The following is a 102,509-nucleotide window of genomic DNA, read 5'->3' as shown; positions in this document are numbered from 1 at the left end:
CATCGACCGTGCCGAAGACCGTGAGCGTTTTCTGCAAATGGTGCATAAGCTGAATCTGAAACAGCCAGCCAACGCAACGGTCAGCAATGTTGAGCAAGCGTTGGAACAGGCAGAGCGTATCGGCTTCCCGCTGGTGGTTCGTCCTTCCTACGTGTTGGGCGGCCGTGCCATGGAAATCGTTTACGACATTAAAGATCTGAAGCGCTATCTGAATGAAGCGGTAAAAGTGTCTAACGACTCTCCGGTATTGTTGGACCGCTTCCTGGATGACGCCATCGAAGTGGATATTGACGCCATTTGCGACGGCGAGAATGTGGTGATTGGCGGTATCATGGAGCACATCGAACAAGCCGGTGTTCACTCAGGTGACTCAGCCTGTTCATTGCCTCCTTACAGCCTGGACAAAGCCATTCAGGATAAGATGCGCGATCAGGTAAAAGCCATGGCGCTGGAATTGGGTGTAGTGGGTCTGATGAACACCCAGTTTGCGGTTAAAGGCGGCGAAGTGTACTTGATTGAGGTTAACCCTCGTGCTGCCCGTACCGTGCCCTTCGTTTCTAAGGCGACGGGTGTGGCCCTGGCCAAGGTGGCAGCGCGGGCTATGGTGGGACAGACCCTGGTACAGCAAGGTGTTACTAAGGAAATTATTCCGCCTTACTACTCAGTAAAAGAAGTGGTGATTCCTTTTGCCAAGTTCCATGGTGTTGACCCGTTGCTAGGCCCTGAAATGCGCTCTACCGGTGAGGTAATGGGCGTGGGTGACAGCTTCGAAGAGGCCTATGCCAAGGCAAACCTGGGTGCCAGCGCACCATTGCCTAAGCGTGGTAAGGCGTTGTTGTCTGTGCGTGAAAACGACAAGCGTCGTCTGGTTGAATTGGCGAAGGCCATGCTGGCCAAAGGCTTTAAGCTGGAAGCCACCAGAGGGACTGCGCAGGTGATTACCGAGGCCGGTCTTGAGTGTGCAGTGGTCAACAAACTGTCTGAAGGGCGTCCTAATATTGTCGACGCCATCAAAAACGGTGAGTACTGCTACATCATCAATACTACCGAAGGGCGTCAGGCAATTAACGATTCCGTGTACATTCGTCGCGAAGCACTCTTGAATAAAGTGGCGTATACCACCACTATGAATGCAGCGTTTGCTACCATGCATGCCCAGGAAGCCGATGACCGGGCCCGGGTAAGCTCCGTACAGGAATTACACGAGAGAGTAAGTCGTTAATGCAACAGATACCCATGACAGCTAAGGGCGCACAAATGCTGCGCGAAGAGCTGAACCATCTGAAGTCGGTTAAGCGTCCTCAGATTATCCAGGCCATAGCCGAAGCCCGTGAACACGGCGATCTTAAAGAGAACGCCGAGTACCATGCTGCTCGAGAGCAGCAGGGCTTTTGCGAAGGACGTATTCAGGATATTGAAGCCAAACTGTCGGTGGCACAGATTATTGATGTCACCAAGATGGCTAATAACGGCAAGGTGATTTTCGGTGCAACCGTTGCTTTGCTGAATCTGGATACCGAAAGCGAAATTACCTATCGCATCGTGGGCGATGATGAAGCGGATATCAAAAACAACCTGATCTCCGTTAATTCACCTATCGCCCGTGGTTTGATTGGTAAAAGTCTGGATGACGTTGTACAGATTCAGACGCCTGCCGGTGTTGTGGAATATGAAATTATTGAGGTTGAGTACCTGTAATTCAGGGAAAAACTGAATAGAAAAAAGGGCCGTGTGGCCCTTTTTTATTGCTTGCTTGTCAGGGCCGTTTACCTACCGGGATCATGATGTGGGCATAGGGAGTTCCTTTCCACATTACGTATGGTCCTCAGTAGTAAGGAGCGGTAGGCAAAGCGTCCAGTAGCGCCTTGTCTGGTGTGATGAGCATCAGGTGCGGTCCTTCCACTATCCATTGGTTTTCCTTGCTTTCACCTTCAGCGAAAGGGTCGGTATTGTTGGCACCACCGTCTCCTGGCAACATATAGGAAATACCAATACCTTTAGCCTCAAAGTGCATCAGCAAGACGTACAGCCTCAAACTCAGTATCATGGCAGCCTGACAATCAGGGAGACAGACGGTGCAAGCAAGTTTCTGGCAGCAAAAATGGCAAAATAGCGAATTGGGCTTTCATTTACCCGAGCCTCATCCCAAGTTGGTCAGGCATATTGGTCGTTTAGGGTTAAAACCCGGTGACCGGGTTTTTCTGCCACTGTGCGGCAAAAGTCTGGATATTGCCTGGTTGCTTCAACAAGGTTTCAAGGTGGTCGGTGCTGAGTGGGTACAACAGGCGGTAGAGCAACTTTTTGCTGAGCTTGGGGTTGAACCGACCATTACCCAAATTGGCCAGCTTAGCCGATACAGCGCCCATCAACTGGATATACTGGTCGGCGATATTTTTGCTGTGGATGCTGATACATTGGGGCTGGTTGATGCTGTATACGATAGAGCCGCTTTGGTCGCGTTGCCGGCTGACAAGCGTATTCTGTATAGCCGCCATCTGGCTGCCATCAGCGGATTTTCTCCCCAGCTTTTAATTAGCTTTGAGTATGACCAGAGCTTACTCAGTGGCCCCCCATTTTCTGTGTCGCCAGAGGAAGTAAAAGCCCATTATCAGGATATGTTTACCCTTGAACTCTTGGAGTCAAAGGCCATTAAAGGTGGCCTGAAGGGCAAATGCCCGGCGGATGAGCAGGCCTGGTTGTTATCGGCCAAATCATAATGAAAGCGGGGAATATGGTGCTTGCAACCGATAGGTTGACTATCAGAGTGTTGTACCCTCATGAATGGGCGCTGCAGCACGAATACGAGGTGCAGAACAAAGAGCACCTCGCCCCTTGGGAGCCATTACGTGCGCCAGACTACTTTACTCCCGCACAATGCAAAGCGCGGATTGCGCAGCGTTTTACTGATTATCAGGCTGGCTGTCAGCTGCCGCTGGTGGCATTTGAGCATCAGAGTGGGCAATTAGTCGCGCAGGCTTGCTTTAGCCAGATTGTGCGTGGCCCTTTTCAGGCCTGCTATTTGGGCTACTCGATAGATCATCGTTTTCAAGGGCAGGGACTGATGTTTGAAATGCTCTCACCTTGTATTGAGTATATTTTCGCGCAGTTAACGTTGAATCGAATTATGGCTAACTATTTGCCCGAAAATAAACCTAGTGCGCGTTTGTTGGCGCGCTTGGGGTTTGTGCAGGAAGGCCTGGCCAAGCGCTATTTAAAGATTAATGGCCGATGGCGGGACCATGTCCTGACGGCCAAATTAAGCCCTTATCAGCAATAGAAAACGGCCCAATTGGGCCGTTTTCTATTCATGCATAGGGGTTAAAGCTTGAACTCAACCACTTTACGGCCGAGTTTTTCCAGCTCAGGTTTAAGTGTTTTGGCGTCACCTACCACCACTGTCAGCATTTCATTCAGTTTAAGATGCTTGGCTGCCAGGGCATTGATTTCCGCTTTACTGATGTTATCAACAATGGCCGAACGCTCTTTGACAAAGCTTGGCTTTAGGTCAAATTCCAGAATTTGCGCCAGGAAACCCAGTTTGGCGCGCGGCGTTTCATACTTAAGGGCATCTTTTTGGTTGATGGCCAGACGCATAAAGCTTAGTTCTTCGTCACTGATCCCCTTTTCGGCGTACTGGCTAATCTCTTTGTAGAACTCAGCCAGAGCGGCTTGTGTGGCATCAGCACGCACATCGGCAGAGGCCGAGAAAGTTCCCATGTATTGGTCTCCCCAGAAACCTGTCCAGGCCCCATAGGTATAGCCTTTGTCTTCACGCAGGTTCATATTGATGCGGCTGTTAAATGCCCCTCCCAGTGGGAAGTTCATCAGGCCAGCGCGGTAGTATTCGCCGGTAATATCTATGGGTAGCGCAGGTTTAGCGACGCGGATTGCAGATTGTGCCGCTTCGTCTTTATTTACCAGGTAAATAACACCCGGCTCAAACTGCGCCTTACCAATGCTGGGCGCGGTCTTTGGGGCTTGTCCTTGCCAGGCTCTCAGCTTAGGCATGGCCGAGAATACTTCAGCCTTGTCCAGGCTGGACACCAGGATCATCTCGCCACCCGCAGGTTTAAACCAGGTGTTGTAGAAGGCTTTCACGTCATCCAGACTGATACTGGCCAACGTTTGCTCTGTACCGCCGTCAGGCAGTCCGGCAATGCTGTTACCGTACATAAGTTGTCTGGTGGCTTTGCTGGCCAGATAACCTGCATCTTTTTGGGCATTTTTAACCCCTTCGATGCGTTGCTTCTGAATGCGAGCAAAGTCATCTTGATTGAAAGCAGGTGCAAACAGGTATTCTTCCAGTAAGGTGAGCGTCGCTGGCAGGTTCTCACTCAGGCTGTTAACAAATACGTTGAGATTTTCGTCTCCGGCCGACACCCGAATACTACTACCCAGCTTTTCCAGCTCACGGGTCATCTGCTCACTGCTGCGAGACTGAGTCGACTCGGTTAGCATGGCGGCCAGAATACTCGCTACTCCGGCTTTATCCAGGTTTTGTTGGTAGTTGCCGCCGCGAATCTTCAGCAACAGAGATGTGGTTGGCGTTTCGTCATTGTGGGTGCCAAGTACTTCAATGCCATTTTCCCAGTTTTCCTGCCAGTACTGTGGCACGGCCACTGCAGGATTTGCGCCCGGAGCAGGGCGAATGGAACGGTCAAAGTCGTCTTTGGCTACCCTGACGTGCAAGTCATCCGCGGTGGTGGTGGACGGGCCCATTTCTAGTGGTTTCGGCAGGGTGAAGTTATCTGCTGCGGCCACAAGTTGTGTCTGGCCTTTGGGTACCACACTCATCACCACAGAAGGCTTGCCTTTGATGTAGGTGTTATAGACTCGCATCACGTCTTCTTTGTTGACGCGTTTATAGCGATCCACCTGCTCGTTAATGTAATTGGGGTTGCCCAGCAAGGTCTCATAGTTGGCCAATTGTGCCACTTTGCCATGGACAGATTGCAGGCCAAATATCGCGTCAGACAGCATTTCTGCTTTGATTTTTGCCAAGTCATCGTCGGTTACGCCGCGCTGCTCAAACTCGGCCAGACTATTACGGATAATGCTCTCCATATCAGCCAGGGTTTTACCTGACGCTGGGTGAGGCAAGGCGAAAAGCGTAAATTGACAAGCTAATTCAGAACAGCCGTGGCCGGCAGAGGCCTGTACTGCCAGTTGATTCTTCACCAGGTTCTGGTAAAGCAGCGAATTGTTGCCAGAACCGATGATCTGCATCAGTACATCCAAAGGGGCTTCATCTGCGTGGAACAAATGTACTGTGGGGTAGGCAATATACACTAAGGGCAGGTGCACATTGTCTTCCATGGAAATATAACGGGTATTATCCAGACTGACTTTAGGCTTAGCCATAGGTTCTACTTCAGGGCCTGCCGGAATAGAGCCAAAGTACTTCTCAACCAGGGCCAGTACCTCTTCGGCTTTAACGTCACCACCTACGGTCAGAGTGGCATTGTTTGGCCCATACCAGCGCAGGAAGAAGGCTTTGAGGTCGTTAACATTGACCCGGTTTAAATCATCCATCCAGCCAATCACCGGCCAGGAATAGGGATGCCCTTCGGGATAAAGGGCCTGGGCAACTCGCTCTCCTAAGCGTCCATAGGGTTGATTGTCGATACGTTGACCCCGTTCGTTTTTGACGGTTTCACGCTGAACCTCAAATTTTTCCTGGGTTACCGCATCCAGCAAGAAACCCATGCGATCCGCTTCCAACCACAGCATGGTTTCCAATTGGTTAACCGGCACGGTTTCAAAGTAATTGGTACGATCTGAATTGGTGGTGCCGTTCATGGTGCCACCGGCCTCGGTAACAATCTTAAAATGCTCATCATCGGCGACGTTTTCAGAGCCTTGGAACATCATATGTTCGAAGAAATGCGCAAAGCCTGATTTACCCAACTCTTCGCGGGCGGAACCAACATGATAAGTAACATCAACATGTACCAGAGGATCGGAGTTATCCTCATGGACAATCAAGGTCAAGCCATTCGCTAATCGGTATTTTTTATAGGGAATAACCAACTCTGTTCCCTGGTTGGCAACACTTTCAACTAATGTTGTTGTGTTGGAAGGCGCCTTTTGGATGCTGCTGCAGGCGCTTAGGCCGGCGATGGCCATAGCAATGACTAGTTTATTTACTTTCACTTTTATTGTTTCCCGTTTTTTATCGTCCATGGCGCATGTTGCGCGAGTTAGGAGCTTTTAGTGCAAACCCCAAACTATGAAAATACTTGCTTCCTTTTGCAATCACAAACTTGTTAGAAAGCATTACAACTGTTTGTTAACTAATCAAAAGTTTGTAAGCTTAGGAACTGCTTAGTGTTTCAAATGGCGGCTCGCTTTGTCGCTTCTGTCTGCAGTTTCTCAAGTTGGTCATGTACCCAGTTCAGGCTGGGGCGCGGGATTTCCGTAGTTTGATTGGCAAGATCTGAGGCTTGCTGCAAGTAATGCAAGGATTGGGCGCCCAATTCGGCCTGTAAACTAATTTTGGCCAGCTCTACCAAGGGCTCATACTGCGCAGGGTGATCCTCTCGAATTGAGCGCCAGGCCAAGATAATTTTCTCTAAGTTTGATTGAGCTTGTTGTACATCGCCTTGTTGCAATTGAATTGTGGCTGCAAGCAGGGCTGTTTCCAGAGTTTTCGAGTGGGCATATCCCCACATTTCAGTCTCTTTGGCGAGAACCATATTGGCAAGCGTACTTGCTTGTTGGAGTCGGTCAGTTTGCTGGTAAAGGCTAGCCAATGAACCTTGCGCTTGATACAGCAGGCCATTTACCTCGCCCACCAGCGGCGGTAAACCGGCAATTACCTCGTCTAACAACGCTTCGGCCGCTTGGTATTCACCTTGCTTAAGCTTAACCCTGGCCAATCGATACTTAGCTTCGTAGGCGTCCTGATGGGCGTTGCCGTAAATTTTTATGCTGCTTTGCAAATATTGATTGGCATAGTCGACCGCCTTTTCATGGTTACCGAGCATTTCTTGCAAGGTTGCCAGGCGACCTAAGTTATACACAGTAAGGCTGTGCTGCTCACCCAATACTTCAGCAGAGCGGGTTAAGCCTTGCAGGAAATAGTCGGCAGCCTGAGCATAGTTCCATAATGCGAAGTGATCGGCGCCCAAACTGGTGATAGCCAATATAGTGACAATGTTATCTTCACCTAAGGCTTTTCGGGCAGCTTGAAGAACCTGCATATGTATATCAACCGCATCTTGGGAACGACCGGTATCGTTGTAAAATCCTCCCAGGTTGGTCATTTGTCCGAGTGTGAATTCGCTGTCCGGCCCGCGCACGATTTTACTCAGCTCCACTGCCTCTTCGAGCAATGGTAAGCGCTCGGTATGCCGGTCAGCACGGCTATAAGTATTGCTCAGTGACAACAGCACATTCAGCAGGCCCCTGCTGTCACTGTTATTGTTGGCGCGATGAATAGCCAGGGCCTTTTCCAAATGCGCTATAGCGGGTAGCAGTACGCCAATACGATAGTAAATGTCGCCGACTTCCCGTCTGACTGCGGCTTCTATCAAGGGCTGCTTCGCCAGGGCACTGTTTTCATCATCCAGTTTGGCGCTGGCGCTATCCAGTACTTCGCGCAAACTGATTTCCCGGCCTTGTGCCTCTGTGGGGCGAAGTTTGTTAAACATAGAGGTCAGAAAACGGCTGACCGCTTCTGACTTTCCGCGCTCAGTTTCGGCTTTATCGCGCTGCTGCTGAGCTATATCCCGTTCGGCTTTGACTTGCACTGACTGCAACCAGATTGCCGTTGATGCGGCGCTAACCATAATCAGCAAAGTCAGGCTAAGTGCGCTGGCCAGCATATTACGCCGCAAGAATTTTCCGCTTCGATACATCAGCGAGCTGGCACGGGCCTTAACAGGTTTGTGATTCAGAACATTGTCGAGATCCTTTCCCAGCTCCCAGACAGAGGCGTAGCGCATCTCCGGCTCTTTGTTTAAGGCTTTAAGCAATATGTTGTCCAAGTCGCCTGCCAACTGGCGGCTCAACAACCTGTTGGGTTCTGCTTTGTTATCGGATACCTCCAGAACCGCTTGGCTGGGTGGGCGAGGGACAGTTTCCAGGATGGACTTTTCTAAGGCAAAGGGCGTGCTTTTAGCCTCAAATAACGGCATGTCGGTAAGCAGTTCATAAAACAGGGCGCCCAGCGCATACACATCGGTTGCCACGGTAATACTATGCCCCTGAATCTGTTCTGGGCTGGCATACAAGGGGGTCATGGCGCGTTCTTGAGTGCGGGTATCCATGCCCCACTGATCATTGAGTGTGTTGTCGAGTAATTTGGCAATGCCGAAATCCAGTAACTTAGGTTCTCCATCGGCCTGAACTAAAATGTTGGATGGCTTAAAGTCGCGGTGCACAATCAATTTTTGGTGGGCGTATTGGACGGCCTGACAAACTTTAATAAACAATCTTAATTTACCAGGCAGATCCAGTCCGCGTTTCTGACAGTGCTGTTTAATGTCCAGACCATCAACATATTCCATCACTAAGTAGGGAAGCCCCTGTTCGGTGGTGCCGCCGTCCAATAGCCGGGCGATGTTTGGATGCTGTAACTGAGCCAGGATTTGCCGTTCAGTTTTGAACCGCTGCTGCATCGCCTGACTGGTTTGCTGGCTGGTGCGAATAAGTTTAATCGCCACTTGTTGCTGGTATTGATGGTCGGCTCGCTCAGCCAGATAAACCGCACCCATACCGCCTTCTGCCAAAGGTTTTAAAAGTCGGTAGGGGCCAAGCAACTGACCACTGAGATCTTGATCTGGGTTCAAAAATGCCTGAGCAGCTTGTAATACCGGTGTTATCAAAGTGTCTGCATGTCCGTCGTGAGCCAGCAGTGAGTATACTTTGTCAACCAACGCCGAATCATTGCCGCATTGTTCCTGCAAAAAAGCGAGCTGCTGTGCTTGTGGAAGTTCTTGTGCCAAATGAAATAGCGCTTCTATGCGTTGCCAATCGTTGTCCTTCATTTGCTGCCCTGATGTTGTTTGCCGATGTGTGAGTAAAAACTGTACAACAAGGCCTTAATAGTAGCCTATCTACTTGGTATTTCAGCGATTATTTGAATATGACTAAGATTCGGGGGAATCCATAGTGAGAGGATTGTGGAGACACCACAGAGCACAAAAAGAACAGGCCCCGTGGGGGCCTGCTAGCTTACATATTCGGGTAATTGGGTCCACCCGTGCCTTCCGGCACCACCCAGCGAATGTTCTGAGTTGGGTCTTTAATGTCACAGGTTTTACAGTGCACACAGTTTTGCGCATTTATCTGCAGCTTGGGCCCGTCACTTTCTTCAACTATTTCATAAACCCCGGCGGGGCAGTAGCGCTGCGCTGGCTCATCAAAACGCGCCAGATTAACGCTAATGGGGATTGTGTTATCTTTGAGCTGTAAATGGCAAGGCTGGTCTTCTTCATGATTGGTGTTAGACAAAAACACCGAGGACAGCTTATCAAAACTCAAAACACCATCCGGTTTAGGGTAGGTCAGTTTCTGACACTGACCCTTGTCTTTCAACTGTTCGTGATCCACGCTGTCGTCTCGCAGAGTAACCGGCAGCTTTCCGGCGAACCAATTTTGCTCAAGTGTGTTAAAGGCACCGCCCCAAAATGTGCCGAACTTGTGCATAGCTGGGCCGAAATTACGCGAACGGTAGAGTTCATCATATAACCAGGAGGCACTGAGTTTCTCAGCATAGGTCTGTAGATCTTGGCCTTTACTGCCAGATTTTATCGCGTCAAATAAGGTTTCGGCGGCGAGCATGCCGGACTTCATGGCCGTGTGATTGCCCTTGATCTTGGCAAAGTTCAGGGTGCCGGCTTCACAACCCACCAGCAACCCGCCAGGGAAGGTCATCTTTGGTAAGGAGTTTAAACCGCCCTTGGCAATGGCGCGTGCCCCATAGGCCACACGTTTTCCACCTTGCAGATATTGCTTATATACCGGGTGGTGCTTGAGGCGCTGGAATTCATCAAAAGGACTGAGATGAGGGTTGCTGTAATTTAAATCCACAATCAATCCCACCAGAACCTGACCGTTCTCGGCATGGTACAAATAGCCGCCACCACTGGCTTCATTTAATGGCCAGCCGCCACTGTGCACCACCAGACCTTCCTGATGTTTATCAGCAGGCACATCCCAGATTTCTTTAAAGCCAATGGCGTAATGTTGTGGGGATTTGTCTTTGTCTAATGCGAATTTGGCAATCAGTTCTTTGCCCAAATGGCCGCGGCAGCCCTCAGCAAATACAGTGTACTTAGCGCGTAATTCCATACCCGGCATAAAGCCGTCCTTCGCTTCACCTTTGGCATCCAGGCCCATATCGCCGGTTATCACCCCTTTGACTACATCGTCTTCGATAATCAAACTGGCGGCGGCAAAACCGGGGAAAATCTCTACACCCAGTTCCTCTGCTTGCTGCGCCAGCCAGCGGCAGACATTGCCCATGCTGACAATATAGTTGCCCTCATTGTGCATGGTCTTTGGGGTCATAAAGCCGGGAAGTTTGCTGCCATCTGCTTCGTTCTTGAGTAGATAGATATGATCTTCTTTAACTTGGGTAGTCAGCGGCGCACCTTTTTCCCGCCAGTCAGGGAAAAGCTCGTTGAGGGCGCGTGGTTCGAATACTGCACCGGAGAGTATATGAGCGCCTACTTCTGAGCCTTTCTCCACCACACAGATCATCAGCTCTTGATTATGTTCGCGGCTAAGCTGAGCAAGACGGCAGGCGGTGGAAAGACCCGCTGGTCCGGCCCCGACAATAACGACGTCAAATTCCATCGATTCTCTTTCCACTACAGACTCCTCAAAATGTCTTGTTACTGGTCTATTCTTGCTCTGTGCCTCTAGCTAAAGGCGTAGGCTATAGCTGTTCTAGGTTAATAAAGTATCAGCCCAGGATTAATTTGTTGTAAATTTATCTGCCCGCGGCAAAGGGTAGTGTTGGTTGACGTTTACGTCAACAGGAAGTACATTTTTGCCATAAACGGAATGCTCCCACCCCGAGGGGCAACACAGGAATTGCCCTGTATCCTCAAATGAAGGTGTCAAGATGAAGATATTAGTGCCAGTTAAACGCGCCATTGACTATAACGTCAAGGTGCGGGTGAAGTCGGATCAATCCGGTGTGGACCTTGCCAATACCAAAATGGCCATTAACCCATTCTGTGAAATTGCTGTGGAAGAGGCTGTGCGCCTGAGAGAACAGGGAATTGCCAGCGAGATTGTGGTGGTCTCAATTGGTGATAAAGCCTGCCAGGAACAAATTCGTACGGCCTTGGCGTTAGGCGCTGATCGTGGCCTGCATATTGAAACCGAACAGTCGCTGGAATCATTGCAAATCGCCAAACTGCTGCAAAAAGTAGTGGAAGCCGAGCAACCGCAATTGGTGATTCTGGGTAAACAGAGCATTGATTCAGATAATAACCAAACCGGCCAAATGCTGGCAGCCTTATGCGGTTTGCCGCAAGGTACCTTTGCTTCAAAAGTGGAAATTAGCGGTGACAAGGTCAAGGTTACCCGCGAGGTGGACGGCGGCTTACAAACCGTATCACTGACCTTGCCAGCGGTGGTAACCACTGACCTGCGTTTGAACGAGCCCCGTTATGCCTCACTGCCAAATATTATGAAAGCCAAGCGTAAACCGCTGGATGTCAAAGCTGCAGCGGATTTTGGGGTGGAACTGACATCCAAGGTTAAGCTGCTCAAAGTGGAAGCGCCTGCTCAGCGTCAAGGCGGTGTGAAGGTGGCTGATGTGGCTGAGCTGGTGGCAAAACTGAAAAATGAAGCGAAGGTGATCTAATGGCGATTCTGGTATACGTAGAACATGACAACGCGCACCTGAAGGCGGAAAACCTTAAGCTGGTGGATGCGGCTACAAAAATGGGCAGCGAGCTGCACTTATTGGTCGCCGGTTACCAGTGTCAGGACGTGGCTCAGCAAGCGGCAACACTGGCTGGCGTGAGCAAAGTGTTGGTGGCCGATGATGCGGCTTATGAGCACCAGCTCGCTGAAAATATTGGTGAACTGGTTACTGAGCTGGGGCGTGATTACAGCCATATCCTGGCCGCAGCCACCACCACGGGTAAAAACTTTATGCCCCGGGTGGCGGCGCTACTGGATGTTGCGCAAATCTCCGACATTATCAAAGTGGAGAGTGCCGATACCTTTGTGCGCCCCATTTATGCTGGTAACGCTATCGCTACTGTGCAAAGTGAAGATGCAATTAAAGTCATCACGGTACGTACCAGTGCGTTTGATGCCGTTGAACAAAGCGGCAGCGCTGTGGTAGAGGCCATTAGCCTTAGCAAGGAAAATAGCTTAAGTGCCTTTGTGGGGGCTGAACTGACCAAGTCTGAGCGTCCGGAGCTCACCGCGGCGCGCGTGGTGATTTCCGGTGGACGTGGTATGCAAAATGGCGACAACTTTAAGTTGTTGGAAGGCATTGCTGATAAGCTCGGCGCGGCCATTGGCGCGTCTCGTGCGGCGGTAGATGCAGGCTTTGTACCTAACGATATGCAGGTGGGACAAACCGGTAAGATTGTCGCCCCAGAGCTGTATATTGCGGTTGGTATCTCCGGTGCAATTCAGCATTTGGCGGGTATGAAGGACTCCAAATTCATTGTGGCTATCAACAAAGATGAAGAAGCGCCAATCTTCCAAATTGCCGACTATGGTCTGGTGGGCGATCTGTTCCAGATCCTGCCCGAACTGGAAGCCAGTTTGTAATTGCAGATAGCGTGAAAAAAAGGCCGTTCAGCTTTGCTGAGCGGCCTTTTTACTTTAGTCATCAAAGTAACCGGCAGCGACTCGAACTTGCTGCTTTATTCGTCAAGTGGTATTAGCTCAATACGGAAGGAATAAATATTTTCAATATGCTTGGTGTTGTAAATATATTATTCGAATATTTCTTGAACTCCTTTTCTGTCAACAACATAATGGCTCGGCATCTGTACTAAAAAACATAAGAAATCATCACTTAGCTACATGACTAAATGTAGGCAACGTGCAACAAAGAATAAGGAGACAGGGGCATGGGAACCGTTAAAACCTTCAGGCTGTTGAGCTTGGCAATAGGCTTGTCGGCGATGAGTTGGCAGGGCCTTGGCGCCGAGCAGCCAGTGCCAAAGCTAGAGATCATTCAGCAACAGATTGATGCCGGTGAGTTCACAGCAAGCAAAGTGCTTATTGAGCAACTTTTGGCGTCAGCGCACTCGCTTTCCCCTGAGCAGCATAACGCCTTTGCCTTTGAATTGGAGCGTATGGGTCGCATTGAGCGCGACTTCCCTTATGATTTTGCTGCATTGCTCAAAAATGTGCGTCGCTATATTCCACAAGCGACCGAGCAGGACGTGCAAGCCTGGTTAGCTCAGAATGTTATCGAGTCCATGCTGATTGATGGGGAAATGCGCTACTTCAAAAGTTCCGGTTATAACCTGATGCATTTAAGCCCGGCAGCGCTGGCCAGGCACAAAGAAGTGAATCCACAAGCCAGTTACGACAAACCTGATCCGCTGTATCAAGTGCACCCCCACCACAGTGATGTATTGAGCGGCAAGGATAAACCTGTGCGCTTTGAGATTGAATACAAGTTAACCGTCAATGCCGATGCGATACCTGCGGGGGAACTGCTTAAGGCCTGGCTTCCTTATCCTAAACCTATCGAAGGACGTCAGTATAATATTGAGTTGGTGAGCAGTGCGCCTGATGTGGTTAGCCTTGCCCCGGCTGATACGGCGCAAAGAACTGCTTATTTTGAAGCGCCTGCCAAAGCAGGCGAGAAAACCGAGTTTTCGATCCGCTACCGTTATACAGCCAAAGCCTGGCATCAGCCTATTGAATTAGAAAAAGTGGTGCCACTGGCACAACCTGAAATGTATCGGGAATATCTGGCTGAGCGCTTACCCCATATTCAGTTCAGCGATGAACTGAGACAATTATCGGCACGTATCGTCGGCGATGAAACCAACCCTTACCGTATCGCGCAAAAATTGTTTGCCTGGGTTGATACCATTCCCTGGGCCACCGCCCGCGAGTACTCCACTATTCGTAATTTGTCAGAGTATGCCGCGACTACCGGTCACGCTGATTGTGGTCAGCAAACCATGTTGCTGATGACCTTGCTACGTATGAACGGTATTCCCAGTCGCTGGGAGTCAGGATGGGAATTTTCCGACAGCGACTTTGACACTATGCATGACTGGGGGCAGTTTTATCTGGCGCCTTATGGTTGGTTGCCCATGGATGTAACGCATGGCGTGTTGAACAGCGAACAGCCTGAACTGGCCTGGTTTTATCTGGGGGGAATTGACGCCTATCGCTTGATATTCAACAGCGATTATTCGCAGCCCTTCGTACCACAAAAGCAGCACTTTAGGTCTGAAACCCTGGACTCACAGCGCGGTGAAGTAGAGTGGCGGGGCGGCAATCTGTATTTTGACCAGTGGAGGTATTCCATGAACTGGCGTGTCATTGAGTAAGAGTAGGGGCATCATGCCCCTTTTTTGTATTAAAACTAACGGGTAAGCTCGCGCCGCATTCCCTGGCTAATAGACAACAAACGGGGCGGAACGAGCTGTCATGCTAATAACGCCGATTTATTGCCCCAACTTAAAAGTATGTACCTGCTGCTCTAAGGTTTGTGAAAGCTGTTGCAGCTCGTTGCTGATGGTCTTGTTGCCCTTGGCGTCCTCAAGGGATTGCTCAGCATTGTCGAGAATTCGCAAAATACTTTGGTTAATTTCTTCCGCCGCCAGATTCTGTTCATCTGTGGCATTCGCGATTTGCGTATTCAATTCGTTAATCTGCCGCATGTTCTCCGTCATATCTGCCAGTGATTCTGCAAGTTTTTGAATTTGCTTGGCTTTGATATCTGCCTCGTTGCAGGAGGCTTCCATAGTCTGCACTGTTGCCGCGGCGTCTTTTTGCAGTACTGCGATAGTGCGGTGGATCTCATCGGTGGAGTCATGAGTGCGATTGGCTAATGTGCGCACTTCATCGGCCACCACGGCAAATCCTCGTCCCTGTTCTCCGGCCCTGGCAGCTTCGATAGCGGCATTCAAGGCCAGCAGATTGGTTTGTTCAGCAATGGCACTGATGACCTCCAGCACTTTGCCAACCTGCATCGTTTGGTTCTGTAATCGGTTTACCTGCTCCGTGGCCTGGCGGACATGACCTGCCAGTTGGTTAATGCTTTGCTCTGCCTCGGCGGCAATATCCCGACTATGAAACGCGAGTTTGGCGCATTCGTCTGTGGTTGCATGGGCTTGGTGACTGATCTGTTTGACTTGGGCGGATGAACATTCCAGTTCATTGATGGCGGCCGCTACTGAGTCTGTGCTGATTTTCTGTTCAAGGATCATGCGCTCAGAGGTGTCTGCAGAGTTGATAATGCGCAGTGCAGATTGGTTCAGTACTGCACTGGACTGAGAAACTTTAGCCAGGTTTTGCTTAAAGACGTTCATCATTTTATTAAAGTTTTTAGCTAAACGTCCTAATTCGTCATCTGTGGGGTCGTTGACCGTCAGACTGAGATCCTGATTCTCGGTGGCCAGGCGCATAGTGCGGCCTAATTGGGTAATACGATGTATGAGTTTTTTCTTAAACCAGATACCAAGCCCGGCAAAGGTAAGTATAAAAATGCCGGCCAGCAGCAAGGCACTTTGGATGGCGTTGCGATGAATATTATTGTCCAGATTGGATAGCGAATAACTGATTTTTACCGCGCCCAGCACTTCTCCTTCACTGGCCTGATGGCAGCCCAGACAGTTGGTGCCTTTATAATCGCTGCTGGCAATCATAGGCTTATAGTAGGTCATGATGCGCTCGCCCTTGTTCTCGCCTATAAACAGAGACTGCTCACCTGCCAGGGCCTGACGATCCTCGGCCGTTTTTGCAGACTGCTCAGTATAACCCTCGCCGTACAATTCCTTGATCTTCTGTCCTCTGAGTATCAAGGCCTCGCGGATGTCCTCATGGGCGCGGAATTTTTCACTCAGGGTATCGCGGGTGTGCATAGTGCCGGTCAACATCAGGGTATTGATCGAATCAAAGTAGTTATCAGCCAGGAGTTTGACATTGGATTCCACCGTTGACTCAGCCAACGAACGCTGCTGCTCGTAAAGCATAAAGGTCACAGCTGTCAGCACCAACATGCAGGTAACGAACAGCAGAAGATAGATTTTGTGGTGAATGTGAGAAAAGCGCATGACGATACTTGCCGGTTGAGTCGGGGAGGGGATTAGATTACGTCGCAGGAAGGCTTGACTTGATCCAACCCAAGTTTCGCTATGTGTTGCTCAATAATTCGGCAGTTATCGGAGGCTTTAACTTAGCAAACAGTCCTAGAAGTCGACCTTGCCACGCAGATTTTTCTTGGCGCCGGCCTTTTTCTTGCTGTCTACACGGCGCTTTTGTGACGCCTTGGTCGGCTTAGTTGCCCGCCGGGCCTTTTGGGTTTTTCCCGCTGCTCGGATGATATCCAGAAGACGGTTAAGGGCATCTTCACGGTTTTGTTCCTGGGTTCTATAGTTCTGCGCTTTTATGATCAGAATGCCGTCATTACTGATACGGCTGTCGGCCAATGCCAATAACCGCTCTTTGTAGAAATCAGGCAGAGAGGATGCGCGAATATCGAAACGCAGATGGATGGCACTGGACACTTTATTGACGTTTTGGCCACCACTGCCCTGAGCGCGAATAGCGCTAAGCTCAACCTCGGTTGGATCCAATTGTACGTTACGGCTTATTTGTAGCATCTTAGGGTATCAAGAGTCAGCAGGCAGCAAGCGGACTTTGCTGCCTGTACGCTGCGAAGTGGTTAGGGAAGCACTTTCTTGTAGGGCTTTACAATGGTGCGCTGGTATACACCGGCCGCCATATAGGGATCGGCATCGGCCCAGGCCTGGGCCTGTTCCAGGCTGTCAAACTCAGCAATCACCACTGAGCCGGTAAAACCCGCTTCGCCGGGATCTTCGCAATCAATGGCCGGGCAGGGACCCGCAACCAGTAATTTACCCTGGTCTTTCAGGGCTTGCAGGCGGGCCAAGTGGTCAGGTCGGGCGGCTTTGCGCTGTTCCATACTACCGGCTTTATCTTCGGAGAAAAATACATACCACATGGCTTTTATCCCTGTTTATTTTCGTCGATTTGTTCATCTTGCTTTTGCTCTTCCGGCATATAGCGGTAGGCATACATAATGGTCAGAATGGTAAAAATCAGGGTGGCACCTGTCATGCCAAATACTTTGAAGCTAACCCAGGTATCCTGACTGAAGCCATAAGCCACGTAGATATTGGCTAATGCACTGAGCATAAAAAAGGCAGCCCAACTCAGATTGATACGCTTCCAAATGGCTTCGGGTAATTCCATGGCACTGCCCAGCAACTCTTTGAGGGCGGGGCGTTTCATGACCTGACTACCCAGCAAGATTGCCGCGAAAATCACATACACAATGGTGGGTTTCCACATAATAAAGTGCTCGTCATGCAGAGCGATGGTCAGGCCGCCGAACACCACGATCATGGCAAAAAACACCCACTGCTTTTTCGGAATTTCTTTAGTACGTATGTAGGTAACCAGCATTTGCACGGCAGTGGCCGCCATCAATGCGCCGGTTGCCCAGAAAATATCGGCAAATTTGTAAGCCAGGAAGAACACCAGCAGGGGCAGGAATTCCATCAAAAATTGCATAGTCGCGTTTACCTCTTTATCGCAATGGGAGGATAGTACCGAGTTTTGTCATTTCAGGACAGGGCAAGATTGTGAATAGATATATCGGCAGGACAAAATACGGCAGCGCCGAGTGACGCTGCCGGGGATTTTACTTATTGGTGGCGGATTTCATGCCTGCGACAAATTCGCTTAAACGGGTCAGCATCATGGCTTTATCATCCAGATGTTGCTCAATGATCTTAACTGTTGCAGAGCCGGCAATGGCACCGGCAGCGCCAGCCTCTATAGCGGCTTTAACCTGCTCGGGCTTAGAAATACCGAAGCCCAGAATGGGTTTGGCTGCCCCCACGTCATGCAGCTTGCTGATAAGGTCAGATGCCGGCATATCGGCGGCGGTTTCTGTTCCTGTTACCCCGGCTCTGCCAAGCAGATAGGTATAGCCGCTGGACAGCTCGCCAATCTGTTGCAAGGTGGCTTGAGAGGCATTGGGCGGCGCTATCAGGATTTGCTGAATGCCATGGGTCTTGGCGGCAGCCATAAAGGGTTCAGCCTCTCGAATCGGTACATCGGCAATCAGAATTGAATCAACGCCTGCTTCGGCCGCCAGTCGGTAAAACTCATCAATACCGGGCGCCAATACTAAATTACTATACAGTAACAAACCGATGGGAATGTCTTTATGGTGTTCTCGGATGCGATGAATAATGGCCAGACAGTCACGGGGCGTGACGCCTTTCTCCAAGGCGCGAATGGCGGACTTCTGGATAGTCGGGCCATCGGCGATGGGATCGGAAAAAGGAATGCCAAGCTCAAGGGCATCGGCACCGCCAGCTACCAGGGCTTCCACTACCGCCAGGCTGGTTTCTACATCCGGGTCACCCAAGGTCACAAAAGGAACGAAAGCGCCTTGCTTTTCGCTTTCCAGGCGCTGGAACATCTGTGCATATCTATCCATTGTGGGTATCCCCTTTCAAAAACTGCTGTACGTGAGCCAGATCTTTATCGCCGCGACCTGACAGGTTAACCACAATCAGGGTTTCCTCTTCAGCGGCGTCCGCCATATTCAGGGCATGGGCCAGCGCGTGGGAAGATTCCAATGCCGGAATAATTCCCTCTTTGCGGGCCAGCAACTGGAAGGCATTCAGTGCTTCTTCGTCGGTGACCGATTCATAGGTGGCGCGGCCTATATCATGTAAATAGGCATGCTGCGGGCCAACGGCGGGGTAATCCAGACCGGCCGATACGGAGTAAGACTCTTCAATTTGGCCTTCCGGCGTTTGCATAATGTAGCTGTAGGCACCATGCAGAATGCCTTTGGTACCCTTGGCAATGGCAGCACCATGCTCATGGGTATGTAAACCTTTACCGGCGGGCTCAACACCAATAAGTTGCACTTCTGGGGTATCAATAAAGTCAGCAAAAGCACCAATGGCGTTAGAGCCACCACCCACACAAGCTACGAGCGCATCGGGCAGGCGACCTTCTTTTTCCAGGATCTGGGCGCGAATCTCTTCGCCAATCATCTTATGGAATTCCCGCACTATGGTGGGGAAGGGATGAGGGCCTGCCGCGGTGCCGAGCAAATAGTGGGCATCCTGGTAGCTGGCCGACCAGTCGCGCAGCGCTTCGTTTACCGCATCTTTGAGGGTACCAGAACCTGCGTTAACCGGAATCACTTCGGCACCCATCAAACGCATACGGAACACATTGGGAGCCTGACGCTCAACATCTTTGGCGCCCATATAAATACGGGCCTTCAGTCCCAGTAGCGCACAGGCCAGGGCGGTGGCCACACCGTGCTGGCCGGCGCCGGTTTCGGCGATGACCTGAGTTTTACCCATACGTTTGGTCAACAGGGCCTGACCTAATACCTGATTGGTTTTGTGCGCGCCGCCATGTAACAAGTCTTCGCGCTTCAGGTACAAGGTGACCTTGGGGTTACTGACCAGGTTACGTGTTTTAGTTAATGGCGTAGGACGTCCGGCATAGTCATTCAGCAGGCTTTTAAATTCCTGTTGAAAGTCCGGGTCCTGCTGCGCGTTGAGAAAGGCCTGCTCTAATTGATCCAGGGCCGGAATTAGCAGTTCGGGTACGTACATGCCGCCGTAGTCACCGAATTTGGTGGATAGCTGTTTACTCATCAGTAGTCTCTTAATTGGGTAAATAGTTGCTGTAATTTTTGCTGGTCTTTCACGCCTGGGCGGCTTTCTATGCCGGAGTTTACATCAAGTAATGCCGCTCCGGTGGCTGCTGCCTGTTTTATATTGTCGGGGCTAAGTCCGCCGGCCAGCGCCAGTTTGGTCTTATCGCTGATGCTGCCCAGTAATGCCCAGTCAAATTGCTGGCCGGTACCGCCAAAGCTGTTGCCTATCTGGCAATCCAGCAGGTAGTGGTCAACCAAGGGGTTATCCATTTCGGGCAGGCTGGTGGTCACCCCCAGCGCTTTCCATATTTGGCAATCTGCAGGCAACTGCCCACGCAGGGCGCGAATGTAGTCGTCGCTCTCCTGACCATGTAGCTGCACAGCCACCAACTTCAGTTGGGTGGCAAATTGGGTGACCTCTTCCAGCGGTGCATTGACGAATACCCCCACGTAATGAAAGGGTACTTGCTCTACTATGGCTTGCGCTTGAGTCTGGCTGATACGGCGTTTGGACTGCTCAGCAAAGATAAGCCCGCCATAACTGGCACCTGCGGCCTTTACCGCCTTAGCATCTTCTACACTGGTTAAACCGCAGACTTTTACCTGACCGAACAGCAGCTCTTGCACGGCTTGGGTTAAGTCCTGCTGGGCCATTAGCGAACTGCCGACCAGAAAACCATCGGCCAGCGGTGCTAAACGCAGGACATCCTGATGGGTATAAATACCCGACTCGGAAATCACCAAAGCGTCTTGGGGTAACAGTGGCGCGAGTTTTTCCGTGGTTGCCAGGTCAGTACTCAGGTCACGCAGATTACGGTTGTTGATGCCGATAATTTTAGCGCCAAGGCGTGCCGCGCGGTGCGCTTCCTCTTGGTTGGATACTTCGGTCAGTACATCCAACTGGTAATGTTCGGCTAGCTCGGCCAGCTCTTGATACTGTGCATCATCCAGCACCGACAACATCAGCAATATGGCGTCAGCGTTATAGTAACGAGCCAGATGCACCTGGTAGGGGTCGATAAAAAAGTCTTTGTTCAATACCGGCTGGCTGACCCGCTCGGTGACATACTGCAGATAGTCATAGCTACCTTGAAAATACTTCTCATCGGTGAGCACCGAAATCGCCGCGGCATAAGGCTTATAGGCAGCCAGGATCTCATCCAGATCAAATACAGGTCTTATCAACCCTTTGGAAGGCGACGCCTTTTTACATTCAAATATAAATCCGGCCTGAGGCTGGCTTAAGGCCTCGAACATACTCTTGTTTGAGGGTGTCAGGCCATCGATAAAACTTTCCAGCGGCAGCGCCTGTTTGCGGGCGATAAGCTCCTGGCGTTTATCTGCGACAATTTTTTCCAATACGTTGGCCACAATTTACTCCTGACTGATGGCAGCGCTTAGTTGAATTAATTCCAGAGCCTTTTGGCCTTGCATGATATCCATCGCCATTTCCGCGCCTTGGGCGAAATTGTCGGTTTTCCCCATCAGGGTTAACAGCGCGCCGGTGTTGATGGCCACCGCTTGGCAATGGGCGACTTGGCCTTTGCCGCTTAGCAGCGCTTCAATCATGCGTTTATTGTCTTGTGGCTCAGCGCCGGTAATGGCGCTAATGGGCTGCTCTGGCAGGCCGAAATCACTTGGGGTTAGGGTGAATTCGCGAATTTCGCCATCTTCCAGGCTCGCTACTTGGCTTGGGCCATGCAGGGCAAATTCGTCCAAACCGCTGCCATGTACCACCATGGCCTTTTGATAACCCAGCAGTTTTAAGGTTTCGGCAAAGGGCCTGACCAGTTCGGGTAAATAAACGCCGATCAGCATATGGCTGGGTTTGGCCGGATTAACCAAGGGGCCCAGCAGATTAAATAAGGTGCGAGTTTTTAATGCGGTTCTGACCGGCATGGCATGGCGAATCCCGGCATGGTAACTGGGGGCAAACAAAAAGCACAGACCGGATTCATCCAGACAGCGCCTGGCTGTGTCTGCGCTCATGGTCAGATTCAGGCCAAACTCGCGGAATAAATCCGCCGAGCCTGACTTACTGGACACGCTACGGTTGCCATGTTTGGCCACTTTAATGCCGCAGGCAGCGCCAACAATGGCACTGGATGAGGAGATATTCAGGGTATTAAATCCGTCCCCACCAGTACCGACAATATCGGCAAACTCGTAATCAGGGCGCGGGAAGTGGGCCGCATGGCTAACAAGTGCTGAGGCGGCACCGGCAATCTCAGCCGGGGTTTCACCACGCACTTTCAGGGCCGTCAGTACCGAGGACAACACGATGGGATCCATGTTGCCTTCAATTACCTCGCTGAACAATCTGAAGCTTTCCTCCTGAGTCAGGGGCTGCAAGGCGTAGAGTTTTTCTAACTGGTCTTGCATCTTGTTTATCCTTGTTGGTTGCACAGATAGTCAATGCTTTGGGTTAGCAACTGACTACCCTGGGAGGTTAAAATAGACTCCGGGTGGAATTGGAAGCCCAGCATATTGTCTCGTGCCTGGTAGACTGCCATAGGCACCTGCTGATAATTGGCCAGTACCTCCAGCCCTTCGGCCAGTTTGGTGGCCATCAGTGAGTGATATCGAGCCACGGGAAGCGGATGCGGCAGGGTTTTGAACATTTTGTCCTGGCAGTGGTTGATGGCGGAGGATTTACCATGCATTACTTCGCCGGCACGACCCACTTCACCACCATAGTGTTCAACAATGGCCTGGTGGCCAAGACAAATGCCCAGTACCGGGAATTTCCCTTGCACTAGCTTTAAAAGCGCCGGCATACAACCTGCTTCGCTGGGGGTGCCTGGGCCAGGGGAGAGCATTAACAAGGCATAGCCCTGGCAGGCCTGCATCTGATTGAAAATAAATTCGGCATCCAGATTGTTACGATACACGGTCAGGTCAAAGCCCAGACAGCGCATTTCGTCCACCAGGTTGTAGGTGAAAGAGTCAAAGTTATCGAGCAAAAAAACGTGGGGCTTGTTCATGCCAACTTCTCCTGATGCGCATCAACAATGGCACGCAGTACCGCCTGGGCTTTACTGCGGGTTTCATTGGCTTCGCTGACCGGATCCGAGTCATACACCACACCGGCGCCAGCCTGCACGTAGGCGGTACCTTGCTTCACAAAAGCAGAGCGAATGACGATGCAGGTGTCCATATCGCCCTGACTGTTCAGATAGCCTACAGCGCCGCCATAGCTGCCTCGGCGCTGTTTTTCTACTTCACGAATCAGTCTGGCGGCGGATACTTTGGGGGCACCGACCAGCGTGCCCATATTCATACAGGCTTGATAGGCGTGCAGTGCGTCGAGATCCGGGCGAAGCTGACCCACTACACGGGAAACCAGATGCATCACCTGTGAATAGCGGTCGACCTTGAGTAAGTCCTTCACATAACGACTGCCGGGTACGGACACTCTGGCAATATCGTTACGGGCCAAATCCACTAACATCAGGTGCTCGGCTTTTTCCTTTTCGTCTTCGCGCAGGTTCAGCTCGATGCGGCTATCCAGATCCATATTGATACTGCCATTGGGATTAAAGCCCCGTGGTCGGGTACCGGCAATGGGATAAACCTCTACCTGATTGCTCTGGCTGCAGTATTTGAGGGCCGACTCAGGTGAGGCACCGAAAATACAAAAAGCCTCATCTTGCAGGAAGAACATATAAGGGCTGGGGTTTTGTTGTTTGAGTTTAGCGTAGGCAAGGTGCGGATCGGGGCAGGGTAGGCTGAACGTTCTGGACGGCACAACCTGAAAAATATCACCGGCCAGAATATGTTCTTTCAGTGCGCGTACATCCTGTTGATAGATCTCATCGCTTTTATCCACGCTAAGCTGCTCGCGGCTGACCCGGGGCACAGCCTGCTGATGATAGCTGCCGCCTTGTATTAGTTGCTGGTTAAGCTGCTCTAAGCGCTGGCTGACAGCAAAGTAATTTTGCGCCACATTGTTGCCCGAAAATACGCTGCCGATGATATCGGTAGTCTGGGTTTGATGGTCTATCAGAATCAACGTTTCGGCCAGGTAGAACACAAAGTCCGGGCAGCTGTTAGCGCCATTGGGCACATCTGGCAGGGCTTCAAAACCTGCCAGTAAATCGTAGGCAAAGGCACCGCCGAGGAATACCGCATGGGGATGCTGACGCAGTGGCTGCACCTGATTGACCAGGGTGCGGAGGCTATCAAATACCGATTTAGCTTTAAGGCGGTTGTCTTCATCCAGTTGGCGGTCAGCCGCAGCGAAAGTCAGTGTCAGTGCGTCATCACTGGTTTGTTGAACCTGGCTGGCATGACTTTGACTGACCAACAGCGGCAACAGGGCTTTACCGTTATCGGTAAGCGCCTGCACGGTAACTGTGTGGCCGTGACAGGTGAGTTTAAGGGCTGCATCGACCAGTAGCAGGCTTTTGAGGTCGTCTTTGCTGTCGATTTCTGCCGATTCCAACAACAGGCTGTTCGCCTTGTTATGGCACAGCTGTTGATAGAGATTTAAAGGGTTCGCCTGATACTGGCTTGAGACAATCAGGGTCTCGACCTTCCCTGGTTGCTCACTTAATTGCGCTAAACTCATGTTCCCGTTCCGATAGTATAAAAACAAAAAAGGCCCGCAGATGCGGGCCTTCAGAATGCTTTTCCAAGCACAAACGCACACAGCCCGCTAGTTCGGGTTGTGCCACCACCAAATTGTGTTGATTGCGTTGATGTTCATGGATTCTTTGCCTGAATGAGGTACGCTGTTCGTACCAAATTGTTATAATCTTGATGCTTTATAGAAGAAAACAAAATAGATGTCCTGTCAATAGCCAATGTGGGAAAAGATGAAAATAGATTTGCACAGCCACACTCATCATTCTGATGGGGCCTTATCTCCCCGTGAATTGGTGGACAGAGCGCATAACATGCAGCTCGATGCGCTGGCCATAACCGACCATGATACGGTTGCCGCCATTGAAGAGGCTAAAGTTTACCAGCAAACGCAAAAAAGGCCGTTGTGGCTGATCCCTGGGGTAGAGATATCTACCCGTTGGCATGGCTTTGATATTCATGTGCTGGGACTGAATCTTAATCACCAGGATCCCAAACTGCTGGAGCGCTTAGCAGGCCAGAGCGAAGCGCGTGAAAAGCGTGCCCAGGAAATGGCGGAAAAGCTCGCTAAGGCCGGTGTTGAGGGCATCTATGCGGACGCCAAAGCCCTGGCTGGCGTAGGGCAATTAACCCGTTCCCACTTTGCCAGGGCGCTGGTTAAACGGGGCGCGGTAAAAGACCATGAGGATGCGTTTAGAAAGTATCTGGGTAAAGACAAGCGCGCCTTTGTTAAACCACAGTGGCCGGAAATTCCCGACGCTATTCAGTGGATCCAGGAGGCGGGGGGCAAAGCCGTGCTGGCCCATCCGGCCAGGTACGATTTATCTGCCAAATGGTTGCGCCGTTTGCTGGTGTTTTTTGCTCAGTCGGGTGGCCATGGGATGGAAGTCACCCACCCGCAATTAGCGCCGGATATGAAGCGCCAGCTCGCCAGCTATGCCAAGGAATATGGACTGCAAGCCTCTGTGGGTTCGGATTTCCATTTTCCCGGCCGCTGGACGGAGCTTGGTCGCAACTTGCAGATGGATCCTGAGTTAGTGCCGGTTTGGCAAAGCTGGTCGGCACCGGCAAGCGCTACAGAGTAAGCGGGTAAAGCGCAAAAAGCGCTTGCCATGCCAATCACTTATGCCACCATTAGGGTATCTGTGTTTACTGAGCCAGTGAATGAGTCAGTTTTTTTATGTCCATCCGGACAACCCTCAACAACGCTTGATGAAGCAAGCTGTGGATATGATAAAAAATGGTGCCGTGGTGGTGTATCCCACCGATTCTGGCTATGCCATAGGTTGTCATCTCGACGACAAGCAAGCTCTTGAGCGTATTATTCGTATTCGCGAGCTGGGTAAAGATCATAACTTTACGTTGATGTGTCGCGATATGTCGGAATTGTCGGTGTACGCCAGAGTAGATAATCAGGCCTTCCGGCAGATTAAAAACAACACCCCTGGGGCCTATACCTTTATTTTGAAGGCCACCAAGGATGTACCGAAACGCCTGCATCACCCTAAGCGCAAAACCATTGGTATTCGTGTGCCGGATAACCGTATTGCCTTGGCGCTGCTCGAAGAATTGGGCGAGCCGTTAATGTCTACCTCGCTGATTTTACCTGGTAACCATGTGGCCGAGTCGGACCCGGAAGTTATCCGCGATATGCTGGAAAAGCAGGTAGATCTGATCATAAATGGTGGCCATCTTGGCGAACATCCCACCACCGTACTGGATCTTTCCGAAGGTGAATGTGTGGTGATCCGTGAAGGTGAGGGAGACGTTTCCGCCTTTGTCTGAGCCCCTGGACCCACCCAATGACAATCTGACCCGAGGGCCGGTGCAGCAGCCGCTGCCACTGGCCTTTGTGCATGGCGAAGCCTTCCTGGAAAGGCCTGAAGACCTGTATATTCCCCCTGACGCCCTGGAAGTGATTCTGGAAAGCTTCGAAGGGCCTCTGGATTTATTGCTGTATCTGATTCGCAAGCAAAAATTCGATATTGCCAGCCTACCTGTCCTACAAATTACCCGTCAGTACATGGAATATGTTGAGGTCATGAAAGACCTTAAACTGGAGCTGGCCGGTGAGTATCTGCTGATGGCGGCCATTCTTGCTGAGATTAAGTCCAGGGTACTGCTGCCCAGACGAGCTGATGCGCCTGAGGACGAGGAAGACCCAAGAGCTGAGCTGATTCGTCGCTTGCGTGAATACGAAGCCATTAAACAGGCCGCTCAAGAGCTGGATACCTTGCCGCGTCAGGAGCGAGACTTTTTCCTGGCGGGCGCCCAGACCAGTGATAATTGTCAGCCCATCCGTATTCTACCTACGGTCACGTTGCAGGAATTGGTATTGAGTTTTCAGGATGTACTGACGCGTGCTGCTGCCTTTGAGCATCACCATATTAAACGCGAAGCACTCTCTACCAGGGAGCGTATGAGTGCCATCTTGGAAAGACTGGATGGCGAAGAACAGTTTGTCGCTTTTGTTGCTTTGTTTACCCTGGAAGAGGGGCGGGCTGGTGTGGTGGTGACCTTTCTGGCCGTACTGGAGTTGGTGAAAGAGTCGCTGATTGAGCTGGTACAAGCTGCTCCCTATGCCCAGATCCATGTAAAAGCCCGCCAACAACTGGAGGATGCCTATGGCGCGGATATCGAATGAGCAGCTAAAACAACTGGTGGAAGCGGCTATTTTTGTGGCCGATGCCCCCATTAGTGCCGAGAGATTGCAAGAAACCGTGCTGCTGGATTTAAACGTCGGTCAGAAACGTCTGAAAAGCATACTGGATGAGCTGCAACTGGATTATCGCCCCCGCGGCGTGCAGTTGGTAAAAGTGGCCAGTGGCTATCGTTTTCAGTCCATGGACAGTCTGGCCCCTTGGCTGTCCAAACTTTGGCAGGAGCAAGCGCCCCGTTATTCCCGTGCCTTGCTGGAAACTCTGGCATTGATTGCCTATCGCCAGCCCATCACCCGTGGCGAGATTGAAGATGTACGCGGGGTATCGGTCAGCTCACATATCATTAAGACCCTCAGCGAACGAGGCTGGATTAAGGTTGTCGGGCACAAAGAAGTGCCGGGCCGCCCCGCCTTATATGCGACAACCAAAGCTTTTCTGGATTACTTTTCCCTCGGCCATCTGGACGAATTACCCTCAGAACTGGACTTTGCTGCGCTTGCTGATCCTACTGCAGTGCATAGCGAGCAAAAACTGGATAACGAAGAGCTACACTAAGGCTGGTGCATAACCAGCTTGGCGAGTAGAATAGCGGCCTTTTTAACGCTAATGTTCATTGGGAATATGGCGAACGCGAGGCGCACGTGAGCGAAAAACTGCAGAAGGTACTGGCCAATGCCGGTGTCGGATCCCGTCGGGAGATGGAAAAGTGGATTACCGGAGGCCGGGTGTCTGTTAATGGACAACTTGCCACGCTGGGTCAACGGGTTGAAGCCGAAGACAAAATTCGGGTTGATGGCAAGCTGTTGGATATCCAAACCGAGAAGCCCATTTGCCGGGTGTTGATGTACAACAAGCCGGAAGGGGAACTCTGCAGTCGTAGCGACCCGCAAGGGCGTTCCACAGTTTTTGACCGTCTTCCTCGCATTAAACAAGGCCGCTGGATTGCCGTTGGTCGTCTGGATATCAACACCAGCGGATTGTTGCTGTTTACCAACGATGGTGAACTGGCTAACCGCCTGATGCACCCCAGTCATGAAGTGGAACGCGAGTACGCAGTGCGCGTATTTGGCGAAGTGACAGATGACATGATTCGTCGACTGAAAACCGGCGTTAAGCTGGAAGACGGGGATGCCAAATTTACCACTATTCGTCGCCATCCAGGTGATGATGAAAGCATGAACCAGTGGTTTAATGTCACCTTAAGCGAAGGTCGTAACCGCGAAGTTCGCCGTATGTGGGAATCCCAGGACGTTAAAGTTAGTCGTCTGATCCGCGTACGTTACGGTGATATGGAATTAGAAAAGCGCCTGCCACAAGGTGCCTGGGTTGAGTTACAGCTTAAGGACGTTAACGCCTTGCGTAAACTCGCTAAGCTGCCTCCGGAAAAAGAAACCTTGCTGGCCGCCGAGGATAAAAAGCGCCTGGATCACGTGCGCATATCCCGTATGCGTCGTGCCGTACGTAAGCACCAGATAAACAAAAAACAGTAAGCCATAGGCCGCTTTCGCGGCGCTTTAGTGACGGGCACCCCTGTCCGTCGCACACACCCTTGTTGGAGCGGTTATGCAAACAGTTGTCGTCAGGCATTGGTATGGGTTTGGCTTGGCACTGCTTACGGCGGTGCTGTGGGGCATGTTGCCAGTTGCGCTTAAGCTTTGTCTGGAAGTGATGGATGCCATCAGCATCACCTGGTACCGCTTCACTGCGGCGGCGCTGGTGGTGGGTTTGATGCTATACAAAGCCAAAGCTTTTCCTCCCATGCGCGCTATCAGTCGCAGCAATAACTTTTTGATCGCTGCCGCAGCCATAGGCCTGATTGCCAACTATGTACTTTACCTGCAAGGGCTGGAATACCTGAATCCTGAAACGGCTCAGGTGGTGATCCAACTGGCTCCATTTCTGTTAATGGTAGGTGGGATCATCATCTACAAAGAGCATTTTAACCGCCTGGAAACCGTGGGCGCTTTGATTCTGGTGTCCGGACTGATGCTGTTTTTTAATGACCGTTTGCCCGTATTGTTCAATTCATTGGGCGAATACACCCAGGGTGTACTGTTGATTGTGGTGGCGTCTATCACCTGGGCCTGGTACGCCTTGTCGCAAAAGGTGTTACTCAAAGCTGTCACCGCCAAACAACTGACCCTGATTCTATACTGTGCCGGTGGACTGGCGTTGTTGCCGTTTTCTGATCTGGCCTCGGTAACTCAGCTTAATACCTTGCAGGTGTTTGCGCTGTTGTTCTGCTGCGCCAATACCGTAGTGGCTTACGGTGCGTTTACCGAAGCGCTGAATGTCTGGCATGCTTCTAAGGTCAGCGCCGTGATTGCACTGGCTCCATTGTTTACCTTTGCCAGCATGGAAATGGCCGTGTGGATTTGGCCAGATCATTTTGTCGCCAGTGAACTGGATAAATGGGCCTATATTGGCGCCGGTATGGTGATGCTTGGCTCCATGTTAGCGGCTGCTGGTAAGGCCAAAGTGAAAAAAGACTGATGCTGCACATTCTGCTGCATGGCCTGATCCCGCTGTTGATTGCTCTAAGCCTTGCCGGTAAACAGTGGCGAAGCGCCTTTGTTATTATGATGCTGACTATGCTGGTGGATCTTGACCATTTACTGGCGACCCCCATTTATGACCCTGAGCGCTGCAGTATTGGCTTTCACCCTTTGCATCAATGGCCGTGGTTTATCTTGTATGGGGTGTTGGCTTTGTTACCCAAGACGCGCTGGATTGGCGTGGGACTGGTGATCCATATGTTGTTGGATTGGCAGGATTGCTATTTTTAAGGCAAGGACAGGGTAGATATGGCAGGTAGCCTATTGGGCCACCTGCCATTGATCAAATGCTTAGGGCACAACCACAATTTTGCAGCCGTTAGTCGCCCCTTCGGTTTCCATTTCATCGCCGTAGGTCATGATGAATTGATCGCCAGACTCAACCAGATTCAATTCTTGCAAACAGGCAATCACGTCATTCTTCAACTGACCAGGTACGCTACCTGTAGAGTCAAAGTACACCGGCTTGACGCCGCGATACAAGGCCATCACATTCAAAGACTGCTGATGACGGGATAACCCATAAATTGGCAGGCTGCTGGTAATACGAGACATCAAACGCGCAGTACCGCCACTTTCCGTCAGGGCGACAATGGCCTTGATGCTGGATAAGTGGTTAGCTGCATACACAGCTGATAGGGCTGTGGTTTCGCTGATTGAGCTGAAATGCTCGTCGATACGGTGCTTGGATATTTTCACGCTGGGGTGAGTTTCTGCCCCTTCACACACACGCGCCATGGCTTTTACCGTTTCCACCGGGAATTGACCGGCGGCAGTTTCGGCCGACAGCATTACCGCATCGGTACCATCTAGCACGGCGTTCGCCACGTCCATCACTTCGGCACGGGTTGGTAGCGGGCTGGAAATCATCGACTCCATCATCTGGGTGGCAGTGATCACCACTTTATTCAGTTGGCGGCTGCGAGAGATCAACTTCTTCTGTACACCGACCAATTCGGCGTCACCGATTTCCACACCCAGATCGCCACGGGCTACCATCACGGCGTCACTGGCTAAAATGATGTCATCGATAGCTTCATCGCTGGCAACAGTTTCAGCACGCTCTACCTTGGCGCAAATTTTGGCATGGCAACCTGCCGCTTCGGCCAGTTGACGGGCATAGCGCAGATCATCGCCATTTCTGGGGAAAGACACCGCCAGGTAATCCACGCCCATCAACGCCGCGGTTTTAATATCTTCTTTATCTTTGTCTGTCAGGGCTTCGGCTGACAATCCGCCACCTTGGCGGTTAATGCCTTTGTTGTTGGACAACTTGCCACCAACGGTCACTTTGGTGTGTACCTTATTACCCACCACTTCTGTCACCTGTAGTTGAATACGTCCGTCATCTAACAGCAGAATATCACCAGGGTTAACGTCTTGAGGCAGGGCTTTGTAATCGATACCCACTTGCTGCTGATCGCCTTCATCACGGCCAAGATCGGCATCCAGAATAAAATTTGCACCTACCGCGAGATCAACCGGGCCATTAGCAAATTTGGCTACACGGATTTTGGGACCTTGTAAGTCGCCTAAAATGGCAATGTACTTACCCAATCGCTTAGCAGCTGCGCGAACCCGCTTAGCGCGATTAATGTGATCTTCGGCGGTGCCATGGGAGAAGTTCATACGCACTACGTTAGTGCCGGCGGCAATAACGGCTTCAATTCTTTCATCTGTGTCGGTGGCGGGGCCCAGTGTCGCAACGATCTTGGTTCTTCTTAACATGTTTTGATTCGCTCGCTTTTTGGCAGGTCGGGCTAATGGTCCGACCCAGTTGGATCTCTGAAGGACAGTGTACAGCACTTATTGCTGTAATTTTATTACAGAATTCTAGCGAAAAACATGTTGCCTGTGAAACTTTTTAACAGAATATCTGGTAGGAACAGCTACAGGCTCGCCAGAATTGGCCTGGCGTTGGCGGTTAACCAACACCTTTACCTGTTAACCCTGTTTTTTGTCGTATCGGGACTCGCGCAGGGTGTCTTTCACTCGTTTGAGGTTCTCACGGAATTTGGTACCGCGACGCAAGGTAAAGCCAGTTGCTAGTACATCAATCAGGGTTAATTGGGCGATACGTGATGCCATTGGCATGTACATATCAGTGTCTTCTGGCACATCCAATGAAATAACCAGGCTACACTCTTTCGCCAGAGGGCTGTCTTTGGAGGTAATACCTATTACCGTGGCATCATTACCACGGGCAATCTGAGCGATTTCAACCAGGCTTTTGGTGCGGCCGGTGTGAGAAATCAGCACCACCACATCTTCTTCTGAGCTGTTCATACAGCTCATGCGCTGCATCAGAATGTCATCGAAATACACCACAGGTACATTGAAACGGAAAAACTTATTCAGGGCGTCATGGGCTACCGAGGCAGACGCACCGAGGCCGAAGAATGAAATCTTCTGCGCCTGGGTAAGCAAGTCCACCACGCGGTTGATGATATTGACGTCCAGAGATTGGCGCGCAACTTCCAGCGCAGCCATAGTAGATTCGAATATCTTCTTGGTATACTCATCCGGCCCGTCGGATTCCTCAACGTGACGGTTCACATAGGGTGTACCATTGGCCAGACTTTGCGCCAGGTGCAGTTTAAAGTCGGGGAATCCCTTGGTGTCCAGGCGGCGACAAAACCGGTTAACGGTGGGCTCGCTGACATTAGACATCTTGGCCAGCGTGGCAATGCTGGAGTGTATGGCCGTCTGCGGGTTGGCCATAATAACTTCCGCGACTTTACGTTCAGACTTGCTGAACAAGGCTTGGCTTTGGCTGATTTTTTCAAGAATGTTCATAGGCGCTGCAGAATCTACTTATAATTGTAAGAGTCTATTTTTGTAAGTTTTTGACAGATTTGCTAGCTTTTTCGCCCACTTTCGTGGGAATGCTTGGCAGGCCTGCGTAAAAACTTACAAGTCAAGTTGTAATTTTACTACATTTGATGTTTACTAACGGGAAGTTTACCAAGTCAACCGATGGTTATTTAGTAAATTTACCGCGTTTTGGTAATTTTTTTGATTTTATTTTAATCGGGTTGAAACCACATGGTGTTGGAAAATACTGTTGAACCTTGCGACTTTGTGATCTTTGGTACCAAAGGGGACCTGGCACGTCGCAAACTCTTACCATCTTTATACCAGCTTGAAAAAGCGAATCTGGTACACAGTGATACCAAGATTATCGGCGTAGCGCGTCACGAGCATAGTGACGAGGAATACGTAGCCATGGTCCGGGAAAATATTGAGAAATTCAGCGGTGAAACACTGTGTGAGAATACCTGGAACCGTTTCTCTGCCAAGCTGGACTATGTTTGTCTGGATATGCAGGATGCGAAAAGCTACGACTCGTTCAAAAGCCATGTTAATGCAGCCCGCACTATGGTCTGTTATTTGGCTACTCCGCCTTCTATTTATGGCGATATCTGTAAAGGCTTGAATGAAGCCGGCATTATTGACCCAAGTATGCGTGTGGTGCTGGAAAAGCCCATAGGTCATGACCTGGCAACGTCCAAAGTCATCAACAACCAAGTTGCTGAGTATTTTAACGAGAATCAGATTTACCGCATCGACCACTATTTGGGTAAAGAAACGGTACTGAACCTTATTGCCCTGCGTTTCGCCAACAGTATTTTTGCTACCAACTGGGACCACAACTGTATCGATCATGTACAGATCAGTGTGGCTGAGTCCGTAGGTATCGAAGGGCGCTGGGGTTACTTTGACGAAGCGGGACAAATGCGTGACATGGTGCAAAACCACCTGTTGCAGATTCTGACCCTGATTGCCATGGAGCCGCCAACGACATTGGATGCTGACAGCATTCGTGACGAAAAGCTCAAAGTACTTAAAGCGCTGCGCCCCATCAACAGCGGCAATATCAGCGAGAAGACCGTTCGTGGTCAGTACACCGGTGGTTTTGTTAAAGGTAAAGAAGTCCCGGGTTACCTGGATGAGCCGGATGCCAACCAAAAAAGTGAAACAGAGACCTTTGTTGCACTGAAAGTGGAAGTGGATAACTGGCGCTGGGCGGGTGTGCCCTTCTATTTGCGCACAGGCAAGCGTATGCCGACTAAGGTCAGCGAAATTGCTATCTACTTTAAGCCGCAGCCGCATAACTTGTTCAAAGACAGTTTTGCCAAACTGCCACCGAATAAGCTGACCATCCGTTTGCAGCCAGATGAAGGGGTGGAAATCACCGTGATGAACAAGGTGCCAGGCTTGACCGGTTCCAGTTCCATGAACCTGCAAAAATCCAAGTTGAACCTGAGTTTCTCGGAAACCTTCGGTGATGAGCGTATTGCCGATGCTTACGAAAAGCTGCTGCTTGAAGTGATGATAGGTAACCAAGCGCTGTTTGTGCGTCGTGATGAAATCGAACAAGCCTGGACCTGGGTTGACAGCATTATCGGTGCCTGGGAAAGCAGCAACGAGCCACCTGAGCCTTATCAGGCGGGTACCTGGGGACCTGTTGCGTCTATCGCTTTGATGGCTCGCGATGGTCGCGCTTGGTATGAAAGCAAGCTAGGAAGTAAGAGATGATAGAGTCTAACTTCCCGTCGGTAGACGCGTTAAATAGCGGCTTCGCTGCAAAAATTGCCGACGTGCTGCGCGAAGGTATTGCCGCGCGCGGCAATGCCAGCTTGATTGTGTCTGGTGGCCGTACCCCACAGGGGATGTTTGCCCAGCTGTCTGAACAAGACCTGGATTGGTCCAAGGTGGTGATCAGCCTCGCCGATGAGCGCTGGGTGGATGCCTCGGATGACGCCAGCAATGAGAAGATGGTGCGTGGCCATTTACTTAAAAACAAAGCCGCAGCGGCGCGCTTTGTTGGTTTGAAAAACGCTGCCGACAGTGCCGAGCAAGGTGTGGCAGGCTGCGTAAGCGAAATTAAACAGATTCCAGTGCCTTTTGATGTCGTGATCTTGGGCATGGGCGAAGACGGGCATACCGCATCCTTGTTCCCATGTTCAGCGCAAATTGCGCAGGGGCTGGATCTCAACTATCCACAGCCATATTTGGCCGTACAGCCAACCACAGCGCCTCATTGGCGTATGTCGTTGTCTCTGGCCGCGCTGCTGGATAGCCGAAAGATATTTTTACACCTGACCGGTGAAGGCAAGAAGGTCGTGCTTAATCAGGCACTGGCCGGTACAGATGAATTTGAGATGCCCATACGCGCGGTACTGAAACGTGCCGATGTGGAATTGGTGTGGGCACCCTAGGAGAGAACTATGCATCCCACCATCCAGGAAGTTACCGAGCGCATTATTGAGCGAAGCAAAGCGACGCGCGCTGAGTATCTGGCCAAAATTGAAAAAGCCCGTCGTCAGGGGCCGCATCGCGGCGTGTTGTCTTGTGGCAACCTGGCGCACGGTTTTGCCGCCTGTAACAGCGACGACAAAGCCAGCTTGCGCAGTATGACTAAAGCTAACGTGGCCATTATATCTTCTTACAATGACATGTTATCCGCGCACCAACCTTATGAAAGCTATCCGCAGTTAATTAAGGAAGCGATTCTTGAGGTGGGCAGTGTGGCGCAGTTTGCCGGTGGCGTACCTGCCATGTGCGACGGCGTGACACAAGGTAACCCTGGTATGGATCTCAGCCTGATGAGCCGTGACGTGATCGCGCAATCTACGGCTGTGGCACTTTCTCACAATATGTTTGATTCAGCACTGATGCTGGGGATCTGTGACAAGATCGTGCCTGGATTACTGATTGGCTCGCTGGCCTTTGGTCACCTGCCAACCGTGTTTGTGCCGGCCGGCCCCATGCCTTCCGGTATTCCGAATAAGGAAAAAGCCCGGGTACGTCAGGCCTATGCTGAAGGCAAGGCAACCCGTGAAGAGTTGCTGGAAGCTGAATCTAAGTCTTATCACAGTGCCGGTACTTGTACCTTCTATGGTACCGCCAACAGTAACCAGTTGGTGGTCGAAGTGATGGGCTTGCATTTGCCAGGTTCATCCTTTGTCAATCCAGGCACGCCGCTACGTGATGCCCTGACCCGTGCTGCGGCAGTACAGGCGACTCGTTTGACCGACCTGGGTGATAACTACATGCCTATTGGCCATATTGTCGATGCCAAGAGTATCGTCAATGGCCTGGTGGCACTGCTGGCAACCGGTGGTTCAACTAACCACACTATGCATTTGGTCGCAGTGGCACGTGCAGCGGGCTACCTGATTAACTGGGATGACTTCTCTGATATTTCCAATGCGGTACCTCTGCTGACCCGTATTTACCCCAACGGCTCGGCCGACATAAACCACTTTGTGGCGGCTGGCGGTATGGCACTGCTGTTCCGTGAGCTGCTGGATGCCGGCTTGTTGCATAACGATGTTAACACTATCTGCGGCAAAGGCCTGGAGCAGTACACCAAAGAGCCAGCGCTGGAAAACGGTGAACTGGTATGGAAAGACGGCCCGAAAACCTCCCTGGATACCTCGGTATTCTCATCGGTGAGTACGCCGTTTAAACCTGACGGTGGTCTGGCGGTACTGAACGGGAATCTGGGCCGCGGCGTAATTAAAACCTCGGCACTGCGCGATGGTAAAACCCATATCAAAGCCCCGGCTGTGGTGTTTGAAGACCAGTTTGACCTGGATCGCGCCTTCAAAGCCGGTGAGTTGGACAGAGACTGTATCGTGGTGGTGCGTTTCCAAGGGCCAAAAGCCATTGGTATGCCCGAATTACACCGCCTGACACCACCTCTTGGTGTGTTGCAAGACCGTGGTTATCAGGTCGCCCTGGTCACCGACGGCCGTATGTCAGGCGCGTCAGGTAAGGTCCCAGCAGCTATCCATGTAACCCCAGAAGCTTATGACGGCGGACTGCTGGCCAAGGTCCAGGACGGCGACATCATTGAGCTGAATGCCGAAAATGGTGAACTGACCCTATTGGTAGATGACGCTGAATTGGCTCGTCGCGAGACGAAGTTGGCGTCCTTGGACAACCACTTACAAGGTATGGGGCGTGAGCTGTTTGCCGGTATGCGCGCCAGCTTAACCGGTGCCGAAGAGGGCGCCTGTTCCTTGTTTGTTAAGCAGGTACAAGCGCTATGACAGCCCAATTTGTGGCAGACGTAGGCGGCACTAATATTCGCCTGGCGCAAGTGGTTGACGGTCAGATTACACAGGTTAAAAAGTATCTGTGTAATGACTATGCCACTATCGCCGATGCCATTCGTGCTTATACACAAAACTTTCCAGCGCTTAAGTTTGCCGCAGGTTGTATTGCCATTGCCTGTCCGGTAGACAAAGACCTGATCAAAATGACCAACCACAACTGGCAGTTTTCCAAGTCGGCCCTGAAAGCTGAGCTGGCCTTGGATTGTCTGGAAGTGATTAATGATTACACCGCCATTGCCATGTCGCTGCCAGTGTTGACCGACGAGCAGAAGGTACAAATCGGTGGCGGCCAGGCGCAGGCTGGACAGAATATTGCGGTGTTCGGCCCTGGTACAGGTTTAGGTGTCGGTCATCTGACTGCTATCGAAAGCGGTTGGCAGTGCCTGGATGGCGAAGGCGGTCATGTGGACTTCGCCCCCATCGACGAGCTGGACTTGGTTATCTGGCGCTTCTTGAATAAAAAACATGGCCATGCATCTGCCGAGGAGATCCTCTCTGGTCGCGGTTTGGTGCAGGTCTATCAGGCCCTGGCTGAACACGCGGGGCAGAACGCTGAGCTTAGCGAGCCTGCTGATATCACGCAAAAAGCCTTAAGTGGTGAATGTCAGTTGTGTCTGGCGACACTGCAGCAGTTTTGTCGGGTGATGGGCAGCTTCGGTGGCAATTTGGCGTTGAATCTGGCCACTTTTGGCGGTGTATATATCGCCGGGGGCATAGTGCCGCGCTTTGTTGATTTCTTACGTGACAGTGAATTCCGTCAGCGTTTTGAAGCAAAAGGGCGTTTCAAAGACTATGTGGCAGCCATTCCCACATTTGTAATTACTGAACCGGATCACGGCCTGATTGGCACGGCCGCTTACTTGACCCAGCATTTTAAAGGTTAATCTCGATGACTAAAGATTGGATGATTTCTTCCGAGCAACTGTTCGCTCAAGGACCTGTGGTACCTGTGCTGGTGATCAAAGATGTGGCGCATGCCGTGCCCTTGGCCAAAGCCTTGATTGATGGTGGCATTCGTGTGCTGGAAGTGACACTGCGTACGCCAGCCGCCATTGACGTGATCCGTGAGATTGCTGACAAAGTACCTGAAGCCTTAATTGGGGCCGGCACTGTGACTAATGCTGCGCAGCTTAAGCAAGTGGCCGAAGCCGGGGCAAAGTTTGCTATCAGCCCAGGACTGACAACTGAACTGTTGGAAGCCGGAAATGCCTCTAAAATCGCCTTGATCCCAGGAATTTCTTCAATTTCTGAGCTGATGAAAGGCCGTGATTTGGGCTATACCCATTTTAAATTCTTCCCGGCCGAAGCGTCTGGTGGCATTAAAGCATTAAAATCTATTGGTGGCCCCTTCCCGGATGTGGTGTTCTGCCCAACCGGTGGTATAGGTGCAAATAATTATTTGGATTACCTGGCGCTGCCGAATGTGCGTTGCGTAGGTGGTTCATGGTTGGCCCCTGATGATGTGGTGGCTGAGGGTAACTGGGCCAAGATCACTGAGTTGGCTAGCCAAGCGGTGAAAGGTGCCGCCGCGGTAGACAGTGCGTCAGCCTAAGCAAAAAGACAATAAAACAAAGCCGGCAACAGCCGGCTTTATTTTTTAGCGAATGATTTGTGTCAGGGTGTGGCTGTGTCCTGGGGCCAACTCTATGCCTTGTGTAATTGCTGCTTCAATACAGAGCATCTGCTGGTAACCATCTGTTGTCATATCGCCCATTTGCGCGCTTTTATCCTGCCACGGGTTCCAAACCACAATGCTGTCGTGTCCACTGAATCCAATCGCTGTTTGCTGCCCGGCCTCACGGATATGGACGTCAGACACGGCATTTAACTGAATTCGGTCGGTTTCCTGTGTAATAACATAGGGGCTGGGCGTCTCTTCCACTAAACGATTAGCGACCTTATCCATGTAAGCACCGGATAAACCATCAACCACCACCTGATCGATGTGTTTTACGCGAAAATAACTGTGCAGGGCGCCACCAAAGCGCAAAGACTTAGATTGGCGGTTGTGCGTGACAAGATTAAGGGTCAGCTGTTCACCAATCAGTAGTTCCAACATGAGTTCCAACTGCCCGCCGCCTGCCAAATGGCTAAACTCAGGCTGTAGTTGAATGCGGGTAAGATCATTGTCGTCATCTACGCGTAGGACTTGCCACATTTGGTCTCGCACAAAACCATGGGCGGGTTCTGCTGCGGCACCAAACCATGGCCAGCAGACAGGAATGCCGCCACGTATGGCCTTGCTGCCATCCATCACGGCCTTAGGACTCATCCACAATCGTTGGCGATTGTCTCTTTTGGGCATGTAACTGAGTACATGGCCACCAAACAACGACAGCTCCAGACTGGCCTGTGGATTATCCACACTGATAATGGGCATACCCTGATCGGAGATTCGTTGAAAAACATGGGTGGAAAGTTTCACTGCGGCTCCTTCTACCTGGCCAAAAACGCATAAATAAAGCTGACAACTATTCCTTTTTACTTCGATATACCGTCATTCCCTGACATGGTCGATGAAAGCTCCTTGCAACATCGACATACCATCCATCCCTGGATATAAAAAAGGCAGCCGGGTGGCTGCCTTGAGGATATCTCAGGGTTACAGGCTAAGCCAGTATTGAGCATTATCCAGCATACGGTTGCTGAAGCCCCATTCGTTGTCATACCAAGACATGACTTTCACCAGCTTACCTTGAACTTTAGTTTGGGTGGCGTCGAACACTGACGAATAAGGAATGTGGTTGAAGTCAACGGAAACCAGAGGCTGCTCGTTTACATTCAACACTTCGCTCATAGGCGCGGTTGCAGCAGCTTTGGCGATGATCTCGTTAACTTCTGCAACGCTGGTTTCACGACCGGCGATAAAATTCAGATCAACCAGAGATACGTTAATAACAGGAACGCGCACTGACATGCCATCGAACTTACCTTTCAGCTCAGGTACCACTAAACCTACGGCAGCTGCCGCACCGGTTTTTGATGGGATCATAGACATAGCCGCTGCACGGGCACGGCGCACATCGGTGTGATACACGTCACTCAAACGCTGGTCGTTGGTATAAGCGTGAATGGTGGTCATCAAACCGCTTTCGATACCCAGTGCGTCATACAAAGGCTTGGCGATGGGCGCCAGACAGTTAGTAGTGCAAGATGCGTTAGAGATAACCGTCATATCACCGGTCAACACATCATGGTTCACCCCATAGACCACTGTGGCATCGACATCGGTGCCAGGGGCTGAAATCAGGACTTTACGCGCACCAGCTTTAATATGTGCTTCGGCGTCGGCTTTCTTGGTGAACAAACCTGTACATTCGAACACCACATCAATACCCAGCTCTCCCCAAGGCAGGTCTGCCGGGTTACGCTCTGAATAGATGTTAATTTTGTCATCATTGACATAGATGGCTTCGTCGTCATGACGAACAGAAGCAGCAAAGCGACCATGTGCGGTGTCATATTTAACCAGATGCGCATTGATAGAGGCATCACCCAGGTCGTTGATGGCAACGATTTTCAGGTCGTAGTGTTTTTCTGATTCGTACAGGGCGCGCAGTACGTTGCGACCTATACGTCCGAATCCGTTAATGGCAACTTTGATGGTCATGACATTCCTCGGCTTTTTTGCACTTGTTGAAATTTAATTACAGAAATTATGGATCAAACTGAACGACAAGGCAAAGCTTCATCCTTGTATTGTTGTTAAATTACAAAAAAATATTAATGCAATCGTATTCCCATAGACTAGCCTGTAATTCTTAACTAGCTTGTAGTCTGGTATCCGTTCATGCTCTGGCTAGCGGCCAGGCATAACGTAACGGAGTTGCCTGGCAACGCCACAGCCACTTTTCGCACGAGACGGGTTTTGCATCCAAGTCAGCAGACCTTTCACTCAGCAAAACAGTCTGTTAGCGTGAACATCAACCGGATGATTGCATCCTTAGTATGGCGATTCGAAACCCATGAACCAATCTGTTATCGATAGACTGTTAGAAATCAGAGGTATTGAGTCCGATTATATCGATGCCTGGGGGAACCCGGCGCATATCGACCCTGCCAGCAAAATCAAACTGCTGGCTGCCATGGGCTACCCGGTCGAAAACGAAAATGCGCTTGTCGACAAGCTGGAGCTGGAACGTCAGCAGGTCTGGTGGCGAGCGCTGGATCCTGTGCAAGTTAACCGGGTGGACGAACCTTTGCTATTTACCTTACGTTTGCCTATAGAACTGGTTAACGACAGGTACCTGTTACGGCTAAGCTGTGAGAGTGGCGATGTTATTGACCAGCCCGTAGTTCCCAGTGACGGTGAGCTGATCAATGTCGGTGAGGTACAGGACGATGAGTTTCAGGAGTATTTACTGTGCTTTAACAGCCCATTGCCGCCGGGATACCACCAACTTTCATTATTGGCCGAGGACGAGCAAACTTTAGCCATGATGCGCTGGATTGTTGCGCCAGCGGCTTGCTATACACCACCCGCTATTGCCGATGGGGATAAAGTGTGGGGGCTAAGTGTACAGCTATATTGTCTGCGCAGTGAAAATAACTGGGGAGTCGGGGATTTTAGTGATTTATGCCAATTGCTCGAAAAAGCCGCAGGGCAGGGCGCGCATTTCATCGGACTCAATCCGATCCATGCCTTGTATCCTGCTAACCCCGACGCGTGTAGTCCGTACAGCCCTTCATCCCGCCGCTGGCTGAATATTATTTATCTGGATGTGACGGCTATTGAAGGCTTTAATGAGCCTGGCATTCAATCCATCTGTCAGCAGACGCTGTTTCAACAACAGCTATCGCAGGCGAGAGCCAGTGAATATGTCGATTATCAATTGGTTACCGAGTTAAAACTGGCCGTACTAGAACCTTTATTCGCACAGTTTCAGGCCAGTGATTTGGCTTCTAATTCAGCCCTGGCAAAGGGCTTTTATCGCTTTATCGAAGAAGGTGGCGAAAGCCTTAAGATGCTTGCCACTTACGAAGCTCTGCAAGCGCATTTTAAAGCGCAAGGGCTACCGTATTGGGGATGGCCGGTATTTCCAACTGCCTATTCGGAATTTCACAAACCCAAAGTTCAGGCATTTGCCAAGCAGCATGCTGAGCAAGTGTTGTTCTATCAGTTTTTACAATGGCAGGCTGCGCGCCAACTGGAAAAAGCCCATCAGGTGGCGGAAAAACATGCAATGTGCATCGGACTGTACCGTGATCTGGCGGTAGGTGTCAGTGAAGGCAGTGCTGAGATTTGGGGTAACCAGTCCCTGTATGCCACCAACGCCAGTATTGGTGCACCGCCGGATGTGCTTGGGCCGCTTGGGCAAAATTGGGGACTGCCACCTATGGATCCGCAGCAGCTCTACCTGCAAGGATATCAGCCCATTATCGATTTGTTTGCCGCCAATATGCGTTCCTGTGGAGCCTTACGTATCGACCATGTGATGGCGTTGCTGCGACTGTGGTGGGTAGCAAAGGGCGACAGCGCCAAACAGGGAGGTTATGTGTATTACCCGGTGGACGATCTTTTGGGCATTTTGGCGCTGGAAAGTCAGCGTAATAAGGTCATGGTGATCGGCGAGGATTTAGGCACGGTGCCCGATGCTATCCGCAGTAAATTAGCGGATAACGGTATTTATTCATATCGGGTGTTTTTCTTCGAACAAGCTCAGGATGGCGGCTTTTATTCACCAGCCCATTATCCGGTTCAATCAATGTCTACCTTGACCACCCACGATATGCCGACGCTAACTGGCTATTGGCATTGTCTTGACCTGGAACTCGGACAACAACTTGGTTTGTACCCCTCAGAAGCGCTATTACAGGGGCTATTCCACGCCAGACACGATAACAAACAACGTATTCTCGACTCTCTGCATGGTCATCGCAGTATCGCCGCTTCAATTAGTGGACAGGTCGATGAAGTGGGGATGAGTAATGCACTGAATCAGGGCATGCAGCTGCATATGGCCAAAGGCAGCAGTGCACTGCTCAGTCTGCAACTGGAAGATTGGTTGGAAATGGATGCGCCGGTGAATGTGCCAGGTACCAGTGACGAATATCCCAACTGGCGGCGTAAGCTCAGCACGACGCTGGAAGCCTTGTTTGCCGATCCTGCGCTCAAATCCCTGAGCGAAAAATTGACCGAAGCAAGGCAACAGGCCGCGCAACATTCGTCTCGTTAATAAGGAACTATGGATGCAGTCAGTGGAGTTACAACAGCGTCTTTGTGCTGAACCTTTTAGCCTGTTAGGCGTGCATAAGGCTGGGTTATTTACCCGCATAAGGGCCTGGTTACCTGGGGCGCTGGAAGTCAATGTGGTGACCCTTGATACCAATGAGATTCTGGGCAGAATGCGCCGTGAAGGCAATTCAGCCTTATTTGAACTAGAGCTTGTTGCCGACTGGCCAGCCTGTTTGTATAAGCTGGATATACTGACCAGCAATGGGCGCTATGAGCGAATTGACCCTTACCAGTTTCAGCAACAGGCCTACCATGCGGTGCATTTTGTTGATCAGGACCCGCAAAATCTTTATCAACAGTTGGGGGCACAGCTAATCAGCCTGGACGAGGGGCTGTCCACGCCGGTTAGCGGCACCCGCTTTGCCGTGTATGCGCCGAATGCCCGGGCGGTATCTGTTATCGGTGACTTTAACTGGTGGGATGAATCGGCCCACCCCATGCAAAAAACCAGCTTAGGTTATTGGGTGCTGTTTGTGCCTGGCCTTAAGGCCGGACAACGCTATAAATATGCGCTTAAAGACAGCCACGGCAATGCCTTACCGCATAAAGCCGATCCTATCGGCTTTCAGGCTGAGCAGTATCCTTCCCATGCTTCAGTTATCTATAACCATCAAGAATATCAGTGGCAGGACAGCGCCTGGCGGCAACGTGAAGGGGAGAATCCCTATCAGCGGCCGATGAGCATTTATGAAGTGCATTTAGGCTCCTGGCGACGCAAGTTCACTGAGCAGGGCAGCGAGTATTTGTCTTATCGGGAGCTGGTAAAGACGTTGTTGCCTTATGTGAAGGATATGGGATATACCCATCTGGAGATATTGCCGGTGTCGGAGTACCCCTTTGACGGCTCCTGGGGCTATCAACCCGTTGGGTTGTTCGCGCCCACCAGCCGCTTTGGCGATCCGGATGACTTTAAGTACTTTGTCGACCAATGCCATCAGTCAGGGCTCGGTGTGATCATTGACTGGGTACCGGCACATTTCCCGGAAGATGGACACGGCCTGGCACGCTTTGACGGCACCCATGTGTATGAATACGCCGACCCACGCAAAGGCTGGCACCCGGATTGGAATTCCTGCATTTATGATTTTGGTAAGGACGAAGTGCGCCAGTTCCTGGTGGCCAGTGCTTTGTACTGGCTGGATAAATTTCATATTGACGGTTTGCGGGTGGATGCGGTGGCCTCCATGCTGTACCTGGATTACTCCCGCAATGAGGGGGAATGGATCCCCAATGTGGACGGCGGTAATCACAATTACGAGGCCATCAGCCTATTGCGCTGGATGAACCAAGAGGCGTACCGGCGTTTTCCTAATATTATGACCATTGCTGAGGAGTCCACCTCTTTTGCCAAGGTATCACGTCCTGTATACGAAGATGGGCTGGGCTTTGGTTTTAAATGGAATATGGGCTGGATGCATGATTCCTTGCATTATATTGCCAAAGACCCGGCGTATCGTAGTTACCACCATAATGAACTGACCTTTTCCATGGTGTATGCCTACGATGAAAATTTTATTCTGCCCCTGTCTCACGATGAAGTGGTACATGGCAAAGGCTCACTGCTAAGAAAAATGCCGGGCGATGAATGGCAGCAGGCCGCTAATTTGCGCTGTTATGCGGCCTTTATGTTCGGTCATCCGGGTAAAAAGCTGAACTTTATGGGCAATGAATTTGGCCAGAGTGCGGAGTGGAATCATGATGCCAGCCTGCAATGGCATTTGCTTGAATACGACAAACATAAGGGTATTCAGACACTGTACCGCAGTTTGAACCATATCTATTGTCGTTACCCGGCGCTTTATGAATGTGACCATCAGAACCATGGTTTCGAGTGGATAGATCATCATAATGCTGAGCAAAGCATTCTGGCCTTTGTGCGTAAATCTGCTGATGCCAGGCAGAAAGTCTATGTGATTTGTAATTTCACTCCGGTGCCCAGAAGCGAATTTCGTATCGGGGTGTTGGATAAAGGACAATATCAGGTGCTGCTGAACACCGATGAAAGCCAGTACTGGGGCAGTGATTTTACGCAGCAAAAGCAGTATCAGGCAGAGGAGCAAGCGTGGCATGATAAACCTTATTCGCTGGCCCTTGAGTTACCACCTTTAGCGACTTTATATCTGATTTATGAGCAAGATAGCTGAGCCTGAATCACAGCTGGTTACTATTGGTTTGCCCAAACCCCTGGGCGCCACCCTGACGGCCAGCGGTTGTAATTTTGCTGTGCATGCACCCAATGCCCAGTCTGTGGTGCTTTGTTTGTTTCATGCGGATACCGAGGAGCCACTGCTGGAAATTCCGTTGCCTACCCGCAGCGGTAAAATTTGGCATGGACATGTTGAAGGGATCCAGCAAGGACAGTTGTATGGCTACCGGGCGCATGGCTCATCGCAAAGTGAAACCGGCCACTGTTTTAATCCGGATAAGCTCCTGATCGATCCTTACGCGAGGAAACTCAACCGACCTGCGGTTTGGAACAGCCGGCAGTATCAAGGCGATAGCCAGTTCATGCTGCCAAAATGTGTGGTTTGTGAGCCTTGCGGGGATTTTCCCACAGAGGAGAAGCCCAATTATTCAGCGGCAGAGACCATACTTTATGAAGCCCATGTTAAAGGGCTGACACAGTTGCACCCCGAGGTACCTAAAGCCAGACAAGGCAAGTTTCTTGGTGTCTGTGAGCCCGTGGTGTTGGAGCACCTCAAAGCGCTGGGTGTCACGGCCGTGCAACTGATGCCGGTAATGGCCTTTATGCCGGAACCTTTCATTACCAACAAAGGCCTGACTAACTATTGGGGCTACAACCCGGTTAACTACTTTTGCCCGGACCCGCGTTATGCCATTGACGATCCCATCAGTGAATTTCGCACTATGGTGCACAGCCTGCATTGCGCCGGCATTGAAGTGATTCTTGATGTGGTATTTAACCATACGGCAGAGGGAGGCGTGGATGGCCCGATATTGTCTTTTAAAGGTTTCGATAACCAAGCCTTTTACCTGTTTGAGCACAACGAATTTGGTATTCCAGACTATCAGCGCTACCTGAATAACTCTGGGTGCGGAAATTCAGTGAATACCGCCCATCCTTTTGTGATGAAGCTGGTGATGGATGCCCTTCGTTATTGGGTGCAGGTGATGGGTGTGGACGGCTTTCGCTTTGATTTGGCCGCCAGCCTGGGACGCGACCCCTATGATTTTACCGGCCAGTCGGGATTTTTCCGGGCGCTGCGACAAGATCCTGTGCTGGAAAACGTCAAACTCATCGCAGAACCCTGGGATCTGGGCATTGGCGGTTATCGCCTTGGCCAGTTTCCTTCCCATTGGCAGGAATGTAACGACAAGTATCGCGATCAGGTCAGGGCATTCTGGCGGGGAGATAAAGGCCAAACCCGGGATTTTGCCACGCGCTTGCTGGGCTCCAGGGATATTTTTCATAAAGATGTGCGAGCCATTACCAGCTCGGTGAATATGATTACCTATCACGATGGCTTTACCTTGCAGGACTTGGTCAGTTACGCCGAGCGGCATAATGAAGCGAATCTGGAACAAAATCGTGACGGCCATGGGCATAATTTGTCAGCCAATTACGGGGTGGAAGGGCTGACCCGTGATAAGCATATTTTGGCCTTGCGAGAACGACAAAAACGTAATCTGTTTGCTACCTTGCTGCTTTCTCAGGGCGTTCCGCATATATTGGGTGGTGATGAGCTCAGCCGCACACAGCAAGGCAACAACAATGCCTATTGTCAGGACAATGAAATCAGTTGGTTTGACTGGCAGCTGACTCAGAGTAAACAGGATTTTCTGGCTTTTTGTTCAGGGGTAATCAGCCTTCGAAAGCAAAGTGAGTTGCTTAGCTACCTGAATTTGCATGACGACCATTACAGCCTGCAGTTTAACGTGGCGAAAGTGGGCTGGTATCGGCCAGACGGTGAGCGTAAGGTGGAAGACGATTGGCATGATACCAACAATCAGGCTTTTGCTGTCGAACTTAAAGGGGATGGGCCGCAAGCTGAACATTGGCTTATGTTGTTTAACGCCAGTGACCATGATGTGAACTTTACCTTACCAGGTTGTGAGGCCTGTTGGCGTTTGGTATTGGATACCCGCTATGCTCATCCGGGCGAGATGCCGCCGTTTAGCATGCTGGATAGCTTTACGCTGGCGTATAAAAGTCTTTGCTTGCTGAATGCCCAGTGAAAGTTACAAGCTGGCAATGAGTGTGTATAATCGCCGCCAATTTTTCCAGGGCCGCCTGCGCCAATCATAGATAACAGGACTTGAATATGCAGCAAGACAACCAACTATGTGACATCGGTTTTATTGGCTTGGGCGTGATGGGGAAGAATTTAACCCTGAACCTGGCTGATAACGGTTATCGTATTGCCTGTTTTGATTTGGACCAAACCAAGATCGATGCCATCATCGCGCAGGATGAAAAAGAGCGCGCCGGTGATAGTGCACGTGTAGTGGGTTGCCGTTCATACACTGAACTGCTGGCCAAACTGAAAAAGCCCTGTCTGATCGTGCTGTCTGTACCTGCAGGTGAGCCGGTTGACCATGTGTGTCACCATTTAATTGATGCTGGCATCGGCGCCGATGATATCGTCGTAGATACTGGTAATAGTCTGTGGACCGACTCGGTAGAGCGTGAAAAGCAGTACAAAGGCAAGTTTATCTTTTTCTCCACCGCGGTGTCTGGTGGTGAAGTCGGTGCCAGATTCGGACCTTCCCTGATGCCTTCCGGTGATCCCTATGCCTGGACCCGCATCAAGCCAGTATGGGAAGCGGTGGCTGCCAAAGTCGATCCTGCCACAGGTAAACCCATTGAATCCAACACCCCAGGTAAGCCGGTGAAAGAAGGTGAGCCTTGTGCGGCCTATATTGGCCCGGTCGGTGCCGGTCACTACGTAAAAATGGTGCATAACGGGATTGAATATGCCGATATGCAGCTTATCTGCGAAGCCTACCAAATTATGCGCGACGGTCTGGGCATGCAAGCGGGCGAAATTGCTGCCACATTCCGTGAGTGGAATGCGGGGCTGCTAAATAGTTATCTGATTGAAATCAGTGCTGAAGTACTGGACAAAGTGGATGAAGAAACCGGCCAACCGCTGGTTGATCTTATTCTGGATAAAGCTGGCCAGAAAGGCACTGGTTTATGGACCGCGGTGAGCGCCTTGCAGGTAGGTAGTCCAGCGCAGACCATCACTCAGGCAGTATTTGCCCGCAGCATTTCCAGTCTGAAGAACGAACGTACCAAAGCGGCTGAAGTGTTGCATGGCCCAGCTAAGGTTAGCTTGACAGAAGAACAGAAACAGCGCGCAGTGCAAAACCTGCATGATGCCCTGTACTGCTCAAAAATCTGTGCTTACGCCCAGGGCTTCCAATTGATGGCCATGGCCAGTAAAGAGCAGGAATGGAAATTGGATTTTGCCCAGATTGCCAAAATTTGGCGTGCGGGTTGTATTATTCGTGCGGTATTTCTGCAATCTATCACTCAGGCATACGAGCAGAACGATAATTTGGCGAACCTGTTGTTGGATCCGTTTTTTGCCAGCCAGATCCAGAGCTTCCAGGGTAATTGGCGTCAGGCCGTGGCGGATGCCACCTTAATGGGGATCCCGTGCGCTGCCATGTCCTCTGCACTGAACTACTATGATTCATACCGTTGTGCGGTGTTACCGGCTAATTTGTTGCAAGGCCAGCGTGATTACTTTGGCGCCCATACTTTTGAGCGGGTTGATAAGCCGCAGGGCAAGAAATTTCACATTGAGTGGAGTCTGCCGGGACAGCCACAAGTGGCGATTAAACGCTAAGATTGTCGCGTAAATAAAAATAGCCAGCTTAATGCTGGCTTTTTTATAAATATTTTTCTGAAAGTGGCTTTCAGAATTCGCTGGAAATCTTCTATTACTGCGGCGCTGAGAATTGTCCCTGTTCAATCAGCTCGACATAAGATTCTGCTTGTTTTTGGATAGGCTTAAGCTGTCTGGACTGCTGAATTAACAGCGCCTCTAAGCTGGTTAAATCCAGATCGTCCACACCAAATTCGCGGCCCGCAAAACCCCATAAATACGCCCAGTCGTATTGTTCTTCTTTCATAAACAAGCTGGTCAGGCTGCGAAAAATTTCCGGGTCTACTTCATCACCTTCTTTATACAGTTCGAGCGCATGGTACAAGAGTTGAATGGTCTTGGGACGGTCGAATTTAATGTAATAAGTGGCCAGTGCCACTTGCATTTCAGGGTATTGCAGGCGGTTGGTTTTTTCATACTCCAAAAAGTGCTTAAGTGCTTCGTCATTATGGAAGCGAGACCAATGATAGTAGAGGAGGTGAGGTGACATGGAGTCACGGGTTTCGGCTGCCAAACGTTTAAGCTCGCGCTCTGCGGTAAGCAAACCTTTGACACGTTCCGTTTTCTTTTCTTTAAGCTTGATGTGCTCAATCTGAGAGGCTTTAGCGATACACTTTTTGTACTGCTCAAAGTCCAGCAACAGATCATAGTTGAGCTTGTCTGTGGGAGTGTGGCTTTGTTCAAAACGGTGCTTGATGATGTTGGCCTTCTCGGCCCGGCACCAACCATCCGGATTTAAGTCGCTGCACATTTGTGGATTCTGCTCACAAATATCTTTGACGTTAACCTGATTAAATGTGTCGCAGCCAGACAATACCAGTAGCAACAACAGGGGCGACAATCTGCCCATAATAACTCCCGGAAAATGAAAAAAGTTTACCGATAAATTCTCTATAAATCAGCAATCTTGCTTAAAGCTGAAACTTTAGCACAATTTGGCGACAGTCCCTTGTTTCATTAAAATAGCGGCCGTTTTTGACAATGCCAAGGAGCAGGCCAATTTAGAAGCCTCTTGTCAAACATAACCCTACAACATTCAATTTAGTCGTAAAGGTCGAGTGCATGAATCATCAACATGAACAAGAGTTACTCAATAGCTGGCAGGAGAGACAAGAGTTTGCAGAAAAGATGCAACCCTTGCTGGGCAAATTACATCGTGACAAAGCCATTGAGGTGACGTTATACGGCCGTCCGCTATTAGGCGCCAACAGCATCGATATCATTAAGGCCCATCGCACGGTGCGTCTGCATACGGGGGAGAAGCTGCGTCTGCGTGAAAGTTGGCCTTTACTGGAAGCCATCAGCGAAATGAAGCTGGCTCCGGCGCAAATTGACTTGGGTAAACTGGCTTACAACTATCACTACGGCGAAGGCAAGGGTAAGGAGCTGCATACTTACCTTCGTGAAGAGCTGGCTGACATTGTCGACCGTGATGATGAACATGCACCTCAGGACGTTGTGCTTTACGGATTTGGTCGTATCGGACGTTTATTGGCACGTTTACTGATTGAACGTCATGGCAAAAATAACAAACTGCGTCTGCGTGCTATTGTGGTGCGTGGTGGTAAAGACGGTGATCTGGAAAAGCGTGCCAGCCTGCTGCGTCGTGATTCTGTGCATGGTCCATTTAATGGCAGCATCACGGTGGATAAAGAGCGTAGCGCTCTTAAGGCCAACGGCGCCTATATTCAGGTGATCTATGCTAACAGCCCGGCTGAGGTGGATTACACCCAGTACGGTATCGATAATGCCATTGTGATTGATAACACGGGTATGTGGCGTGACCGCGATGGTCTGTCGCAGCACCTGCAGTCCAAAGGGGCTAAGAAAGTGTTGCTGACAGCCCCAGGTAAAGGTGACATCAAAAACATCGTATACGGTGTTAACCAGGGTGATATTGAAGCAAGTGACAATATTGTTTCTGCAGCCAGCTGTACGACTAATGCCATCACGCCGGTACTGAAAGCGCTGGATGAACACTATGGCATCAAGAATGGCCATGTGGAAACCGTGCACTCTTATACTAACGACCAGAACCTGATTGATAACTTCCATAAGGCGGAACGCCGCGGTCGTGCCGCGCCGCTGAATATGGTGATTACCGAAACTGGTGCGGCTAAGGCCGTGTCTAAAGCTTATCCTAAGCTAGCCGGTAAGCTCACGGGAAATGCTATCCGGGTACCAACTCCTAACGTGTCGCTGGCCATTCTGAATCTCAATCTGAATAAAGAAACCAATCGCGAGGACATCAACGAGTTTCTGCGTAAAACGGCGCTGTTCTCTGATCTGCAGCACCAGATTGATTACACCGCATCAACAGAACTGGTATCCAGTGACCTGGTCGGTTCACGTTTTGCCTCAGTAGTTGACTCACAAGCCACCATAGCCGAAGGCGACCGCACCACGCTGTATGTTTGGTACGACAATGAGTTTGGCTATAGCTGCCAGGTAATGCGCGTGGTGCAGGATATGGCAGGTCATCCTGTGCCAACCCTGCCAGCCAGCAAAAAAATTGGCTAATTTTTACTAAAACTCGTAGCTATCGAGAGAAAAGGGTAAGGCAGCAATGCCTTACCCTTTTTTAATGATTGCGGTTTTATCTTTGTGGCTGTTCGTTTCGAAACCCCTAAAAAGCATTCCCTTAGACCCGAATATTGCTAGTACATAAAGCTATTTTTCACGTTTACAGGTTAAATCCGTGTCGGTATGTTTGACTAATGATGTAAAAGGATTTTCGACAGTTTATGAGCACGTTTTTACGGTGGATTTTAGTCGCACCTGTCTCTCTGGTTGGGTACTTTATAGCCTTGTTTTTGGGAATGGGCGTCATAATGATTGCCGAAGCGTTGTGTCCTACTCAGTATCTGATTTCAGAAACCTGCTTTGCCCCTTATATGCAGTCTGTGGAGACTGTTTCACTGCTCTTTTTTCCTGCGCTTGCGGCAGCACTTGTTGTACTGCTCCCATATATCACAGCCCCTTCATATAAATTTCTAACCGCTTGTATTGTCTATATGACGGGTGCTGGCGTGGCTATCTATATGGGGCTGTCTACGGGGGCTTACACCAGCTTATTTGCCACGCTTATTGGCGGTGCTTTGATGCTTTATGTTGTTTATCGAACTGTCGTTTTCAGAAAAATTTAGACAACAGGGCGATTGTTCGATGCCGATGAACCTATTGTGAGCAGATTCGGATACCTATTGAACATATCTAAATAAAACTTGTGTTAGAGGGGGGGCTGGTCGGAATCATCGCTGTGCATGTCGAATTGTAGGTGGCCCATTCGTTAAAGCAGTAATGAGTTTTATATTCGTTGTCTGTAATCATAAGGAGAAACCACTATGACCGACATTGCCAAAAACACTATTTGCCTCTGGTATGAACGTGAAGCAGAGGAAGCGGCGCGATTTTATGCTGATATTTTTCCAGATTCTTTTGTTAAAGCCGTGCATCGTGCACCTGGAGACTATCCAGCAGGACAGCAAGGGGATGTACTAACGGTGGAGTTTAGTCTGATGGGTATTCCCTGCCTTGGCATGAATGGCGGGCCAGGGGTGCAACCAAACGAGTCCTTTTCGTTTCAAGTGGCCACACAAGATCAAGAAGAAACCGACCGTTATTGGCATGCCATAGTGAGTCATGGCGGCCAGGAAAGCGAGTGTGGCTGGTGCAAAGACAAATGGGGGATTTCCTGGCAAATCACCCCGGTTGCGCTGACCAACGCCTACACTAGTTCTGATCGACAGGCTGCTCAACGTGCGTTTAATGCCATGATGACTATGAAGAAAATTGATATAGCAGCCATAGAAGCGGCCTTTCGAGGATAAAAACGGGGAGCCGGTCTGATGATAGGGTAGACCATGGTGGCGGAGCTCAGCACACAGTGATTGTTGGCTTGTCACAGAACAGGGGCACGGCCATAAGCAAACAGCGGGTATTAGACCCGCTGTTTTTCAATGCGTTGGCTGATTAGCGCTGGAAGGGATACACAGAGCCCAGTTTCAGAATTTGGGTCAGTTCATCCAGGGCACTGCGTGATTCGCTCAGCAGCTGTGGGTCACGCAGGTCATCAACGCTCAGGACATCGCGGTAATGCTTGTCCACCCAAAGATTCAGGCGTTCAAACAGGCCATCATTGATTAAGGTGTTGGGGTTGACGGCATCTACTTCTTTGTCGGTCAGGGCGACACGTAAGCGCAGACAAGCCGGGCCGCCACCATTTCGCATACTTTGCTTAACATCAAAGAAGTGAACTTGCTTGATGGGTGTACCTAATGTGACCAGCTTATCCAGATAGCGAGCAACCGCTGGATTTTCCTGACATTCGGTGGGGGCAATAATGGCCATCTCACCATTGGGCAGGCTGATAATCTGGGTGTTAAACAGGTAGGTTTTTACCGCATCTTCAACGCTGACATCACTGGTATTCACCTGAATAAAGTGCAGCTTATCGTCGCCATATTTTTGCTGGATCTCGGCCAGCGCTGCCTGGGTATTGTGGAATGCCTGCTCATGGTAGAACAGCACGTTACGATTACCCACGGCTATTACATCATTATGGAATACACCCTGATCTATTACGTCGGGATTTTGCTGCACATACACCACACCTTCATCACTTAAGCCATGCAAGCGAGCGACGGCCTGACAGGCTTCCAGAGTCTGACGGGCAGGGAAGCGGGTAGGGGCGGGTTTGCTGCTGTCGAAGGCATAGCGGCCATAGACAAAAATTTCCACCCCGGCATGGCCATAATCGCTGCAAAGACGTGTATGGTTGGCCGCACCTTCATCACCAAAGTGTTCGTTGTCTGGCAAATGCGCGTGATGCTGGAAGAAACGTTCGTCGGCGAACGTTGCTTTTAAGATATTGCCCGTGACTTCAGGCTCCAGCGAGCGGTGAAATTTGTTTGTCAGATTGGCTGGAGTGAAATGCACACGTCCGTCAGCAGTATCGGCACTGGGTGACACGGTGGCAGCATTGGCAGTCCACATGCTGCTGGCTGAACAGCAAGCCAGGAAAATGGCGGGTGCTTGTTTGGCGGCCTTTTCCAGTACCTGGCCATCGGTGCCAGTAAAGCCCAGTCTGCGCAGGGTTAAGATATCTGGGCGCTCTTGCGGTGCCAGTACCCCTTGTAGCATGCCCATATCGGCCAATGCCTTCATTTTCAGCAAGCCTTGCTTGGCGGCTTGTTTAGGGCTGCTGGTTGACTTGGCATTGTTCAGTGATGCCACGTTACCGAAGGACAGGCCTGCGTAATTATGCGTTGGACCTACAAGTCCGTCGAAATTTACTTCAAACTGTTTCATTGTCTATCCGATTCCAAGCTTAGGGGTTAGCATTCCTGCGCCAGCAATAATCTCTGCTAATGGCTGCGGGCAAAAGACGGGGCCACTATAAGGTTTTCTTATGTCTCTGCCAAATGTGCACCCTGGGCTTAAGTGCCTCCCGATGCATAGTGGTTGGTTAAGGATGAATAAAGCCACTGTCTAGGCGCATAATTAACAATGCATTTCTATACTATTCAATAGCTTAGCAGTTCTGGGGCGAATAACTCTGCAGATGAAAAAAAATTAAAAAATTTCTTTCTGATGCTGGATATTTAAGCAATTTAGCGGAATTCGGATACCTTTAAGAAAATTGAATACTTGCGTTATGGGCTCGGGTTAACGAGAATCGCCCCCGAATATAGAAGAACGCAAAGATGATAATCACTGGTAAGTCAAATGTAAGCCGGTGGTATATAAAGGAAGACGAACGGAAGTAAATCTTGTTTTCCTCTCTTATTGTGGATATATCTAAAAAATACACTCAGCGCCAAGCACGAAAACGGCGTATTTAATGCTTCCTCGGATAGGGAAGCTAGCATGAAGAATTAAGAGCAAAAGGTTATATGGCAAAATCCCTGGTAATAGTCGAGTCCCCTGCAAAAGCCAAAACAATTAATAAGTACCTAGGTAGTGACTTTATCGTCAAATCCAGTGTTGGGCATATTCGGGACCTGCCAACCAAAGCCCTGGGCAATGTACCGGGCAAAAAGTCCAGCAAAGAACTCAAGGCAATGTCCGATGCAAAGCGGGAAGCCTATCTTCGCCATTACGAGTACCTGAAACTGGTCGATCGTATGGGCGTAGACCCACAAAATGACTGGGAAGCCCACTATGAAACCCTGACCGGCAAGGAAAAGGTCGTCAGTGAGCTGAAAAAGCTGGCCAAGAATGCAGACACTATCTACCTCGCAACGGACTTGGATAGAGAAGGAGAGGCTATTGCCTGGCATTTACGTGAGCTGATTGGCGAGAAGGATAAAACCTTTAAGCGTGTGGTGTTCAATGAGATCACCAAAAACGCCATTAAAGATGCCTTTGCCCAGCCGGGTGAAGTCAATATGGACAGAGTCAATGCCCAGCAGGCCAGACGTTTTCTGGATCGTGTAGTGGGCTTTATGGTTTCCCCGCTACTGTGGAAAAAAATTGCCCGTGGTTTATCCGCTGGCCGTGTGCAGTCTGTGGCCGTGCGTCTGGTGGTGGAACGCGAGCGCGAAATTAAAGCCTTTGTTCCTGAAGAATACTGGGACATACACGCTGATCTGCATAGCCAGGCTAAACACGCCTTACGCATGCAAGTGGTGAAGCAGGCGGGTGAAGCCTTTAAGCCGGTGAATAAAGCGCAAACACAAGCTGCTGTGTCACTGCTGGAAAACGCCCGCTATGAAGTGGTCAGCCGCGAATCTAAGCCTACCCAAAGTCGTCCATCCGCGCCGTTTATTACCTCAACCCTGCAACAGGCAGCCAGCACACGTCTGGGCTTTGGGGTGAAGAAAACTATGATGATGGCGCAGCGCTTATATGAAGCCGGCCACATTACCTATATGCGTACCGACTCGACCAACTTAAGCGGTGAAGCGGTGGACGCCTGTCGTGACTTTATCCAGGACAATTTTGGTAAAGCCTATCTGCCCGACTCAGCGCTGCGTTATGGCAGCAAAGAGGGGGCTCAGGAAGCTCACGAGGCCATTCGTCCGTCTAACGTACAGGTTAAATCTGATTCTTTATCGGATATGGAGCGTGATGCGCAGCGTTTATATGAACTGATCTGGCGTCAGTTTGTAGCCTGTCAGATGACCCCGGCTAAGTATGACGCCACCACCATTCGTGTGCAGGCTGGCGAGTTTGAACTAAATGCCAAAGGTCGGGTACTGAAGTTTGACGGTTGGACCCGTGTGCAGCCACAAGTGCGGGGTAAAGGCGATGATGATCTGACCCTGCCCGATGTTAAAGAAGGTGAAGTACTGGCGCTGGATAAGCTGGATCCCAAGCAGCATTTTACCAAGCCGCCTGCACGTTTCAGTGAAGCCTCACTGGTAAAAGAGCTGGAAAAACGGGGTATTGGCCGCCCGTCTACTTACGCCAGTATCATTTCGACTATTCAGGACCGCGGCTACGTGCGTCAGGAAAATAAGCGCTTTTACGCCGAGAAAATGGGTGAGATCGTCAATGACAGGTTGATGGAGAATTTCCAGGATCTGATCAGTTATGACTTTACCGCCAATATGGAACAGCATCTGGATGAAATTGCCGAAGGCAAGCTGTTTTGGAAACAGGTGCTGAATGAATTTTATGGTGACTTCTACCAGAAGTTGCTGCAAGCCGAAAAACCGTCCGACGAAGGCGGAATGCGTTCCAATGAAGCGGTGATGACTGACATTGCCTGTGCCAAGTGTGGCCGGCCAATGACCATTCGTACTGCCAGTACTGGGGTGTTCCTGGGCTGTTCGGGCTATGCCTTGCCGCCTAAAGAGCGCTGTACACATACCATGAACCTCACCTCTGGTGACGAAGTGGTTAAGGTGGAAGATGACGATGAGCTGGAAACCGAAGTGCTGCGTGCCAAGCGTCGCTGCGATTTGTGTGGTACCGCCATGGACAGTTATCTGATTGATGAAGGGCGCAAGCTGCATGTTTGTGGTAACACGCCGATTTGTAAGGGCTTTGCGGTAGAGCAGGGTACCTTCAAGATCAAAGGCTATGACGGCCCGCTGCTTGAGTGTGATCGCTGTGGCGCTGATATGGAGCTGAAAAACGGCCGCTTCGGCAAATACTTCGGCTGTACCAACGAGGCCTGTAAGAATACCCGTAAGCTACTGAGAAATGGTGAGGCGGCTCCGCCTAAGGAAGACCCGGTTGATTTGCCAGAGCTGCCTTGCAGCAAGTCTGACGCGCATTTTGTGTTGCGGGATGGGGCGTCCGGTATTTTCCTGGCGGCACATAACTTCCCTAAATCCAGGGAAACCCGCGCACCGCTGGTGGAAGAGTTGGCGCGTTTTAGAGACCGTCTGCCTGAGAAATTCTTCTATCTGGCTGATGCACCCAAGCAGGATCCAGATGGCAATAAGGCTCTGGTGCGTTTTTCACGTAAGACCAAACAGCAATACGTGATGACCGAAACCCCCGAGGGTAAAGCCACTGGCTGGAGTGCCTGGTTTAAAGATGGTAAATGGTCATCAGACGACAAACGTAAAAAGTCCTAACAGATAGACAATAAAAAAATGCCGGCGACTTGCCGGCATTTTTGTTTTTAACAGTGTGTTCGCGTTAGCGAGCAGTCCAGCCACCGTCTAATACCAGTGTTTGACCACAAATGTTTTTGGCCGCATCAGACAGCAGAAACGCGGCGCTGCCAGCCAGTTCATCAATGCCAATAAAGGCCTTCTTCGGCATAGGCTCGAGCATGATTTTGTTTACCACCTCTTCTTCACTCATGGCATTTTCCCTGGCCTGTGCAGCGATTTGCTGTTCAACCAGCGGGGTTTTTACATAAGAAGGGCACAAGGTATTAATGGTGATGTTCTGCTCACCCAGTTCCAGCGCCATGGTTTTGGCAAAGCCTAGCAAACCGTGTTTTGCGGCCACGTAAGCGGATTTGTAGGGAGATGCCACCAATGAGTGAATAGAGCCGACGTTAATAATGCGACCAAAATTACGCGCTCGCATACCGGGTAAAAACGTTTGGGTTAGCAGTGCCGGGCCAACCAGCATCACGTTGATAAGCTGTTGCCACTTGGCTGGGGGAAAGTCCTCAAGGCGTGATACATGTTGTATTCCGGCATTGTTGATTAATACATCCACTTCAAGGGGGGCAAGGCGCTCGGGTAGGCTGGCAATTTGTGCTGCATCGGCCACATCCAGCGCAATTGCCCTGGCATTGATCCCCTCTGCGCTCAGTTGCTGGCAAGCGCGCTCAGCGGCGTCTAACTGAATATCCGCGATAACTAATTGGTGCCCCAGTGTGCCGAGATGTTGAGCGATACCCAAACCTATACCACTGGCGCCGCCGGTAATGAAAATTGTACGCTGCATTAGTTTACTCCCGCCAATGCGTTAATCATGTGTTCCACGGCCTGAATCTGCGGACCTTGCTTGGTGGCATATTTGTCGTTGGTATAACCCCACCAATCCCAGCAAGCTTGTGGATTCAGAGGCATCAGGGTGGACTGCTTGGTTTGCGGATAAAGCACCACAGTATTGTGTTTGTCGGCCCATTGGTTGATACCGGTGAGACGGGCATAGTCGTTGCCTACGGCTTCAATATTCTGATTGCAGCCATGAAAGCTCACATGCACCTGACAGGACTGGCCTGCGGCACAATTAGCCGGTATGTATAAAAATGCCTGGTCGGCCATACCGGAGGCATGCTCTCCACCGAGTTTTTGTTGGTCAATACTGATGAGATCGCCGGGTTTGTCCACGCTATGTTCACTGGCATCCGGGCTGATAAAACTCAGCATGTCGCTGGCGGCATCAAAACCACAGTTGCCAATAAAAGGTGACTTAGAGGTACCGCATTCGCTGCCTTGCTCCTTGGTAGGGAACAAGTGGGCAAATGGCTTGTCGCTAAGATACCTAACCTGCGCTTCACCAACCCAGCCTTGATATTGCTCAGCCAGTGCATCGGCCACAGGCTGAATGATCTTTTCATCCAGGGTGCCGCGCAGCAGCCACACTTTGTCGCCTTTTAGTCCCTCGGCCGGGTCAACCAAGGCTTCGCTGCGCCAGCCATCCAGGGTGGCTTGAATGTCCTCAAGCGGGATTGCCCCTTCCTGTTTGTTCACGCATTGATTCAGCGCAGTCAGAATGCTGTTACGGGCGCAATAGTAAGGACCGGCAGCAATAACCCCGACACCGCTGACCCAGTTGCTGTGGGCCAGGTGAAACTGGCTGGCCATATAGCCGCCACTGGATAGACCGGACAAGGTAATCTGCTGGATGTCCAGATTAAGTTTAGGTACCTCTGCGTATGCCAAAGAGCTGGTCAGTGCAGATAAAGCCAGGGTACGAATCAGTGATGTCTTCATGATTAATCCTGCATAAGAAAACGTTGGATTTGGTCGGCCACCTGGCTGATGTTGGCTACGCCATCCAGATGGCCCATAGGGCCGACAATTGGTACAAGCGTGGAATTTTTACCTGCCGCAAGCAGCGCTTGATGGGGCTGCTCGGCTAAGTAGGGCATTAGCAGCAAGTCATGGCTGGCCGGAATAAACAGGGTTTTGGCTTTTACCTGTTGCATGGCCTCGGCCAGCGGTTTGTCCTGACCGGCCAAAAACAGCTGACTGGCACGTATCAAGTAGAGCACATGGTTGGCGTCGGTAACTTTGGCCCTGGCTGCTGCCATATTGCGTAGCCAGTTCACCACCTGATGGGATTGGTGAATATCAGCCAAAGGGGCTTCTTCCAGGCTTTGGTGCTGTGGGTTGCTGCTATTGATAAAATCCGGATACAACGCTTGCTGGGTAAGTAGCATCAGCCCCGTGGTTAAGCCTGCCAGTGGTGCCTCGCCTTGATAATAGTTACCCTGATTCCAGTTAGGATCCAACTTAATGGGTAGACCCCATTGTTCAAGCGCCGCCACTGTCCAGGCATCGGACTGCCCGGCGCCTATGACAGAAATCATACGGGGTATCCAATCCGGATAGGTGGTTGCCCACTCCAGCGCCTGCATTGAGCCCATAGAGGGGCCTGCAACGGCATACAGCTTGGTGATGCCCATGGACTCAAGCAGAGCTTTTTGCACATTGACAAAATCACGGATAGTGACCACAGGGAAGGCAAGACCCCATGGCTTACCTGTATCCGGATTGATGGTAGCAGGGCCTGTGGTGATCACATTGGGGTCATGGGCGTTGAAGTTAACTAAGGTGTCGACACTCAGCACAAAGAACTTGTTGGTATCTATGGCCTTGCCCGGGCCGATAATGGCTTCCCAGTAGCCTGGGGTTGCATCATCAGGCTGATATTTTCCGGCCGCATGGGAGCTACCGGAAAAAAAGTGAGTAATCAAAATCACATTAGATTTGTCAGCATTGAGCGAGCCATAGCTTTCATAGCCGACTTGCAACTGCTTGATGGTTTTGCCACCAAAAGTAGTAAATTCAGGGAGTTCAAAGCGCTGCTTTTGGGTTAGCAGCTCTGAAGCAAAGCACTGGGTATGAAGCAGCAGCATAAGTGCAATCCACCATTTTCCTTGGGTTAAACGCATGTTGATTTTCACTCCTAGAACCAGTTAAACAGGGCAACGGCCATGGCCAGTCCGATCAGCGGTACCACAACCGTCAATGCGCCCACTGACCAGTAAGCCCGTTGATGGGTTTCATGACAGATAGCACGAATGGTGGTGACCACATAACCGTTGTGCGGCAGGGAATCCAGCGCCCCTGATGAAATAGACACAATGCGGTGCAGTTGCTCGGGATCCACACCTTGATCCATATAGTGAGGACCGATTAAGGGCAGGGCGATGGCCTGGCCGCCTGAAGCAGAGCCGGTTAAACCTGCCACTACGCTGACCGCCACTGCGGCACCGATTAATTCATTGCCGGGCAGACTGGTCATGACTTCCACTGCCGATTGAAAAGCGGCGGTGGACTTGGCAATAGTGCCAAAGCCCACCACGGCGGCGGTATTGCCAATGGCCACTAAGGCGCCTGTGGTACCCATGCCAATGGCGGCGTTGAGGTTATGGAAGTGTTTGTAGTTAATCACCATCAGGGTCAGTACCCCGCCGCCCAGAGCTACAATCAGTGCCATCTGTTGCAGGCTTTCATGCAAGGTAAAGGACAAGATCAGCACCACCAAGAGCGGAAACAGGCCTGTCAATGGGTGCGGGTAGTCACGTTCGGCAATCACCGGGTCTTCAGGTTTGGCGTCAAAGGCCTCGCCGTTGGCAACGGCTTTGCCAATCATGCGCTTTAGCCACCAGTAGCCGAAACTTGCCATAAAGATGGCCACCACTAAGCTGACTTCCCAAGCCGCAAAAGGTGAGGTACCCAGGTACTTTATGGGGATCCAGTTTTGGATTTCGGGGGAGCCGGCCGAGGTCATGGTAAAGGTCACTGAGCCGAACGCCAGAGCCGCTGGAATAAAGCGTCGGGGCAGATTGGCGTCTTTAAACAAACTCAGCGCCATAGGGTAGACCGAAAAGGCCACCACAAACACACTGACACCGCCGTAGGTTAAGATGGCACAGGCCAAAACTACGGCGGCAACGGCGTGTTGCATACCTAGTTTATCTATAATCCAGCGGGCTACCGCATCGGCTGCACCAGTGTCTTCCATAAATTTGCCGAACAAAGAGCCGAGCAAAAACATAAAAAACCACGAGGCAATGAAACCGGAGAAACCATTCATATAAGTGACGACAAAGTTCCCGTCACCAATAAACACCGGTAAACCACTGGTCAGCGCGACTATCAGGGCGCAAAGCGGCGCGGCAATAAACAGGTTCATTCCGCGAATGGTCAGAATTATCAGCAGTACCAGACCACCGACCAGACCTATTAAACTCAACATAAGCTGTCCTTTATTCGTATACCTGTTATCTGTCAGGTTCGTTAACCTTGGAGCAGCGGGAACACAGTCCTTACTCCGGTGACCTTTGTTAACTAAATACAGGACACAAGGATTGTGAGCCAGGAGGCGGGCAGCGCCCATAGTACTATGGTACAGAATACCTTTTCGCCACTTTGTTCTAGAGTACCCATGACCTTGTTAACAAATGCAACAAAAAACCAACAACCAGATTGCAAGCATGGGAAGATAAAGCATATGAAACTCTCAAATAGAACATCCTGCGCCCTGGCCGTAGCGGCCGCATTAGCCAGTTTACCTGCTGTAGCCCAGGAGGCGGAGAAAGCTGCCAAAGGGTTGGAGCGTATCGAAGTTACCGCCCGTAAGACGGTGGAAAACATTCAGGAAGTACCGGTTGCTGTTACGTCAATTGGTGCGATGGAATTAACCGAAAAGGGTATTTCTGTGCTGACGGAGGTTCAGCAGTTTTCTCCTAACACCACATTACAGACCAGTCGGGGAACAAACTCTACACTGACGGCCTTTATTCGTGGTGTTGGGCAGCAAGACCCGCTTTGGGGTTATGAGCCTGGAGTGGGTATTTATATTGATGATGTCTATATGGCGCGCCCTCAAGGGGCGGTGCTGGACCTGCTTGATGTACAGCGTATTGAGGTATTGCGGGGTCCTCAGGGGACCTTGTACGGCAAAAATACCGTCGGTGGTGCGGTTAAATACGTTACGAAGGAGATGTCAGGCGGAACTGAGTTTAATGCCGAAGCAACGGTGGGCAGTTTTAGTCAGCGTGATATTAAGCTGACCGGGCAGATCCCGTTGATTGAGGATAAATTGTTTCTCGGTTTTGGCTATGGTGACTTAAACCGAGACGGTTTTGGTGCTTTCCTGGTTGCCCCGAATGGCGAAGATAAGGAAAACTACAATAAAGATATCAAAGCCGCCCGGGTTACCTTGGAGTTCCATCCCAGTGATGATTGGTTTATGCGCTTAAACTGGGATAAAACCACCGATGACTCCAACGCCAAAGGCGGTTATCGCTTAGTGCCCAGTTTACTCACTGACGCGCCTATTCCAGATAACAAGTATGACTCCTACACCAGCCTACCAACCTGGAATAAGGTGGAGTTGGAGGGCATTAGCCTGATGGTGAATTGGGATGTCAACGATGACTTATCTCTTAAGTACATTGGTGCCTCTAGAAAGAGCGATTCACCCACCAATATCGACTTTGATAATACAGGCATTAATCTATTTGATGTACCGGCTGTGTATGACGATGAAAACACCAGTCATGAATTACAGGCCAATTATCAGGGTGAAGGCTTCAGTTTAGTCGGCGGTTTATATGCCTATGACAGCGAGTCCTGTGGTGTATTTGATGCCATTTTAGGGGGGCTTGGTGTCACCTTGGAAACGGCGGGTTGTAACAACAGTGAGGCCTATGCCGCTTATGCGCAAAGCAGTATTGATATATCAGAAAAACTCTCGCTGACGGTCGGAGCGCGTTACACCAAAGAAGAGAAAGAGGCCAGCGTATACTACGGTTTCCTGCCGGGAGTAGCTTATCCCAATAGCGACTGGGTTGAGGGTTATACAAGAGCACCTGGAACTGGGGTGCCAATGAGTCTGGGTGTGGATAGCGATGGTGACGGCGTGCTAGATGCACCTAAAACGGCCAGTTGGAATCGCTTTACCCCCCGCATTGGTGTTGAGTATCAGATGGATCGTGACACCATGTTCTACGCCAGCTATTCGCAAGGCTTTAAATCCGGCACATTCAATCCTCGAGCAAGTACAAACGAGCGAGCGGCAGATCCGGAAGTGGCTGACTCCGTTGAGTTCGGTATGAAGAAAGATTGGAATCAACAGTGGCGTACCAATGTCACGTTGTTCTGGCTGAACCATAAAGACAGGCAATATATTGTAGTGGAAGCGGATCCTAATGATCCCACCATATTGGGTCAGAACCTGGGTAATGCCGCTAAGTCAAAAGTGAAGGGGCTCGAAGCTGAAATGACTTATGTGGCTACTGATAACCTCAGCTTTGATTTGGCGCTGGGCTATATGGATGCCGAGCTGGAGCAGGATGAAAGTATAGGCACGCCGCTAGTGGGTCTTTCAAATACGCCTGATTACACAATATCTTTGGCGGCTAAATATGCCCTGGACACCGACTTTGGCCCTGTTGTGTTTAACGGTGGTTACTATTATCGCGATGATTACATCTTGTTTGAAGATAATCCTATTCTTAAGCAGGATGGCTACGGTATGGTGAATTTGAGCGTTAGTTGGGAGAGTGTGGAAGGAAACTGGTATGCCGGACTGCATGCTAAAAACCTGACCGATGAGGAGTATATGGTAGGTGGATATTCCTTCGTGGGCGGCATTAATCCAGATGGCAGTTATCTGCCAGGATTTGGTGGCGATACCACCCTGGCTGCGTACTACGGTGACCCAAGAACTATTAGCCTGACAGTAGGTTATCGTTTCTAATCGACAGGAAATTAACAGGGGCGGATTTTCCGCCCCTTCTTGATCTGATTGCCAACCTGAAAGATAGTTAGGGTCACCGGAGCCAAGTATTACCATTATGACCAGTCAAGCCAGAGCCATTATTGCCGACGATCACCCTTTGTTTCGCAGCGCCATGAAGCAAGCCATTCAGGCCGCCCTGGGTGGTGAGATTCTGGAAGCGGCGAATCTGGACGAAACCTTATCTACCCTGGCTGCACATGCCTCAATAGAATTAGTATTTCTGGATCTGAATATGCCAGGTAATCAGGGCTTAACCGGTTTAACCAGCTTGCGCAACGCTTACCCCGGGGTACAGGTTTTAATTGTCTCAGCAGAGGAAGACCCGGATATTGTCCGTCGAGCGCTGGACTTTGGCGCCAGTGGCTATTTACCCAAATCGGCGCCGCTGGAATGCATCGCCCAGGCAGTGGCAGCGGTACTTGACGGCGAACAATGGTTGCCGGATGGCATGCAAATTGAGCAAAATAGTGGCCCGGCCACCGCTGAGCGCGACTTTGCCGATAAGCTTAACCAGTTAACCCCGCATCAGTTTAAAGTGCTGAAAATGGTGGCGGATGGGCTGTTAAACAAACAGATTGCCTGGGAATTGCAGGTCCAGGAAACCACTATTAAACAGCATGTATCGGCTATTTTGCGAAAGCTCGAAGTGATTAACCGTACGCAGGCGGGCGTATTGTTTAAGCAATTTATGCAGCCTGATGGGCGTTAAAGTATCTGCTTAATCAGACGTTTAAGCGCCCCGGCTTTAACCGGCTTATGTAAAAAGCTGAACCCCGCCTCAATGGCTTGCGAGCGAATAATTTCATCATGGTTGGCCGAGTTTAAGATAGTGGGGATTTTGCGTCGCCACTGATGATACAACTGCTGGGCCAAATCTGTTCCTATGGCACCATGATCCAAATGATAATCCATGAGTAATAAGTCTGGCGCATTCGGCATTTGCTGCAGTGCCTGGCTACCGTTAGATGCGGTGGTGACCTGTGCGCCCCACTGCTCAAATAGCTGGCTCATGGCGGTAAGAACTTGCTTTTCATTATCCACTAACAGCACCGATTTGCCGCTTAACCATTGAACGTTGTCAGTGACCTCGGCTATCGGTGTTATCTGCTTGCGATGGGCCGCGATAGCCTGCTCAATTTCCACCGCAAAACAACTCCCTTTACCCAAGACTGAGTTTAGGATCAGGTTGTGGCCAAGTAGTTTGCTAATGCGTTCCACTATGGTCAGTCCAAGGCCTAAGCCTTGTTTGTTGCTTTTCTGCAACTGGTGGAATTCGTTAAAAATTTCCTGCTGCTGGGCTTTGGCAATACCCGGCCCGGTATCCCATACCTGTAACAACAGTTTACCTTGACGTCGCCTGACACCAACCACAACCTTGCCTTGCTCTGTATAGCGGACGGCGTTGGACACCAGGTTTTGAATAATGCGGCGTAGCAGCTTTTTATCTGAGCTGACAAACAGACGGGTGGGCTGATAGTGCAGGTCGAGCTGTTTTTGCCCAGCAATCAGGCTGAATTCCGCCATTAGCGGGTCCAGGATCTCACTTAAGGCAAATGACTGGCGGTTTACTTTTAAGATACCGGAGTCCAGTCTGGTCATATCCAGTAGCATCGACAGCAGCTCTTCTGCGTTATTTAAAGATTGCTGCAGGCCACTGGCTAATTCTTCCAAGGGCGTTGCGCGGCTTTGCTGCGCAATCATACCGGCAAACAGAGTGGCGGCATTAAAAGGTTGCATCAGGTCGTGTCCGGCCGCAGCCAGAAATTTGGTTTTACTGTCATTGGCGCGGTCGGCCGCCAGCTTGGCTTGCTGTAACTGTTCGGTACGTTCGGCAACTCTCAGCTCAAGACTTTGCTTGGCGTCTTCTAATGCCCGCTGGGTTTGCACGTGCTCGGTAATATCCGCATAAGTGGTAACAAAACCACCGCCTGGCATGGGATTACCCTGTAATTCAATAACCCGGCCATCGGGCTGACTGCGCAGGTACTTATAGCTGCTACCCTGACGAATATGGTTCAGGCGCTTGACTACCTCAGTATCGATATCGGAAATATCGCCCAACATGCCGCGCCTGGCGTTAAAACGCAGCAGATCTTCCAGTGGCAGGCCCGCGCGAATGAACCCCTCTGGGTAGTTAAACATGCTGATATAGCGGCTGTTCCAGGCCAGCAGCTTGAGGTGACGGTCAACTACACTGATGCCTTGTTCAATATGCTCCACGGAGGACTGCAACAATTCATGGTTAAACTGATAGTTCTGGCTGGCTTCTTCCACCAGACCAACCAACTCTTCAAGTGGCACGCTGTGTTGCTCGGTTAAGGCCGAGAGCAAGATTCGCGCCCCGGCGTTACCCACCTGAGCGGCCAATTCACGTTCAACACGGCGAATCAACTGGCCGCTGGCATAGGCCTGCTGATCGCTGTCCATGATGCTGTTTTGCAGGCGGGTTTGTTGTTTCTCGGAGAGGATCTTCTGGCTCACCGCGAGCAAGGTACTGATTCTGATGGTCGGCACAGATTGCTGAGTGGCGCGCTCTGCACTGGGCTGCTTGAAGCGCCCGCGCAGCAGGTTCATAAGCACAAATACCACCAGATTGATGCTCAAACTGAATATCACACCCTGGCTCATGGCGTGATCGCTGGGCACGGATTCAAAATAGTAGCTGGCCTTGATACTGGGCCACAGCAGCCAAACTACCCAGCCGCTGCAGCCAGCAAGAATACCGGCGACTGCCGCCAGGCGGCTGCTGCGCTGCCAATACAGGGCAAATAACATAGCTGGTGCTAGTTGCGCTAGCAGTGCCATGGCAATGATGCCGCTGTTGACCAATGGCGCGGCCTGACTCAGATACTGAGAATACAAATATGACAGGCCAATCACCAAAATAACCGTCAGACGGCGGATGCCGAGCAGCACGGATGGGCGCAAGACTTGTTGCTGATCGGCGCGAAAATGCAGCTTCAGCCACAGCGGGGTGATTAGGTTATTCGCCATCATCACCCCCATAGCCAGGGTGGCCACAATGATCATACTGGATGCCGCGGATAAGCCGCCAATAAAGGCCACCAGGGCAGACCAACTGCTGTCGGCCAGCATGGGTAGTGCCAGCACATAAGTATCGGCGTTGGTATCGGGCAACAGCAGCTTGCCGGCCAGGGCAATAGGCAAGACAAACAAATTAATGGCGAGCAGATACAAAGGGAAAAGCCAGCGGGAGCGTTTGAGTTCCAGCTCACCGTTATTCTCGATGTAGTTAACATGAAACTGACGAGGCAGACAGAACATCGACAAAAAACCCAGCAGCATATGACAAATATAAACCAAAGGGGCACTGTCTTGTCCGGTCAGAATCTGCCGGGTTTGCGGGTTGAGCTGTACTTGTCCCAGCAAATCCAATACCCCGTCAAACATCTGGTAACAGACAAACAAACCGACCAGCACCAATGCCAGCATTTTAACTAAAGATTCAAAGGCAATGGTCAGCATCAGACCAGGGTGTTTTTCGGTCAGACTCAAACTACGGGTACCGAACAGGATGGCAAAAATCGCCATTAACAAGGCCACATAAAAGCTGATGCCGCCAGGCCACTGGGTTTGATCGGTGGCCAGCAGGCTGACACTGGTGGTAACGGCGTCAAGCTGCAGGGCAGTGTAGGGGACTACACCAATAAAGCAGATAAGGGTGACAAAAGCGGCAACAAAGTGAGAATGCTTGTACTGGCTGCCAATAAAGTCTGCCAGCGAGCTGATGTTATGCTGCTGACACCAGCGAATAATGCGCACTAATAAGGGGTAGCCCAGAGCAAAGGCCACCACGCTGCCTACATAAGTCGGCGTAAAGGCCCAGCCATACGTGGCCGATTGTGCGGTGGTGCCAAAAAAGGCCCAGGATGTGCAGTGTACGCCAAGCGCCAGACTGTAGATGAGTGGCCGCTGTTTGTGACTGGCTGCGCCATGAAAACGATCGCCCCAAAACCCTACCGCAAACAGCAAGGATAAATAAACTATCGCTAACAGGGTTAGAAGCCATATGCTGAACATAATGCAACAATATGAAAAATAAAGGCTTTGTTACTATACGACGGGCCGCTGGCGATTACTACTGGGGAATAGCACAGACTGTATTCTCACAGGAGGCATGCTGTTAGTTCTGGTTGAATTATGTTCACTTTCATGATTGGCGTAAAAATTGCGTAGTTAAGGCCAAGTTGATTCGCTTGTGAGCCAAGGGGCGATAATTAATATGGCGAAAAGATCAAATACCGCATTTGGATGTTTGCTGTTAGGCCTAAGTCTAATGGCTGGCTGCGCCAGTCAGACCACCAGTCTACCCGTTGAATCAACGCGTCAATTGGGTAATCTGCATGCTCAGGTTGAGCGTCTAGCCCGACAATTATTTGACACATCGGGTCGGATTAACCCTGATGCACCTTTGGCGGTTGGCACAATCCTGCCCTCGCATCTGCAAAACGGCAAAAGTTTGCCGGAATTCCAGGCGTTGGGAGTGCAGATCCAGGAAAGCCTGGTGACATTTGCTACCCAGGCAGGACTCAATGTCGTCGAATTTAAAGCCTTACCTGCGGTGCATATCACTGCAGGGCAGGACGTCATGTTGTCACGGGATGTCGAGGCCTTAAGTTCAGAAGTCAATTTGCAATACCTATTGACCGGTACCTACTCAGAGCAGGAGCAAAGTTTGCTGGTAAACCTGCGATTGATTGAGTTGCCATCAAAACGCCTGCTCGCCGCTGCTACTGATTACCTGCCTAAAGATGTTGCCTGGGCGCAAGGTAAGGTAACCAGTCGTAATCAAATGCTTTACCGGGGTGAGTACTAGTGGGGAATAGCATGAAGAATATTTGTTTAGCTGCGGCATGTATTGCTGTAATGGCAGGCTGCTCTGCAAGCCCTGACCAGACTCAAGCGGATGCACAAATCTCAGCCGCTCACCAGGCCAGTTTGGGGTTCGGAGAGCAGTATAAGCACCAGTTTTTAACGCAACAGGTGGGCAACAAAGCAGAACGCGTATCACCGCAATTGCATAATATCAACCACTATGTCCGCGGTATCATGCAGGAACTGGTGAATAACCTTCAGTACGTTACCTCCAGCACACCCATGGCGGTGAGTAGTTTCGTATTTGTTGATGGGGCATTTGATCAAGCGAGTTTGTTAGGCAATCAAATTGCTGAGAGTTTTATTCACGAGATACACCAGTTCGGCATTCCTGTGATCGATATCAAGACAAGCGACTTTATTCGCATCACGGAACAAGGTGACTTTGTACTCACCCGGGACTATCTGGAAGTCTCAGCGACCCAGCCCATTGAGTATGTGGTCACTGGAACACTGGCCAAACATCAAGGTGGCTACTTGGTAAATGCTCGGGTTGTGGGAATGAAGTCCAAAGCGGTGGTTGGTTCTGCGCAGGGTTTCCTGCCCGCAGAGATTGCCAACGCACTGCTTAATAGTGGCAAGCCAGCCGAAGGCGTGAAGTTGATTAAAGGCTAGCCTCAAAGAGAATTGAGTTTATTTGACCAGGAGTGTCAGTATGCAGATCCAGTCTGGGTTAAGTCTGATGGACTACCTCAATGATCCTGCCAAGTCTCAACAGGCGTTGGACAGGGCGGTGCAATACCAACAACAGAATGTAGCGGGTGAGCTCACCGAGTTGGATGCCGGTATTGGGCAAATGAGCGATAGCCAGATAGATGAAACACTGAAGAAAATCGAAGAGGGTCAGTCATCCGTCAGCCTGAAAAGCCTGGATAACATGATCGCCTTTTATATGAAGCCGGTGGCTGGGCAACTGCAAGATTTGGCTGAGCGCTTTGGCATAAAAGAACAGACTCAGATTAAACATATCGATGGACGTTGGCAGGTTGAAGGGGCGGATGCAGACGATGCTGCTCCTGAGCTCCAACGTTTGCAGCAATACCTCGATGCCGACCAAGGGTTACAAAAGCGCATGGATCAACTGAACCGGCTATCGGAGTTTTATGAGTGGGGTCTCACTCGCGACAACGCGGCGCAGTTGAAAGAGGCGAAAGTGGCAGATGATGATGTTGTCGCTTACTTAAAGCAAGGCCGTTCCCACTTGATGGGAATGGATAGTTTTACCCTGTCAACATCTGAGCTTCAGTTAAACAGCCGGGGCGAAGCGCAGCATCTCTACGACGCCGCCAAGAAATTATTTGGCATAGCTGAACCCAAGTCATAAGCCTTGCCTAGGCAAGGCTTCACTTATCAGAGCAATTCTTCTCCGGAAAACTCACCAACCTCACAAACATATTGGCGAGGCTTAAGCTTTTCGCACAAATGCTCAGCATCCGGTACATTGCTGAAAGGTCCAACATTGAGGTTGTAAAGCGTCTGGCGAGGATGCTCCGCTTTTAGTAACTTGGCTGACAAACCCGTCAATATTTTGCCGTCTCGTTGCTGGATGAGATACCAACCAAACTTTGCACTTTGTGGTTTTAAAAAAGCGGCAATGCGAAGTCCATATACAGTGCCTGCTGTTGTTGATTGATTGGTTTCGTTGGTGGAGGAAAAGTCACTTATTGACGCGTTGGACAACTTTATAGGTTCATTTTTTACTTGGCTCTCCTGCATCGGCGCAGGTGCCATCAGCACTTCCTCCTGCTGGTCACCGCGATAAATTGGGGGAGACTCTTGTAGATCTGATGCGCGGTTAACTTCGGCAATCAATACCGCCAGGTCTGCCTCTAAGTCGTTTAAACGCTGAATGCCCGCTTTCGCTTCGCGCCATTCCTGCACATATTGGCGTACTTCATCGCTGCTGATGGCTTCATCGGGCAGGCTTAGTGACTCAGTGCTGTATGTGATGCCATTGTCTAGGGTGCTACATGCAGACACGGTCAGAATCAGTAAAGGCAGCATGGATAAACTCAGTGCACTTATGCTTGAGTTGGAAGGTGTTCTGGCGCGCATTGACATTTTAATGTTCTCGAAACCTATTTGTAGAAAAAGTTTGCATGTTCTGTGCCATATGATAATGCCTTACCTTAGTAGCTGAAAGGCTGGCGCGTAAATTGCATTTTAAAGTCTACAAAGGTTGTTTTTCTGACTTATGAAGATTGCTTCCCCCAACTCGTTGGTGTTGAAGGGATTCAATTGAGGATAGGTGGCATTTTTTTGCCGCAGTCGAAGAACAATAGGCAATAACATGACAAGTCAATTTTTATCCTAGGTGGAAAGGGGGCAAAGGTGAGAGCTTATCTGTTTAGTGGTGCTGTATTGTTGGCAGGGTGTCAGTTGACCGATGTACAGCAATCCAGCATAGAGGCAGAGTCGGCCTTTCAACCAGGGGTGTTTACCCCGGTCAGTCAGAATACGCATCCTGCCACTATTCAGGATCATATTCGTATGTTGATGAACCAAATGGCGCTAACCATGCAGGAAGTGCATGACAATACGGCGGTAGTGGTGGCAGATTTTGTCTATGTTGATGGTGCCTACGACAAATCGGGTTTGCTTGGACAACAAGTTGCGCAGAGTTTTATGAATGAACTGCATCAATTTGGTATCAAGGTGTTGGATCATAAGACCATGGATTATATCAGGGTGACAGAAAGCGGTGATCTGGTGTTGAGTCGTGACTATACCGAGCTGCGCCCTGACATCCAAGCCAGCTTGGTTCTAACTGGTACACTGACCAAACATCGGCTCGGTGTGATGGTGCAGGCCCGATTGGTTGACCTCAAATCAAAAGAACTCAAAGGCTCAGCACAGACTTTGCTTCCTTCAGAACAGGTCAATGCATTGATTGCCTCTCATTCACGTCAGGATATGCCTGCATCTGGCAGGTAAAGGGGGGGATATGAAAGTTATCGGTTTGATTTGTGCCTTATTATTATCTGCATCACCGGCATTCAGCGATGCACCCACCTCAACGTCTCACGGGAATTGGGCAACAGACGGACAGCGTTTTGTTCCATTGCATCATCACAAACGCTTGGCTAGCTATGTTGAACAAATGGTAATGCGCCTGAATATTGATGAGCAGGGTCTCAGCAAAAAGAACATCGCCGTAGCCTCTTTTGTGGATTTTGATTCAACCCTGACTAAAACCAGTATGCTTGGTAATCAACTGGCTGAAAATTTTATGCAAGAGTTGCGAAAGCAAGGTTTCACTGTCTCAGAAAGTAAAAGCACGGGCAGTATCAAAGTAACTGTTAGTGGGGATATTGCCTATTCACGTCAAGCCCAGGAAGTGCAAAAAGTACAATCATGTTGTGTACTAACCGGTACTATCATTTATAGTCCTGCGGGCATTGAGGTGAATGCCCGCTTGTTTGATCTTCGCAATAACGAGGTTCTGGCCAGTGCTGACGGCTTGATTCCATATTTTGTCGTCAGCCACCTGGGACAGATGAATTAATCTAGTTGCTTAAATCTGTTAGCGGCGCGTTATTGTAATCACTGACCATGCAACCGATACCCACAGCTTTAAGCGAATTACAGTGTTCCGTTGCATGCTGTTCTGTGACAAATGCACCGGCTTTCAGTCGAAAGTAATCCGTACTTTTTACCTTAATCTTTTGATAATTAGCCGGAAGATCTGCCAACAACTGCGGATACTTGGTAGTCAGCTCCCGCCAAAGACTATTTAAACGGGCAGGAGATGTGACTGCTGTCAATTGTAAAGCAAATCTCGGCTGCATCTCATTTTCATTTTGAAACTTACTTTGTGTCGAGGTAGCCGTTGTTTCAGCAAGATTTTGATTACTTGCAATTGGTGCTACTGTTGCAACTTGCTCTGTTTGTGGCTCTTGATGTGGGGTAGATGACTGGCTTGACATCTGATCCAATTGACCAATCAATAGTCCAAGTTCCTCTTCCACCACCACTAGGCGTTGTAGCCCTTCACGCATGGATTGCCATTCTTCCACCACAGCATCATATTTTTTCTGTTTCTCTTTTAGTATGGCGAGTTCTGCGGCCATATTAGCTTGTTCATTCCCCTGGCTGTTGGGGGGAGTGGCTGACTGGCAGGCACATAAACCTAAGGTGCCAATCAAAATGCTTAATGCTGTAACGCGTTGCCGGCTTTTCATCTTCCTGCTCCGGTATTTAGTAGGCAAAGTTATGATATTCCACTTTGCAGGGAATATTTTGTTGCGCTAGTTGCTGACAATATTGTGCGGTCTCATTGGCCGCGTCACGGTCGCCTTCAAAATAGGCCAGACCCAAAACGTACTGTTTGCTGTCTTTGGATTTGATATAAAATGGCTGCGTTGAAGTAACCGCTGGAACACGCTTTTTTAATAGCTGGTAATACAGTTTGAGTAGTGCAGGTGAATGGAACTGTCCGGCTGTTGCAACATAACCGCTGGCTGACTCGAGAGGTGCCAGCACAAAATCAGCACCTGTGATAAGGTCACCCCGGTTGGACAGATTCACCCGCTTGCCTTTGCCGACCCGGAGCTGTTGACGATTCGCCATGTCCGGATCAATTTCCAGACGATACTTGCCGGGCAGCAGATTGGTAAATAAATAATAACCGTCGTATTCGCTACGTGTACTGGCAACGATATTGTCGTTTAAGTCCCGAAGATTCAGTTTTACTCTGGGGGCAGACTCCTGAGAGCCATCGGCATTGGCAAAGTAAACCGAGCCATCTAATTCGCCAGACTTTGCTACCGGAATATCTACTTGCTGAATAAAACCGGGGCGAGCAGGTACGGAGACCCCCTCTGTGGTAGTGATATAGAATTCCTTGAAGCTGTTTTCATCTACCACAATATCTGTTTGACGATTATTCGGCAGGGCGGTCAACATGGCCACGCCCTGCTCGTTCGTTCTTGCTGAACGAAAGGACTGGGTAGCCTTCACTTTTACTCCTTCGATAAGGGGTTCTGACTCATCATATTGGTTGTCCATATCCAGATCTTCAAATACCCGCACTGACACGCCTGCCGCTCCACCTAGGGTGCGGTTGCTTGCGAAAAGGTTACCTGAACTTGGGTCATAGCCGACGCTGAACCTGGCTGTCATACCCAAGGTCCAATTGTCATTACTGTTGTAACTGGCATTGGCGCTGAGTGTAAACTCTTCATGTCGCCAGTTTAGCCGAGCGTAGAGCTGGTCTAGATCGTTTTCGATATCACGTGAATATTGTAGTTCTGCATTTAAGTCATAGGCCCATCTATAGAGTAAATTGGCGCCGTATGAAGCTAATGCCGTATCCGGTTGAACATTGTAGTCGGCGTAAAAACGAGTGTAGAAACGTCCAAAATTGTTCCGATAAAACAGTGAGCCGCCAGCAGTTTTATTCGACTGGCCATTGTTTATTAAACTTTCAGCATCCGTGTGTTGCCAATAAAAACTATGTGAAACTGACCCATAGGCACTGTTCAGCCCAATGGCATTTTGCCACAGCCGGGTTTGCTGACCTTGTGCATCCTCTTGCAGTGACAAGTTATTCTGGTAGCTAATGGGTAACGAGGTTCTGCTGAACAACGTACCTGAATGCGTAAGGTTGTATCTGTAGTCGACATCTGTGCTTTGATGGCCGGTGACGGCATCTGTGACTAAGTTTTCGTTTCTAATGTAGCTAAGATCCAGGTTGCTGTTTAGCCAACCCGTTCTGAAAAAAGCAGAAAGACGCTTTGAGCCATCATCATTTCGATGGACGAGGGTATTAAGTAAGCCCAAATCCCAAAGCTGAACGTTTGTTCTGAGGGTTAAATCTGTTTGATTTTCACCTGCTTTGGGAACGAAGTGGCTGGTACCTAGGCCAACGGAGAGCCAATCAGTCAAACCATAGTCAAAAACGGCGCTGGTGAGTAAGCCCAGTTGATCGTCTGCCAATTCCGGATCATTAACACCAAATACCGTGCGGTTCGCATCTACCATTGACAATTGATAACGTCCCTGGCCTGCTGCAACGCTGTTTGAATCAACGACAATGGACTCGGTTTTACGCTCAATCTGGCCTTGCGGGCCATAGAATACCAATTCAAAGTTGTTGCTACCAAAACTTAGTTCGACATCATTGAATTCATATCGGCCATTTTCAATGTTTAGTTGAGAATCTAGTAATACGCCGTTTCTATAAAGTTCAACATCCCAGCCGGCTTGCACATCGCCAGTTAAATTGACTTGTTGGTTGTCTCCCAACTGGCCTTCATTCAGGTTGTTTACGGAAAATCCGCGGCTTTGAGCCTGGGTTACTTGTCCACCTGGATTAACCGGCGTTACATCACCAAGCGCGAAGTATGAGGCACTTAGAGCACCGAGCAGATCTTGTTCAGCAGAAGATTTAGAAAGCGTTAATCTGGCCTGCTGTAATAGATCGCCTTTCAATCCAGACAGATAGAACTGGCTGTTGAGATAAGCAAAATCCTGGCTTGAGAGAACGGAATAGCTCCCAGAGCGATGTTGGTCATTGGCCGTCGCTGATATTTGCGCATCCAACAGTGGCGTAGAAAAAAGTTGGTATCCTGAATCGTTTAAAGGAAGTACGGACTTGGCTTCGGTTCCTGGTTCGACACTGCCTCGTGATAATCTGGCAAGTCGTTGTTCAACGGGGAATGGGGTATTGGAATGAATCACCAGCTTCAACTGGCTTTCAAACATCTCATAGTTAAAGTTAAGAATTTGAGCCAAACTGGCAAGTTCCACATAAACATCATCGGGTTCAACGGAAAATGACTGGCTATCGAGAACAAAGGCCTGTTGCCCTAGGGTTATCTGTAAATACTCAAGGGCAGGTTGCTGCATGGAGAAAGGAATATCTTGCCGATATACCCATCCACTGGCTTGCATAGTAGTAAGATCGAAATCAACGGCAAAGTCAGCGAGTCTGAAAAAGTCGGCCAGACCAACTTTTACACCCTGTTCTGAGGCAATGGAAATCACCTCTGTGACGGGCTTGTCTTTAAGCCACAAGGATAAGATTAGTTCTTCACCTGGTTGAAAACGTCGAACCACCTGTGTGGCAGATTCGCTAGTGGCGGGGCGCTTCATGTGGCCAGAGGGGGTGCGATACTTCTTGGCGATCCGTTGAAGTAGTTCTTGAACAGAAGTGTTGGCCCCCGCAGCTGCAAATGCTGGCTCAGAGCATATCGGCAGACAAAGCAGCAGGGTAGCGGAGCACAAGACGCCCGACAGCTTGTTATTTTTATCGAACCACACGATTCGCTTTTACCCTGATGTTGTTATTGGTTAGTGGGTAAGGGCTTAATAGCTGCCTTATTAATTCTTATACTTTGATCTATAAAGACTTTACCGTCAAACTCTCTGACACCTTTGTATTCGACTCGAAGCTGGCCATTAGCCGAAACAAAACGCTCAGCCATCCATGTCGGCTGGACAATAAACTTGTCATTGTCGGGCCAGGCATTGGCTTCATTGGATTTCGCGACAGGGACTTCGGTGCCGCCATCAGGCTTCCAATAAACCGTCCAGTTTCCTAATACTGAGTTACGTCCACTCCGTGCTATCTGCAAAACTACAGCCCCGACTTGTGAGGCGGAGTCATAATAGAGTTCGGCTTGGTCAATGTTCAATTGGTATTCTAGTTGCCCTTGCCTGACGGTAACTGGAATTGCAAAACTTACTAACATGTTTATTTGCATGCTGGTGGCGTTATCTTTACTTTCATCCTTTGGTGGGGGAAGCGCCTTAAAATTCAGATGCGAGCGATATTCGCCTTCTGCTAGCTGGGCAGGTCTTCTTAACATGAGTTTGATCATTTGCCGTTCACCCGGCTTCAAGGTCACCTGACGTGGAGAAAATCTGACCATACTGCTCGCAATAGACAGGCCCGATTGCTCAGCGTCTGCTACATCAATATAGCCGCCTGCTGGATTAGCGACTTTTTCTAGCCACTCAAGTCTATAGGTGTTTACTGTCTTGCTTGTGTTGGTCAGGCTGATTTGTGCGGCCCTGGTTGATTCGTCAAAGCTCACTCGTGTCGGATAGATTAGCAGGTTGGCAAACACCAAAGATGACCAGAAAGAGGTCAGTATCAGCAAACACAGTTTAAGGCCTTTAGAATTCGTCATTAGTGTCCTCAAAAGCATTGTTAGTAAGATATCTCTATATCCAACATTATTTGATAATCCGCGGGGCCAAGATAAGGCTGGCCATTTCCCGACGTTGTTAGTGTTCCGCCTATAGTAAACTGCGCATCGCCGTTTATATCAGCTTTAACTGTAGGTGGTATATCCAACGCCGTAATTACAAACTGTGCTGAGCCAGGTATTGTCACCGAAGAATAAGCAGGTAATGAAGGGGTCAGTGAAAACGAAGTAAAAGGGGGCAGTTCGGTTAGCGTGTAGGTACCTGGCGTGCCTTTCTCTATCACTAACAAACGACCGGTATAAGACTGGTTGCCGTTTCTTGCCAACGTTGTACTGCTGACCTGACTGTTATCTGAAATTGCAAGCCGACCAAAAGTGAATGGTGTATCAATTAACAGATCAGCATTTGCTAAAGCGCATATCAGGCAACTTGCCAATCCTACCCATTTGAACATAAAAAACCGGCCTGAAACCCTAGCAGATAATTGCATATGGTAATCAGACCGGTCTGATGGATCAATAAGTTACTGAAACATCAAAGCTACCGTTATAAGCAGCATTTTCATAAGTGGCCGTAGTCAAAGCGTATGCGGTAGGATCGGTAATCAGCGTTGCACCAACAGTGAAGGTGGCAGCTCCTGTACCGTCAACTGAAATGGTACCTGCACCGGCAGTCAGGGAGATGGCGCCTGGAGTACCGGAAGACTTATAAGCAGTGAAGTCGATCAATTGGAAACCTGGTGAGCCAGCTGGCGCTGTAGTGGTCAGGTTAACCGCTGTACTGGGTACATTTACATTCAGCGTTGCAAAAGCGGCAACACCAGTGATGTCAAACTGCGGGCGAGTGGGGGTACCGCCAACAGATTGAACTTCTGAATCACCAGCGCCTGTCACACAAGGTGCACCAACGCCAGGGGCATAGGCAGAGATTGCAGAAGCTGGGTTTGCCGGCATAACAATACCGGAACACTCATCTACCGTTGAATCTGGTGTGGCGCGAACTGTGCCGAAGTCAAGTGTGCCGGTCAAAGCGAAACCAATGGTGTTGTCGACAGATACAGTGGCTGGAACTGATACAGTTTCAGCTTGCACTGCACCAACAGCAGACAACAGCATTGCTGCGCTAAGGCCTTTTGCAATTTTAGAAAGTTTACTCATTTTCGTGATTCCTAAAGGTTATCTGATAATTATCACACCCATAGAATGATTTGGATTCCGGGATGCAGGATATCTATCGGCCTGTTTTAAAAAACGTTTAACTTTTTATTCATAAAAACAATCTGTTGGGGATAAAAAGTGTTTATCACCTAATCTATCCCTGAAATTGCAGTCACTACGGCAAATTAACATACTTCCTTACCCAGAAAATATACAGGTTTGTTACTTATATCAACATTTTTTGTTACGTCTTAAATCGGCATTTTCAACTACATTTTTTTGGTTATTTGTATTGTAAACAAAGAGATAGCTATTGACCTTGGCACTTGGTAGTGTGTGGTTCAAGAGGCGCGTTAGTTATATCATTATTGGTGTATTTCTTGGGGTGCTCGTAAAGTGAACAATTGGTAATAGGAGATAATCTGTTTAAAAATAAGAGACTCGAATATATTTACATGGCGGATTTATACTTTTAAAAGTATGTGATTTAATAAGTTTCCAATCTGCACATTGAGCCCTTATCTGACGTGACTTACAAGAGATGTTGTCACATAAAAATAGCTCAAAAATGAATAATGTTCTGCAGTATTCTCGTGCATTAGTTCGGAAAGTTTAAAAAAATCATGTAAGGAAAGACAATGCTTAGTACCCGAGTCGGAATTATTTTTGTTTGCCTGGCGTTGAGCGCTTGTGGTCTTAGTGTGCAGCAGTCGGTAGATGGCGCACCGCAAAAAAATCATTTAGCTGGCCAATGGCAGCTAACTGAATTAGCTGGGCAGCCCGTTCAAACTGAAAAAGCCCCATACTTGGACTTTAGCGAAGAAGGTAAAGTGAGTGGTTTCGCTGGTTGTAACCGTTTCTTTGGACAGGTTGAAGTGGAAGGGTTATCTATTCATTTTGGTAAACTAGGGGCAACCATGATGGCCTGTCCAAACATGCAGCTTGAAAGCCAGTTTATGCAAATGCTGGAAAGGGCTGACAATTACACTATGGGTAGCAATGACAGCCTGAGTCTGAATAAGGCCAGAATGGCACCTCTGGCCCGTTTTGAGCGGGTAAAAGCGGATTAAGCGCGTTTTGCCAGAATCGCTTTGGCTACTTTGGACTGATTTTCCCGCCCCAATGCCTGCATAATGGCATGGCCGGCATCAACCAGCGCATCGAGGTTGATGCCGGTATCTATGCCCATACCATGCAGCATATACACCACATCTTCACTGGCTACATTGCCTGATGCGCCTTTGGCATAAGGGCAACCGCCTAATCCTGCTACCGAGCTATCTATCACAGCGATCCCCTGTTGCAGGGCCATCAGAATATTGGCTAGCGCCTGACCATAGGTGTCGTGAAAGTGTACCGCCAATTTTTCAGCGGGCAGATGATTTAGTAATAGCTTGAGCAGGGCAGCGGTTTTAGCCGGCGTACCTACACCAATAGTGTCGCCTAAAGACACTTCATAGCAGCCCATGTCCAGCAATTTCTGTGACACTGCCAGTACACTTTGTGGGGAGATATCACCTTCATAAGGGCAGCCAAGCACGCAGGATACATAGCCGCGTACTCGGATCCCCTTTAGTTTCGCCGCCGCCATAATAGGCGCAAAGCGGGCCAGGCTTTCTTCTATACTGCAGTTGATATTCTTCTGGCTAAAGCTTTCTGAGGCAGCAGCAAATATCGCCACTTCGTCGGCACCCGCTGCGAGCGCTGCTTCAAAGCCTTGCATATTGGGGGTTAGCGCCGAATAAACCACACCGGGTTTACGCGAAATGCTGCTGAAGACCGCGCCGCTGTCTGCCATTTGCGGTACCCACTTAGGCGACACAAAACTGCCGGTTTCAATCATGCCGAGGCCCGCACTGGCCAGGTTTTGTACTAAGGCTATTTTATCTTCAAGGGCAATGCTGGCAGATTCGTTTTGCAAGCCGTCTCTTGGCCCCACATCGACAATTCTGACTTTGCTTGGATACTGGATGTTGTTCACTTGGTTTCTCTTTTAGGGCGCCAGCTTCTAAGAGAAATACTGGCGCCTTCTATCCTTAACGTTCGGCCGCTTCAAAACTCAATAGCTCTGCGCCGCCGTCGACCAGTTCGCCACTTTGATAGAAAAACTCTATCACTTTCCCTGCTGATGGAGCTTTGAGGCTGTGTTCCATTTTCATGGCTTCCATAATCACCAGCACCTGGCCTTTTTCTACCTGGTCTCCGGGACTTACCATCAGATTAACTATGGTGCCGTTCATCGGGGCCGTTAGGCCTCCACCGTGGGCGTCAGCATCCAATAGGCCCAAATCCGGTAGCTGTTGTTTAAAGTGCAGGGCGCTATGTTGGGTATATAGCGAGCAACCCTGCTCAGCTTCAGCGGCATGACTGATAGTGATCTTCTGGCGGTGTCCGTCAATCACGGCAGTAAGCACATCGTCGTTAATGTGGCCCTGGCACTGCACATTAAAACCCTGGCCGGTGATTTGGTAACTGGCTTGTGCACCGCTATTTAAGCGTGACACCTGAACCGTATGCACCTGGTCGTGTATTTGAATGTCCAGCCCTTGCACATAGTTGGCATTAGCCCTCCATGCAGTCAGATTTTGCCAGGGGCTGAAAGGGTCCTGACTGTTCTGACTTAATGACTGCCGGCCTTGCTCCTGATTGAGCACAATATAGAGCGCGGCCAAGGGCAGCAAACTGGCAAGATCGCTTTCATTTTGCAAAAAGATCTCGCTTTGATGCTTGTCGATAAAGGCCGTGTCCAGTTGTGCTTGCTTAAATGCCTTGGTATTGGCCAGGTTGTATAGAAAATCAATATTGGTGGTAACACCCTTGACCCGGTACTCGGATAACGCTTTTACCAAACGGCGCAATGCTTTTGGTCTGTCTTCATCCCACACAATAAGCTTGGCAATCATAGGGTCGTAGTACACAGAGACTTTGTCGCCCTGGCGCACGCCGGTGTCTACCCGCACGTAGTCCGACTCTTCCGGCGGCTGCAGAAAATTCAGCGTCCCCGTAGCAGGTAGGAATTCATTGTCGGGATCTTCTGCATAGATGCGCGCTTCAAAGGCGTGGCCATTGATTTGCAGTTTGTCCTGGCTCAATGGCAGTTCTTCGCCGCTGGCAACTCTTAACTGCCATTCCACCAAATCCTGACCGCTGATCATCTCGGTAACCGGATGCTCAACTTGTAGCCGGGTATTCATCTCCATAAAGTAGAAGCGGCCGTCGGTATCCAATAAAAACTCTACCGTGCCCGCACCCACATAACCGATAGCGGCGGCAGCTTTCAGGGCGGCTTCGCCCATCTGGCTACGTAGCGTGTCGCTTATGCCAGGAGCAGGGGCCTCTTCAATGACTTTTTGGTGACGGCGCTGCACCGAGCAGTCGCGCTCGAATAAGTACACGCCGTTGCCATGCATATCGCAGAAAACCTGAATCTCCACATGGCGCGGTTGGGTCAGGTACTTTTCCACCAGCATAACTTCATCATTAAAGCTGGCCATGGCTTCGCGCTTGGCGGCTGCCAATGCTTGTTCAAACTCAGCGCTGCTGTGCACCTGGCGCATACCTTTGCCACCACCGCCAGCGGCGGCTTTTAGCAATACCGGGTAGCCCATGTCATCGGCATGCTGTTTAAGCAGGGCGGGCGACTGGTCTTCACCATGATAGCCAGGAACCAGCGGCACACCGGCAGCTTCCATAATCTTTTTCGCCGCCGATTTGGAGCCCATGGCGTCAATAGCCGCTACCGGCGGGCCAACAAACACAATTTGGTTGTCTTCACACAGACGGGCAAAGTTGGCATTTTCGGACAAAAAACCATAGCCGGGGTGAATCATATCGGCCCCAACCTTACGCGCTACCTCAATAATACGTTCGGCTTGAAGATAGCTGTCTTTTGATGGGGCCGGGCCGATATGCACGGCTTCATCGGCCATTTGCACATGCAGGGCGTCTGCATCCGCATCCGAATAAAGCGCCACCGTATGGATCCCCATGCGTTTGGCGGTTTTAATAATGCGGCAGCTGATTTCACCCCGGTTGGCAATGAGCAGTTTGATTAGCATAAATTACTCCTGATACCAGTTGGGGCGGCGTTTTTGTAAAAAGGCTTGCAAGCCTTCCTGACCATGTTCAGAAACCCGCACTGTGGCAATGCGAAGACTGGTCTTTTCCATTAACTCTTCATCGTCACCAGCTTCGGTCACATCGAAAATCAGCTGTTTAGCCGCGGCTACCGCATCCGGACTATTGTGTAGAATGTGGCTGATAAGGTCTTCCACCGTTTGATCTAACTCTTCTTCGGTAACTGTTTCGCTCAAAAGCCCCAGACGTCTGGCCCGGTGGGCCGAGAAAACCTCGGCGGTGGTAAAATAACGCCGGGCAACCCGTTTACCCATGGCTTCAATTACATAGGGGCTGATGGTGGCGGGGATCAGTCCCAGCTTAACTTCACTTAGGCAAAACTTGCTCAGGCGACTGCCAATGGCCATATCACAACAGGCAATCAAGCCCACTGCGCCACCAAATGCAGCACCTTGCACCTTGGCGATAGTGGGTTTTGGCATAAAGTTTAAGGTATGTAGCATCATGGCCAGCGCCTTGGCATCTGCCACGTTTTCTTCAAAACTGTAAGAGGCCATGCGCTGCATCCAGTTAGCGTCGGCCCCGGCACAAAAGCTCTTGCCATTGGCGGCCAGCACCACAACGCGCACACTGGGATCTTCACCGGCCTGTTTGAACAGGTCTGTTAACTGGCGAATTAACTGGTCGTCAAAGGCATTATGTATTTGTGGACGATTCAGGGTGATGGTCGCCACACCTCTTGCATCCAAATTGTAGAGTACATCAGACATACCAAGCCTCCTTACATACGGAACACCCCAAAACGGGTGTCCTCCAGTGGTTTATTAAGCGCCGCTGATAAACTCAGCCCCAACACCTGACGCGTATCGGCAGGGTCTATTACGCCATCGTCCCATAGTCTGGCTGAGGCGTAGTAGGGGTGGCCCTGATGTTCGTAGTCATCAATGATGGGCTGCTTAAAGGCTTGTTCTTGTTCCTGACTCCAGGTCTCACCTTCGCGGGCTTTTTGATCGCGTTTTACCTGGGCTAATACCCCGGCGGCTTGCTCGCCGCCCATCACGGAAATACGCGCGTTAGGCCACATAAACAAAAAGCGCGGGTCGTAAGCACGACCACACATGCCGTAGTTTCCGGCACCAAAACTGCCACCAATAAGCACGGTAAATTTAGGTACTTTGGCGCAGGCCACGGCTGTCACCATCTTGGCACCATGTTTGGCAATACCACCGGCTTCATACTGCTTACCCACCATAAAACCCGTGATGTTTTGTAAAAATACCAGGGGGATCTTGCGCTGTGCACAGAGTTCAATAAAGTGCGCACCTTTTTGTGCAGACTCACTAAAAAGAATCCCGTTATTCGCCACAATGCCTACCGGATAGCCGAAGATACGTGCAAATCCACAAACCAGCGTACTGCCGTATAGCGCCTTAAACTCATCAAACTCGGAGCCGTCTACAATTCGGGCGATAATTTCCCGTACGTCGTATTGCTGGCGACTGTCTTTAGGAATGATGCCGTATATGTCACTGGCATCGTAAAGCGGGTCTTGCGGCTGCGCGAGGTTCAAACTCACCGGCTTAGTGCGATTTAATCTGGCTACCGCATCACGAGCCAGTTTCAGAGCATGATGGTCATTGTTAGCCAGATAATCCGCTACCCCTGAGGTGCGGCAATGCACATCACCGCCACCCAATTCCTCGGCCGTTACTACTTCACCCGTGGCAGCGCGCACTAGTGGTGGGCCGCCAAGGAAGATGGTGCCTTGCTCTTTTACGATAATAGATTCATCCGCCATGGCTGGCACATAGGCACCACCGGCCGTACAAGAGCCCATCACCACCGCGATTTGCGGGATATTAGCGGCAGACATATTGGCCTGGTTATAGAAAATCCGGCCGAAGTGTTCACGGTCGGGGAACACATCATCCTGGCGGGGCAGGTTAGCGCCACCGCTGTCTACCAGATAAATACAGGGCAGATTATTCTGCTCGGCAATGGTTTGAGCGCGCAGGTGCTTTTTAACTGTCAATGGATAGTAGGTACCGCCTTTGACCGTGGCATCGTTGGCTACCACCATGCATTCCACGCCGCTGACCCGGCCAATACCGGCAATCAACCCGGCTGCCGGGACATAGTCCTCGTAAACCTGCCAGGCGGCTAACTGGGAGAGTTCTAAAAAAGGCGCGCCTGGGTCAAGCAAGGCGTTGATACGCTCTCTGGGCAGTAATTTTCCGCGATCTGTATGGCGTTTATTGGCTTGCTCACCTCCTCCCTGGCGGATCTGGGCGACTTTCTCGCGCAGATCATTAACCTGAGCCAACATATGCTCGACGTTAGCGGCAAATTCCTGGCTCTTTGTGTTTATCTTTGATTCAATCCGGGGCATCTAGCCTCTCCTGCTAAATAGTTGGCAGATAATCAGTAAGTGCCTGGCAGATGGTTTTCCGCCAGGCAATTCGAACAGACTGATGACTGCTTAAGCGGATTCCTTAAAAAGTTCGCGGCCAATCAGCATACGGCGAATTTCCGATGTGCCGGCACCAATTTCATACAGCTTGGCGTCGCGTAATAAACGGCCCGCTGGGAACTCGTTGATATAGCCGTTACCGCCTAAAAGCTGAATGGCATCCAGCGCCATTTTGGTGGCTAATTCTGCTGCATAGAGAATAGCACCGGCGGCATCCTTACGCGTGGTTTCGCCTCTGTCACAGGCCTTGGCGACGGTATACACGTAGGCGCGCGCGGCGTTCATCTGGGTATACATATCCGCCACTTTGCCTTGCACCAATTGGAATTCACCAATACTTTGGCCAAACTGTTTGCGGTCGTGAATGTAAGGCACCACCAGATCCATACAGGCTTGCATAATGCCAAGGGGGCCGCCGGACAGCACCAAACGTTCGTAATCCAGACCGCTCATCAGCACTTTGACGCCGCCGCCTTCCACACCCAGAATGTTTTGCTCTGGTACTTCGCAATCTTCAAACACCAGCTCGCAGGTATTGGATGAGCGCATGCCCAATTTATCGAGCTTTTGCGCCTGGCTGAAACCGGGTGTGCCACGTTCCACAATAAAGGCCGTAATGCCCTTGGGACCTGCACTGACATCGGTTTTAGCGTAAATCACATAGGTATTGGCATCCGGACCATTAGTGATCCACATTTTGTTGCCGTTTAAGATATAGCGGTCGCCTTTTTTCTCGGCGCGCAGCTTCATGCTAACCACATCAGAGCCAGCATTAGGTTCGCTCATCGCAAGGGCGCCAATATGCTCACCGCTAACCAGTTTGGGCAGATATTGTTCGCGCTGTGCATCATTGCCGTTTTTATAGATCTGATTTACGCAAAGATTAGAATGAGCACCGTAGCTCAGGGCAATACCGGCACTGGCCCGGCTGATCTCTTCCATGGCCACCACATGGGCCAGATAGCCCATATCCGCACCGCCATATTGCTCGGAAACGGTAACACCCAGTAAGCCCATATCACCGAACTTGGGCCACAGTTCATTGGGAAACGCGTTATCTTCGTCGGCCTTGGTGGCCAGCGGGGCAATTTCACCTTGGGCAAAGGCATATACATGCTCTCTGAGCATGTCGATTTCTTCACCGAGATCGAAGTTCAATGTAGGGTAGGGGGCATTCATGTGAGTTTTCCTCTTAATTGTTGTTCCAGCTCGGCGCGGCAACGCTCTTCTAGATCATCCAGTTCAGTCATCAGCATGCGGATATCTTCTAATTGTTGGTTTAGCACCGCACGCTTGTCGGTAATCATTTCCAGTACTAGCTGGTTCTGAGATTTTGAATTCTGATCGCTGTCGTAAAGGTTAAACAGAGTTTTGGTTTCTGCCAGGGAAAAGCCCAGTCGCTTACCGCGCAGAATTAACTTCAGGCGCACCCGGTCCTTATTGTGGTAGATACGTACTTGGCCATTACGCTCAGGCTCCAGCAGGCCTTGCTCTTCATAAAAACGGATAGAGCGAGGGGTAATGTCAAATTCTTTTGCCAGTTCGCCAATACTGTATGTGGTCGTCGTGGTCATGCTACTTTACGTTTACGTAAGCTGTAAGTTAACCTAAAGGTAAAGTAACACTAACAAGGCGTCAACAACCCCGTGTCGAAGATGCCGATTTGCTAAGGCCGCATCTGAGGTGAACTGTTCAATATGCTGTACGTTAGGTCTATGGTCGCCATGCCATTGTCTACAGTAAACTGAACCGCAGATGGTCAGCGCTGACCTTGTACCCAATATAAGAGGAACCGATATGAGTCAGGATTCAATCGTAATAGTCGCGGCCCAGCGCACGCCAATGGGCGGCTTTGTGGGCAGCTTGTCGTCACTGACTGCCACTGAACTGGGCGCAAAGGCTATCGCCGCAGCGGTGGGCGAAGTGAACGGTGTGCAGGTAGACGAAGTGATTATGGGCTGCGTACTGCCTGCAGGCCTTGGCCAGTCGCCAGCCCGTCAGGCGGCGATAAAAGCGGGATTGCCTCTGTCAGCCGGCGTAACTACCATCAATAAGGTTTGTGGCTCGGGAATGAAAGCAGTGATGCTGGCGCATGACCTGATCAAAGCCGGTTCCATCAACACCGCTGTTGCTGGTGGTATGGAAAGCATGAGCAACGCACCTTACCTGTTGCCTAAAGCGCGCAGTGGTTACCGCATGGGGCATGGTCAGGTACTGGATCATATGATGCTGGACGGTCTGGAAAATGCCTATGACGGTAAGGCGATGGGGTGCTTTGCCCAGGACACGGCAGATAAAGAAGATCTGACCCGTGAAAAAATGGACGCCTTCGCGTTATCTTCGCTTTCAAAAGCCAAACTGGCTATTGAGTCGGGTGCCTTTGCCAATGAAATCTGTGCCGTAACTGTCAGCACCCGTAAGGGGGATGTTGAAGTTAGTCAGGATGAAGGGCCGGGTAATGCCATGCCGGAAAAAATCCCCAATTTGAAGCCTGCCTTCAAAAAGGACGGCACTATCACTGCGGCCAATTCCAGCTCTATTTCTGATGGTGCGGCGGCTCTGGTGGTCATGCGTGAATCTGACGCACTAGCTCAGGGTTATAAGCCTTTGGCGCGTATTTTAGGTCACAGCACCCATTCCATTGAGCCGGAGAATTTTACTGTTGCCCCGGTTGGCGCAATGCAAAAACTGCTGGATAGGCTTGGCTGGCAGGCTGGTGATGTGGACCTGTTCGAAATCAATGAAGCCTTTGCCATGGTCACCATGCTGGCTATCCGTCAATTGGATCTGGATGAAGCCAAGGTTAACGTGAATGGTGGTGCTTGCGCCCTGGGCCATCCCATAGGTGCTTCTGGTGCCCGTATTCTGGTTACCTTGATCCATGCTCTGAAAAACCGCGGCCTGAAACGTGGTATGGCCTCTTTGTGTATTGGCGGCGGAGAAGCCACGGCCATGGCTGTGGAGCTTTGCTAAGCAAGCGTGCTGCATTCGCGAAGGCTAGAGAATAAGAGGGGACCATATGGTCCCCTGTTATTTGGTTCATTCTAGCTTTTTCGTCTCAATCTCTGTATCGACGCGATACCTGCTAAAAACACCAGCCAGGTGGCAGGCTCAGGTATACCCGCTGCTGCCCGGGCATTTGCCACAATATAACCGTCATCGCCAGATACATAGTTTGCCAGGGTGTCACCAAACACCCAATTCACACCATAAGCCATGTTGGTTAACAGTTCGCGCGGTGCACCAGAGCCCAAGCCGGCCCAACCTGCCAAAAGCTCAGAGACGGTTGGCGCTTGTATGGTAAAACTGGCTAGATCGGCAAAGGTCAAGCCGATACCGTTGTTGGGGAGCCACGACATATCTGCATTTTCATACAGCTTAGCGGCTTTATCACTCAAATCGGCGAAGTTCAGTGAGTAACCATCGTTGTAAAGCGCCTGAAATGCCGGATTGGAAGGTTCATTGGCCACCACCGCAAAGTTTCCCAACCCGTCGGTGATCCAGAAGTTAAGGTATGGGCCGGTTGCCGGGCCACTCCCTGGCGTAAAGCGTGCTACATCGTCCAACCTGTCTATGCTGAGGTGGGTAATCTGACCCAGTGTGGCACCATTTATATCATTCGAGCCCAGTGCAGCCTTGTCACCTGGGTTATCAATGATGAATTCAACCTGCGTGCCGCTGTCATTGATGATAGGGGTACCTCTTATCTCAAAAGGAATGAAGTCGGCCATGGCCAGCGATGAGTGAAGAATCAGATAAGCGACAAGTCCGATACCCAGTTTGCTTGGATGTTTAATTGGAATCATTAATTTCTCCTTGAAGGGTTATGACCAACCTTATTTTTCACTGCTAGTTGGTACGCTCGTTCAAGCAAATCTTGAGCCATGAATAATTGTCTTTTAAATCAAATGGATATATTTTCTTCTTTGGGGTGGGTTATTTTTGTGTATAAAAAACAGACAGTTGCGTCGTGGAGTTTTAGCTTGTCTCGAAGAAGGTGTTGAGATGCCAAATGCGTTGGGTGTAGCGGTTCTTCCAGGCTTTTTAGTTGTCTGCTCGTCGTGTTTTTATGCAAATTTATTAAATACTTATCCGCAAGCTATCTGTAAAAGCCGCAGACAAGGCTATACTGGGCAGCATCATTTATTGTCCTTGGATCTTCGATGAAGTTTCGTTTTCCTATTGTCATCATTGATGAAGATTTTCGTTCTGAAAATATTTCCGGCTCTGCTATCCGCGATCTGGCTACCGCCATAGATAAAGAAGGTATGGAAGTGGTGGGCTTTACCAGCTACGGAGATTTAACCTCCTTTGCCCAGCAATCCAGCCGGGCGTCCTGCTTTATTGTGTCTATTGATGATGAAGAATTCGAAGACGGTACGGATGAAACTGTGGCTAAGGCCTTGATGGCGATAAAACGCTTTATCCGCGAAGTTCGCCGCCATAATGCGCACATTCCCATCTTTTTGTATGGTGAAACCAAAACCGCACGACATTTTTCCAATGATATTCTGCGCGAGTTACACGGTTTTATTCATATGTTCGAAGATACGCCGGAGTTTGTGGCCAGACATATCATTCGAGAGGCGAAAAAATACCTGAACGCCCTGGCGCCGCCTTTCTTTAATGCTCTGATGGAGTACGCCAGCGACAGCTCCTATTCCTGGCACTGCCCCGGGCATTCAGGAGGGGTGGCGTTTTTGAAAAGCCCGGTTGGGCAGATGTTCCATCAGTTTTTTGGTGAGAATATGCTGCGCGCCGATGTTTGTAACTCGGTAGACGAACTGGGCCAACTGCTTGATCACACTGGCCCGGTAGCGGACAGTGAGCAGAACGCTGCCAGAATCTTTGGCTGCGACCATTTGTTCTTTGTGACTAACGGTACCTCAACCTCCAACAAGATTGTCTGGCACAGTACCGTCGCGCCCGGGGATATTGTGGTGGTGGACAGAAACTGCCATAAGTCGATTCTGCATTCGATCATCATGACGGGCGCCATTCCGGTGTTTTTAATGCCCACCCGCAACCATTACGGCATTATCGGGCCTATTCCTAAGTCAGAATTTTTGCCCGAAACTATCGCCAAGAAGATTGCCGCTAATCCATTTGCCCGCAATGCGGCAAACAAGAAGCCCAGAATTCTGACTATCACCCAAAGCACCTACGACGGCATTGTTTACAATGTGGAAGAGATTAAAGGCGTGCTGGGAGACAGCATTGATACGTTGCATTTTGATGAGGCCTGGTTACCGCATGCGGCCTTTCATGAGCTTTATCATAATATGCATGCGATCGCTCAGGATCGCCCTCGTTCCAGTGATCCACTGGTTTTTGCCACGCAGTCCACCCATAAGTTGCTGGCTGGCCTTTCTCAGGCCTCACAAATTCTGGTGCAGGACAGCGATACCCGTAAGCTGGATAAACACCGCTTTAATGAATCCTATCTGATGCATTCTTCCACCAGTCCGCAATATGCCATTATTGCCTCTTGCGATGTGGCAGCCGCGATGATGGAGCCGCCGGGCGGCCGTACTCTGGTGCAGGAGTCACTCACCGAAGCCATAGATTTTCGCCATGCTATGCGTCAGGTGGATGAGGAGTTTGGTGAAGACTGGTGGTTTAAGGTGTGGGGGCCGGATGAGCTGCCTGGCGACGGTGAACCTAAGCAGGAAGATTGGGTGATTAAAGAGTCAGACGAATGGCACGGCTTTGGCAATATTGCCACCGGCTTTAATATGCTTGACCCCATCAAGGCGACTATCATCACTCCCGGACTGGATATGGACGGGCGCTTTGATGAATTTGGTATTCCGGCAGCCATCGTTACCCGCTACCTGGCCGAACATAACATCATCATAGAAAAAACCGGCCTGTATTCCTTCTTTATTATGTTTACCATCGGCATTACCAAAGGTCGTTGGAACTCTATGGTCACTGAATTACAGCAGTTTAAAGATGATCATGACCAAAACCTGCCACTTTGGCGCGTAATGCCGGAGTTTGCTGCTAAGCATCCTCGCTACGAGCGGGTGGGTCTGAAGGATCTTTGCCAGCAAATTCATCAGGTTTACAAAGAGTTTGATGTGGCCCGAATTACCAAAGATATGTATTTATCAGACTTTATTCCGGCCATGACACCGGCCGATGCCTGGTCACATATGGCCCATCGTAATGTGGAGCGGGTGTCTATTGACGAACTGGAAGGGCGGATTACCGCTATGCTGGTCACCCCTTATCCACCGGGGATCCCATTGCTTATACCTGGCGAGCGGTACAACAAAACCATAGTGAACTATTTGAAATTTGTGCGTGAATTTAATCGCCGCTTCCCCGGCTTTGAAACCGACGTGCATGGTTTAGTGCGCGAACAGGTCAACGGGGTGGAAGAGTACTTTGTGGATGTGGTGAAAAACAGCTAGCTGTCCTACACCAGGGATACGTTTCAGGATGCAGTTAAATAGCCAAGTGAATGTGCAAGCTGCCCAGTCTGAGATACGCCAGCAAGGACGCACCAGACTGGCCAATTTTTTAAACAGCGACGATTTGTCTGCCCTGTGCAGGGAGGTCGACGCTATAAACCAGTGGAATCTGGTCAGCAGGTTACAAGGCCGACATCTGGACCTGGATGCTCAGGCCATGCAAGGGATTTCCTCAGCGCAGCGGCAAGAATTTTATCGGCGGCTGGCTGAGGAGCCAGGTTTTACCTACCTGTTTGAGAATTACCCGATTTACGATAAATGGCACTCAGGGGCTCTCAAAGCTACTACGCCGCAGCTGGCCAAGGTGTTTACTTTGCTAAACAGTGCGCCGGTGCTGCAATTAATGCGCGAGCTGTTAGATGCACCAGATATCGGCTTTGCTGATGCACAGCTTACTCGCTACCGTGCAGGGCATTTTCTGGATAAACACGATGATGCGGTGGAAGGGAAATCACGAGTGGCGGCGTATGTGTTAAGCCTGAGTCATGGCTGGCAGCCGCAGTGGGGCGGTGCACTGGAGTTTTATCATCCGGACGGTAGTGTATCTGAGCGCTTTTTACCCCAATTAAACACCCTGTCGTTGTTTGCTGTGCCGGTGCCGCATGCGGTTACAAGGGTGAAAGCCGATATCCAGGCACATCGGCTGTCAATTACCGGCTGGTTTCGCTGCGGCGAGGACCCCGGTCCCTAATCAAAGGTGATGGACGGTAAGCCGGCCCCAATCACTATATTCCAGGGCCGCACTTGCCAGGACGTTACCAGTCCAGACCGGACGTACGGGTCCTGACGGGCAAAGTCCTCAACGGTCTCGGCCGATTCAGCCTTGAATAACAGTACAGCTTGGTCGGTGGGCGCGCTTAGTGCGCCGCCAGCCAGCAATTCACCTCGTGCACTAGCTGCCTTAGCCAACTGAATATGGGCGTCACGATACATAGGTCGACGGGCTAAATAGTCCTCGGCAACGGTATAGATCAGCAGATAGTGCATGTTGCGCTCCTTTCGTGGATCAAACTAACCAGAGGTGCCTTTACACCGCAAGCTGTTGTTTCTGCGCCCGCTGAATATAAGCAAGACGCCAGCCCAGTAAGATGGCGGCTGATGTCAGGCCGACGATAAAGCCAATCCAGAACCCAGTCGCGGCCATCGCCGGTACTATCCAGTCGGTTAGCCCGAGAATACAGCCGGTGCTTAGACCAATCACCCAATAAGATACAAAGCTGATATAGAACATAGCCTTAGCATCTTTATAGCCTCTTAACGCGCAGCCTGAAATGACCTGGATCGCGTCAGAAAATTGGAACAGGGCGGCCAAAAACATCAAATCTGCTGCCATTTTTACCACCTGCTGGTCGGCGGTATAAAGGCCGGAGATTTGGTAACGCAGCATGAAAGACACAGAAGCGGTAAAGGTAGCAGAACATATGCCTACCAGCCACGCACCTTGCACCGCGCGTTTGGCGTTATCCGGTTGGTCTTCACCGAGCAAATGGCCGACCCGGATGGCCAGCGCCAGGCCAATGCTTAATGGCGCCATAAACATTAGTGAGGAGAAATTGAGTGCAACCTGGTGTGCGGCGACGATGGTCGCACCATATGGTGCCAGCAGTAGTGCTACCACAGCAAACAAGGACACCTCAAAGAGAATGGTCATGGCAATAGGCACGCCCAGCTTTAAGATCTCGGCAATTTCATTAAAGCGCGGTGCATACCATTGCTGGAACATATGAAAACGGCGCATAGACGGCGCAAAGTGATGGTACAGCCAGGTGCTTAACATCATGGCGGCAAACACCAGCGAGGTAGCAATGCCACAGCCCGCGCCACCAAAGGCTGGCACGCCAAACTCGCCATAGATAAAAATGTAGTTAGCCGGGATATTCACCAACAGGCCGATACCCATAATCACCATACTGGGACGGGTAACAGACAGCCCTTCGCAATATTGGCGAAACACCTGATATACAGCAAAGCAGGGGGCACCAAACAGCAGGTATTGAATGTATTCCAGGGTAATGCGCTGAAGCTCTGGCTCCATGCCCAATTTGCCATGCAGACTGGGCACAAAAAATGCGGCCAGCGCCAGGGGCGCGGAGAGCATTAACGCCAGCCACAAGGTTTGCTGACCTTTCTCCGGGATCTCGTCAAACTTCTTCGCCCCGTTCAGGCGCGATACAATAGGTGGCAGCGCCAAGATAATTCCCTGCAGGAAAAACAGCAGCGGCATAACCACGCTGGCGGCAATAGCCACAGCCGCCATATCGGTGGCAGACACACGGCCAGCCATAATGGTATCGGAAACGCCCATTAAGGTTTGGGTAACCTGGGCAATCAATAATGGCCAAGCAAGTTTGGTAAGTTGGCGGATCTCGTGACTAAGGTTCATCGTCTGCGACTGCATATCATCGGGGCGTTGTTATACCACAGCCAGAAAGGCCTGAGGATGAATTTTCGTTTAAGCGACAAAACAACACCTTAGATAGCGGTAGCACTGTAAATCCGGGGTCTGTTCCGCATTTCTTTCACCCGCAAGTTTGCCTGCACAAACCTGGGGCAAATCTGCACCTTAATGAACAGCATGTTTGGCATGCGTCCCCTTTTAAATTAGTTAACCAATTGAATTTAAATAAAAATAAATATTGGCACTAAGTCTGCTTACTCTAAAGCGCAACAGGTGGAACGGTACAACTCTATCGCTGGATGCGAAGAGCGGACTTGCCAGGAGGGTATGTGGCCTATGTCCACACAAAACAATAATAACAAAAACGGCTAAGCCGAAGTTAAAATAAGATACCGCCACCCTTCCTAAGGCATTTGCCTACGGGGAACAATAAGCAGGCAGTGTGCCTGATGCTCTTGCAATAAGGCCCGGGTTTGTGTGAGGACCCGGGCCTTCTTTTCTGGTCCTAATGCTATTTACCGCAGATCTTCCACCATGGCCCGCGCGGCGTTATTCACTTTATGGCTAATGTAAAAATCTTTGCGCTATGCTGAGTGAAAGAAGACCTCTAGAATGCAGGTCTAGGATAATACCGAGCCTCTGAGTCTACACCTTTTGGCATGATTCTTTGGCCGCAGGTCATGTGCCTGCCAGGGTTGTGCGAGAAATCAAGCAGCCTCCCATGTTTGGAAAGGTAATATGCAGGACGACAATAAGCTTATTGACAGATACGGGCGCAGGTTTCTTTACTTGCGGCTGTCTATTACTGATGTCTGCAACTTCAGGTGCAACTATTGCCTGCCTGATGGCTATCAGTGTGACAGCGATCGTGATTTCCTGGCTACAAATGAAATACACACCTTAGTACAGGCGTTTGCGGGCCTGGGCACGCGTAAGATTCGCGTTACTGGCGGCGAGCCCTCGCTGCGTAAAGATCTCGCCGACATCATCGCTTTGTGTGCCAATACAGCCGGTATTGATGAAGTGGCACTGACCACCAACGGTTTTCAACTGCAATCTAAAGTGCAAAGCTGGCAGCAAGCCGGGTTAACGTCACTGAATGTTAGTATTGACAGCCTGGACCCTCGACAATTCGCCGCCATTACCGGACACGATAAACTGCGCGAAATTTTAGCCGGGCTGGAACAGGCTGCGGCCTTAGGTTTGAAGGTCAAAGTGAACGCGGTTTTACTTAAACCTTATAGCGAAGGTCAGTTGCACGGTTTTTTACACTGGCTGAAAACAACACCGCTCACTCTGCGATTTATCGAACTGATGCAAACCGGCGACAATCAACGCTTTTTTAATGACAACCATGTGTCTGGTCAGCCGATTAAACAGCAACTGCTTGAGCAAGGCTGGCAACCTGTGGTCAGGGCCAGTACAGCTGGGCCGGCTGAAGAATTTTGGCACCCTGACTATGCCGGGCGAATTGGTCTGATTATGCCTTACAGTAAAGATTTTTGCGCCAGTTGTAACCGTTTACGGGTATCAGCGTTAGGTAAGTTGCATTTATGCCTATTTGCCGAGCAAGGATTGGATATACGGCCCTTGATGCAAGCCGCAGATGTGGCCGCTCTTCAGCAGCGTTTACGCGACTTACTGGGGCAAAAAGATGCCAGCCACTGGTTGGATAAAGGCTATACCGGGGCAACTCGCCATCTGGCCATGTTAGGCGGCTGAAAACATCGCTTCAAGCCCTGTGTATTCTGCATTTAGGCTATGCGCCGAATCAATTTCAAAAAGGAGTGGTGAATGAGCCAGCTTAGTCATATTAACAGTCGTGGTGAAGCCAGCATGGTGGATGTTACCGACAAAGCGGTTAGTCAACGCACCGCCTGGGCCGAAGGCTATATTCGCATGTCAGCGCATACCTTGCAGATGATAAGTAGCGGTGAACATGCCAAAGGCGATGTGTTTGCCGTGGCGCGTATCGCCGGTATTCAGGCCGCCAAGCAAACCGCCAGTTTAATCCCCTTATGCCATCCCTTGATGCTTTCCAAAGTGCAAGTGGATTTTGAAGCAGAGCCCCAGCAAAACCGGGTCAGAGTCATTGCCATGTGTAAGCTTGCCGGCCAAACCGGGGTGGAAATGGAAGCCCTGACGGCGGTGAGTGTGGCGGCATTGACCTTGTTTGATATGTGTAAAGCGGTGGATCCGGCCATGGTGATTGAAGGGATACGGGTTTTAGAAAAGCAAGGCGGTAAGACCGGCCATTGGCAAGCTGGGGAGCTGGCATGATTAAGGTATTGTTTTTCGCTCAACTTCGTGAAGTGCTGAACTGCGCCAGTCTGGAGTTGGAAGCCAATGTCAGCAATATTGCTGAACTTAGAGCGCAACTGGCGAAAAAAGGCCAGCGCTGGCAAGAATTTTTAGCCTCGGATAAAGCCCTGGTGGCGGTTAATCAAACCTTAGTAAATGAGGATTGCACCCTTAACAGCGGCGATGAAGTGGCCTTTTTCCCGCCCGTTACTGGTGGCTGAGCGTGGGTTAATCAGTAAGTTGAAATGAGCAAAAGACAAATGACTAAAGCGCCAGAGCAAGAGCATATTTCGGTGCAACAGCAGGACTTCGATCTGGCTGCTGAATATCAGGCACTCACCGCGAATAACCAAAGTGATGGGGCCGTGGTGCATTTTGTCGGCTTAGTGCGGGATAACAATCTGGGCCGACAGGTGCAAGCCCTGGAACTTGAGCATTATCCGGCTATGACCAGCAAAGCCCTTAGTAAACTGGTGGATGAGGCGCGACAGCGCTGGGACTTAGGCCGAATCCGGCTGATTCACCGGGTGGGCAAGCTAAGCTTAGGTGAGCAAATTGTGTTTGTGGGTGTGACCAGTAAACATCGCGGTAGCGCCTTTGCCGCCTGCGAATTCTTAATGGATCAGTTGAAAACCCGCGCCCCGTTTTGGAAAAAGGAACATACCAGCGAGGGGGCGCATTGGGTGGCTGCTCGGGCGTCTGATCAGGTTAAGGCAGGGGATTGGTAAACCCTGTTTTTCCGGCAGTTAGACTGAAAGCTTATTTACCACGAAGATGTATGGACTCCCTCCCCCAAGAGGGATACACGTAATAAGCACACACGCTTTTACCCTAACAGGAGTCCATACATGAGACAGCTTAACGTTCTGGCCATTGATTTGGCAAAGACTAAGTTCCAGGTTTGCAAACGTACCCCTGGTGGTCAGATTGTTTACAACAAGATGGTCAGCCGGGCCAAGCTTACCGAGCTGCTGGCGACCGAGAAGCCTTCATTAGTGGCGATGGAATCTTGCGGTGGCACCCATCACTGGGCGCGTTATGCCAAGGCGCAAGGGCATCAGGTCAAAGCCATGTCAGCCAGAAAGGTAAAGGCGTTTTTGCAGGGGCATAAAACCGATGCCAATGATGCTGAAGCCATTGCGATTGCGGCAACTCAGCCCCAGGTCAAAGCCTGCCGGCTACTGAGTAAAGACGAACAATGTCAGCAGAGCATCCTGCGTATCCGGGAGTTATTGGTTCATCAGAAAGTGGCCAGTACCAAGCAACTGCGCGACCTGCTGTTAGAGTTAAATTACCCCATCCCTGTCGGGGATAGTGCCCTGAACCAGGCCGTTCCCGAGATTCTGGAAGAGGCGGAAAATGGTCTGAGCAGCGACTTTAGGGCGGTGCTGAGCGAACAATGGCAACATATCAAAGTCCTCTGGCGGCGGCTTGAGGAGGTTGAGCGGCGTTTAACCCACCAGGCCAGTACCGATGTAATCTGTCAGCGGCTGCAACAATTGGAAGGCGTGGGGCCGGTCAATGCCATGAGCCTGAAAACCGTATTAAACGCTTCAGAACACTTTAAAAATAGCCGTCAGGCTGCAGCTTGTATTGGGGTTACCCCAGTCCAGCACAGTAGTGGCGGTAAAGAGAGAATGGGCGCTATCAGTCGGCTACCCGGGCACAAAAAGCTACGTAGTACCCTGTACGAAGGAGCGATGGCGGTTATCCGGCAACTCGCTAAACGTGAAGCCCGCACCGTCAAAGAACAATGGTTACAACAACTGATTGCCCGGCGCGGTAAGAAAGTGGCCGCCATTGCCCTGGCCAATAAGACGGTGCGAACCGCCTACGCCATGCTGAAGAACAATACCGACTATCAGCCGGTCATGCTGGCTGCATAGTTTATTACCGAGTTTGTCATCAAGCGCGTCAGTTAAACCGGTCAGACCAACCTTCAAGAGACTGTTTCTGTTCCAGGTACTCAAATACCGTCACGAAGAAAAGTCATGAAGGGGCGAATGCATCTAAGGGCCTGAGTTAGCGACTCATTGAGAGCCCGCATATAAGCAAGCATCTCACCTTGTTTAACCCGGCACTTGTTGACGACATTGAGGGAGTCCATATAAGGGCGCGAAGAACACGAAGGGAGATAAGGAAACCTTCTTTGTGTTCTTCGTGAGCCTCGTGGTGGAACATAACCTCTCTTTTTTAATACGCATTTTCTACTCATTTTGCTTCCAGCAAATTGCCCACCTTTTAGCAGCGCCCTGAACTGACCGGGAATTTTTTAGCGGGGGGCAAAGCGGCTCGGGCCGCTTAAGGGCATCATCGATCTATTACAGAAACTGTATATCAATACAGTTTCAGATGTTGAGCCATATAACAGCAATGGTACGGAACAAGTCCGCTTTTCCCCGGCACCGATTTGGTGCAACCTCCAAACTCATGCTAGGCAAGGACTACAGAGCATGCTAAAAAATGACTATGCAAAAGTACGGAACTTATCCGTGTTTAAATACGGAACAGTTCCGTCTATTAAACTGTTAGCTTTATCAATACACTGAGTATTATGAATCCCTTTTAGAAGTAGATTATGGAATTAAAATTAGACGGAAAAGGATTGGGAATAACGATCCCTATTTTATTAACAATTATTGGTGGGGCGTTCTATCTCGGTTTATCTATAAATTCCGCACGTGTTGACCACCTAAAAGATATAGTAAAAGAATACGAGCGTTCTACTCAACTAGATGCTCCAAACTTAGTGTCATCGATTAATCAATCAGCTAAAGCTTTGAAGTTGTCATCATCCGAAAGAAAAGCTTTTGATGTAGCTAGAGAACGGGTAGATGAATACGCATCAAGAGTTGGAACATGTGAAGCAAAACTAGAAAATTCAAATAGCAAAGTAATAGAGCTCACTGAGGGTTTGGCTAATAGTAAATCTATATGTGAAAGCAATATTCAAATCTTAAAGAATGAATTAAATTCATTTCTTGCAGAATCTTCTATTTTAACAGCAAAAGGCGCTACAGCTGTAGAGTTGATACCCAACCAAGTCATGCTAGGTGTTCAATCGTTATATGACGGCAGAGCTGTCGTAAGTATAAATGGTGAAACTGTATTTATAGATTTAGGTGGGAAATATAGGATTAGTTCTAGTAATAACAACTGTAATATGTGGCTTACAAGAATTGATAGAGTGGAAAAAGAAGCCGACTTTAAACTAGCCTGCATAAGATAAAGCTAACAAATCAATTCAGCAGGACAAAAAACAGTTGGTTTTGCTCCTGCGTCGCTAATTTTAACCAACTGTTTTTTGCCTCTGATTGAGGCGTTATAAGTCAATCGAAACAATGTGGGAAATCACAAGATGGCAGAAGAAAAGAAAAAGGGATATCCAAAAATTGCACAAGCTAACTGGTTTGGACTAAGAGACAAATTGAAGCAAAGAGTCCCAGGAGAAATTAGTGCATCTTATGTCGCTAGTGCAATGGGAATGGCAGAGGGATCAGCCAGAGCTAATGTGGTTTCCCCGCTGAAGGCACTTGGAATAGTTAGTGAGGATTCTAAGCCAACCGAACTCGCTTACGATTGGCGTGATGATTCCAAATATCCTGAAGTATGTGAAAAGATAATTGAATCAATTTACCCGCAAGAATTGCAGGATCTTTTTCACACTCCAGATGCCCAGATGCCCAGCTGCCAGATGTGACTTCTTGGTTTATGAGAGATGCAAAAGTTGGGGAGCCGGCAGCAAAAATGTTAGCGGCCACCTACATTATGCTTCTTCAGAAAACGCCTCAAGATGCTAAAGATTTAACTAAGAACAAGGCAGCTAATCCAAAGGCCGCCAGTCCCAAAAAGGCAGCGAAAACAAAGAAAAAAGAGCCAGAGAGCAAATCTAAACCTTCTGATACGCCAAATACGAATCCAGCAGATGGTGGAAAAACACATGGCTTTTCACCTCGTTTGCATATCGACGTTCAAGTTCATATCTCCCCAGAAAGTTCGCCTGAGCAAATTGATAAGATATTTGAATCTATGGCTAAGCACCTCAAGGACTTCAAGAGCTAATGGTGGAAGAGAATATCTCGAATGTACTAGCTAAGGTAAAAGTGCTTAACGATGAATTAAGAGCCAATAATCCACCTCCTGAAGATACCGGGCATAGTACTGAGCAGCCGATAATTTATATGTCCCTAGTCCAAGGTACACGTGGATATATAGAAAAGTTGTCGCATCAGATAAATGGCACCTATGAAAACGGTTGGTATGATGGCTGCGCGGTAATGATTCGGAGATTAATAGAAACTCTTATCATTGAATGTTTTGAATCGAAAGGTATCGCGCATAAGATACAAAATACAACCGGAGATTTTGTTTATTTAAGTGACCTAATTTCAGCTACTTTGTCTGAGAGCTCATGGAATATTGGGCGGAATGCAAAAAAATCGCTCAAAACACTTAAAGATATTGGCGATAAATCAGCCCACAGTAGAAGGTTTATCGCTCAGCGAAGGGATATAGACAAAGTCATGGCAGATATAAGAAATGTAGTTCAAGAACTCATATATTTGGCATCGCTAAAGTGACTTATGACAAACGCATGTTGTCGGACTGGTTTTCCGCTGCGCTCCAAACCAGCCGCAAATGCGGGCGTTATATGTAGGACTTACCCAAAAGAAGTGGACATCTCTTATAGTTAGATAAGAGGCGATGTATGACACGCAAAAAACGACAAGCCTATTCAGAAGCGTTTCGGCGTGAAGCAGTTCACAGAGCGGAGCAGCCAGGTAACTCCAATACCAGTATGGCGACCGAACTGGGCGGATATCCATTTTGCTACCTAGTTAGATTGCTTCGTTATAATGCTTACCAACTTCAATTTATGCCCGTTTTTTGAGCAAAAATGAAATTATTGTGCAGCGCATTGTTCATTTTAAGCCTTATTCACTCAGTGCACGCCACCGAAGACGAAACGCTTTCCCGTGCAGACCTACGTCAGATTCGCACTGGTTCTTCTCCTCTTCAACTTAATGCCGTTGGGCGTATTATTGCTACCTTTAAAAACGGCAAAAGTCGCGGATGTACTGCGAGCTTATCCGATACAGTACCCGGGCGTGCATCAAGGTTATTAACTACTAATCGACATTGTGTTTTTAACGAAACATCTGGTGAACAGGCAGTAAAGCTGGTGTGGAAAAATCTCCTTGTGGATGGCACAAGGTTGGAATATCCCGCCTCGTTAGTGCATGAAAACAGTGACTACGATACAGCCTTGCTGTCTATTCCCCAAAAGATTCCCTTTAGTAGGATCAAGCCACTATTACTTGAAACCGAACTAATAGCCCACCCAAATGAGATGATTCTGTTTTCGCAAAAAATCTACGCCGCTGGCTACTCTTCTGATGCGGAGTTAGGCTACAACGGAAAGACCTTAACCTATTCAGATATTTCAACCCGCCAAAGGTTTAAAGAAGGTGCCCTTAACAGTTTTCTCGTTGAAACCTTTACCTTTGAGGGAGCCAGTGGCGGGCCATTATTCTCTATTAGCGATCTCTCTGAAGAAGACATCGAGAATCCCTTCGGGCAAGCGTATTTATTAGGCACCTTGCTCGGAGCTGCTAAAGGTGCCACCGATAAATTTGTCAGTAAAAATGGTGCCACAGGCAGTAACTATTCGCTATATAGCAACTATTCAAACTTTTTCATAAACAACGGCTTCACTTTGTTCGAAAGATTTAACGCTCCTTAGATTATTTAAGCCTCACCTACCCAAGCTAGCCTGGAAAGGTCAAAGAGAAGAAGCTGTATTAGGCCATTTCAGGAATATCTCGAAGAATCCTAACGGATCAAGGGGTCATAGTTGTTGAAACAGTCTTAGAGAATTGGGCGGTGACAAGACCGTTATTCCAGTCAATCACCGCGATTGGAACAAAGCAGACATTAACCGATAAAAACATCAATCAGGTGCCACCCCCTAAGCGGCCCAAGCCGCTTTAATCCCGCTTAAAATTTCCGGTCGGTTCAGGGCGCTGCTAAAAGGTGGGCAATTTGCTGGGAGCAAATTGAGTGGAAGACGCGTCTGGAACGTCGTTTTCACGACCGCCTTTTAGTAGTGGCCTGGACTGACGTAGTTGGGAATCCAGCGGCGTGTTTCTTTTGGTTACTTTGATTTGCACGAGCAAAGAAAAGTGACTGGCGCGCAAGGGATAATGGTATGGACCCACTCCACCTCCTAATCGGCTTCATAGTGAGCCAAAATGGAGATTCGACAAACCATTTAACGGAAGTGGAGTGGATCAACATGAAGACTACAACCATTGGCCTAGATATA

At 50.0% G+C, this 102,509-nt stretch carries 88 protein-coding genes and 1 riboswitch; of the genes, 48 read left to right on the top strand and 40 right to left on the bottom strand.

What is annotated here, in order from left to right:
- Both J0A65_RS15985 and greA read left to right on the top strand, forming a co-directional pair.
- Window positions 1–1,222: ATP-binding protein (locus J0A65_RS15985; RefSeq protein ID WP_206595326.1), on the top strand; the 1,222-nt coding region annotated here is incomplete at its 5' end.
- Window positions 1,222–1,698 (top strand): transcription elongation factor GreA, encoded by a 477-nt coding sequence (gene greA, locus J0A65_RS15980; protein ID WP_206595325.1) that lies wholly within the window; start codon window positions 1,222–1,224, stop codon window positions 1,696–1,698. The genes J0A65_RS15985 and greA, both read left to right, overlap by 1 nt.
- A 127-nt stretch (window positions 1,699–1,825) precedes the next feature.
- Here greA and J0A65_RS15975 read toward each other — a convergent pair whose 3' ends face one another.
- Window positions 1,826–2,035: a hypothetical protein gene (locus J0A65_RS15975; RefSeq protein WP_232849998.1), complete on the bottom strand. Its 210-nt coding sequence runs from the start codon at window positions 2,033–2,035 to the stop codon at window positions 1,826–1,828.
- 40 nt (window positions 2,036–2,075) lie between these two features.
- Between J0A65_RS15975 and tmpT the strand changes: the two genes are divergently transcribed.
- Together tmpT and J0A65_RS15965 are read left to right on the top strand one after the other, a co-directional pair.
- Entirely contained in the window at window positions 2,076–2,717 is a 642-nt protein-coding gene (gene tmpT, locus J0A65_RS15970; RefSeq protein WP_206595324.1) for a thiopurine S-methyltransferase, read from the top strand.
- Window positions 2,718–2,731: 14 nt separating this feature from the next.
- Entirely contained in the window at window positions 2,732–3,277 is a 546-nt protein-coding gene (locus J0A65_RS15965) for a GNAT family N-acetyltransferase (protein ID WP_206595323.1), read from the top strand.
- A gap of 41 nt (window positions 3,278–3,318) precedes the next feature.
- On the opposite strand, the gene J0A65_RS15960 is transcribed toward J0A65_RS15965, so the two are convergent.
- The 3 genes from J0A65_RS15960 to J0A65_RS15950 form a co-directional block, all read right to left on the bottom strand.
- The gene (locus J0A65_RS15960; RefSeq protein ID WP_206595322.1) at window positions 3,319–6,153 is read right to left on the bottom strand and encodes a M16 family metallopeptidase; all 2,835 of its coding nucleotides are present in this window, start codon (window positions 6,151–6,153) and stop codon (window positions 3,319–3,321) included.
- Between the two features lie 179 nt (window positions 6,154–6,332).
- Window positions 6,333–8,990 (bottom strand): serine/threonine-protein kinase, encoded by a 2,658-nt coding sequence (locus J0A65_RS15955; RefSeq protein WP_206595321.1) that lies wholly within the window; start codon window positions 8,988–8,990, stop codon window positions 6,333–6,335.
- Window positions 8,991–9,177: 187 nt separating this feature from the next.
- Window positions 9,178–10,818, bottom strand: a complete 1,641-nt coding sequence (locus J0A65_RS15950) for an electron transfer flavoprotein-ubiquinone oxidoreductase (protein ID WP_332874352.1) — start codon at window positions 10,816–10,818, stop codon at window positions 9,178–9,180.
- 256 nt (window positions 10,819–11,074) lie between these two features.
- Here J0A65_RS15950 and J0A65_RS15945 point away from each other — a divergent pair, with 256 nt between their 5' ends.
- From J0A65_RS15945 to J0A65_RS15935, 3 genes are all read left to right on the top strand, one after another.
- The gene (locus tag J0A65_RS15945) at window positions 11,075–11,824 is read left to right on the top strand and encodes an electron transfer flavoprotein subunit beta/FixA family protein (protein ID WP_206595320.1); all 750 of its coding nucleotides are present in this window, start codon (window positions 11,075–11,077) and stop codon (window positions 11,822–11,824) included.
- Window positions 11,824–12,750, top strand: coding sequence for an electron transfer flavoprotein subunit alpha/FixB family protein (locus J0A65_RS15940; protein WP_206595319.1), 927 nt, complete (start codon window positions 11,824–11,826; stop codon window positions 12,748–12,750). The genes J0A65_RS15945 and J0A65_RS15940 overlap by 1 nt, the downstream gene beginning before the upstream one ends.
- Before the next feature lie 305 nt (window positions 12,751–13,055).
- Window positions 13,056–14,501 (top strand): transglutaminase-like domain-containing protein, encoded by a 1,446-nt coding sequence (locus J0A65_RS15935; protein ID WP_206595318.1) that lies wholly within the window; start codon window positions 13,056–13,058, stop codon window positions 14,499–14,501.
- Window positions 14,502–14,618: 117 nt separating this feature from the next.
- Here the strand turns inward: J0A65_RS15935 and J0A65_RS15930 are convergent, their stop codons facing one another.
- From J0A65_RS15930 to J0A65_RS15885, 10 genes are all read right to left on the bottom strand, one after another.
- Complete coding sequence (locus J0A65_RS15930) at window positions 14,619–16,229, bottom strand: methyl-accepting chemotaxis protein (protein ID WP_206595317.1); 1,611 nt, start codon at window positions 16,227–16,229, stop codon at window positions 14,619–14,621.
- 135 nt (window positions 16,230–16,364) lie between these two features.
- Window positions 16,365–16,778 (bottom strand): alternative ribosome rescue aminoacyl-tRNA hydrolase ArfB, encoded by a 414-nt coding sequence (gene arfB, locus J0A65_RS15925; RefSeq protein WP_206595316.1) that lies wholly within the window; start codon window positions 16,776–16,778, stop codon window positions 16,365–16,367.
- A 62-nt stretch (window positions 16,779–16,840) separates the two neighbouring features.
- A complete protein-coding gene (locus J0A65_RS15920) occupies window positions 16,841–17,140 on the bottom strand; it encodes a YciI family protein (RefSeq protein ID WP_206595315.1) in 300 nt (99 codons plus the stop codon).
- A 5-nt stretch (window positions 17,141–17,145) separates the two neighbouring features.
- On the bottom strand, window positions 17,146–17,712 hold the full coding sequence (locus tag J0A65_RS15915; protein WP_206595314.1) for a septation protein A: 567 nt from the start codon (window positions 17,710–17,712) through the stop codon (window positions 17,146–17,148).
- Window positions 17,713–17,842: 130 nt separating this feature from the next.
- Window positions 17,843–18,649 (bottom strand): tryptophan synthase subunit alpha, encoded by an 807-nt coding sequence (gene trpA / locus J0A65_RS15910; protein ID WP_206595313.1) that lies wholly within the window; start codon window positions 18,647–18,649, stop codon window positions 17,843–17,845.
- Window positions 18,642–19,835, bottom strand: coding sequence for a tryptophan synthase subunit beta (trpB, locus tag J0A65_RS15905; RefSeq protein WP_206595312.1), 1,194 nt, complete (start codon window positions 19,833–19,835; stop codon window positions 18,642–18,644). Before trpB ends, trpA begins: the two co-directional genes overlap by 8 nt.
- Window positions 19,835–21,208, bottom strand: a complete 1,374-nt coding sequence (trpCF, locus tag J0A65_RS15900) for a bifunctional indole-3-glycerol-phosphate synthase TrpC/phosphoribosylanthranilate isomerase TrpF (RefSeq protein ID WP_206595311.1) — start codon at window positions 21,206–21,208, stop codon at window positions 19,835–19,837. The genes trpB and trpCF overlap by 1 nt, the downstream gene beginning before the upstream one ends.
- Window positions 21,209–21,211: 3 nt before the next feature.
- Window positions 21,212–22,219: an anthranilate phosphoribosyltransferase gene (gene trpD, locus J0A65_RS15895; protein WP_206595310.1), complete on the bottom strand. Its 1,008-nt coding sequence runs from the start codon at window positions 22,217–22,219 to the stop codon at window positions 21,212–21,214.
- 5 nt (window positions 22,220–22,224) lie between these two features.
- Complete coding sequence (locus J0A65_RS15890) at window positions 22,225–22,821, bottom strand: aminodeoxychorismate/anthranilate synthase component II (RefSeq protein ID WP_206595309.1); 597 nt, start codon at window positions 22,819–22,821, stop codon at window positions 22,225–22,227.
- Window positions 22,818–24,407 carry an anthranilate synthase component 1 gene (locus J0A65_RS15885; RefSeq protein ID WP_206595308.1) on the bottom strand — a complete coding sequence of 530 codons (1,590 nt, stop codon included), beginning with the start codon at window positions 24,405–24,407 and terminating at the stop codon, window positions 22,818–22,820. Before J0A65_RS15885 ends, J0A65_RS15890 begins: the two co-directional genes overlap by 4 nt.
- Before the next feature lie 247 nt (window positions 24,408–24,654).
- Here J0A65_RS15885 and J0A65_RS15880 point away from each other — a divergent pair, with 247 nt between their 5' ends.
- From J0A65_RS15880 to J0A65_RS15850, 7 genes are all read left to right on the top strand, one after another.
- Window positions 24,655–25,506, top strand: coding sequence for a PHP domain-containing protein (locus tag J0A65_RS15880; protein WP_206595307.1), 852 nt, complete (start codon window positions 24,655–24,657; stop codon window positions 25,504–25,506).
- 79 nt (window positions 25,507–25,585) lie between these two features.
- Entirely contained in the window at window positions 25,586–26,206 is a 621-nt protein-coding gene (locus J0A65_RS15875; protein ID WP_206595306.1) for an L-threonylcarbamoyladenylate synthase, read from the top strand.
- Window positions 26,199–27,065 (top strand): segregation and condensation protein A, encoded by an 867-nt coding sequence (locus J0A65_RS15870; RefSeq protein ID WP_206595305.1) that lies wholly within the window; start codon window positions 26,199–26,201, stop codon window positions 27,063–27,065. Before J0A65_RS15875 ends, J0A65_RS15870 begins: the two co-directional genes overlap by 8 nt.
- Window positions 27,046–27,636 carry an SMC-Scp complex subunit ScpB gene (scpB, locus tag J0A65_RS15865; RefSeq protein WP_206595304.1) on the top strand — a complete coding sequence of 197 codons (591 nt, stop codon included), beginning with the start codon at window positions 27,046–27,048 and terminating at the stop codon, window positions 27,634–27,636. The genes J0A65_RS15870 and scpB overlap by 20 nt, the downstream gene beginning before the upstream one ends.
- Window positions 27,637–27,722: 86 nt before the next feature.
- Window positions 27,723–28,571 (top strand): 23S rRNA pseudouridine(2605) synthase RluB, encoded by an 849-nt coding sequence (rluB, locus tag J0A65_RS15860; protein WP_206595303.1) that lies wholly within the window; start codon window positions 27,723–27,725, stop codon window positions 28,569–28,571.
- 73 nt (window positions 28,572–28,644) lie between these two features.
- Window positions 28,645–29,574 (top strand): DMT family transporter, encoded by a 930-nt coding sequence (locus J0A65_RS15855; RefSeq protein WP_206595302.1) that lies wholly within the window; start codon window positions 28,645–28,647, stop codon window positions 29,572–29,574.
- On the top strand, window positions 29,574–29,867 hold the full coding sequence (locus tag J0A65_RS15850; RefSeq protein ID WP_206595301.1) for a DUF6122 family protein: 294 nt from the start codon (window positions 29,574–29,576) through the stop codon (window positions 29,865–29,867). Before J0A65_RS15855 ends, J0A65_RS15850 begins: the two co-directional genes overlap by 1 nt.
- Window positions 29,868–29,927: 60 nt before the next feature.
- On the opposite strand, the gene pyk is transcribed toward J0A65_RS15850, so the two are convergent.
- On the bottom strand, window positions 29,928–31,364 hold the full coding sequence (gene pyk, locus J0A65_RS15845) for a pyruvate kinase (protein ID WP_206595300.1): 1,437 nt from the start codon (window positions 31,362–31,364) through the stop codon (window positions 29,928–29,930).
- 216 nt (window positions 31,365–31,580) lie between these two features.
- Window positions 31,581–32,432, bottom strand: a complete 852-nt coding sequence (locus tag J0A65_RS15840) for a MurR/RpiR family transcriptional regulator (RefSeq protein WP_206595299.1) — start codon at window positions 32,430–32,432, stop codon at window positions 31,581–31,583.
- Between the two features lie 249 nt (window positions 32,433–32,681).
- Here J0A65_RS15840 and zwf point away from each other — a divergent pair, with 249 nt between their 5' ends.
- The 5 genes from zwf to J0A65_RS15815 are packed head-to-tail and all read left to right on the top strand — an operon-like array spanning window position 32,682 to window position 38,315.
- On the top strand, window positions 32,682–34,175 hold the full coding sequence (gene zwf / locus J0A65_RS15835; protein WP_206595298.1) for a glucose-6-phosphate dehydrogenase: 1,494 nt from the start codon (window positions 32,682–32,684) through the stop codon (window positions 34,173–34,175).
- The gene (gene pgl / locus J0A65_RS15830) at window positions 34,172–34,858 is read left to right on the top strand and encodes a 6-phosphogluconolactonase (RefSeq protein ID WP_206595297.1); all 687 of its coding nucleotides are present in this window, start codon (window positions 34,172–34,174) and stop codon (window positions 34,856–34,858) included. Before zwf ends, pgl begins: the two co-directional genes overlap by 4 nt.
- A 9-nt stretch (window positions 34,859–34,867) precedes the next feature.
- Window positions 34,868–36,697, top strand: coding sequence for a phosphogluconate dehydratase (edd, locus tag J0A65_RS15825; RefSeq protein ID WP_206595296.1), 1,830 nt, complete (start codon window positions 34,868–34,870; stop codon window positions 36,695–36,697).
- Complete coding sequence (locus tag J0A65_RS15820; protein ID WP_206595295.1) at window positions 36,694–37,647, top strand: glucokinase; 954 nt, start codon at window positions 36,694–36,696, stop codon at window positions 37,645–37,647. The genes edd and J0A65_RS15820 overlap by 4 nt, the downstream gene beginning before the upstream one ends.
- A gap of 5 nt (window positions 37,648–37,652) precedes the next feature.
- The gene (locus J0A65_RS15815; protein WP_206595294.1) at window positions 37,653–38,315 is read left to right on the top strand and encodes a bifunctional 4-hydroxy-2-oxoglutarate aldolase/2-dehydro-3-deoxy-phosphogluconate aldolase; all 663 of its coding nucleotides are present in this window, start codon (window positions 37,653–37,655) and stop codon (window positions 38,313–38,315) included.
- Window positions 38,316–38,360: 45 nt separating this feature from the next.
- On the opposite strand, the gene J0A65_RS15810 is transcribed toward J0A65_RS15815, so the two are convergent.
- Both J0A65_RS15810 and gap read right to left on the bottom strand, forming a co-directional pair.
- Window positions 38,361–39,188: a D-hexose-6-phosphate mutarotase gene (locus J0A65_RS15810; protein WP_206595293.1), complete on the bottom strand. Its 828-nt coding sequence runs from the start codon at window positions 39,186–39,188 to the stop codon at window positions 38,361–38,363.
- 177 nt (window positions 39,189–39,365) lie between these two features.
- A complete protein-coding gene (gap, locus tag J0A65_RS15805) occupies window positions 39,366–40,373 on the bottom strand; it encodes a type I glyceraldehyde-3-phosphate dehydrogenase (protein ID WP_206595292.1) in 1,008 nt (335 codons plus the stop codon).
- Window positions 40,374–40,728: 355 nt separating this feature from the next.
- On the opposite strand from gap, the gene malQ reads away from it, so the two are divergent.
- The 4 genes from malQ to gndA all read left to right on the top strand — a co-directional run bounded on the left by malQ (window position 40,729) and on the right by gndA (window position 48,814).
- Window positions 40,729–42,939 carry a 4-alpha-glucanotransferase gene (gene malQ, locus J0A65_RS15800; protein WP_206595291.1) on the top strand — a complete coding sequence of 737 codons (2,211 nt, stop codon included), beginning with the start codon at window positions 40,729–40,731 and terminating at the stop codon, window positions 42,937–42,939.
- Window positions 42,940–42,952: 13 nt separating this feature from the next.
- Window positions 42,953–45,142: a 1,4-alpha-glucan branching protein GlgB gene (gene glgB / locus J0A65_RS15795; protein ID WP_206595290.1), complete on the top strand. Its 2,190-nt coding sequence runs from the start codon at window positions 42,953–42,955 to the stop codon at window positions 45,140–45,142.
- Window positions 45,126–47,195 carry a glycogen debranching protein GlgX gene (glgX, locus tag J0A65_RS15790; protein ID WP_206595289.1) on the top strand — a complete coding sequence of 690 codons (2,070 nt, stop codon included), beginning with the start codon at window positions 45,126–45,128 and terminating at the stop codon, window positions 47,193–47,195. The genes glgB and glgX overlap by 17 nt, the downstream gene beginning before the upstream one ends.
- Before the next feature lie 86 nt (window positions 47,196–47,281).
- Window positions 47,282–48,814, top strand: a complete 1,533-nt coding sequence (gene gndA / locus J0A65_RS15785; RefSeq protein ID WP_206595288.1) for an NADP-dependent phosphogluconate dehydrogenase — start codon at window positions 47,282–47,284, stop codon at window positions 48,812–48,814.
- A gap of 94 nt (window positions 48,815–48,908) precedes the next feature.
- Here gndA and J0A65_RS15780 read toward each other — a convergent pair whose 3' ends face one another.
- Entirely contained in the window at window positions 48,909–49,703 is a 795-nt protein-coding gene (locus tag J0A65_RS15780; RefSeq protein ID WP_206595287.1) for a DUF2989 domain-containing protein, read from the bottom strand.
- A gap of 212 nt (window positions 49,704–49,915) precedes the next feature.
- On the opposite strand from J0A65_RS15780, the gene J0A65_RS15775 reads away from it, so the two are divergent.
- The 3 genes from J0A65_RS15775 to J0A65_RS15765 all read left to right on the top strand — a co-directional run bounded on the left by J0A65_RS15775 (window position 49,916) and on the right by J0A65_RS15765 (window position 52,683).
- On the top strand, window positions 49,916–51,373 hold the full coding sequence (locus J0A65_RS15775) for a glyceraldehyde-3-phosphate dehydrogenase (protein WP_206595286.1): 1,458 nt from the start codon (window positions 49,916–49,918) through the stop codon (window positions 51,371–51,373).
- A 224-nt stretch (window positions 51,374–51,597) separates the two neighbouring features.
- Window positions 51,598–51,999 (top strand): hypothetical protein, encoded by a 402-nt coding sequence (locus J0A65_RS15770; protein ID WP_206595285.1) that lies wholly within the window; start codon window positions 51,598–51,600, stop codon window positions 51,997–51,999.
- Window positions 52,000–52,197: 198 nt separating this feature from the next.
- Window positions 52,198–52,683, top strand: coding sequence for a VOC family protein (locus J0A65_RS15765; RefSeq protein ID WP_206595284.1), 486 nt, complete (start codon window positions 52,198–52,200; stop codon window positions 52,681–52,683).
- 142 nt (window positions 52,684–52,825) lie between these two features.
- On the opposite strand, the gene astB is transcribed toward J0A65_RS15765, so the two are convergent.
- Entirely contained in the window at window positions 52,826–54,163 is a 1,338-nt protein-coding gene (astB, locus tag J0A65_RS15760; protein ID WP_206595283.1) for an N-succinylarginine dihydrolase, read from the bottom strand.
- A 584-nt stretch (window positions 54,164–54,747) separates the two neighbouring features.
- Between astB and topA the strand changes: the two genes are divergently transcribed.
- Complete coding sequence (topA, locus tag J0A65_RS15755; protein WP_206595282.1) at window positions 54,748–57,384, top strand: type I DNA topoisomerase; 2,637 nt, start codon at window positions 54,748–54,750, stop codon at window positions 57,382–57,384.
- Window positions 57,385–57,448: 64 nt separating this feature from the next.
- On the opposite strand, the gene J0A65_RS15750 is transcribed toward topA, so the two are convergent.
- From J0A65_RS15750 to J0A65_RS15735, 4 genes are read right to left on the bottom strand one after another with little or no spacing between them, the layout of a single operon-like run.
- Window positions 57,449–58,213: a 3-hydroxybutyrate dehydrogenase gene (locus J0A65_RS15750; protein ID WP_206595281.1), complete on the bottom strand. Its 765-nt coding sequence runs from the start codon at window positions 58,211–58,213 to the stop codon at window positions 57,449–57,451.
- Entirely contained in the window at window positions 58,213–59,208 is a 996-nt protein-coding gene (locus tag J0A65_RS15745; RefSeq protein WP_206595280.1) for an extracellular catalytic domain type 2 short-chain-length polyhydroxyalkanoate depolymerase, read from the bottom strand. The genes J0A65_RS15750 and J0A65_RS15745 overlap by 1 nt, the downstream gene beginning before the upstream one ends.
- A gap of 2 nt (window positions 59,209–59,210) precedes the next feature.
- Window positions 59,211–60,356: an E22 family MetX-like putative esterase gene (locus J0A65_RS15740; RefSeq protein ID WP_232850001.1), complete on the bottom strand. Its 1,146-nt coding sequence runs from the start codon at window positions 60,354–60,356 to the stop codon at window positions 59,211–59,213.
- A gap of 50 nt (window positions 60,357–60,406) precedes the next feature.
- Window positions 60,407–61,702, bottom strand: a complete 1,296-nt coding sequence (locus tag J0A65_RS15735; RefSeq protein ID WP_206595278.1) for a GntP family permease — start codon at window positions 61,700–61,702, stop codon at window positions 60,407–60,409.
- A gap of 255 nt (window positions 61,703–61,957) precedes the next feature.
- Between J0A65_RS15735 and J0A65_RS15730 the strand changes: the two genes are divergently transcribed.
- Window positions 61,958–64,210: a TonB-dependent receptor gene (locus J0A65_RS15730; RefSeq protein ID WP_206595277.1), complete on the top strand. Its 2,253-nt coding sequence runs from the start codon at window positions 61,958–61,960 to the stop codon at window positions 64,208–64,210.
- A 97-nt stretch (window positions 64,211–64,307) separates the two neighbouring features.
- Window positions 64,308–64,961, top strand: coding sequence for a response regulator transcription factor (locus J0A65_RS15725; RefSeq protein ID WP_206595276.1), 654 nt, complete (start codon window positions 64,308–64,310; stop codon window positions 64,959–64,961).
- On the opposite strand, the gene J0A65_RS15720 is transcribed toward J0A65_RS15725, so the two are convergent.
- Complete coding sequence (locus J0A65_RS15720) at window positions 64,958–68,293, bottom strand: PAS domain-containing hybrid sensor histidine kinase/response regulator (protein WP_206595275.1); 3,336 nt, start codon at window positions 68,291–68,293, stop codon at window positions 64,958–64,960. The two genes, J0A65_RS15725 and J0A65_RS15720, sit on opposite strands and share 4 nt — an antisense overlap.
- A gap of 202 nt (window positions 68,294–68,495) precedes the next feature.
- On the opposite strand from J0A65_RS15720, the gene J0A65_RS15715 reads away from it, so the two are divergent.
- From J0A65_RS15715 to J0A65_RS15705, 3 genes are read left to right on the top strand one after another with little or no spacing between them, the layout of a single operon-like run.
- Window positions 68,496–69,089 (top strand): FlgO family outer membrane protein, encoded by a 594-nt coding sequence (locus J0A65_RS15715; RefSeq protein WP_232849996.1) that lies wholly within the window; start codon window positions 68,496–68,498, stop codon window positions 69,087–69,089.
- A gap of 11 nt (window positions 69,090–69,100) precedes the next feature.
- Window positions 69,101–69,763 (top strand): FlgO family outer membrane protein, encoded by a 663-nt coding sequence (locus J0A65_RS15710; RefSeq protein WP_206595274.1) that lies wholly within the window; start codon window positions 69,101–69,103, stop codon window positions 69,761–69,763.
- Window positions 69,764–69,803: 40 nt separating this feature from the next.
- Window positions 69,804–70,472 (top strand): hypothetical protein, encoded by a 669-nt coding sequence (locus tag J0A65_RS15705; protein WP_206595273.1) that lies wholly within the window; start codon window positions 69,804–69,806, stop codon window positions 70,470–70,472.
- Window positions 70,473–70,498: 26 nt separating this feature from the next.
- On the opposite strand, the gene J0A65_RS15700 is transcribed toward J0A65_RS15705, so the two are convergent.
- Window positions 70,499–71,152: an SPOR domain-containing protein gene (locus J0A65_RS15700; RefSeq protein ID WP_206595272.1), complete on the bottom strand. Its 654-nt coding sequence runs from the start codon at window positions 71,150–71,152 to the stop codon at window positions 70,499–70,501.
- Window positions 71,153–71,479: 327 nt separating this feature from the next.
- Here J0A65_RS15700 and J0A65_RS15695 point away from each other — a divergent pair, with 327 nt between their 5' ends.
- Both J0A65_RS15695 and J0A65_RS15690 read left to right on the top strand, forming a co-directional pair.
- Window positions 71,480–72,082: a FlgO family outer membrane protein gene (locus J0A65_RS15695; RefSeq protein ID WP_206595271.1), complete on the top strand. Its 603-nt coding sequence runs from the start codon at window positions 71,480–71,482 to the stop codon at window positions 72,080–72,082.
- Window positions 72,083–72,092: 10 nt separating this feature from the next.
- Entirely contained in the window at window positions 72,093–72,653 is a 561-nt protein-coding gene (locus tag J0A65_RS15690) for a FlgO family outer membrane protein (protein ID WP_206595270.1), read from the top strand.
- A gap of 1 nt (window position 72,654) precedes the next feature.
- Here the strand turns inward: J0A65_RS15690 and J0A65_RS15685 are convergent, their stop codons facing one another.
- From J0A65_RS15685 to J0A65_RS15665, 5 genes are all read right to left on the bottom strand, one after another.
- Window positions 72,655–73,329 (bottom strand): SPOR domain-containing protein, encoded by a 675-nt coding sequence (locus J0A65_RS15685; RefSeq protein ID WP_206595269.1) that lies wholly within the window; start codon window positions 73,327–73,329, stop codon window positions 72,655–72,657.
- 16 nt (window positions 73,330–73,345) lie between these two features.
- Complete coding sequence (locus tag J0A65_RS15680) at window positions 73,346–76,243, bottom strand: hypothetical protein (protein ID WP_206595268.1); 2,898 nt, start codon at window positions 76,241–76,243, stop codon at window positions 73,346–73,348.
- A 191-nt stretch (window positions 76,244–76,434) separates the two neighbouring features.
- A complete protein-coding gene (locus J0A65_RS15675; RefSeq protein WP_206595267.1) occupies window positions 76,435–77,283 on the bottom strand; it encodes a fimbrial biogenesis chaperone in 849 nt (282 codons plus the stop codon).
- Between the two features lie 20 nt (window positions 77,284–77,303).
- The gene (locus J0A65_RS15670) at window positions 77,304–77,756 is read right to left on the bottom strand and encodes a DUF4402 domain-containing protein (RefSeq protein ID WP_206595266.1); all 453 of its coding nucleotides are present in this window, start codon (window positions 77,754–77,756) and stop codon (window positions 77,304–77,306) included.
- A gap of 61 nt (window positions 77,757–77,817) precedes the next feature.
- Window positions 77,818–78,459, bottom strand: coding sequence for a hypothetical protein (locus J0A65_RS15665; RefSeq protein WP_206595265.1), 642 nt, complete (start codon window positions 78,457–78,459; stop codon window positions 77,818–77,820).
- A 638-nt stretch (window positions 78,460–79,097) separates the two neighbouring features.
- Between J0A65_RS15665 and J0A65_RS15660 the strand changes: the two genes are divergently transcribed.
- Window positions 79,098–79,529, top strand: coding sequence for an META domain-containing protein (locus tag J0A65_RS15660; RefSeq protein WP_206595264.1), 432 nt, complete (start codon window positions 79,098–79,100; stop codon window positions 79,527–79,529).
- On the opposite strand, the gene J0A65_RS15655 is transcribed toward J0A65_RS15660, so the two are convergent.
- From J0A65_RS15655 to J0A65_RS15630, 6 genes are all read right to left on the bottom strand, one after another.
- Window positions 79,526–80,440: a hydroxymethylglutaryl-CoA lyase gene (locus J0A65_RS15655; RefSeq protein ID WP_332874351.1), complete on the bottom strand. Its 915-nt coding sequence runs from the start codon at window positions 80,438–80,440 to the stop codon at window positions 79,526–79,528. The genes J0A65_RS15660 and J0A65_RS15655 overlap by 4 nt on opposite strands.
- A gap of 55 nt (window positions 80,441–80,495) precedes the next feature.
- Window positions 80,496–82,517 (bottom strand): acetyl-CoA carboxylase biotin carboxylase subunit, encoded by a 2,022-nt coding sequence (locus J0A65_RS15650; RefSeq protein ID WP_206595263.1) that lies wholly within the window; start codon window positions 82,515–82,517, stop codon window positions 80,496–80,498.
- Window positions 82,518–82,520: 3 nt separating this feature from the next.
- Window positions 82,521–83,306, bottom strand: a complete 786-nt coding sequence (locus J0A65_RS15645; protein WP_206595262.1) for an enoyl-CoA hydratase/isomerase family protein — start codon at window positions 83,304–83,306, stop codon at window positions 82,521–82,523.
- 11 nt (window positions 83,307–83,317) lie between these two features.
- Complete coding sequence (locus J0A65_RS15640) at window positions 83,318–84,925, bottom strand: carboxyl transferase domain-containing protein (RefSeq protein WP_206595261.1); 1,608 nt, start codon at window positions 84,923–84,925, stop codon at window positions 83,318–83,320.
- 90 nt (window positions 84,926–85,015) lie between these two features.
- Window positions 85,016–86,185 carry an isovaleryl-CoA dehydrogenase gene (locus J0A65_RS15635; RefSeq protein ID WP_206595260.1) on the bottom strand — a complete coding sequence of 390 codons (1,170 nt, stop codon included), beginning with the start codon at window positions 86,183–86,185 and terminating at the stop codon, window positions 85,016–85,018.
- On the bottom strand, window positions 86,182–86,580 hold the full coding sequence (locus J0A65_RS15630) for a MerR family transcriptional regulator (RefSeq protein ID WP_206595259.1): 399 nt from the start codon (window positions 86,578–86,580) through the stop codon (window positions 86,182–86,184). The genes J0A65_RS15635 and J0A65_RS15630 overlap by 4 nt, the downstream gene beginning before the upstream one ends.
- A 223-nt stretch (window positions 86,581–86,803) precedes the next feature.
- Here J0A65_RS15630 and J0A65_RS15625 point away from each other — a divergent pair, with 223 nt between their 5' ends.
- Window positions 86,804–87,979 (top strand): acetyl-CoA C-acyltransferase, encoded by a 1,176-nt coding sequence (locus J0A65_RS15625; protein WP_206595258.1) that lies wholly within the window; start codon window positions 86,804–86,806, stop codon window positions 87,977–87,979.
- Window positions 87,980–88,050: 71 nt separating this feature from the next.
- On the opposite strand, the gene J0A65_RS15620 is transcribed toward J0A65_RS15625, so the two are convergent.
- Window positions 88,051–88,812 carry a PEP-CTERM sorting domain-containing protein gene (locus J0A65_RS15620; RefSeq protein ID WP_206595257.1) on the bottom strand — a complete coding sequence of 254 codons (762 nt, stop codon included), beginning with the start codon at window positions 88,810–88,812 and terminating at the stop codon, window positions 88,051–88,053.
- Between the two features lie 357 nt (window positions 88,813–89,169).
- Between J0A65_RS15620 and J0A65_RS15615 the strand changes: the two genes are divergently transcribed.
- Both J0A65_RS15615 and J0A65_RS15610 read left to right on the top strand, forming a co-directional pair.
- Entirely contained in the window at window positions 89,170–91,425 is a 2,256-nt protein-coding gene (locus J0A65_RS15615) for an Orn/Lys/Arg family decarboxylase (protein ID WP_206595256.1), read from the top strand.
- A gap of 28 nt (window positions 91,426–91,453) precedes the next feature.
- A complete protein-coding gene (locus J0A65_RS15610; RefSeq protein ID WP_206595255.1) occupies window positions 91,454–92,176 on the top strand; it encodes a 2OG-Fe(II) oxygenase in 723 nt (240 codons plus the stop codon).
- Here J0A65_RS15610 and J0A65_RS15605 read toward each other — a convergent pair.
- Both J0A65_RS15605 and J0A65_RS15600 read right to left on the bottom strand, forming a co-directional pair.
- A complete protein-coding gene (locus J0A65_RS15605) occupies window positions 92,173–92,472 on the bottom strand; it encodes a YciI-like protein (RefSeq protein WP_206595254.1) in 300 nt (99 codons plus the stop codon). The genes J0A65_RS15610 and J0A65_RS15605 overlap by 4 nt on opposite strands.
- A 40-nt stretch (window positions 92,473–92,512) precedes the next feature.
- Window positions 92,513–93,868 carry an MATE family efflux transporter gene (locus J0A65_RS15600; protein WP_206595253.1) on the bottom strand — a complete coding sequence of 452 codons (1,356 nt, stop codon included), beginning with the start codon at window positions 93,866–93,868 and terminating at the stop codon, window positions 92,513–92,515.
- Between the two features lie 632 nt (window positions 93,869–94,500).
- A riboswitch (molybdenum cofactor riboswitch) is annotated at window positions 94,501–94,635 on the top strand.
- Between J0A65_RS15600 and moaA the strand changes: the two genes are divergently transcribed.
- The 10 genes from moaA (at window position 94,622) to J0A65_RS15550 (ending at window position 101,927) form a co-directional block, all read left to right on the top strand.
- On the top strand, window positions 94,622–95,605 hold the full coding sequence (gene moaA, locus J0A65_RS15595; RefSeq protein ID WP_206595252.1) for a GTP 3',8-cyclase MoaA: 984 nt from the start codon (window positions 94,622–94,624) through the stop codon (window positions 95,603–95,605). It overlaps the preceding riboswitch by 14 nt.
- A gap of 72 nt (window positions 95,606–95,677) precedes the next feature.
- Window positions 95,678–96,163 carry a cyclic pyranopterin monophosphate synthase MoaC gene (gene moaC / locus J0A65_RS15590; RefSeq protein ID WP_206595251.1) on the top strand — a complete coding sequence of 162 codons (486 nt, stop codon included), beginning with the start codon at window positions 95,678–95,680 and terminating at the stop codon, window positions 96,161–96,163.
- Entirely contained in the window at window positions 96,160–96,405 is a 246-nt protein-coding gene (gene moaD, locus J0A65_RS15585) for a molybdopterin synthase sulfur carrier subunit (protein WP_206595250.1), read from the top strand. Before moaC ends, moaD begins: the two co-directional genes overlap by 4 nt.
- Before the next feature lie 24 nt (window positions 96,406–96,429).
- Window positions 96,430–96,912, top strand: a complete 483-nt coding sequence (gene moaE / locus J0A65_RS15580; protein WP_232849995.1) for a molybdopterin synthase catalytic subunit MoaE — start codon at window positions 96,430–96,432, stop codon at window positions 96,910–96,912.
- 120 nt (window positions 96,913–97,032) lie between these two features.
- Complete coding sequence (locus J0A65_RS15575; protein ID WP_206595249.1) at window positions 97,033–98,070, top strand: IS110 family RNA-guided transposase; 1,038 nt, start codon at window positions 97,033–97,035, stop codon at window positions 98,068–98,070.
- A gap of 692 nt (window positions 98,071–98,762) precedes the next feature.
- On the top strand, window positions 98,763–99,413 hold the full coding sequence (locus tag J0A65_RS15570) for a hypothetical protein (protein ID WP_206595248.1): 651 nt from the start codon (window positions 98,763–98,765) through the stop codon (window positions 99,411–99,413).
- Between the two features lie 129 nt (window positions 99,414–99,542).
- Complete coding sequence (locus J0A65_RS15565; protein WP_206595247.1) at window positions 99,543–99,884, top strand: DUF5343 domain-containing protein; 342 nt, start codon at window positions 99,543–99,545, stop codon at window positions 99,882–99,884.
- Entirely contained in the window at window positions 99,881–100,246 is a 366-nt protein-coding gene (locus J0A65_RS15560) for a hypothetical protein (RefSeq protein WP_206595246.1), read from the top strand. The genes J0A65_RS15565 and J0A65_RS15560 overlap by 4 nt, the downstream gene beginning before the upstream one ends.
- A gap of 2 nt (window positions 100,247–100,248) precedes the next feature.
- Window positions 100,249–100,764 carry a DUF4145 domain-containing protein gene (locus tag J0A65_RS15555; RefSeq protein WP_206595245.1) on the top strand — a complete coding sequence of 172 codons (516 nt, stop codon included), beginning with the start codon at window positions 100,249–100,251 and terminating at the stop codon, window positions 100,762–100,764.
- A 317-nt stretch (window positions 100,765–101,081) separates the two neighbouring features.
- Window positions 101,082–101,927: a S1 family peptidase gene (locus J0A65_RS15550; protein WP_206595244.1), complete on the top strand. Its 846-nt coding sequence runs from the start codon at window positions 101,082–101,084 to the stop codon at window positions 101,925–101,927.
- Window positions 101,928–102,509 lie beyond the last annotated feature (582 nt).

The sequence above is a fragment of the Bowmanella yangjiangensis genome, from assembly GCF_017255015.1.
GTDB lineage: Bacteria > Pseudomonadota > Gammaproteobacteria > Enterobacterales > Alteromonadaceae > Bowmanella > Bowmanella yangjiangensis.
The sequence above is the reverse complement of the archived record's forward strand: the minus strand, read 5'-3'. Positions and strand labels throughout refer to the sequence as shown.

What these genes read in the sequence shown, in the direction of transcription:
- J0A65_RS15730 (WP_206595277.1), top strand. Translation starts at nt 61,958, where the DNA reads ATGAAACTCTCAAATAGAACATCCTGCGCCCTGGCCGTAGCGGCCGCA.
- J0A65_RS15965 (WP_206595323.1), top strand. Translation starts at nt 2,732, where the DNA reads ATGGTGCTTGCAACCGATAGGTTGACTATCAGAGTGTTGTACCCTCAT.
- J0A65_RS15620 (WP_206595257.1), bottom strand. Translation starts at nt 88,812, where the DNA reads ATGATTCCAATTAAACATCCAAGCAAACTGGGTATCGGACTTGTCGCT.
- J0A65_RS15630 (WP_206595259.1), bottom strand. Translation starts at nt 86,580, where the DNA reads ATGACCACGACGACCACATACAGTATTGGCGAACTGGCAAAAGAATTT.
- moaE (WP_232849995.1), top strand. Translation starts at nt 96,430, where the DNA reads ATGAGCAAAAGACAAATGACTAAAGCGCCAGAGCAAGAGCATATTTCG.
- zwf (WP_206595298.1), top strand. Translation starts at nt 32,682, where the DNA reads ATGGTGTTGGAAAATACTGTTGAACCTTGCGACTTTGTGATCTTTGGT.
- J0A65_RS15735 (WP_206595278.1), bottom strand. Translation starts at nt 61,702, where the DNA reads ATGTTGAGTTTAATAGGTCTGGTCGGTGGTCTGGTACTGCTGATAATT.
- J0A65_RS15635 (WP_206595260.1), bottom strand. Translation starts at nt 86,185, where the DNA reads ATGAATGCCCCCTACCCTACATTGAACTTCGATCTCGGTGAAGAAATC.
- J0A65_RS15890 (WP_206595309.1), bottom strand. Translation starts at nt 22,821, where the DNA reads ATGAACAAGCCCCACGTTTTTTTGCTCGATAACTTTGACTCTTTCACC.
- gap (WP_206595292.1), bottom strand. Translation starts at nt 40,373, where the DNA reads ATGACCATCAAAGTTGCCATTAACGGATTCGGACGTATAGGTCGCAAC.
- J0A65_RS15640 (WP_206595261.1), bottom strand. Translation starts at nt 84,925, where the DNA reads ATGCCCCGGATTGAATCAAAGATAAACACAAAGAGCCAGGAATTTGCC.
- J0A65_RS15575 (WP_206595249.1), top strand. Translation starts at nt 97,033, where the DNA reads ATGAGACAGCTTAACGTTCTGGCCATTGATTTGGCAAAGACTAAGTTC.
- J0A65_RS15550 (WP_206595244.1), top strand. Translation starts at nt 101,082, where the DNA reads ATGAAATTATTGTGCAGCGCATTGTTCATTTTAAGCCTTATTCACTCA.
- J0A65_RS15820 (WP_206595295.1), top strand. Translation starts at nt 36,694, where the DNA reads ATGACAGCCCAATTTGTGGCAGACGTAGGCGGCACTAATATTCGCCTG.
- J0A65_RS15880 (WP_206595307.1), top strand. Translation starts at nt 24,655, where the DNA reads ATGAAAATAGATTTGCACAGCCACACTCATCATTCTGATGGGGCCTTA.
- J0A65_RS15780 (WP_206595287.1), bottom strand. Translation starts at nt 49,703, where the DNA reads ATGGGCAGATTGTCGCCCCTGTTGTTGCTACTGGTATTGTCTGGCTGC.
- J0A65_RS15875 (WP_206595306.1), top strand. Translation starts at nt 25,586, where the DNA reads ATGAGTCAGTTTTTTTATGTCCATCCGGACAACCCTCAACAACGCTTG.
- J0A65_RS15565 (WP_206595247.1), top strand. Translation starts at nt 99,543, where the DNA reads ATGGCAGAAGAAAAGAAAAAGGGATATCCAAAAATTGCACAAGCTAAC.
- J0A65_RS15850 (WP_206595301.1), top strand. Translation starts at nt 29,574, where the DNA reads ATGCTGCACATTCTGCTGCATGGCCTGATCCCGCTGTTGATTGCTCTA.
- J0A65_RS15610 (WP_206595255.1), top strand. Translation starts at nt 91,454, where the DNA reads ATGCAGTTAAATAGCCAAGTGAATGTGCAAGCTGCCCAGTCTGAGATA.
- scpB (WP_206595304.1), top strand. Translation starts at nt 27,046, where the DNA reads ATGGCGCGGATATCGAATGAGCAGCTAAAACAACTGGTGGAAGCGGCT.
- J0A65_RS15600 (WP_206595253.1), bottom strand. Translation starts at nt 93,868, where the DNA reads ATGAACCTTAGTCACGAGATCCGCCAACTTACCAAACTTGCTTGGCCA.
- J0A65_RS15920 (WP_206595315.1), bottom strand. Translation starts at nt 17,140, where the DNA reads ATGTGGTATGTATTTTTCTCCGAAGATAAAGCCGGTAGTATGGAACAG.
- J0A65_RS15705 (WP_206595273.1), top strand. Translation starts at nt 69,804, where the DNA reads ATGCAGATCCAGTCTGGGTTAAGTCTGATGGACTACCTCAATGATCCT.
- J0A65_RS15775 (WP_206595286.1), top strand. Translation starts at nt 49,916, where the DNA reads ATGAATCATCAACATGAACAAGAGTTACTCAATAGCTGGCAGGAGAGA.
- J0A65_RS15955 (WP_206595321.1), bottom strand. Translation starts at nt 8,990, where the DNA reads ATGAAGGACAACGATTGGCAACGCATAGAAGCGCTATTTCATTTGGCA.
- J0A65_RS15605 (WP_206595254.1), bottom strand. Translation starts at nt 92,472, where the DNA reads ATGCACTATCTGCTGATCTATACCGTTGCCGAGGACTATTTAGCCCGT.
- J0A65_RS15725 (WP_206595276.1), top strand. Translation starts at nt 64,308, where the DNA reads ATGACCAGTCAAGCCAGAGCCATTATTGCCGACGATCACCCTTTGTTT.
- J0A65_RS15930 (WP_206595317.1), bottom strand. Translation starts at nt 16,229, where the DNA reads ATGCGCTTTTCTCACATTCACCACAAAATCTATCTTCTGCTGTTCGTT.
- J0A65_RS15660 (WP_206595264.1), top strand. Translation starts at nt 79,098, where the DNA reads ATGCTTAGTACCCGAGTCGGAATTATTTTTGTTTGCCTGGCGTTGAGC.
- J0A65_RS15935 (WP_206595318.1), top strand. Translation starts at nt 13,056, where the DNA reads ATGGGAACCGTTAAAACCTTCAGGCTGTTGAGCTTGGCAATAGGCTTG.
- edd (WP_206595296.1), top strand. Translation starts at nt 34,868, where the DNA reads ATGCATCCCACCATCCAGGAAGTTACCGAGCGCATTATTGAGCGAAGC.
- J0A65_RS15885 (WP_206595308.1), bottom strand. Translation starts at nt 24,407, where the DNA reads ATGAGTTTAGCGCAATTAAGTGAGCAACCAGGGAAGGTCGAGACCCTG.
- greA (WP_206595325.1), top strand. Translation starts at nt 1,222, where the DNA reads ATGCAACAGATACCCATGACAGCTAAGGGCGCACAAATGCTGCGCGAA.
- J0A65_RS15670 (WP_206595266.1), bottom strand. Translation starts at nt 77,756, where the DNA reads ATGTTCAAATGGGTAGGATTGGCAAGTTGCCTGATATGCGCTTTAGCA.
- J0A65_RS15945 (WP_206595320.1), top strand. Translation starts at nt 11,075, where the DNA reads ATGAAGATATTAGTGCCAGTTAAACGCGCCATTGACTATAACGTCAAG.
- trpA (WP_206595313.1), bottom strand. Translation starts at nt 18,649, where the DNA reads ATGGATAGATATGCACAGATGTTCCAGCGCCTGGAAAGCGAAAAGCAA.
- moaA (WP_206595252.1), top strand. Translation starts at nt 94,622, where the DNA reads ATGCAGGACGACAATAAGCTTATTGACAGATACGGGCGCAGGTTTCTT.
- moaD (WP_206595250.1), top strand. Translation starts at nt 96,160, where the DNA reads ATGATTAAGGTATTGTTTTTCGCTCAACTTCGTGAAGTGCTGAACTGC.
- J0A65_RS15715 (WP_232849996.1), top strand. Translation starts at nt 68,496, where the DNA reads ATGGCGAAAAGATCAAATACCGCATTTGGATGTTTGCTGTTAGGCCTA.
- J0A65_RS15915 (WP_206595314.1), bottom strand. Translation starts at nt 17,712, where the DNA reads ATGCAATTTTTGATGGAATTCCTGCCCCTGCTGGTGTTCTTCCTGGCT.
- gndA (WP_206595288.1), top strand. Translation starts at nt 47,282, where the DNA reads ATGCAGCAAGACAACCAACTATGTGACATCGGTTTTATTGGCTTGGGC.
- J0A65_RS15675 (WP_206595267.1), bottom strand. Translation starts at nt 77,283, where the DNA reads ATGACGAATTCTAAAGGCCTTAAACTGTGTTTGCTGATACTGACCTCT.
- glgX (WP_206595289.1), top strand. Translation starts at nt 45,126, where the DNA reads ATGAGCAAGATAGCTGAGCCTGAATCACAGCTGGTTACTATTGGTTTG.
- J0A65_RS15665 (WP_206595265.1), bottom strand. Translation starts at nt 78,459, where the DNA reads ATGAGTAAACTTTCTAAAATTGCAAAAGGCCTTAGCGCAGCAATGCTG.
- moaC (WP_206595251.1), top strand. Translation starts at nt 95,678, where the DNA reads ATGAGCCAGCTTAGTCATATTAACAGTCGTGGTGAAGCCAGCATGGTG.
- malQ (WP_206595291.1), top strand. Translation starts at nt 40,729, where the DNA reads ATGAACCAATCTGTTATCGATAGACTGTTAGAAATCAGAGGTATTGAG.
- trpD (WP_206595310.1), bottom strand. Translation starts at nt 22,219, where the DNA reads ATGCAAGACCAGTTAGAAAAACTCTACGCCTTGCAGCCCCTGACTCAG.
- J0A65_RS15625 (WP_206595258.1), top strand. Translation starts at nt 86,804, where the DNA reads ATGAGTCAGGATTCAATCGTAATAGTCGCGGCCCAGCGCACGCCAATG.
- J0A65_RS15615 (WP_206595256.1), top strand. Translation starts at nt 89,170, where the DNA reads ATGAAGTTTCGTTTTCCTATTGTCATCATTGATGAAGATTTTCGTTCT.
- J0A65_RS15855 (WP_206595302.1), top strand. Translation starts at nt 28,645, where the DNA reads ATGCAAACAGTTGTCGTCAGGCATTGGTATGGGTTTGGCTTGGCACTG.
- J0A65_RS15680 (WP_206595268.1), bottom strand. Translation starts at nt 76,243, where the DNA reads ATGAAGCGCCCCGCCACTAGCGAATCTGCCACACAGGTGGTTCGACGT.
- J0A65_RS15740 (WP_232850001.1), bottom strand. Translation starts at nt 60,356, where the DNA reads ATGCTGCTGCTTCATACCCAGTGCTTTGCTTCAGAGCTGCTAACCCAA.
- J0A65_RS15710 (WP_206595274.1), top strand. Translation starts at nt 69,101, where the DNA reads ATGAAGAATATTTGTTTAGCTGCGGCATGTATTGCTGTAATGGCAGGC.
- J0A65_RS15750 (WP_206595281.1), bottom strand. Translation starts at nt 58,213, where the DNA reads ATGCAGCGTACAATTTTCATTACCGGCGGCGCCAGTGGTATAGGTTTG.
- J0A65_RS15700 (WP_206595272.1), bottom strand. Translation starts at nt 71,152, where the DNA reads ATGCTGCCTTTACTGATTCTGACCGTGTCTGCATGTAGCACCCTAGAC.
- J0A65_RS15840 (WP_206595299.1), bottom strand. Translation starts at nt 32,432, where the DNA reads ATGAACATTCTTGAAAAAATCAGCCAAAGCCAAGCCTTGTTCAGCAAG.
- trpB (WP_206595312.1), bottom strand. Translation starts at nt 19,835, where the DNA reads ATGAGTAAACAGCTATCCACCAAATTCGGTGACTACGGCGGCATGTAC.
- J0A65_RS15770 (WP_206595285.1), top strand. Translation starts at nt 51,598, where the DNA reads ATGAGCACGTTTTTACGGTGGATTTTAGTCGCACCTGTCTCTCTGGTT.
- J0A65_RS15645 (WP_206595262.1), bottom strand. Translation starts at nt 83,306, where the DNA reads ATGTCTGATGTACTCTACAATTTGGATGCAAGAGGTGTGGCGACCATC.
- arfB (WP_206595316.1), bottom strand. Translation starts at nt 16,778, where the DNA reads ATGCTACAAATAAGCCGTAACGTACAATTGGATCCAACCGAGGTTGAG.
- J0A65_RS15685 (WP_206595269.1), bottom strand. Translation starts at nt 73,329, where the DNA reads ATGAAAAGCCGGCAACGCGTTACAGCATTAAGCATTTTGATTGGCACC.
- J0A65_RS15815 (WP_206595294.1), top strand. Translation starts at nt 37,653, where the DNA reads ATGACTAAAGATTGGATGATTTCTTCCGAGCAACTGTTCGCTCAAGGA.
- J0A65_RS15690 (WP_206595270.1), top strand. Translation starts at nt 72,093, where the DNA reads ATGAAAGTTATCGGTTTGATTTGTGCCTTATTATTATCTGCATCACCG.
- J0A65_RS15765 (WP_206595284.1), top strand. Translation starts at nt 52,198, where the DNA reads ATGACCGACATTGCCAAAAACACTATTTGCCTCTGGTATGAACGTGAA.
- J0A65_RS15570 (WP_206595248.1), top strand. Translation starts at nt 98,763, where the DNA reads ATGGAATTAAAATTAGACGGAAAAGGATTGGGAATAACGATCCCTATT.
- astB (WP_206595283.1), bottom strand. Translation starts at nt 54,163, where the DNA reads ATGAAACAGTTTGAAGTAAATTTCGACGGACTTGTAGGTCCAACGCAT.
- topA (WP_206595282.1), top strand. Translation starts at nt 54,748, where the DNA reads ATGGCAAAATCCCTGGTAATAGTCGAGTCCCCTGCAAAAGCCAAAACA.
- pyk (WP_206595300.1), bottom strand. Translation starts at nt 31,364, where the DNA reads ATGTTAAGAAGAACCAAGATCGTTGCGACACTGGGCCCCGCCACCGAC.
- J0A65_RS15650 (WP_206595263.1), bottom strand. Translation starts at nt 82,517, where the DNA reads ATGCTAATCAAACTGCTCATTGCCAACCGGGGTGAAATCAGCTGCCGC.
- pgl (WP_206595297.1), top strand. Translation starts at nt 34,172, where the DNA reads ATGATAGAGTCTAACTTCCCGTCGGTAGACGCGTTAAATAGCGGCTTC.
- J0A65_RS15745 (WP_206595280.1), bottom strand. Translation starts at nt 59,208, where the DNA reads ATGAAGACATCACTGATTCGTACCCTGGCTTTATCTGCACTGACCAGC.
- J0A65_RS15940 (WP_206595319.1), top strand. Translation starts at nt 11,824, where the DNA reads ATGGCGATTCTGGTATACGTAGAACATGACAACGCGCACCTGAAGGCG.
- J0A65_RS15720 (WP_206595275.1), bottom strand. Translation starts at nt 68,293, where the DNA reads ATGTTCAGCATATGGCTTCTAACCCTGTTAGCGATAGTTTATTTATCC.
- glgB (WP_206595290.1), top strand. Translation starts at nt 42,953, where the DNA reads ATGCAGTCAGTGGAGTTACAACAGCGTCTTTGTGCTGAACCTTTTAGC.